General features: G+C 71.5%; 96 protein-coding genes and 2 pseudogenes (2 of these 98 running past the window's edge). 40 read left to right on the top strand and 58 right to left on the bottom strand.

The features are described 5' to 3' along the window. The 3 genes from JIX56_RS37160 to JIX56_RS37150 all read right to left on the bottom strand — a co-directional run. A protein-coding gene (locus tag JIX56_RS37160; protein WP_257547213.1) for a TetR/AcrR family transcriptional regulator crosses the window boundary here: on the bottom strand, positions 1-530 show its 5' portion. 97 nt of this gene lie to the left of the window's left edge; the window shows 530 of its 627 coding nt (coding positions 1-530); it begins with the start codon at positions 528-530; its stop codon lies beyond the left edge, outside the window. 119 nt (positions 531-649) lie between these two features. Further along, on the bottom strand, positions 650-937 hold the full coding sequence (locus JIX56_RS37155; RefSeq protein WP_257547211.1) for a YiaA/YiaB family inner membrane protein: 288 nt from the start codon (positions 935-937) through the stop codon (positions 650-652). Between the two features lie 109 nt (positions 938-1,046). Continuing rightward, on the bottom strand, positions 1,047-2,198 hold the full coding sequence (locus JIX56_RS37150; RefSeq protein WP_257547209.1) for an acyl-CoA dehydrogenase family protein: 1,152 nt from the start codon (positions 2,196-2,198) through the stop codon (positions 1,047-1,049). Between the two features lie 97 nt (positions 2,199-2,295). Here JIX56_RS37150 and JIX56_RS37145 point away from each other — a divergent pair, with 97 nt between their 5' ends. Then, positions 2,296-2,943 carry a TetR/AcrR family transcriptional regulator gene (locus JIX56_RS37145; protein ID WP_257547208.1) on the top strand — a complete coding sequence of 216 codons (648 nt, stop codon included), beginning with the start codon at positions 2,296-2,298 and terminating at the stop codon, positions 2,941-2,943. A gap of 156 nt (positions 2,944-3,099) precedes the next feature. On the opposite strand, the gene JIX56_RS37140 is transcribed toward JIX56_RS37145, so the two are convergent. From JIX56_RS37140 to JIX56_RS37095, 10 genes are all read right to left on the bottom strand, one after another. Next, entirely contained in the window at positions 3,100-4,419 is a 1,320-nt protein-coding gene (locus JIX56_RS37140; RefSeq protein ID WP_257547206.1) for an MFS transporter, read from the bottom strand. A 245-nt stretch (positions 4,420-4,664) separates the two neighbouring features. Then, positions 4,665-5,750, bottom strand: a complete 1,086-nt coding sequence (locus JIX56_RS37135) for a Zn-dependent alcohol dehydrogenase (RefSeq protein ID WP_257547204.1) — start codon at positions 5,748-5,750, stop codon at positions 4,665-4,667. Positions 5,751-5,801: 51 nt separating this feature from the next. After that, positions 5,802-7,190 carry an aldehyde dehydrogenase family protein gene (locus JIX56_RS37130; RefSeq protein ID WP_257547202.1) on the bottom strand — a complete coding sequence of 463 codons (1,389 nt, stop codon included), beginning with the start codon at positions 7,188-7,190 and terminating at the stop codon, positions 5,802-5,804. 139 nt (positions 7,191-7,329) lie between these two features. Further along, positions 7,330-7,743, bottom strand: a complete 414-nt coding sequence (locus JIX56_RS37125; protein WP_257551324.1) for a DUF3574 domain-containing protein — start codon at positions 7,741-7,743, stop codon at positions 7,330-7,332. Positions 7,744-8,062: 319 nt separating this feature from the next. Next, positions 8,063-8,989, bottom strand: coding sequence for a class F sortase (locus JIX56_RS37120; RefSeq protein ID WP_306819901.1), 927 nt, complete (start codon positions 8,987-8,989; stop codon positions 8,063-8,065). 58 nt (positions 8,990-9,047) lie between these two features. Next, positions 9,048-9,650: a hypothetical protein gene (locus tag JIX56_RS37115; protein WP_257547200.1), complete on the bottom strand. Its 603-nt coding sequence runs from the start codon at positions 9,648-9,650 to the stop codon at positions 9,048-9,050. A 100-nt stretch (positions 9,651-9,750) separates the two neighbouring features. After that, positions 9,751-11,046: an MFS transporter gene (locus JIX56_RS37110; protein WP_257547198.1), complete on the bottom strand. Its 1,296-nt coding sequence runs from the start codon at positions 11,044-11,046 to the stop codon at positions 9,751-9,753. A 68-nt stretch (positions 11,047-11,114) separates the two neighbouring features. Beyond that, positions 11,115-12,584, bottom strand: a complete 1,470-nt coding sequence (locus JIX56_RS37105; protein ID WP_257547196.1) for a CitMHS family transporter — start codon at positions 12,582-12,584, stop codon at positions 11,115-11,117. A 121-nt stretch (positions 12,585-12,705) separates the two neighbouring features. After that, the gene (locus tag JIX56_RS37100) at positions 12,706-14,961 is read right to left on the bottom strand and encodes a molybdopterin oxidoreductase family protein (RefSeq protein ID WP_257547194.1); all 2,256 of its coding nucleotides are present in this window, start codon (positions 14,959-14,961) and stop codon (positions 12,706-12,708) included. A gap of 346 nt (positions 14,962-15,307) precedes the next feature. After that, positions 15,308-15,925 (bottom strand): TetR/AcrR family transcriptional regulator, encoded by a 618-nt coding sequence (locus tag JIX56_RS37095; protein WP_257547192.1) that lies wholly within the window; start codon positions 15,923-15,925, stop codon positions 15,308-15,310. 306 nt (positions 15,926-16,231) lie between these two features. Between JIX56_RS37095 and hmgA the strand changes: the two genes are divergently transcribed. The 3 genes from hmgA (at position 16,232) to JIX56_RS37080 (ending at position 19,733) form a co-directional block, all read left to right on the top strand. Then, positions 16,232-17,548: a homogentisate 1,2-dioxygenase gene (gene hmgA, locus JIX56_RS37090; RefSeq protein ID WP_257547190.1), complete on the top strand. Its 1,317-nt coding sequence runs from the start codon at positions 16,232-16,234 to the stop codon at positions 17,546-17,548. A 28-nt stretch (positions 17,549-17,576) separates the two neighbouring features. After that, complete coding sequence (locus JIX56_RS37085; RefSeq protein WP_257547188.1) at positions 17,577-18,326, top strand: GntR family transcriptional regulator; 750 nt, start codon at positions 17,577-17,579, stop codon at positions 18,324-18,326. A gap of 213 nt (positions 18,327-18,539) precedes the next feature. Beyond that, entirely contained in the window at positions 18,540-19,733 is a 1,194-nt protein-coding gene (locus tag JIX56_RS37080; RefSeq protein WP_257547187.1) for a type ISP restriction/modification enzyme, read from the top strand. A gap of 104 nt (positions 19,734-19,837) precedes the next feature. On the opposite strand, the gene JIX56_RS37075 is transcribed toward JIX56_RS37080, so the two are convergent. Beyond that, positions 19,838-20,545: a TetR/AcrR family transcriptional regulator gene (locus tag JIX56_RS37075; protein WP_257547185.1), complete on the bottom strand. Its 708-nt coding sequence runs from the start codon at positions 20,543-20,545 to the stop codon at positions 19,838-19,840. Between the two features lie 63 nt (positions 20,546-20,608). On the opposite strand from JIX56_RS37075, the gene JIX56_RS37070 reads away from it, so the two are divergent. From JIX56_RS37070 to JIX56_RS37060, 3 genes are all read left to right on the top strand, one after another. Then, entirely contained in the window at positions 20,609-21,565 is a 957-nt protein-coding gene (locus JIX56_RS37070; protein ID WP_257547183.1) for an ATP-binding cassette domain-containing protein, read from the top strand. After that, complete coding sequence (locus tag JIX56_RS37065) at positions 21,562-22,344, top strand: ABC transporter permease (RefSeq protein WP_257547181.1); 783 nt, start codon at positions 21,562-21,564, stop codon at positions 22,342-22,344. The genes JIX56_RS37070 and JIX56_RS37065 overlap by 4 nt, the downstream gene beginning before the upstream one ends. 107 nt (positions 22,345-22,451) lie before the next feature. Then, a complete protein-coding gene (locus JIX56_RS37060; RefSeq protein WP_257547179.1) occupies positions 22,452-23,675 on the top strand; it encodes a CaiB/BaiF CoA transferase family protein in 1,224 nt (407 codons plus the stop codon). A 41-nt stretch (positions 23,676-23,716) separates the two neighbouring features. Here JIX56_RS37060 and JIX56_RS37055 read toward each other — a convergent pair whose 3' ends face one another. The 3 genes from JIX56_RS37055 to JIX56_RS37045 all read right to left on the bottom strand — a co-directional run bounded on the left by JIX56_RS37055 (position 23,717) and on the right by JIX56_RS37045 (position 25,479). Further along, entirely contained in the window at positions 23,717-23,983 is a 267-nt protein-coding gene (locus JIX56_RS37055; protein ID WP_257547177.1) for a hypothetical protein, read from the bottom strand. Positions 23,984-24,098: 115 nt separating this feature from the next. Next, a complete protein-coding gene (locus JIX56_RS37050; RefSeq protein ID WP_257547175.1) occupies positions 24,099-24,902 on the bottom strand; it encodes an anti-sigma factor in 804 nt (267 codons plus the stop codon). A 34-nt stretch (positions 24,903-24,936) separates the two neighbouring features. Further along, positions 24,937-25,479, bottom strand: coding sequence for a sigma-70 family RNA polymerase sigma factor (locus JIX56_RS37045; RefSeq protein ID WP_257547173.1), 543 nt, complete (start codon positions 25,477-25,479; stop codon positions 24,937-24,939). Between the two features lie 315 nt (positions 25,480-25,794). Here JIX56_RS37045 and JIX56_RS37040 point away from each other — a divergent pair, with 315 nt between their 5' ends. From JIX56_RS37040 to JIX56_RS37025, 4 genes are all read left to right on the top strand, one after another. Next, on the top strand, positions 25,795-27,318 hold the full coding sequence (locus tag JIX56_RS37040) for a DUF4331 domain-containing protein (RefSeq protein WP_257547171.1): 1,524 nt from the start codon (positions 25,795-25,797) through the stop codon (positions 27,316-27,318). Positions 27,319-27,453: 135 nt separating this feature from the next. Beyond that, entirely contained in the window at positions 27,454-29,226 is a 1,773-nt protein-coding gene (locus tag JIX56_RS37035; RefSeq protein ID WP_257547169.1) for a tetratricopeptide repeat protein, read from the top strand. Then, positions 29,223-31,103 (top strand): nickel transporter, encoded by a 1,881-nt coding sequence (locus tag JIX56_RS37030; protein WP_257547167.1) that lies wholly within the window; start codon positions 29,223-29,225, stop codon positions 31,101-31,103. Before JIX56_RS37035 ends, JIX56_RS37030 begins: the two co-directional genes overlap by 4 nt. Before the next feature lie 60 nt (positions 31,104-31,163). Further along, a complete protein-coding gene (locus JIX56_RS37025) occupies positions 31,164-32,900 on the top strand; it encodes a serine/threonine-protein kinase (RefSeq protein WP_257547165.1) in 1,737 nt (578 codons plus the stop codon). Here the strand turns inward: JIX56_RS37025 and JIX56_RS37020 are convergent. Continuing rightward, positions 32,884-33,690, bottom strand: a complete 807-nt coding sequence (locus JIX56_RS37020) for an SGNH/GDSL hydrolase family protein (protein WP_257547163.1) — start codon at positions 33,688-33,690, stop codon at positions 32,884-32,886. The genes JIX56_RS37025 and JIX56_RS37020 overlap by 17 nt on opposite strands. Before the next feature lie 314 nt (positions 33,691-34,004). On the opposite strand from JIX56_RS37020, the gene JIX56_RS37015 reads away from it, so the two are divergent. The 7 genes from JIX56_RS37015 to JIX56_RS36985 all read left to right on the top strand — a co-directional run bounded on the left by JIX56_RS37015 (position 34,005) and on the right by JIX56_RS36985 (position 43,853). Continuing rightward, entirely contained in the window at positions 34,005-35,210 is a 1,206-nt protein-coding gene (locus JIX56_RS37015; protein WP_257547161.1) for a S8 family peptidase, read from the top strand. A gap of 228 nt (positions 35,211-35,438) precedes the next feature. After that, the gene (locus JIX56_RS37010; RefSeq protein ID WP_257547159.1) at positions 35,439-35,828 is read left to right on the top strand and encodes a DUF1616 domain-containing protein; all 390 of its coding nucleotides are present in this window, start codon (positions 35,439-35,441) and stop codon (positions 35,826-35,828) included. Between the two features lie 3 nt (positions 35,829-35,831). Continuing rightward, entirely contained in the window at positions 35,832-36,953 is a 1,122-nt protein-coding gene (locus JIX56_RS37005; RefSeq protein WP_257547157.1) for a GNAT family N-acetyltransferase, read from the top strand. 364 nt (positions 36,954-37,317) lie between these two features. Next, the gene (locus tag JIX56_RS37000) at positions 37,318-38,151 is read left to right on the top strand and encodes a glycosyltransferase family 2 protein (protein ID WP_257547155.1); all 834 of its coding nucleotides are present in this window, start codon (positions 37,318-37,320) and stop codon (positions 38,149-38,151) included. Then, complete coding sequence (locus tag JIX56_RS36995; RefSeq protein WP_257547153.1) at positions 38,148-39,161, top strand: glycosyltransferase; 1,014 nt, start codon at positions 38,148-38,150, stop codon at positions 39,159-39,161. The genes JIX56_RS37000 and JIX56_RS36995 overlap by 4 nt, the downstream gene beginning before the upstream one ends. After that, complete coding sequence (locus tag JIX56_RS36990; protein WP_257547151.1) at positions 39,158-39,964, top strand: polysaccharide deacetylase family protein; 807 nt, start codon at positions 39,158-39,160, stop codon at positions 39,962-39,964. The genes JIX56_RS36995 and JIX56_RS36990 overlap by 4 nt, the downstream gene beginning before the upstream one ends. Beyond that, on the top strand, positions 39,957-43,853 hold the full coding sequence (locus tag JIX56_RS36985; protein WP_257547150.1) for a lipopolysaccharide biosynthesis protein: 3,897 nt from the start codon (positions 39,957-39,959) through the stop codon (positions 43,851-43,853). Before JIX56_RS36990 ends, JIX56_RS36985 begins: the two co-directional genes overlap by 8 nt. Before the next feature lie 106 nt (positions 43,854-43,959). Here the strand turns inward: JIX56_RS36985 and JIX56_RS36980 are convergent, their stop codons facing one another. Beyond that, entirely contained in the window at positions 43,960-45,378 is a 1,419-nt protein-coding gene (locus JIX56_RS36980; protein WP_257551320.1) for a GH39 family glycosyl hydrolase, read from the bottom strand. 167 nt (positions 45,379-45,545) lie between these two features. Between JIX56_RS36980 and JIX56_RS36975 the strand changes: the two genes are divergently transcribed. Both JIX56_RS36975 and JIX56_RS36970 read left to right on the top strand, forming a co-directional pair. Beyond that, on the top strand, positions 45,546-46,640 hold the full coding sequence (locus tag JIX56_RS36975) for a DUF5925 domain-containing protein (RefSeq protein ID WP_257547149.1): 1,095 nt from the start codon (positions 45,546-45,548) through the stop codon (positions 46,638-46,640). A 15-nt stretch (positions 46,641-46,655) separates the two neighbouring features. Then, positions 46,656-47,426, top strand: coding sequence for a DUF72 domain-containing protein (locus tag JIX56_RS36970; protein ID WP_257547148.1), 771 nt, complete (start codon positions 46,656-46,658; stop codon positions 47,424-47,426). A 17-nt stretch (positions 47,427-47,443) separates the two neighbouring features. Here the strand turns inward: JIX56_RS36970 and JIX56_RS36965 are convergent, their stop codons facing one another. Further along, on the bottom strand, positions 47,444-47,812 hold the full coding sequence (locus JIX56_RS36965; RefSeq protein WP_257547147.1) for a GntR family transcriptional regulator: 369 nt from the start codon (positions 47,810-47,812) through the stop codon (positions 47,444-47,446). Between the two features lie 71 nt (positions 47,813-47,883). Here JIX56_RS36965 and JIX56_RS36960 point away from each other — a divergent pair, with 71 nt between their 5' ends. Continuing rightward, a complete protein-coding gene (locus JIX56_RS36960; RefSeq protein ID WP_257547145.1) occupies positions 47,884-48,813 on the top strand; it encodes a GNAT family N-acetyltransferase in 930 nt (309 codons plus the stop codon). Next, a complete protein-coding gene (locus JIX56_RS36955) occupies positions 48,794-49,297 on the top strand; it encodes a DUF402 domain-containing protein (RefSeq protein ID WP_257547144.1) in 504 nt (167 codons plus the stop codon). Before JIX56_RS36960 ends, JIX56_RS36955 begins: the two co-directional genes overlap by 20 nt. 34 nt (positions 49,298-49,331) lie before the next feature. Here JIX56_RS36955 and JIX56_RS36950 read toward each other — a convergent pair whose 3' ends face one another. Continuing rightward, complete coding sequence (locus JIX56_RS36950; RefSeq protein WP_257547143.1) at positions 49,332-49,991, bottom strand: class I SAM-dependent methyltransferase; 660 nt, start codon at positions 49,989-49,991, stop codon at positions 49,332-49,334. A 137-nt stretch (positions 49,992-50,128) separates the two neighbouring features. On the opposite strand from JIX56_RS36950, the gene JIX56_RS36945 reads away from it, so the two are divergent. Further along, entirely contained in the window at positions 50,129-50,263 is a 135-nt protein-coding gene (locus JIX56_RS36945) for a hypothetical protein (RefSeq protein ID WP_086751667.1), read from the top strand. Positions 50,264-50,277: 14 nt separating this feature from the next. Here JIX56_RS36945 and JIX56_RS36940 read toward each other — a convergent pair whose 3' ends face one another. The 5 genes from JIX56_RS36940 to JIX56_RS36920 form a co-directional block, all read right to left on the bottom strand. Then, positions 50,278-50,739: a GNAT family N-acetyltransferase gene (locus JIX56_RS36940; RefSeq protein WP_257547142.1), complete on the bottom strand. Its 462-nt coding sequence runs from the start codon at positions 50,737-50,739 to the stop codon at positions 50,278-50,280. Then, entirely contained in the window at positions 50,736-51,506 is a 771-nt protein-coding gene (locus JIX56_RS36935) for a dienelactone hydrolase family protein (RefSeq protein ID WP_257547141.1), read from the bottom strand. Before JIX56_RS36935 ends, JIX56_RS36940 begins: the two co-directional genes overlap by 4 nt. A gap of 320 nt (positions 51,507-51,826) precedes the next feature. Then, a complete protein-coding gene (locus tag JIX56_RS36930) occupies positions 51,827-52,696 on the bottom strand; it encodes an esterase/lipase family protein (RefSeq protein ID WP_257547140.1) in 870 nt (289 codons plus the stop codon). A 271-nt stretch (positions 52,697-52,967) separates the two neighbouring features. Continuing rightward, entirely contained in the window at positions 52,968-53,936 is a 969-nt protein-coding gene (locus tag JIX56_RS36925; protein WP_257547139.1) for a DNA polymerase Y family protein, read from the bottom strand. Next, the gene (locus tag JIX56_RS36920; protein WP_257547138.1) at positions 53,933-57,481 is read right to left on the bottom strand and encodes a DNA polymerase III subunit alpha; all 3,549 of its coding nucleotides are present in this window, start codon (positions 57,479-57,481) and stop codon (positions 53,933-53,935) included. Before JIX56_RS36920 ends, JIX56_RS36925 begins: the two co-directional genes overlap by 4 nt. Before the next feature lie 199 nt (positions 57,482-57,680). Between JIX56_RS36920 and JIX56_RS36915 the strand changes: the two are divergent. Further along, positions 57,681-58,061, top strand: a pseudogene (locus JIX56_RS36915) (DUF3533 domain-containing protein); the annotation flags it as partial. A gap of 72 nt (positions 58,062-58,133) precedes the next feature. On the opposite strand, the gene JIX56_RS36910 reads toward JIX56_RS36915, so the two are convergent. The 4 genes and pseudogenes from JIX56_RS36910 to JIX56_RS36895 form a co-directional block, all read right to left on the bottom strand. After that, complete coding sequence (locus tag JIX56_RS36910; protein ID WP_257547136.1) at positions 58,134-59,213, bottom strand: S1 family peptidase; 1,080 nt, start codon at positions 59,211-59,213, stop codon at positions 58,134-58,136. Between the two features lie 455 nt (positions 59,214-59,668). Then, positions 59,669-60,151 (bottom strand): annotated as a pseudogene (locus JIX56_RS36905) (hypothetical protein). A gap of 211 nt (positions 60,152-60,362) precedes the next feature. Next, positions 60,363-61,265 carry a S1 family peptidase gene (locus JIX56_RS36900; protein ID WP_257547134.1) on the bottom strand — a complete coding sequence of 301 codons (903 nt, stop codon included), beginning with the start codon at positions 61,263-61,265 and terminating at the stop codon, positions 60,363-60,365. Between the two features lie 507 nt (positions 61,266-61,772). Further along, entirely contained in the window at positions 61,773-62,993 is a 1,221-nt protein-coding gene (locus tag JIX56_RS36895; protein ID WP_257547132.1) for a DUF5685 family protein, read from the bottom strand. Between the two features lie 305 nt (positions 62,994-63,298). On the opposite strand from JIX56_RS36895, the gene JIX56_RS36890 reads away from it, so the two are divergent. Beyond that, positions 63,299-63,742: a cell division protein SepF gene (locus JIX56_RS36890; RefSeq protein ID WP_257547130.1), complete on the top strand. Its 444-nt coding sequence runs from the start codon at positions 63,299-63,301 to the stop codon at positions 63,740-63,742. 53 nt (positions 63,743-63,795) lie between these two features. Here JIX56_RS36890 and JIX56_RS36885 read toward each other — a convergent pair whose 3' ends face one another. Then, positions 63,796-64,965 (bottom strand): acyl-CoA dehydrogenase family protein, encoded by a 1,170-nt coding sequence (locus tag JIX56_RS36885; protein ID WP_257547128.1) that lies wholly within the window; start codon positions 64,963-64,965, stop codon positions 63,796-63,798. Between the two features lie 215 nt (positions 64,966-65,180). Continuing rightward, positions 65,181-66,794, bottom strand: coding sequence for an MFS transporter (locus tag JIX56_RS36880; RefSeq protein WP_257547127.1), 1,614 nt, complete (start codon positions 66,792-66,794; stop codon positions 65,181-65,183). A gap of 326 nt (positions 66,795-67,120) precedes the next feature. Here JIX56_RS36880 and JIX56_RS36875 point away from each other — a divergent pair, with 326 nt between their 5' ends. Further along, positions 67,121-68,314, top strand: coding sequence for a glycosyltransferase family 39 protein (locus JIX56_RS36875; protein WP_257547125.1), 1,194 nt, complete (start codon positions 67,121-67,123; stop codon positions 68,312-68,314). A gap of 238 nt (positions 68,315-68,552) precedes the next feature. Continuing rightward, positions 68,553-69,587 carry a phosphatase PAP2 family protein gene (locus tag JIX56_RS36870; RefSeq protein WP_257547123.1) on the top strand — a complete coding sequence of 345 codons (1,035 nt, stop codon included), beginning with the start codon at positions 68,553-68,555 and terminating at the stop codon, positions 69,585-69,587. 104 nt (positions 69,588-69,691) lie between these two features. Here the strand turns inward: JIX56_RS36870 and JIX56_RS36865 are convergent, their stop codons facing one another. Further along, positions 69,692-69,907 (bottom strand): I78 family peptidase inhibitor, encoded by a 216-nt coding sequence (locus JIX56_RS36865; RefSeq protein ID WP_257547121.1) that lies wholly within the window; start codon positions 69,905-69,907, stop codon positions 69,692-69,694. A gap of 404 nt (positions 69,908-70,311) precedes the next feature. Here JIX56_RS36865 and ctaD point away from each other — a divergent pair, with 404 nt between their 5' ends. Beyond that, a complete protein-coding gene (gene ctaD, locus JIX56_RS36860) occupies positions 70,312-72,042 on the top strand; it encodes an aa3-type cytochrome oxidase subunit I (protein ID WP_257547119.1) in 1,731 nt (576 codons plus the stop codon). Between the two features lie 97 nt (positions 72,043-72,139). Here ctaD and JIX56_RS36855 read toward each other — a convergent pair whose 3' ends face one another. The 4 genes from JIX56_RS36855 to JIX56_RS36840 all read right to left on the bottom strand — a co-directional run bounded on the left by JIX56_RS36855 (position 72,140) and on the right by JIX56_RS36840 (position 76,262). Continuing rightward, entirely contained in the window at positions 72,140-72,970 is an 831-nt protein-coding gene (locus JIX56_RS36855) for a hypothetical protein (RefSeq protein ID WP_443032080.1), read from the bottom strand. After that, entirely contained in the window at positions 72,970-74,232 is a 1,263-nt protein-coding gene (locus JIX56_RS36850) for a glycosyltransferase family 4 protein (RefSeq protein WP_257547116.1), read from the bottom strand. The genes JIX56_RS36855 and JIX56_RS36850 overlap by 1 nt, the downstream gene beginning before the upstream one ends. Before the next feature lie 172 nt (positions 74,233-74,404). After that, on the bottom strand, positions 74,405-75,700 hold the full coding sequence (locus tag JIX56_RS36845; RefSeq protein ID WP_257547114.1) for an ABC transporter substrate-binding protein: 1,296 nt from the start codon (positions 75,698-75,700) through the stop codon (positions 74,405-74,407). Next, positions 75,675-76,262, bottom strand: a complete 588-nt coding sequence (locus JIX56_RS36840; protein ID WP_257547112.1) for a hypothetical protein — start codon at positions 76,260-76,262, stop codon at positions 75,675-75,677. The genes JIX56_RS36845 and JIX56_RS36840 overlap by 26 nt, the downstream gene beginning before the upstream one ends. 122 nt (positions 76,263-76,384) lie before the next feature. Between JIX56_RS36840 and JIX56_RS36835 the strand changes: the two genes are divergently transcribed. Genes JIX56_RS36835 through JIX56_RS36825 form a run of 3 tightly spaced genes read left to right on the top strand, consistent with a single transcriptional unit; the run spans position 76,385 to position 81,071 of the window. Next, a complete protein-coding gene (locus tag JIX56_RS36835; RefSeq protein WP_257547110.1) occupies positions 76,385-76,885 on the top strand; it encodes a hypothetical protein in 501 nt (166 codons plus the stop codon). Then, complete coding sequence (locus JIX56_RS36830; RefSeq protein WP_257547108.1) at positions 76,885-80,433, top strand: ABC transporter permease subunit; 3,549 nt, start codon at positions 76,885-76,887, stop codon at positions 80,431-80,433. Before JIX56_RS36835 ends, JIX56_RS36830 begins: the two co-directional genes overlap by 1 nt. Then, positions 80,430-81,071, top strand: a complete 642-nt coding sequence (locus JIX56_RS36825; protein ID WP_257547106.1) for an ATP-binding cassette domain-containing protein — start codon at positions 80,430-80,432, stop codon at positions 81,069-81,071. Before JIX56_RS36830 ends, JIX56_RS36825 begins: the two co-directional genes overlap by 4 nt. 65 nt (positions 81,072-81,136) lie before the next feature. Here JIX56_RS36825 and JIX56_RS36820 read toward each other — a convergent pair whose 3' ends face one another. Further along, complete coding sequence (locus tag JIX56_RS36820; RefSeq protein ID WP_257547104.1) at positions 81,137-81,769, bottom strand: LysM peptidoglycan-binding domain-containing protein; 633 nt, start codon at positions 81,767-81,769, stop codon at positions 81,137-81,139. A gap of 535 nt (positions 81,770-82,304) precedes the next feature. Between JIX56_RS36820 and JIX56_RS36815 the strand changes: the two genes are divergently transcribed. Together JIX56_RS36815 and JIX56_RS36810 are read left to right on the top strand one after the other, a co-directional pair. Then, the gene (locus tag JIX56_RS36815) at positions 82,305-83,075 is read left to right on the top strand and encodes a hypothetical protein (protein WP_257547102.1); all 771 of its coding nucleotides are present in this window, start codon (positions 82,305-82,307) and stop codon (positions 83,073-83,075) included. A 174-nt stretch (positions 83,076-83,249) separates the two neighbouring features. Beyond that, complete coding sequence (locus JIX56_RS36810) at positions 83,250-83,675, top strand: hypothetical protein (RefSeq protein ID WP_257547100.1); 426 nt, start codon at positions 83,250-83,252, stop codon at positions 83,673-83,675. A 120-nt stretch (positions 83,676-83,795) separates the two neighbouring features. Here JIX56_RS36810 and der read toward each other — a convergent pair whose 3' ends face one another. The 5 genes from der to aroH all read right to left on the bottom strand — a co-directional run bounded on the left by der (position 83,796) and on the right by aroH (position 88,482). After that, the gene (gene der, locus JIX56_RS36805) at positions 83,796-85,256 is read right to left on the bottom strand and encodes a ribosome biogenesis GTPase Der (RefSeq protein WP_257547098.1); all 1,461 of its coding nucleotides are present in this window, start codon (positions 85,254-85,256) and stop codon (positions 83,796-83,798) included. 107 nt (positions 85,257-85,363) lie between these two features. Further along, entirely contained in the window at positions 85,364-86,083 is a 720-nt protein-coding gene (locus tag JIX56_RS36800) for a lysophospholipid acyltransferase family protein (protein WP_257547097.1), read from the bottom strand. Then, positions 86,041-86,718 carry a (d)CMP kinase gene (gene cmk / locus JIX56_RS36795; RefSeq protein ID WP_257547095.1) on the bottom strand — a complete coding sequence of 226 codons (678 nt, stop codon included), beginning with the start codon at positions 86,716-86,718 and terminating at the stop codon, positions 86,041-86,043. Before cmk ends, JIX56_RS36800 begins: the two co-directional genes overlap by 43 nt. A 319-nt stretch (positions 86,719-87,037) precedes the next feature. Continuing rightward, positions 87,038-88,123 carry a prephenate dehydrogenase gene (locus JIX56_RS36790; RefSeq protein ID WP_257547093.1) on the bottom strand — a complete coding sequence of 362 codons (1,086 nt, stop codon included), beginning with the start codon at positions 88,121-88,123 and terminating at the stop codon, positions 87,038-87,040. Next, positions 88,120-88,482 (bottom strand): chorismate mutase, encoded by a 363-nt coding sequence (gene aroH, locus JIX56_RS36785; RefSeq protein WP_257547092.1) that lies wholly within the window; start codon positions 88,480-88,482, stop codon positions 88,120-88,122. Before aroH ends, JIX56_RS36790 begins: the two co-directional genes overlap by 4 nt. Before the next feature lie 271 nt (positions 88,483-88,753). Between aroH and JIX56_RS36780 the strand changes: the two genes are divergently transcribed. The 4 genes from JIX56_RS36780 (at position 88,754) to JIX56_RS36765 (ending at position 91,267) form a co-directional block, all read left to right on the top strand. Beyond that, positions 88,754-89,422: a hypothetical protein gene (locus JIX56_RS36780; protein WP_257547090.1), complete on the top strand. Its 669-nt coding sequence runs from the start codon at positions 88,754-88,756 to the stop codon at positions 89,420-89,422. Positions 89,423-89,509: 87 nt separating this feature from the next. Continuing rightward, positions 89,510-90,097 carry a DUF6529 family protein gene (locus JIX56_RS36775; RefSeq protein ID WP_257547088.1) on the top strand — a complete coding sequence of 196 codons (588 nt, stop codon included), beginning with the start codon at positions 89,510-89,512 and terminating at the stop codon, positions 90,095-90,097. Next, complete coding sequence (locus JIX56_RS36770) at positions 90,094-90,522, top strand: Rieske (2Fe-2S) protein (protein ID WP_257547086.1); 429 nt, start codon at positions 90,094-90,096, stop codon at positions 90,520-90,522. Before JIX56_RS36775 ends, JIX56_RS36770 begins: the two co-directional genes overlap by 4 nt. A 22-nt stretch (positions 90,523-90,544) precedes the next feature. After that, the gene (locus JIX56_RS36765; RefSeq protein ID WP_257547084.1) at positions 90,545-91,267 is read left to right on the top strand and encodes a nucleotidyltransferase domain-containing protein; all 723 of its coding nucleotides are present in this window, start codon (positions 90,545-90,547) and stop codon (positions 91,265-91,267) included. 31 nt (positions 91,268-91,298) lie between these two features. On the opposite strand, the gene JIX56_RS36760 is transcribed toward JIX56_RS36765, so the two are convergent. From JIX56_RS36760 to JIX56_RS36705, 12 genes are all read right to left on the bottom strand, one after another. After that, on the bottom strand, positions 91,299-92,069 hold the full coding sequence (locus JIX56_RS36760; protein WP_257547082.1) for a nucleotidyltransferase domain-containing protein: 771 nt from the start codon (positions 92,067-92,069) through the stop codon (positions 91,299-91,301). Between the two features lie 4 nt (positions 92,070-92,073). Beyond that, entirely contained in the window at positions 92,074-93,102 is a 1,029-nt protein-coding gene (locus JIX56_RS36755) for an ADP-ribosylglycohydrolase family protein (protein WP_257547080.1), read from the bottom strand. Then, positions 93,102-93,827 carry an NUDIX hydrolase gene (locus tag JIX56_RS36750; RefSeq protein ID WP_257551318.1) on the bottom strand — a complete coding sequence of 242 codons (726 nt, stop codon included), beginning with the start codon at positions 93,825-93,827 and terminating at the stop codon, positions 93,102-93,104. The genes JIX56_RS36755 and JIX56_RS36750 overlap by 1 nt, the downstream gene beginning before the upstream one ends. 177 nt (positions 93,828-94,004) lie before the next feature. After that, the gene (locus JIX56_RS36745; protein ID WP_257547078.1) at positions 94,005-95,123 is read right to left on the bottom strand and encodes a pseudouridine synthase; all 1,119 of its coding nucleotides are present in this window, start codon (positions 95,121-95,123) and stop codon (positions 94,005-94,007) included. Further along, a complete protein-coding gene (scpB, locus tag JIX56_RS36740) occupies positions 95,123-95,776 on the bottom strand; it encodes an SMC-Scp complex subunit ScpB (protein ID WP_257547076.1) in 654 nt (217 codons plus the stop codon). The genes JIX56_RS36745 and scpB overlap by 1 nt, the downstream gene beginning before the upstream one ends. Beyond that, positions 95,773-96,897, bottom strand: a complete 1,125-nt coding sequence (locus JIX56_RS36735; protein ID WP_257547074.1) for a segregation and condensation protein A — start codon at positions 96,895-96,897, stop codon at positions 95,773-95,775. Before JIX56_RS36735 ends, scpB begins: the two co-directional genes overlap by 4 nt. An 18-nt stretch (positions 96,898-96,915) precedes the next feature. After that, positions 96,916-97,494 (bottom strand): hypothetical protein, encoded by a 579-nt coding sequence (locus JIX56_RS36730; RefSeq protein ID WP_257547072.1) that lies wholly within the window; start codon positions 97,492-97,494, stop codon positions 96,916-96,918. Further along, entirely contained in the window at positions 97,479-98,606 is a 1,128-nt protein-coding gene (locus JIX56_RS36725; protein WP_257547070.1) for a ParA family protein, read from the bottom strand. Before JIX56_RS36725 ends, JIX56_RS36730 begins: the two co-directional genes overlap by 16 nt. 435 nt (positions 98,607-99,041) lie before the next feature. Then, the gene (gene ald, locus JIX56_RS36720; RefSeq protein WP_257547068.1) at positions 99,042-100,166 is read right to left on the bottom strand and encodes an alanine dehydrogenase; all 1,125 of its coding nucleotides are present in this window, start codon (positions 100,164-100,166) and stop codon (positions 99,042-99,044) included. 164 nt (positions 100,167-100,330) lie between these two features. Further along, positions 100,331-102,421 carry a tetratricopeptide repeat protein gene (locus tag JIX56_RS36715; RefSeq protein WP_257547067.1) on the bottom strand — a complete coding sequence of 697 codons (2,091 nt, stop codon included), beginning with the start codon at positions 102,419-102,421 and terminating at the stop codon, positions 100,331-100,333. Between the two features lie 171 nt (positions 102,422-102,592). Then, the gene (locus tag JIX56_RS36710) at positions 102,593-103,219 is read right to left on the bottom strand and encodes an NUDIX domain-containing protein (RefSeq protein ID WP_257547065.1); all 627 of its coding nucleotides are present in this window, start codon (positions 103,217-103,219) and stop codon (positions 102,593-102,595) included. 96 nt (positions 103,220-103,315) lie between these two features. Further along, on the bottom strand, positions 103,316-104,983 hold the full coding sequence (locus tag JIX56_RS36705; protein WP_257547063.1) for a CTP synthase: 1,668 nt from the start codon (positions 104,981-104,983) through the stop codon (positions 103,316-103,318). Between the two features lie 561 nt (positions 104,984-105,544). On the opposite strand from JIX56_RS36705, the gene JIX56_RS36700 reads away from it, so the two are divergent. The 3 genes from JIX56_RS36700 to JIX56_RS36690 all read left to right on the top strand — a co-directional run bounded on the left by JIX56_RS36700 (position 105,545) and on the right by JIX56_RS36690 (position 110,713). Then, a complete protein-coding gene (locus JIX56_RS36700; protein ID WP_257547061.1) occupies positions 105,545-107,347 on the top strand; it encodes a glycoside hydrolase family 15 protein in 1,803 nt (600 codons plus the stop codon). A 220-nt stretch (positions 107,348-107,567) separates the two neighbouring features. Continuing rightward, positions 107,568-108,950, top strand: a complete 1,383-nt coding sequence (locus JIX56_RS36695) for an FAD-binding oxidoreductase (RefSeq protein WP_257547059.1) — start codon at positions 107,568-107,570, stop codon at positions 108,948-108,950. A gap of 110 nt (positions 108,951-109,060) precedes the next feature. Next, positions 109,061-110,713, top strand: coding sequence for a PucR family transcriptional regulator (locus JIX56_RS36690; protein WP_257547058.1), 1,653 nt, complete (start codon positions 109,061-109,063; stop codon positions 110,711-110,713). Positions 110,714-110,734: 21 nt separating this feature from the next. Here the strand turns inward: JIX56_RS36690 and JIX56_RS36685 are convergent, their stop codons facing one another. The 3 genes from JIX56_RS36685 to JIX56_RS36675 form a co-directional block, all read right to left on the bottom strand. After that, complete coding sequence (locus tag JIX56_RS36685; protein WP_257547056.1) at positions 110,735-111,871, bottom strand: glycosyltransferase family 4 protein; 1,137 nt, start codon at positions 111,869-111,871, stop codon at positions 110,735-110,737. 314 nt (positions 111,872-112,185) lie between these two features. Further along, positions 112,186-113,946 carry a DNA repair protein RecN gene (gene recN, locus JIX56_RS36680; protein WP_257547054.1) on the bottom strand — a complete coding sequence of 587 codons (1,761 nt, stop codon included), beginning with the start codon at positions 113,944-113,946 and terminating at the stop codon, positions 112,186-112,188. Between the two features lie 207 nt (positions 113,947-114,153). Further along, a protein-coding gene (locus JIX56_RS36675) for an NAD kinase (protein WP_257547052.1) crosses the window boundary here: on the bottom strand, positions 114,154-114,394 show its final stretch. It continues 665 nt past the right edge of the window; 241 of the gene's 906 nt are visible here — the last part of the coding sequence; its start codon lies beyond the right edge, outside the window; it ends in the stop codon at positions 114,154-114,156.

The following is a 114,394-nucleotide window of genomic DNA, read 5'->3' as shown; positions in this document are numbered from 1 at the left end:
ACGTCGATGCAGAGGGAGAGGACGGCGATGGTGGTGCCGCGGACGTCGGGGACGTCGAAGTCGCCGGCGGCGACGCCGTCCTCGATGATGCCGCGGACCGCCGCTTCGTTCTCGCGGCGGAGGGTGACGATCTCGGCGCGGGCGTCGGGGCCGAGGGCGTCGAGCTCGTACTGGACGACGCGGGCGACGGTGTGCTGCCCGGCGTGCCAGCGGACGAAGGACCGCACGGCCTCGGCGAGACGGTCGGCCGGGCCGCCCTCGCCCTTGGCCGCCGTACGCAGCACATCGAGGGCCTTCTCGTGACCGATGCGGCTGATCCGATGGAGCAGCTCTTCCTTGGTCTTGTAGTGGATGTACAGCGCGGCGGGGCTCATACCCGCGCGGCCCGCGATGTCTCGGGTCGTCGTCGCGTGGTAGCCGCGCTCGGCGAAGGCCTCCACGGCGGCCACCAGCAGCCGCCGGGCCGCGTCCGGGTTGACCTCGGCCCACGGCTGCGGTTCGCCGCCGGCCGTCTCCTCCGCCGTACTCATCGCTCGTTCGCCCCTTCCGATGGCTCGGCACCACCATACCGCCGAAAGGTGAGCGAGCGCTTAGAAGGCCCGCTCAGGGCGGTGCCGTACCGGGCTGTGCCGTACCGGAACGGGGCTTGTCAGAGTTTCTCGAAGGGGTCGTGGTCCGCGAGGAGCTTTTCCAGCCTGGCCTGGTCGACCCGGCTGACGATCTGCCCGGCCTCCTGCCGGTCGCGGATCACCTTGGCCAGGGTGAAGGACGAGGTCACCAGGTAGAGGACCGCGATGGCCAGGAAGGAACGGACCCAGACATTGGCGTCCAGGTTGTAGATGCCGACGGTGGTGGCCGCCATGGCGACGATGAAGGAGGCGACGGCCTGGCCGTAGAAGGCCGCCGTACTCTGCTGCTTGACCGGTGTCTCACTCATGGGGACATGGTTCGGCAGGTGTGGCTCGGGCCACATCCGTCGGGATACTCAGACGGCGCGTCCGCGTACTCAACCCAGAACTCCGGACACCGGATTCGGAACGCCGGACTCAGAACGCCGACACTCCTGTCAGTGCCCGTCCGATGAGCAGTTTCTGTATCTGGCTGGTGCCTTCGTAGAGGGTCATCACGCGGGCGTCGCGCAGGAGTTTGCCGGCCGGGTACTCGTCGATGTAGCCGTAGCCGCCGAAGACCTGGAGGGCGTTGTTCGCGGCGCGGACGGCGGCCTCGGAGGCGAAGAGCTTGGCCTTGCTCGCCTCGGTGGCGAAGGGCCGGCCCCGGTCGACGAGGTCGGCGACGCGCCAGGTGAGCAGCCGGGCCGCGTCGACGTCGACCGCGATGTCGCTGAGGAGTTCCTGGACGAGCTGGTGATGGGCGATGGACTTGCCGAACTGCTCGCGCTCACCGGCGTAGCGCACCGCCACGTCGAGCGCCGCCTGGGCGATGCCGACGCAGCCGGCCGCGACCGACATCCGGCCCTTGGCGAGCGCGGACATGGCGACGGTGAAGCCCTTGCCCTCCGGGCCGAGCATCGCGGAGGCGGGGACGCGGACGTCCTGAAGGACCAGTTCGGCGGTGGCCTGGCCACGCAGGCCGAGCTTGCCGTGGAGGGGGCGGCGGGTCAGGCCGGGGGTGTCGGTGGGGACGAGGAAGGCGGAGATGCCCTGGTGGCCGGGGGCGTCGGTGGAGCGGGCGAAGAGGAGGACGACATCGGCCCAGGTGCCGTTCGTGATGAACATCTTGGTGCCGTTGATGACGTAGTCGTCGCCGTCCCGCGCCGCACGGGTGGCGAGGTTGCCCGCGTCGGAGCCCGTGCCCGGTTCGGTGAGGCCGAAGCAGCCGATGTACTCCCCCGCCGTGAGCCCCGGCAGCCAGCGGCGCTTGTGGTCCTCGTCGCCCCAGGCCGCGATCGTCTTCGCGACCAGGCCGAGGGAGACGGAGACGATGCCGCGCACGGAGGAATCGCCGCGGCCGAGCTCCTCGGTGACCAGGCAGTACGCGAGATGGTCGCCGCCGGAGCCGCCGTACTCCTCGTCGACGGTGAGCCCCAGGAAACCGACCTCGCCGAGCTTCTTCACGATGGCCCGGTCGACGTTCTCGGCGCGGTCCCAGGCGATGACGTGCGGGGCGATCTCGCGCTCCACGAAGTCCCGGGCGAGCTGCCGTACGGCGGTCTGCTCCTCGCTGAGCTCAAGGTTCACGTCGGATCACCCCATCAAGAGATCACACGCTCGGGCATGCCCATTCATGCTTAAATTATCACTGCTAGTTTAATTGTGCAGCCCTACTATGTGCGCCATGGCCCGACCGCGCAAGCCCCTGCTGAGCACCGACCGCATCGTGGAGACGGCGCGGGCGCTGGTGGACGCGGAGGGGCTGGCGGCGGTCTCCACGCGGCGGCTCGCCGCCGAGCTGGGCGTGAGCGGGCCCTCCCTCTACAACCACTTCCGGACCATGGACCAGATCCTGGAGGCCGTCGCCGACTCGGTGAGCGCTCAGGTCGACCTGTCGATGTTCGAGGACGGACGGGACTGGCGCACCGCGCTGCACGACTGGGCCGTCTCCTACCGGGCCGCTCTGCGCGACCACCCCAACATCGTGCCGATCCTCGCGCGTGGCCCCGGGCGGCGGCCGGCCGGGCTCCGGGTCGCCGACGTGGTGTTCGGCGCCATGGTCGAGGCGGGGTGGCCCGCCGCGCAGGCCACGTCCATCGGGGCGTTGATGCGGTACTTCATCATGGGGTCCGCGATCGGGTCGTTCGCCGGGGGGTTCGTCGACGACGAGAGCGCGTACGACCCGGCCGACTACCCGCACCTCGGGCAGGCCCATCTGCTGGCCGAGCAGCAGCAGAAGGTGGACGAGCGGGCGTTCGAGGTGGGGTTGAGGGCGTTGCTGGACGGGTTGGAGCGGCAGTACGAGGGGGCGCGGCGGGGCGGGGGGCGTTAGGCGCCCGCGGTGGCCGGCCGGGCGTCTGAAAATGCCGAGCGCGCACACGGGGGACGGCCGACGCGGCGGCGAGCGTGGCCGGCGCCGCGCCCGCGGATGTGGTTCCGGGGGCGCGGCAGGGGCGGCGGGCATGGGACTGACCAGCGGCTCACGGGACTAGCCCTCGGTTCGTGAACTCGCCCTCCCTGCGAGGACCTTGATCGACAGGAGGGCGATCACCGAGAGCCCGATGATGTACGCGGACACCGCCATGGACGTGCCCGTGGCCTCCAGGAGGAGAACCATCAGGAACGGGGCGAGGCCGCCGCCGAACACCGCGGCGATCTGGTAGCCGAGGGAGGCGCCCGTGTACCGCATCTCGGGGGTGAACAGCTCGGCGAACAGGGCGGCTTGAGGGCCGTACATGATGCTGAGGAAGCAGCTGGCGACGAAGGTGCCGACGGCGAGCCACAGCAGGGAGCCGGTGTCGATGAGCAGGAACAGCGGAACGGCCCACAGGGCGATACCGGCCGCCCCGAACGCGTAGATCCGGATACGGCCGACGCGGTCGGAAAGGGCCGCGGCGGCGGGGATCAGCACCAGCTGGGTGAGGCTGACGCAGAGGGAGACGGCGAGCACCGCGCTGCGTTTCATGTCGAGTTCGCGGGTGGTGTAGTCGAGGACGCCGGTGATGAGGATGTAGAAGGTCGCGGTGTTCACGGCGAACGAGCCGCCCGCGAGGAACACCGTGCCGAGGTGGCCGCGGAGGATCGTCCTGAGCGGGGAGCCCTTCTCGCTCTTCTCCTTCTCCGTCAACGCCCGTTCCGCCGCCCGGAATTCGGGGGTCTCCTCGACATGGCGGTGGATGTACCAGGCGAGGACGAGGACGAACAGGCCGACCAGGAAGGGCACGCGCCAGCCCCAGGCGGCGAACGCGGAGTCGCTGGTGGCGGCCCCCACGACGAGGAACATCGTGTTGGCGCTCACCACGCCGATGGGGACGCCGAGTTGGACGAAGCTGCCGTACACCCCGCGCTTGCCCTCCGGGGCGTACTCGGTGGCGAGCAGCATCGCGCCGCCCCACTGGGCGCCGACGGCGACGCCCTGGGCGACGCGGAGGAGGACGAGCAGGATCGGAGCGGCGATCCCGATCGTCTCGTACGTGGGGAGGAGACCGATGCCGGTGGTGGCCAGGCCCATCAGGGTGAGGGCCAGGACGAGCATCGGCTTGCGGCCGCGTTTGTCGCCGAGGTGACCGGCGACGACTCCGCCGAGGGGGCGGGCGAGGAAGCCGACGGCGAAGGTGGCGAACGCGGCGAGGACTCCTGCGGAGGAACTGCCGGCCGGGAAGTAGAGGTCACCCAGGACCAGGGCCGCGGCTATGCCGAAGACGAAGTAGTCGTACCACTCCACGGCCGAGGCGAGCGCCGCGGCGGTGGCGACCTTGCGGTGGCTCTGGGGGCGGGGGGTGGTGACGGGGGCGGGAGCGGTGTCCATGTGTGCACACTCCGGTGGGTGCGGGGACGTTCCCGGGAACGTACTGACCGGACGGTATGTTGGTCAACGGTCCTGCACGGGTTGGGTGCGATGTTTGTCCGCCGCCGAGTGGGGGCTGGTCGCGCCCACGCGGCGGAGCCGCATTTCGGCACAGCCCCGCGCCCCTGGAAAGCATGGGGGCGCGCCCGGAGTCTTCTAGGGGCGCGGGGAACTGCGCGAGCAACCACAGCCCACCCGCGCCCGCATCAGAACGTCACCAGCGCCCGGCCGCCCTTGCCCGCCAGCATGTTGTCGAAGGCCGCCGGGATGCCGTCCAGGGAGATGCGGTCGGTCACCAGGACGCCGAGGTCCAGGCGCCCTGCGCGGATGTGGCCCGCGAGGATCGGGACGTCGCGAGCCGGGTCGGAGTTGCCGTAGACGCAGCCGGACAGGGTGCGGCCCCAGTGGAAGAGCTCCAGCGCGTTGAAGGTGACCTGCTGGTCCTTGCCGCCGATGCCGACGACGGTGGTGCGGCCGCCGCGCCGGGTCGACTCCCAGGCCGCCCGGATGGTGACCGCACGGCCGACGCACTCCACGGCGACGTCCACACCCTGCTTTCCGGTCAGCGCACGGATCTCGCGGGCGGTGTTCTCGGAGGCGACGACATACTCCGTGGCCCCCGCCGCACGCGCCAGCTCCTCCTTCGCCGGGGAGACGTCCACGGCGACGATCCGGGACGCGCCCGCGATCCGCGCCGCCTGGAGCGCGGCCAGCCCGACCCCGCCCACCCCGAAGACGGCGACGGTCTCGCCCTCCCGGACCCGCGCCGAGTGGTGGACCGCGCCGTAACCGGTGAGGACGGCACAGCCCAGCAGGGCCGCGTCGGTGAGCGGGACGCCGTCCGGGGCGGGGAGCACACAGCCGGCGGCCACGACCGTCTCCTCCGCGAAGGCGGCCACGTTCAGACCGGGGTGGAGGTCGGCGCCGTCGGAGGCGCGCCGGGCGTACACGTTCCCGGCGCCGACCAGCGCGTTCGCGCACAGCCACACCTCGCCGAGCGAGCAGGCGTGGCAACTCCCGCAGGAGGGCGCCCAGTTGAGGACCACTCCGTCGCCGGGCGCGACATGGGTGACCCCGTCGCCGACCGCGAGGACCGTACCCGCGCCCTCATGGCCGAGCACCGCGGGCACCGGTACCCGCATGGTCCCGTCGGACAGCGACAGGTCGGAGTGACAGACGCCGGCGGCGGCGAGCCGCACCCGGACCTGGCCGGGCCCGGGATCCGGCAGCTCGATCTCGGTGATCTCCAACGGAGCACCGACGGCGGGCAGTACGGCGGCTCGAACGGCCATGGGGGTACGACTCTCCTACTGAGGCTACGACTACGACTCGCCTGGAAGCGGTCAGAACTGAAGGGACTTGGTCTGCAGGTACTCGGTCAGACCGTGGGCGCCGAGTTCGCGGCCCACCCCCGACTGCTTGTAACCGCCGAAGGGGGCCAGCGGGTTGAAGCGGCCGCCGTTGATGTCGACCTGGCCGGTGTCCATGCGGCGGGCGAAGGCCACGGCCTCGGTGTCGTCGCCGGCCCAGACGGCGCCGGCCAGCCCGTAGACCGTGCCGTTGGCGATCCGCAGGGCGTCGTCCTCGTCCTCGTAGCGCAGGATGGACAGGACCGGGCCGAAGATCTCCTCCTGGGCGATGGCCATCTCGGGGGTCACGTCGGCGAAGACGGTGGGGCTGACGAAGTAGCCCTGTTCGCGCGGGGATTCGGGACCACCGGCGATCAGACGGGCGCCCTCGGCGACGCCCTGCTCGATGTAACCCCGCACGCGTGCCTGCTGCTTGGCGTTGACCAGCGGGCCGATGCGGTCGCCGTACTTCGCGGCGGCCGCGGCGGCCAGCTCGACGGCCTCGTCGTACTGGGAGGTGTGGACGAGCATGCGGGTCCAGGCGCTGCACGTCTGGCCGGAGTTGGACATGACGTTGGCGACGCCGACGCCGACCGCCTTGGTCAGGTCGGCGCTCGGGAGGATCACGTTGGCGGACTTGCCGCCGAGTTCCAGGGCGACCTTCTTGATGGCGGCCCCCGCCGTCGCGGCGATGCGGCGGCCCACCGCCGTGGAGCCGGTGAAGGAGACCAGGTCGACGCCGTCGTGCTCGGCGAGCGCCTGCCCGGCGACCGGGCCGAGGCCGGTGACCAGGTTGAACACCCCGGCGGGCACGCCCGCCTCGTGGACGGCCTCGGCGAACAGCTGGGCGGTCAGCGGGGTGTCCTCGGCGGGCTTCAGGACGACGGTGCAGCCCGCGGCGAGGGCCGGGGCGACCTTGGCGACGATCTGGTGGAGCGGGTAGTTCCAGGGGGTGATCGCGCCGACGACGCCGATGGGCTCGTGATGGACGGTCGAGTTGCCGACCTTCTCCTCGAAGGGGTGCTTCGCGGCCAGCTCGGCGTACGAACCGGCGACCGCGACCGGCAGGTCCGCGTGCACCCTCTGGGAGAACGGCAGCGGTGAGCCGAGCTCCGCCGTCACCGTCTCGGCGATCTCCTCCCGGCGCGCGGCGAGCACGTCGCGCAGCGCGCCGATGATCGCGCCCCGCTCGGCGGGCGAGGTCGCGGCCCAGCCGGGGAGGGCCGCGCGAGCGGCCCGAACGGCGGCGTCGACGTCCTCGGCCGTGCCCGCCGGGACCCGGTCGATCACCTGCTCGTCGGCCGGGTTCACGACCTCGATCGTGTCGGTGCCGGCGGCGGGCCGCCAGCTACCGCCGATGTACATGCCGTCGTGTGCCTTCATCGCGCTGCCTCCCGGGCGGAGCCGTGTCGTCCGCACCAAAAACTAGCCCTGATAGTTTTCCGGCACCAGGGCCTCGGACAGTGAGGCAGGACTCGTCACCGCCCCGCCCGTCGACGGCCGGGGCGAAGCGGCCCCGGCCTCAGAAGTCCACCAGCGTCCGGTCGTCGACCCGCGCCACCGCCTCCTGCGCGAACTGCTTCCGGTAGTCGCCGCGGATCTCCTCGATCTTCCGGTCGTATCCGCCGGCCGCCGCCGCCGGATACAGCAGGATCAGCTCGTACGACCGCTCCTTCTCGATGGTCCCGCTCGCACCCCGCCACTGCCCGCGCCCCTCCTGCACGGTCAGCCCGCCCGGAAACCCCGGCGTGACCTCGCGGTCGACGAAGTCCGTGAACTGCTCCTCGGTGACGGCCGGACCGCCGTCGGGCCGCTCGGTCCCGAAGAAGAGCCGTGTCTCGATGTACGGCGTGCCGCGCGCCGGGGCGACCACGGAACCGGTGGTGGCGTCCTCGGTGAACGCGGCGTACGCGGTCGGGGCGCCGACGGCGAGCAGACAGGCGGCCGCCGCGAGGGCGACGCGGGTGCGGGTGACTCGGCGGGGGTTGGTGGGCGTGGAGCGACGGGTGCGGGTGGAGTGACGGGCGCGGGTGCGGGTGGAGTGACGGGTGCGGGTGGAGTGACGGGTGCGGGTGGAGTGACGGGTGCGGGTGGAGTGCGAGGTCATGCCTCCACCTCTAACGGGATCACCGGCTCCGGAGCCGTCAGCCGCGCTGGGGCCGGGCCGTGCGTGCGCCCGTACGCCCCCGGTGCTCACCGAGGCGCACATCCCGCGCCCCGCACGCCCGTTCACGTCGTGCGCGCGGGTCAGCGGGTCAGCGGGTCGCGGTGAGGTGGGCGAAGACGACGACGTTGCTCGCGTACCCCTTCCGCCGGTCGTACGTCCCACCGCAGGTGATCAGGCGAAGCTCCGGGCGGCCGCGCCGGCCGTACACCTCCTTGTTGGGGAAGCGGGCCTTCTCGTACGTCCTCACGGCGTCCACGGTGTACACGGCGGTGCGGCCGTCGTCCCGCCGGACCTCCACGATGCGGCCGGGCTTGATCATCTCCAGCGCGGCGAAGACGGCGGGACCCGTCCGGGTGTCCCGGTGGCCGACGACGACCGCGGTGCCGGGCCCGCCGGGCGCGGGCCCCTCCGAGTACCAGCCGACCAGCTTGGGCTTGTCGTCCGGAGGCGCGGGAAGCCGCCCGTCGCTGTCGAGGCGGAGGTCCATGACCGGGGCTTTGATGCCGAGGTAGCGGATGGTGAGGGTCTTCGCCCGGGAGGGCGGGAGGGTACGGGGCTGGGCGGGCCGCTTCGGCTTGGTCGGCCGGGTGGGGGTGGGCTTCACGGGTTCGGCGCGCCTGGCGGGGCTGGTGGGATTGGCGGGTGTCGGCCCGGTGGGGGCGGCGGGCGCCGGGCGCGCGGGCTCGGCGGGTGTCCGCCTCGTCGACGCGGCGGGCGCCGGTCTCGTGGGCTCGGCGGATGCGGGCGGCGCGGGCTCTACGGGCTCCGGGCTCACGCGCTCGGCCTGCTGAACCCCCTCCGCCCGCTCGGCCCGCTCGTCGGGTGTCGTCCTCGGGGAGGCGGCGCGGGAGGGCGTGCCGGGGGGCGGGGGTGTGGAGTACTGGGGCGCCGGGGCGCGCGGTGCCCCCGCACCGCGCGCCCCGGTGTCGGCCCAGGCGGTGCGGGCCTCGGCGGGGTCGGCACGCTCGCCGTCCTGCGCCCAGTGGACGCCGCCCACCACCAGCGCGGTGGTCATCACGACCGTCCGCGTCAGGCGGTAGGCGCGCGTCCGGTACCACGGCCTCGGCCGCCGTCTACGCCGCGCCATCGGCGCGACGCCGGCGCAGCCGCAGATAGGTCACTCCGCCGACCGCGGCGAGGCCCACGGCGGCCGCGCCGGCGACCGGCGAGAAGTCCTGCGTCATGGCGAGACCGCCGCCGCCGGCCGGGGGGCCGCCGTTGGGTGCGACGAGCGGGCACTCGACCGTGAGGTTTCTGCGCCCCTCCTCGACGGGCCCGCCGACGGTCCTCCAGGTCAGCACGTACCGCCCGTTGGGGAGCCGCACCGCGTCCTCGGGCGCCACGGGCGTGCTGTGCCCGCTGCCGTCGGCTTCGAGTGTGATCTCGCCCGTGGCGATGGGGTCGGTCTCCGGGACGGGAGGCTGCCTGTCGATCGTCCAGCTGACGCGCTGCGGCGGGGTGAAGTTGAAGGCGGTGAGGTAGAAGTCGCAGACCAGCGGCTGGTTGCGCTGGTTGTCGAACGGGAAGCCCACCTTGTGGATCACGACGTCGGGGTCGCCCGGTGCGGCGACGGCGGCCGGTGCCGTGATCAGGCTGGCTCCCGTGACGGTGAGTGCCGCGAGGAGGGCGGCACTCGCGCGCACTCCGGCGGGGCGCGGGCGGGACGAGGTGGACATGCGGAACCTCCGAGTCAGACGATTTTCACACAAATCGCTCTTTCGCCTGACTCTCTGTCACATCACACCCTGGGTGGGGGGAGCCGCGCCCGACGACCCGTCAGATATCCCTCTTCCGGCCCAGGGAAGCACCGGGCCGCGAGCCCTTCCGTTCCGCTTCCCCTTCCCCCTCCCCCTCCCCCTCCCCCTCCTCTTCCTCCTCCTTCTCCGACGTGCCGCTCCCCTGCCCCGGCTCCGCCGGCGAGCGCAGCGCGATGCCCGATGACACCAGCAGCAGCGCGCCGAGCATCACGAACGGCGCGGCCACGCCCGCGACTCCGGCGATCAGGCCCGCCGCGGCGGGCGCCCCGGCCTGCCCCAGCCGGTTTCCCGTCAGCCGCAGAGCGAGGGCGGTGGAACGGGCGTCGTCCGGCGCGGCCTGCACCACCGTCGTCATGGACAGCGGCTGCCCGACACCGAGGCAGAACCCGAGGGCGGCGAGGATCAGGGCCAATGCCCACACCGGTACCGGCAGCGCGATCCCGGCGCACAGCACGGCCCCCAGCACACAGGTCACGGTGAGCAGCGCGGTGCGGCCGAGCAGTCGCAGCATGGGTGTCATCACCAGGCGGCACGCGATGGTCGCCGCCGCGCGCAGACTCAGCAGGACGCCGATCACCGAGGGCGCGATGCCCCGGTGCTCGCCGACCACCGGCAGATACGCGGTGAGGATGTCGGTGGCCGACAGCACGGCGAGGCTGATGAAGATGCCGCCCGGCACTCCACGGGTGCGCAGGATGCGGTGCACGGGCACGCGCTTGCCCTGTGCCGTACGGGACTTGGGCTCGATGGGACGCTCTATCCGCCACAGCGAGGTGAACGCGACCGCCGCCCCCGCGCCCGCCACCACCAGTGCCAGGGCGCTCGTACGGGTCATGTCCGGGCCGCCGATCAGGACGCCTGCGGCGATCGGGCCGACCAGTTGGCCGAGGGAGGCGCCGATGGTGAAGTGGCCGAAGTTGCGGTCGTGTTCGTGGGGTGCGGACTGGCGGGCGACCAGGGACTGGGCGCCGATGACGAAGCAGAGATGGCCCAGGCCCATCACGCCGCTCCAGACGGCCATCGCCACCAGCGAGTTCGCCAGGCCGCTCATGACGCAGCCGCCGGATATGAGGACGACGCCCACGGGCAGCAGGGGCGCGCACCGGCCCTGGTCGGTCCTGCGGCCGAGCGGGACGGCGGCGAACAGCGGGAGGAGGGCGTAGACCCCCGCGATCACGCCGACCGCCCGCTCGTCGGCGCCCAACGCGAGGGCCCGGTAGGACACGGCGGGCCGGGCCATCGACACCGCCCCCTGCGCGAAGCTGAAGGCGATGACGAGGCGGAGCAGCCAGCCGCGGTTCCTACCGGGCCTCACGATGTGGTTCCTCCTGAAGGAAGTTCACTCCGGTTCGAGGGAGTCGGGTGGGAGTCGGGTTCCATGGATCAGATGATGCCGAACAGGATCCCCGCACCGAGGATGACCAGCGAAGTGGCGGCCGCCCACTTCACCACGAACTTCGTGTGGTCGCCGAACTCGACCTTCGCCATACCCACCAGGACGTACACGGCCGGCACCAGCGGGCTCGACATGTGCAGCGGCTGACCGACGAGGGAGGCGCGGGCGATCTCCAGCGGCGAGACACCGTGGGCGGCGCCGGCCTCGGCGAGGACCGGCAGGACGCCGAAGTAGAAGCCGTCGTTGGACATGAAGTAGGTGAGCGGCAGGCTCAGGAAGCCGGTGACGAGGGCCATGTGCGGGCCCATGCCGGACGGGATGCCGTCGACGATCCACTTGGCCATCGAGTCGACCATGCCGGTGCCCTGGAGGACGCCGGTGAAGACGGCGGCGGCGAAGACCATGCCGGAGACGTTGAGGACGTTGTCGGCGTGGGCGGCCAACCGGGCCTTCTGGTCGGGGATGTTCGGGAAGTTCACCGTCAGGGCGAGCGCGGCGCCGAGGATGAACAGCACCGGGATCGGCAGCAACTCCATGATCATGGCGGTGAGCAGCGCGACGGTGAGCAGCGCGTTGAACCAGTACAGCTTGGGGCGCAGCGTCGGGCGGTTGGGGTCCAGGCCCTGGAGGCGGACGTCGTCCGCGTCGTCGTCCGCGGAATCGTCGGCGTCGGCGCCGGAACCCGCACCACCGGTGGTCTTCGTCGTACGGCCCTTGTCGTCACCGGAGCCGGCGGCGGCAGAGGACGAGGCGCCCGCGCCGACAAGGACGGTTTCCCCGGTCTCGGACTTCTCCTCGTCCTTGACGATCTTCTCCTGCTCCAGCACCTCGTCGAGGCTGAGCACACCGAGGCGCTTGCGCTCCCGCAGGCCGAGGCCGTAGGCGAGGATGAACACGAAGAGCAGGCCGACGAGGAGCGCCGGGATCATCGGGACGAAGATGTCGCCGGCGTCGAGCTTGAGCGCGGTGGCGGCGCGGGCGGTCGGACCGCCCCAGGGCAGCGTGTTCATCACGCCGTTGGCGGTGGCGGCGACACCGGTCATCACGACCAGGCTCATCTTCAGGCGCTTGTACAGCGGGTACATCGCCGAGACCGTGATCATGAAGGTGGTCGAGCCGTCGCCGTCCAGCGAGACGATCGCGGCGAGCAGGGCCGTGCCGACGACGATGCGCAGCGGGTCGGCCTTGCAGAACTTCAGGATGCCCCGGACGATCGGGTCGAAGAGACCGACGTCGATCATGAGGCCGAAGTAGACGATGGCGAACATCAGCATCGCGGCGGTGGGCGCGAGGTTGCCCACCCCCTCGATGACGTAGTCGCCGAGATGGGCTCCTTTTCCGACGAACACACAGAAAAGTGCCGGGATCAGCACGAGCGCCGCGATCGGCGACATCTTCTTCATCATGATCAGGACCAGGAAGGTCGCGATCATGGCGAAGCCGAGGATGGTCAGCATGTGGATACCTAACGTTCGCCCTTGAACTCCCACCAGGGCACCGGCGGTGCGACGACGTTAGGGCGGCCCGACAAGTCTTAACAAGACGTTGACATGCGAGCAATAAGCGCAGAACTCCAGGTCACAGCGTTGCGCCTGCTCGGGCTAGTTCGACGGGGACGCCGTTGAGGACCGCGTTGCCCGAAAGGGGGTCGAGCAGCGAGCCGTCGAGGAGCTGGTTGACGTTCACCCCGGGGTCGATCGCGGCGTGGCTCATCCGGGTGCCGGGACGGTCGTGTCCCCAGCCGTGCGGAAGGCTCACGACACCGCGCCGTACGACATCGGTGACCTCGGCGGGAGCGGTGACCTCTCCCCCGGCGCCCTTGATCCGTACGGCGTCCCCGTCGGCGAGTCCGAGGCGTTCGGCGTCGTCGGGGTGGATGTGCAGGGTGCAGCGGTTGGTGCCGCCGGTGAGGGCGGGGATGTTGTGCAGCCAACTGTTGTTGGAACGCAGATGCCGGCGGCCGATGAGGACGAGGCCGTCCGGGCGTTCCCGCAGGGCGGCGTGGAGCCTCGGCAGATCGTCGACGATCGGCCGCGGCAGCAGTTCGATCCTGCCGCTCACCGTCTTCAGCGGCTGCGGCAGACGCGGCTTCAGCGGTCCGAGGTCGATGCCGTGCGGGTGGGCGAGCAGCTTCTCCAGGGTCAGTCCGTCCGGCCGGGCGCCGAAGCCCTCGCCGTACGGGCCGAGGCGCAGCATCATGTCGAGGCGGCGCTCGGGACCGGTGTCACCGGTGAGCCGGTCCGCGAGTTCGCGCGGGTCGCGGCCGTGGACGGGTGAGTGGGCCTCCTTCACGGCCTTCCCCAGGGTCTGGCCGATGACCAGGTCGTCCACGGCGGACGGGTCGGCGCCGTGCATACCGGTGGCGGCGAGGGTCAGCCGCGCGAGGATCTCCGTCTCGTGCATGCGGCCGTCCTCCAGGGGGACGGCGGCGCGGTTGTAGCGGACCTGGTTGTGTACGGCGAAGGCGTTGAACGCGAAGTCGAAGTGCGGGCTCTGGGAGGGCGGGGGCGGCGGCAGGACGACGTCGGCGTGGCGTGCGGTCTCGCCCAGGTACGGGTCGACGCTGACCATGAAGTCCAGGGAACCGAGCGCCTTGTCGAGGCGGTCGCCGTCGGGCGCGGAGAGCACGGGGTTGGCGGCGACGGCGATGAGCGCGCGGATCGGGCCGCCCTCGGGGGTGGCGGTGTCGATCTCCTCGGCGAGCGACGACAGCGGCAGTTCGCCCTTGGCCTCGGGGTGGCCGCTCACCCGGCTGTGCCAGCGGCCGAGGGCGAAGCCGCGGCCCGGTCCGGCGGGCCGGGGTGTCCTGTCGGTCGCCGCGTGCGGGAACAGGGCGCCGCCGGGACGGTCGAGGTTGCCGGTGAGGATGTTGAGCACGTCGACCAGCCAGCTGGCGAGGGTGCCGTGCGGGACGGTGCAGCTGCCGATGCGGCCGTAGACGGCGGCGGTGGGCGCGGCGGCCAGTTCGCGGGCGAGCGCCCGGATGACGCCGGCGTCCACGTCACAGGCCCCGGCGACGGCCTCGGGCGTGAACTCCCTTACGGCCGCCGTGAGTTCGTCGACCCCCTGCACATGCGGGGCGAGATCCCCGAGGTCGACCAGGTCCTCCTCGAAGAGGACGTACGCCATCGCCGCGAGCAGCAGCGCGTCCGTGCCCGGCCGGATCGCGACGTGCCGGTCGGCCAGCTTGGCCGTACGGGTCGTACGCGGGTCGACGACGGTGAGGGTGCCGCCGCGCGCCTTGAGGGCCTTGAGCTTGCCGGGGAAGTCGGGGGCGGTGCACAGACTGCCGTTGGACTCGAGGGGGTTGGCGCCCAGGAGCAGCAGATGGTCGGTGCGGTCGAGGTCGGGTACGGGGATGGCGTGGGCGTCGCCGAAGAGCAGTCCGCTGGAGACGTGCTTGGGCATCTGGTCGACGGTGGAGGCGGTGAACAGACTGCGGGTGCCGAGGCCGGCGAGGAGGACGGGCGGATAGAGGGCGCCGGCCATGGTGTGGACGTTGGGGTTGCCGAGGACAACGCCGACGGCGTTCGGTCCGTGCGCCTCGACGACGGGCCTGAGTCCGGCGGCCACGGCGTCGAAGGCCTCCTCCCAGGTGGCCTCCCGCAGCTCCCCGTCCCTGCGGACCAGCGGGGTGCGCAGTCGGTCGGGGTCCCCGTCGGCGGCCCCGAAGGAGGCGCCCTTAGGGCAGATGAAGCCCTTGCTGAACACATCGTCCCGGTCACCACGGGCCTTGGTCACCCGGGTGCCCTCGATGGTGAGGGTGAGTCCGCAGGTCGCCTCGCAGAGCGGGCAGACGCGCAGGGCGGTGCGGGAGTCGGTGGTGCTGGACACGGGTCCTCCCGGAGGGGGCGGCGACGACGATGGCGCTCGGACTGGGCCGCGCGCGAAGGCACGCGACACCGAAGCCGAGCATACCGACCGGTATGCATCGCGGGGAGGCCCTGCCGGGAGTCTTGTCGGGGAATTCACGGGACCGTCGCCGGGGCCGGCGGCCCCGGCGACGGTCCCGGCATGGGCCTGACGCCAGGCGGCCCGCGCCCCGGCGTCCGACGCCGGCGGGCCGACGCCAGACAGCCCACACCCCGGCGTCCGACGCCAGACAGCCCGCGCCCGGGGCCGGTGTCGGCGGGCCGGCGGGCCGAGGCCGGAAAAGCCGCGCCCCCGGTCCGGTCCGGTGTCAGTCCAGCACACGCGCCAGATACGCCCGCAGCAGCTCCCGCATCTCCTGGATGATCCGCGCGTCGCCCTCCGGCGAGACCCGGAAGGCCAGGTGGACGAGGGTGTCGGCGGTCTCGACGGCGATGAGGAAGGTGCGGCGGAGGTCCTCGTCGGGGGCACGGTCGATGTACGCGGAGAGCAGTTCGGACAGGCGGTCGGCGACGCGGTGGTTGGGTTCCTGGCGGAGGCCGCCGACGGGGATCTGGTTGCCGAAGTCGATGAGCGCGAAGCCGGGGGCGTTGCGCTTCATGTCGAGGTACTCGTCGAGGACGGCGTCCGTCGCGGTGCGCCAGTCCCCGCCGCCCGTCGCCTGGAGGCGGCGGGTGACACTGTCGGTGAAACGGTCCAGATTGCGTTCGGCGAGCGCGTCGGCCATCGCGCGCTTGTTGCCGAAGAAGCGGTAGACGGAGCCGATGGGCACACCCGCGCGCAGCGCCACCGCACGGGTGCTCAGCGCGTCGTACCCCACCTCGTCGAGGAGGTCGGCGCAGGCGTCGAGGATCCTGGTCAGTCGTTCGGCACTGCGCCGCTGCACGGGGGCGCGGCGCAAGGAGGTCGCCTGGGACACGGGCTTCATGATGCCTTTCCGCCGAGGTCCGATGAGCCTTCCGAATATCAGTACGGGCGGTACCGCCGCTCCCGCTCAGCAGTGGACGGGCGAACGGCGAACATCCGCACGTCCACGGCCTGTCGGGAGACTAGAGCACCGCACTGACAAGACGGATCCCCTCCGAATCCGGTTCTCCCCCTCCGCCCGATGCACCCGATCTGTCGACGTCCCACCGGCGTCCGGTTGTCGACCTGTCACCTTGCGCTCCCCTTGCGCCCTCCCCGGCCGAATCCTACGGTGAAGCATAGGAATCAGAATCGCGAAGGAGCGGGCATGGGCGGCGACGCGCGGAAGACGGCCGAGGGGCTGGAGTACCTCTCCGGTTTCGGCAACGAGCACGCCTCGGAGGCGGCCCCGGGCGCGCTGCCGCAGGGCCGCAACTCCCCGCAGCGCGCCCCGCTCGGCCTGTACGCGGAGCAGCTCAGCGGCACCGCCTTCACCGAGCCGAGGGCGCACAACCGCCGCTCCTGGCTCTACCGCGTCCGCCCGTCGGCCGCCCACCCCGCCTTCACCCACGCGGACCACGGCACCCTCCGCACGGCCCCCTTCACCGAGACGGTCCCCGACCCCAACCGCCTCCGCTGGAACCCCCTCCCGGAGCCCCCGGCGGAGACGGACTTCGTACGGGGCCTGTGGACCCTCGGCGGCAACGGCGACGCGGCCCAGCGCACGGGCATGGCCGTGCACCTGTATCACGCCAACTCCTCCATGGACCGCGTCTTCAGCGACGCGGACGGCGAACTCCTGATCGTCCCGGAGCAGGGCGGCCTCCTCCTGCGCACGGAGTTCGGCCTGCTGCACGCGGAGCCCGGTGAGGTCGCCCTGATCCCCCGGGGCGTCCGCTTCCGCGTCGACCTCCTCGACGCCTCCGCCCGCGGCTACGTCTGCGAGAACTACGGCGCCCCCTTCCGCCTCCCCGACCTCGGCCCGATCGGCGCCAACGGCCTGGCGAACCCGCGTGACTTCCGGGCGCCGGTGGCCGCGTACGAGGACGTCGAGGGTCCGGTGGAGGTGGTGAACAAGTTCTGCGGCAACCTCTGGACGGCCACCTACGGCCATTCCCCCCTCGACGTGGTCGCCTGGCACGGCAACTACACGCCGTACGTCTACGACCTGCGCCGCTTCAACGTCATCGGGACGATCTCGTACGACCACCCGGACCCGTCGATCTTCACCGTGCTGACGTCGCCGTCGGACACCCCGGGTCTGGCCGGGGTGGACTTCGTGGTCTTCGCGCCGCGCTGGCTGGTGGGCGAGGACACGTTCCGGCCGCCGTACTTCCACCGGAACGTGATGAGCGAGTACATGGGCCTGATCGAAGGCGCGTACGACGCGAAAGCGGAGGGCTTCGTGCCGGGTGGCGGCTCGCTGCACAACATGATGTCGGCGCACGGCCCGGACCGGGAGACCTTCGACAAGGCGAGCGCGGCGGAACTCAAGCCCCAGCGGGTCGACGACGGGCTCGCCTTCATGTTCGAGACCCGCTGGCCGATCCTCACGACCGCGCAGGCGGCGGGGGCGGAGCACCTGCAACAGGCGTACGACGAGGTGTGGTCCGGGCTCCAGCGCCACTTCAGCCCGTTGCACTGAACACGTTCCGCCGGGTACGGATACCGTCGTGACCTCATTCGCTCCGGATTCGATCGTCCTGAACCGCAAACTGCCGCTCTGGTATCAGGTCTCGCAGTCCCTGCGCGCCTCGATACTGGGCCGGGCGCCCCGGGATCCTCTGCGGCTGCCCACCGAGGAGCAGTTGGCCGGGCACTACGGGGTGAGTGTGCTGACCATGCGGCAGGCGCTGAAGGAGCTGGAGGAGGAGGGGCTGATCACCCGGCACCGCCGGCGCGGCACGTTCATCGAGCCGAGCGCCCAGCGGGGCGCGCCGGTGCGGCTGCTCGGCTCGGTGGACGCGATCGTGGCCCAGCAGTCGGGCATGACGACCGAGCTGCTGGACCAGGGCAGCACCCCTCTGTCGGGTGAACTCGCGGAGTACTTCCCGGACTTGACCGAGGTGGCCACGTACCACCGGCTGCGCGGCGACGAGAGGACGGGCGAGCCCACCAACCACGCCCGCAACTACGTCCGCCCCGAGCTGGCCGAACGCATCGACGGCGGCGACCTGCTCCGCTGGCCGATGACCAAGGTGCTGCGGGACGTGGTGGGTGTGGCCATCGGCCGGATCACGGACACGGTGGAGGCCCGCCTCGCGGACCCGGAGACGGCCCGCCTGCTGCGAGTACCGCTGCTCAGCCCGATCCTGCACTACACGGGCGTGACCTACGACGAGGACGGCCGCGTCCTGGACGTCGCGGTCATCCATTACCGCGGCGACCGCTTCTCCTTCACGGTCAGCCTCGATGCCCACTGACCGGGGGTGCTGCGAGAGTCCCGTGCGGTGCCCGCGGTGTCCGGTGCGTGGCCTCGGCGTGCCGGACGAAGGCCCCTGCAGCGGAGTTACTTGGGTCTTTGGCCGGTACGGCGGTGGAGGCCCCTCCCGCTCGAGCGAAGCCGAGAGTGGGGGAGCGTGCCGGGCGCCGCGGGTGCTGGGCGGGACTCTCGCAGCACCCCCTAGGGTCGTACGATGCCGAGCGTGACGCCCGACGACGTTCCGCTGCTCGCGGACCTCATGCCGTGGTCCGTCGCACCGCCACGGCTCGGCCGGGGGTGGCCGACGGCCCCCGACGCGGCCTCCCTGAAAGCCCGCTGGGACGCCCTGGTGAAGGCCGAGGGCCCGGACCGGGAGGCCCTGTTCGTCCCGACCCGCTCCCGCACGCTCGTCTCGGCGGTGACCCAACTGCCGGGCCAGTCGAGCGGCACCGGCCGGCTGGCCCGCGAGTCGGGCCCCTGCCCCGAGCCGGTACGGGTCCTGGCCGCCCCCTTCGACGAGCAGTGGCTCATCCCCGACCACCGCCTGATCGACTCCGCCCGCCCGGAGCTGTGGCGTGTGGCGGACGAGCACCAGGTGTTCGTCGTCGAGCAGACGGTGGCCCCGGAGTCGTCGGGCCCCGTTCTCCTCGCCTCCCCCGTCCTGCCCCTGCTCCCGCTCCATGGCCCGCGCATCGCCAGGATCCGCCCGCTGTTCCGTCGCCCGGGCGGCCTGGAGCCGAACCTCGCGCCGGGCCTGCCGGAGTACGTCGGCGAACGCCTCGGCACCGCCCCCGCCACCCCGCTGGACCTCCTCGCCTGGGTGCTGGTGGCCGCGCGGCCCGGCCCCCACGGCATCGAGATCCCCCTCCCCACCGACCCCGAAGCCTGGTCGCACGGCGTCGAACTGGGCCGCCGCACCCTCTGGCTCATGCGCCGCGACGGCGACCGCCCCAAACTCCCCGGCGGCCGCCGCCCCTACGTCCGCGCCCCGCTCCCCTCCCGACCCCTGGAACTCCTCTACGACCGCGAGGAGGAAGCCCTCCTCGTCGGCGAGGGCCGCATCTCCCCCGTACCGTCCGAGGCCTGGGACTTCCACGTCGGCGGCGTCCGCGTCCTGGAGGAGTGGTTCACCCGCCGCACGGCCCCGGCGGAGCCGGGCACGCTGGAGGCGGTACGCCCGACGACCTGGCCCCAGCCCTGGACGTCGGAGCTGCTGGAACTGATCACAGTGCTGGCACTCCTCGCGGAACAGCGCCCGAGGCAGGCCGAGTTGACAGTCGAGAACCCGATCACGACGGCGGACCTGCGCAAGGCGGGCGTACTCCCGATCCCGGAAGCCGCCCGCAAACCGGCCTCAGTCCTGGACCACCACGAGGAGGGCCCGGAGGGCCAGTTCACACTGCTGTGAGGAGGAGCGAACTGTTCAAACGCCGGGCCCGGGCGCTTTAGGGGCGCGGGGAACTGCGCGACCGGCCCCCACGGACCCGCAGCCGCCCACCAACCCCCAAACCCCTACGGCGCGAACGAATCGATCACCCGACCAAGCATCCACTCGAACGCGGCCTCCAGATCAATCGGCCCCGAGTCCTCCATGAACGCCGCGGCCAGCCGCGGATACGCCCCACTCGCGATCTGCGCCCCGAGATACGCGATCCGCACCTCGTTCTCCCGCTCCTCCGACCACGGCAGTGACCGCACCCGCTCAGCCGTCGCCAGCTCGTTCGCGACGTACGTCGTCACGCACCCGTTCACCATCCCGAGCAGCTGCATCTTCGTCCCGTACGGCGCGTCGAGCGAGTCCATACAGGTCATGCAGTGCTCCAGATACCGCAGCCCGTTGGGGCTGAACCCGTAGACCGGGGACATCAGCCGTGGCATCCACGGGTGCCGGCGCAGCAGGGCCCGCGTCTGATGGGCCACCCGCCGCATGTCGGCCCGCCAGTCCCCGCTCGGCTCCCACAGCTCGTGCTCCCCGCCGACCGCGTCGACCATCAGCTCGTGCAGGTCCTCCTTGCGCGGCACGTAGTTGTACAGCGACATCGTGCCGCAGCCCAGCTCGGCCGCGACATGCCGCATGGACACCGCGTCGAGGCCGCCCTCGTCGGCGAGCCGCACGGCCGCCGCCGCGATGTCCGCACGGCTGAACGCGGGCCTGGGACCTCGGCCGGTGCGCTCGGGGCGCGCCCAGATCACTTGGGGTACGGCCGGTCGGCCAGCCATCGATCATCACCTCGGCCACCATCCTAGTTACGTACAGCGTACGTAATGCGCTATGGTCCACCCATGACAACTACGTACGCTGTACTTAGTGAGGGCCTGGAGAAGCGTTTCGGGGACGTCCATGCCGTCCGCGGCCTCGATCTGGCCGTGGCGGAGGGCTCGGTGGTCGGGATGCTCGGCCCGAACGGGGCGGGCAAGACGACGGCCGTACGGCTGCTGGCGACGCTGCTGCGGCCGGACGCGGGCTCGGCGCGGATCGCGGGGCACGACCTCGTGCGGGAGCCGGGGGCGGTCCGGCGGGCCATCGGGGTGACGGGGCAGTACGCGTCGGTGGACGGGGACCTCACCGGGCGGCAGAACCTGCGGCTGTTCGCACGGCTGCACCGCGTCCGCGACACGGGGGCACGCGCGGCCGAACTCCTCGACCGTTTCGGTCTGACCGAGGCCGCCGACCGGCCGGCCTCCACGTACTCGGGCGGCATGCGCCGCCGGCTCGACCTCGCGGCGAGCCTGATCCGGCATCCGGCGGTGCTCTTCCTCGACGAGCCCACCACCGGGCTCGACCCGGTCAGCCGCAACCAGATCTGGGAGGCCGTGCGCGCCCTGAAGGCGGAGGGGACGACCGTGCTGCTGACCACGCAGTATCTGGAGGAGGCCGATCAACTCGCCGATCAGATCGTGCTGATGGACCGGGGCCGGATCGCCCACAGCGGCTCGCCGCCCCAACTCAAGGCGCTGATCGGCTCGTACGCGGAGGTCGTCGTCTCCCACGCGGACGCGATGACCAAGGCGGCGGGCGTCCTCGACCAACTCACCGGTGCGGAGCCGTCGTTCGACCACGAGCGGCACGCCGTGGGCGCGGTCACCCTCGACCCGACGCTCACCCTCCCCCGGCTCGTCCGTGAACTCGACGCGGCGGGCGTGCCGTTGATGGACGCGAGTCTGCGCCCGCCGACCCTGGATGACGTCTTCCTCCGGCTGACGACCGGATCAGTGACCCCCAAGGAGCGTGCGGCATGAGCGCGTTGGCGTACGACGGCACGGCGATGCTGGGCCGGCAGCTGCGGCGGGTCCGGAACAACCCAGGACTGCTGATCCTCACCCAGACCATGCCCATATCCATGCTGCTGTTCTTCGGGTACGTCTTCGGCAGCGCCCTCGCCGTCCCTGGCGAGGAGTACCGGCGGTTCCTGGTGCCCGGTCTGCTGGTGGCGACGGCGGCGGGCGGAATCATGACCGGCATGTTCCAGGCCGCGCAGGACACGCACCGGGGCGTGATGGACCGCTTCCGCACGCTGCCGATGAGCCGGGCCGCCGTACCGCTCGGGCAGGCGGCGGCGGACGTGGTCGTCACGGCCGCCGGGACCGTGCCGTTCCTGCTGGTGGGGCTCGCGGTGGGCTGGCGGATCGAGGGGAGCGCCCTCGCGGCGGTCGGCGCGTTCGGGCTGTTGCTGCTGTTCCGGTTCGCGGCCGTGTGGATCGGTATCTTCCTGGGCCTCCTGACCCGGAACGAGGAGGCGGCCGGGCAGCTGGGCGGCGCGACCTTCCTGCTGCCGCTGCTGTCCAGCGCGTACATCCCGACCGAGGGTCTGCCGGGCTGGCTGCGCACGGTCGCCGAGTGGAACCCGATCAGCGCGGTGACCACGGCCCTCCGCGACCTCTTCGGGAACGCGCCCGTGCCCGACGGTGCCGCCTGGCCGGTGGCGCATCCGGTCGCCGGTTCGCTGGCCTGGTGCGCGGTGCTGCTCGCGGTGTTCGTACCGCTCGCGGTCCGGACGTACGCGGCCGGACCCAAGTGACTCCCCGGCCCGCCCGGGGGACGGGCCGGGGGCCAGTGAGCGGGGGCGGGTGCCGGGGCCACGTGACGCTCGGCACGCCCTGGTGACAACGGCGCCCCGCCGGGGACATGATCCACGGCATGCGCTCACTCCCCCGCACCGGCGATCCCCTGCCCCTCGACGGCATCACCGTCGTCGCCGTCGAGCAGGCCGTCGCGGCACCCTTCGCCACCCGGCAGCTCGCCGACCTCGGCGCGCGGGTCATCAAGGTCGAGCGGGTGGACGGCGGTGACTTCGCCCGCGGCTACGACACGGCCGCCCGGGGCCTGGCCTCGCACTTCGTGTGGTGCAACCGGGGCAAGGAGTCCCTGGCGCTGGACCTGAAGGACCCGCGCGGTCTGGCCGTCGTACGGCGGCTGGTGGCGGACGCGGACGTGTTCGTGCAGAACCTGGCGCACGGCGCGGCGGCCCGGCTCGGCCTGGACGCCGCCACCCTGTGCGCCGCGCACCCCCGGCTGATCGCGGTGGACATCTCGGGCTACGGGGCGTCGGGGCCGTACGCGGACAAGCGGGCGTACGACATGCTCGTGCAGTGCGAGGCCGGCCTGGTGTCGGTGACGGGGACCGAGGAGCAGCCGGTGAAGGCGGGCATCCCGGCGGCGGACATCGCCGCCGGGATGTACGCGTTCTCGGGGGTGCTCGCGGCGCTCGTACGGCGGGGCACGACCGGGCGGGGCGGGCCGGTGGAGGTGTCGATGCTGGAGGCGCTGGCGGAGTGGATGGGGCATCCGCTGCACCATGCGATGCACGACGGGGCTCCCCCGGTGCGGACGGGGCTGGCGCACGCGGTGATCGCGCCGTACGACGCCTATCCGACGGCGGACGGCGGGCGGGTGCTGCTGTCGGTGCAGAACGACCGGGAGTGGCGGCGGCTCGTCGAACAGGTGCTGGGACGGCCGGAGTTGGCGGACGATCCGGCGTTCGCGACGAATCCGGCGCGGGTCGCCCGCCGGGGGCGTACGGACGAACTGGTCGCGGAGGCGCTGGGCGTGCTGGACACCGACGAGGCGGTGGCGCGGCTGGAGGCGGCGGGGATCGCCTGTGCGCGGCTGAGGGATGTCATGGAGGTGGCGGAGCATCCGCAGTTGGCGGCCCGGGACCGGTGGCGGGAAGTGGGCTCACCGGTGGGGCCGCTCAGGGCGTTGCTCCCGCCCATCACGCTGCCGGGCGGGGACGAGGCGCGGATGGGCGCGGTGCCCGCGCTCGGGGAGCACACCGGGTCGCTGCTGCGTGCCGTGGGGATGACGGACGACGAGATCGCAGCGCTGCGCCGGGACGGTGTGGTCGCCTGAGCGCGGGCTCTGTAGCGGGGAAAGCCCTTGGAGCTGTGGTGCTAGCGGCTGCCGAACAGCGAGCGGCGCAGCCTCTTCAGGGGTGCGAACAGTGAGACCCGTCCGAGGCGTGTGTCCTTGCGGCTGCTGCGCTCCTGCGGGGAGCGTGACGTTATCTCGCGCATCAGCGAGGTCGCCTCGGCCGCCTCGCGCTGTGGCACGGCGGGGCCGCTCAGCACCGAGAGATGGCGGTCGAGCCGCGAACTGGTCGCGCTGCTCCCGCAGGTGATCGCAGGGACTCGCGCCCTGTGCACTGTTATCTGTTCCATGTCACTCCCCACCCGTACGAGTCCACCCGGCCCGGGCAGCGTAACCATATCGCTCCGTTGGAGCACTCGGGAATCACGGTCCCGGTATTTACCTACCCGGTAACAGCCTTGTTGATTACTCTCCGAATCCGACTGATTCCAGGGCGAGTTGGACAACTGGCTGGCTGGTGGGCTGAGGTGATCCGCCGTCGGGTTCGACGGTCACGGCGAGTGACGTCGCGTCGGTGTTCATTCCGACGGCGACCAAGGGCGTGTCGCCGTCGAAGAGGCCCAAGGAGCGCGGTTGCACGTCGGGGCGCATGAGCCAGAGCTGATGCACTCGGTCCTCGGGGAGGTTCTCGAATCCGCTGAGGGTCACGATCGCGCTCCCCTCCTCGGCGGAAGCGATCACTCCGATTGCCTGGCCCTCCGCGTCCCGGTCACTGGTCGCGCGGGCGTCCGGTGCGGCGAGAACGTGGGCGATCTCACTCGCCTGGGCCCGCTCCGCGTCCAGTTGGTCCTGGGCGCGGTTCGCCTGGACGGCGAAGAGGGACGCCACGACGAGCGCGGCGGCGGCCGTGGCGGTGGCCAGCGGGGCGAGCAGAGAGCGCATCCGGGGCGCACGCGCGCGCACCTTCGGCGGCGGAGCGGTGCCCCACACATGCGGCGGCAGATGCTGCTGGGGGCGCGCCTGGGCCGGAGCCGCCTGGGGTGTGTTGCGTACGGCGGCGAAGACCCGGTCGCGCATCGCGGCCGGTGCCGGGGCGGCCGTCGACCAGGCGAGGCGGACCGCGTCCTCCGACAGGGCGCGCACGTCGGCGGGGCAGCGGTCGCAGCGCTCCAGATGCTTCTCGAAGCGGCGCCGCTCGGCGGGCTCCAGGGCGTCGAGCGCGTAGGGGGCGGCGAGCGAGTGGAGGTCCTCGCGGCGGAACAGGCTCACGTGGCACCTCCCCCGGGCCGGCCGATCAGGGCGCTCATGCGACTCCTCCCAGGCATTCGCGCAGCCGTGTGAGTCCGTCGCGCATACGGGTCTTGACCGTGCCGAGCGGCAGGGAGAGCCGCTCGGCCACTTCACGGTAGGTGTAGCCGTCGTAGTAGGCGAGGGTGACGGACTCGCGCTGGAGGGTGGTGAGCTTCTCCAGGCAGTGGCGCACCCACTGGCGTTCGAGTCCGGCCTCGACCTCCTCGGCGACCTGGTCGAAGGCGGGGTGGTGGTTGCGGCGCCCCTCGCGCTGCTCGCGCTCGGTGGCGGCGCGGGCACTGCGCACCCGGTCCACCGCGCGCCGGTGCGCGAGGGTGAGGATCCAGGACAGGGCGCTGCCGCGGGCGGGGTCGAACCGGCCCGCGGAGCGCCAGAGTTCGAGCAGCACTTCCTGAGCCACCTCCTCCGACTGGGCGGGGTCCCGCACGACCCGGCGGACCAGACCGAACACCGGGCCGGACACCAGCGCGTACAGCTCCTCGAACGCCCGTTGGTCACCTCCGGCCACACGGACCAGAAGTTTGTCCGCCTCCACTCGCTCCCCCTCGTCTCCGGCCGTGCACGGCCATCTCCGCGCGTAAGGCATTCGCAACGAACCCACCTCCGGATGGGGTTACGGATCAGCCTGCCCAAAGCGCGGGTCTTCCGTCGACGGATCCGAACGGATCGCGTCACAGACCGGATCACGGATCCGAGGACCGTTCGGATCACCGATCAGATCAACGAATCCGGCTCTCCGCTGAAACAACCTTTCAAACGCGCCGTAAGAACGTTTGGGATTCGACCAATCCACCCTGCCGACCGCTCCGAATGGCGTTCGTCAGGCAAGTTGGGACAGAGGACGGACGGCATGACACCTACTTCCAGGAGCGGCTCGGGACGCAGGAGCGTCGCGTCCCTCATCTGTGCTTCGCTGGCCGCCGGAGGGCTCGCAGCCGCCGGCGTGACCGTGCTGGAGCCGGGGGCGGCCTCCGCCTCCAGCCACCGGGAGGCCCCGCTGATCTCGGGGGAGCCCCAGTTCGACAACACGGACGTGTACGCGTTCGTCAGTCCGGACAAGCCGGACACGACGACGATCATCGCGAACTGGATCCCCTTCGAGGAGCCGGCGGGCGGACCGAACTTCTTCCCGTTCTCCGAGGAGGCCCAGTACGACATCCGCGTCGACCAGGACGGCGACGCGCAGGAAGACCTCATCTTCCGGTACACGTTCAAGACGAAGACGAAGAACGACAAGACCTTCCTGTACAACACGGGCGTCGTCGAGAGCCTCGACGACCCGGACCTCAACATCACGCAGACGTACGACATCGAGCTCATCAAGCTGAAGAACCGCAGCGCCGTCTCCAAGACGAAGCTCGCGGACGACGTGTGGGTGGCGCCGTCGAACGTCGGCAAGGCGTCGATGCCCGACTTCAAGAAGCTGCGCGACGAGGCCGTCTACGAGACGGCGAGCGGGGTGACGACGTACGCCGGCCAGGCCGACGACCCGTTCTTCCTGGACCTGCGCGTCTTCGACCTGCTGTACGGCGGTGACCTCTCCGAGGTCGGGCGGGACACGCTCAAGCAGTACAACGTCAACTCGATCGCCCTGCAGGTGCCGAGCGACGCGCTCGCCGAGTCCAAGGACCAGCCGATCGTCGGTATCTGGTCGACGACCCAGCGGGAGGGCGCCGACGGCGAGTACCGCCAGGTGTCGCGTCTGGGCATGCCGCTGGTCAACGAGGTCGTCAACCCCATCAAGGACAAGGACACGTTCAACGCGTCCTCGCCGGTGGACGACGCCCAGTTCCTGAACAACGTCACCGAGCCCGAGCTGCCCAAGCTCATCGAGGCGATCTACAAGATCCCGGCTCCCGCGGAGCCGCGCAACGACCTGGTCGACGTCTTCCTGAAGGGCGTCGAGGGCCTCAACCAGCCCCCGCACGTGACCCCGTCGGAGCAGTTGCGCCTCAACACCTCCATCGCGCCCACCAAGAAGCCGAAGCGGCTCGGCGTGCTCGACGGTGACAACCAGGGCTTCCCGAACGGGCGTCGGCTCACCGACGACGTGCTCGACATCGCGCTGCAGGTCGTCGAGGGTGAACTGCTCGGCGCCAAGAACGACTTGGGCGACGCGGTCGACAAGAACGACAAGAAGTTCGGCAAGCACTTCCCGTACGTGGGTCTGCCGACGGCCGGTTCGCGTGGCAAGACCGTCAAGGGCAACACCACGAACAACGTGCGCAGCGCTCTCGGCACCGGTGTCGAGGCGAGCACCGCCGACGACACCACGCTGATCGCGGCCTCGGCCGGCGCCGGCGCGGGCGGTGTCCTGCTCATCGGCGCGGGTCTGCTGTGGTGGCGCCGCCGGAACGACCGGGCCTACTACTAGGCCCCTCCCGGCCGGGCCCCTCCTCCGGGCCCGGCCCACCGAACCGGCGCGGCCCGCTCGTACCCATCCCCCACGGCGCGGGCCGCGCCCCACGACCACAACCACCGCACTCGGCAAGGATGTTGAGGAGAGGGCATGTCCCCGCGTACGAACGAGAGCGCGTCGGAGGACGGGCGTCCGCGTCCCGACGAGGGGGCTCCCGAGGACGACCGGCGCGAGATCGCCGAGTCGGGCCCCGCGTCCGACGGTCACCGTGACATCGCCGAGTCCGGCCCCGCGTCCGACGGTCACCGTGACATCGCCGAGTCCGGCCCCGCGTCCGACGACCACCGCGACATCGCCGAGTCCGGCCCCGCCTCCGACGACCACCGCGACATCGCCGAGTCCGGCCCCGCCTCCGACGACCACCGCGACATCGCCGAGTCCGGCCCCGCCTCCGACGACCACCGCGACATCGCCGAGTCCGGCCCCGCCTCCGACGACCACCGCGACATCGCCGAGTCCGGCCCCGCCTCCGACGCCGAGCCCCGCCCGGAGCCCGCGCCCGAGCCTGATCGCCGGCGCGCCGGCGAACCGGCCCGGCATCGGCTGCTGCGGCTCACCGCGTGCGCGGCCGCGCTGGCCGTCGCGTTCACCGGTTTCGCGGTCGCGCTGGGCGCCCGGGACGACGACCGGACGGTGGCCATGTCGACCTCGCCGGGCGTCTCGGCGGCCCAGCTCGCCAGTGGCGACCTCGACACGACGGTCACGGCGCTCCAGGCCCATCTCAAGGAACAGCCCAAGGACTTCGGCTCCTGGTCCACCCTCGGCCTCGCCTATGTCGAGCAGGCCCGCGTCAAGGGCGACCCCTCCCGCTACCCGCAGGCCGAGAAGGCCCTGCGACGCTCGCTGAAGCTGCGGCCGGACAACGACCCGGCGCTCGCCGGCCTCGCCGCCCTCGCCGCCGCCCGCCACGAGTTCAAGGACGCACTGGGCTACGCCGACCGTGCGCTCGAGGAAAACCCGTACAGCGAACGGGCGTTGTGCAGCCGCATCGACGCCCTGGTCGAACTCGGCCGCTACGACGAGGCGTTGAAGGCGGTGCGGCTCGCCGACACCCGCCGCCCCGGCATCCCCGTGTTCACGCGGTACGCCTACGTGTACGAGCTGCGCGGCGACGTGAAGACCGCCCGCCGCGTGCTGGAGAAGGCACTCGCCTCGGCGGTGACCCGGGGCGACATCGCCTACGTGGCCACCCAGCTCGGCCAACTCGCCTGGCGGCAGGGCGAATACAAGACCTCGCTCGACCACTACGCGCGCGCCCTCGGCGCCGACGACACCTACCTCCCCGCCCTGGAGGGCCGCGCCCGCGCCCAGGCCGCGAGCGGCGACAGCGCGGAGGCGATCCGCGGCCTGGAGCAGGTCGTGTCCGCCTACCCGCTGCCGGGACCGCTCGTGGTGCTCGGTGAGCTGTACGAGGCGCAGGGCGACAGGACGAAGGCGCGCGACCAGTACACGCTGGTGGACGCCTATACGGCCATCGCCCGCTCCAACGGCGTCAACGCGGACCTCGACACCGCGCTCGCCGCCGCGGACCACGGTGACACCAAGGCCGCGCTGCGGGCCGCCGAGGCCGAGTGGAAGCGCCGGGAGACGGTCCACACGGCGGACGCCCTCGCCTGGGCGCTCCATGTCAACGGCCGCGACGACGAGGCCCTGCCGTACGCCCGCCGGGCCACCGCCACCGGGTACAAGGACGCGACGTTCCTGTACCACCGAGGCATGGTCGAGTACGCGGTCGGCGACAGGAAGGAGGCCCGGGCCTCGCTGAAGGCGGCGCTCGACCTCAACGCCGGATTCTCGCCGCTCGGCGCGGCTCAGGCCCGCAAGACCCTGAAGACACCGCAGGCCATGGAGGCCGCCAAGTGACCTCTCCCCGGCGCGTGTTCGCCTCCTGCACGGCGGTCTTCCTGTCCGTCTGCGCGCTCGTCCTCGTCCCCGCCCAGGCCGCGAGCGCCCACCCGCTCGGCAACTTCACCGTCAACCGGTACGACGGCCTGGTCGCCGCCGCCGGACAGCTGAAGATCTTCCATGTCGAGGACCTGGCGGAGATCCCGGCGACCCAGGCGGCGCCCGCCATCGAGCGGCAGGGGGTGGGCGACTGGGCCCGGGAGCGGTGTGCGAAGGCCGCCGAGGGCAGTGAGGTCACCGTCGACGGGAGTGCCGTTGAGGTCACGCTCAAGTCCAGCGGCGCCGAGGAGCGGCCGGGCCAGGCGGGGCTGAAGACGCTGCGCGTGGAGTGCCGGCTGACAGCTCCGCTGCCGGACCGGGCCGCCGACGTACGCTTCCACTCCGCCGTGGACTCCGGTCCCGGCTGGCGGGAGGTCACCGCCCGGGGCGACCGGATGACGCTGACCGGGTCGGACGTGCCCGAGGAGTCGGTGTCGAAGCAACTCACCAGCTATCCCGAGGAGTTGCTGCAGTCGCCGGAGGACACGGCCACTGCGTCCCTCCAGGTGGAGCCGGGCGGCCCCGCGCTGGCCGAGCAGGAGAGCGACGCGCCCGGCGCCTCGATCCTCCCGCGCGGCGCGGACCGCTGGACCCGGGCCCTCGACGACCTGGTCTCCAGCCAGGACCTCACGCTCGGCTTCGGCGCGCTGGCCTTCGGCATCGCCATGTTCCTGGGCGCGATGCACGCGCTGGGCCCGGGTCACGGCAAGACCCTGATGGCCGCGACGGCCGCCGCCCGCGACCGGGCCCGGATGCGTGACGTCCTCCCCATGGCCGCGTCCGTGACGGTCACTCACACGCTGGGCGTCGTCGCCCTCGGCCTCCTCGTCCTCGCCGGTTCGGCCGCGGCGCCGTCCGTGATCACCTGGCTGGGCATCGCGAGCGGCCTCTTCGTGATGACGGCGGGCGTGACGCTCGCCCGACGCGCGTGGCTGAACCGCAAGCTCGCGGTGGCACCCGGGCAGGGCCACGGGAACGGGCACACGCACGACCACAGCCACGATCACGACGACGAGCACGAGCACGGTCACCACCACGATCACAGTGACGAGCACGGTCACCACCACGACCACAGTCACGAGCACGGTCACCACCACCACGACCACGACCACAAGCACGGGCACGAGGACGGGCACTCCCCCACGCACGACCACGCGCCCGAGCCCGGCCGGGAGCTCGTACTCGCCCACGCCCAGGCGCACACGCACGCCCACGCGTCAGTCGTAGCGCACACCCACGAGCACGCCCCGGCCAAGGCCCACACCCCCGCCCCCTCACACGCCACGGCCCACGGCCACAAGCACGACCACGGCCACGGCCACGGCCACCAGCACAGCCACGACCATGGCCACGACCACGACCACGACCACGCCCCCACCCAGAAGCGCTCCCTCTTCGGCGGCGGTGTCACCCACACCCACGGTGGCTTCACGCACACGCACCCCACCGCGCCCACCCTGCGCGGCACGATCCTGCTCGGTTTCGCGGGCGGGATGGTGCCGAGCCCGTCGGCCGTGGTCGTGCTGGTCGGCGCGGCGGCGCTGGGGAAGGCGTGGTTCGGGCTGCTGCTCGTGGTGGCGTACGGCATCGGGCTGGCGCTCACGCTGACGGCGGCCGGGTACGCCGTGGTGAAGGCGGGCGGCTGGGCGACGCGGGTGCTGGACAAGGGCGAGGGCCGGCTCGGCGGCCCGACGGCGGCGCTGGTGCGCCGGACCGTGCCGCTGGCGTCGGCGTTGCTGGTCGTCGCACTGGGGGCCGGTTTGGTGCTCAGGGGGGCCGCATCCGCGATCGGCTGAGCTACTTTTGGGGAGAAAACGTACAGAGTGGAGATGTCGCGCGGATGCGAGTGACGGGGGATGGCCGTGTCCGAAGAACCGGGCAGTGAACGTCTGATCGCGGGCCGCTACCGGCTGCTGACCCCGCTGGGCGCGGGCGGCATGGGGACCGTGTGGCGGGCCCGCGACGAGGTGCTGCACCGTGAGGTCGCCGTCAAGGAGGTGCGGGCGCCGGGGGGTGTCCCGGCACCCGACGTCGAGCGGATGTACGCCCGCCTGGAGCGGGAGGCGTGGGCGGCCGCGCGGGTCGACAGCCGCAATGTCGTCACGGTGTACGACGTGGCGATGGAGGACGGCCGCCCGTGGATCGTGATGGAGCTGGTGCGCGGGCTCTCGCTCGCCGACCTGCTGGACGCCGAGGGCCCCCTCTCCCCGCAGCGCGCCGCGCACATCGGCGCCGAGGTGCTGGCCGCGCTGCGCGCCGCGCACGAGGCGGGGGTGCTGCACCGGGACGTGAAACCGGCCAACGTGCTCATGTCCAACGACGGCCGGGTCGTCCTCACCGACTTCGGCATCGCCATGGTGGAGGGCAGTTCCGCGCTGACCATGACCGGCGAGGTCATCGGCTCCCCCGAGTTCCTCGCCCCTGAGCGCGCGCTGGGCCGTACGCCCGGCCCCGAGTCGGACCTGTGGTCGCTCGGCGTGCTGCTGTACGCGGCGGTCGAGGGCAACTCGCCCTTCCGGCAGAACACTCCGTTGAGCACGCTGCGCGCGGTCGTCGACGAGGAACTCCCGCCGCCGCACCGGGCCGGCCCGCTGACCCCCGTGATCGAGGGGCTGCTGCGCAAGGATCCGGCCGCCCGGATCTCCGCAGAACAGGCCGAGCAGGACCTGCGGATCATCGGCGCCGGGGGCACTCCCTCCGGGCGGGGTGCCCCACGCTCCGACACGGTCACCTCGACGCCGTACAGCCCGACGGTGGCCGCCTTCCCGGGCCCGGCCGCGCACACGGGCCCGGGGCCGGGCACGAATCGGTTCGGGCCCCCGACCCCGCCGCACCGCGCCCCGGCCGCCGCCACCCACCCTTCCGCGGTGCCCGCCGGCGAGCCGGACCGCAACCGCCGTGCCCTCGTCTTCCTGATCGCCGGTATCGCCGCGGTCGCCTTCGCCATCGCCGGACTCACCTACGCGCTCATCAACCGCGACGACGGGAACAACGGCAACCCCACCAACGGGGCGGGCACGGTGGGCGGCACCAACGAGCAGACGGGCGACGGGGGGACGGGCGAGGAGCCGGGCGGCGGCGACACGAGCGACGACGCCGGCACCCCCTCCGACACCCCCGACGACGGCGGAGCGACCGGCAAGCCGCCCGCGCAGTCCGTGCAGGTGACGCTCGAGGGCGCGAACACCGACTACTCCGGCGCCTGTCCGCCGCCGGACGCCGAGGTGCCCACCTTCACCGCGACGTTCACCGTGGGCAGCGTGCCCGTGGAGGTCGACTACCGCTGGGTGGCGAAGAACGGCGAGGTGGAGGACACCGGCTGGAAGACGCTGTCGTTCCCGTCCGGTGGCGAGAGGACCCGGCAGGACCAGGTCGTCGTGTCGACGTCCGGGAGCCACTCGGACGAGATCAGCGTCGAGGTCCGCGGCCCGGTGCGCGTCGAGTCCAACTCCGTCGCGTTCTCGGTGACGTGCGAGACGGAGGCCCCGACCACGGGCGGGACCTCCCCCTCCGACGACTCCGAGAACCCTGACGACTACAGCGACTACGACGAGGCCGCAGCGCTCGGCAGGGCCGTCAGGCCACGTTCCTGAACACCGGCAGATAGCCGCCCGACTGCCCCGCGGCCTTCGGGTGGTACGACTCGCCCACGTTCAGCAGGTTGAGGCTGTGCAGCCACGCGCTGCCGGAGCACAGTTCGTGCCCGGTGAAGGTGGGGCGCACGTCGCCGAAGGTGAAGCCGTGGTCGGCGGCGCGTTTGGCGATCGCGGTGTTGAGGTAGTCCGCCGCGTTGTTGATGGCGGACCGCTTGGCCTGGGACATCCCGGGGCAGGTGCCGCCCAGCTGGTAGAAGCGGGGGTAGCCGAGCACCACCACATGGGCGGCCGGTGCCTTCGCGCTGATCGCCGAGTAGACCTTGTCCAGCTGGCCGGGCAGCGTCGCGTCGACGTACGTCTTCGCCGTGTTGATGCGTGCGACACAGGCGCTGTCGGACTGCAGGACGCAGGTGGTCATCACGTCGGCGAAGCCTGCGTCGTTGCCGCCGACGGTGATCGAGACGAGCCCGGTACCCGTGCCCAGCGGGCCCAGTTGACTCGCCAGGACATCACCCGTTCGGGCGCCCGAGCAGGCCGTGAAGTTGAAGGACGAGGGGGCGTTGGCGGCCGCCCAGAGGTACGGGTAGGCCTTCGTGCTGCGCTTGCAGTCGCCGCTGGAGGAGAGGTAGCTGCCCGCGCCGACACCCGAGGAATAGGAGTCGCCGAGCGCCACATAGCCGGTGGCGGCGGCCTGTTGGGATGCCTGCGCCGTCGCGGACCCGGTGAGGGTGGCGCCGACGGCGAGGAGGAGCGAGGTCACGTATGCCGCAAGTCGGGAACGTCTCATGGAACCTCCCTTTAGCAGGATCTCTGCCTCAACCGTCGTAGCAACTACGCGTGTTGATCGGAAGTGTTCATGTCAATACTTTCCCGCTCTCAACGGAACGTACCCACCGCGTTCAACCTTCGTTCGATTACATGCGTGTGACAGAAACATGACAAGGCCTCAACTCTCTTGAGCTGCACCCGTGGATCGATCACTCTGCTGGAAGCCAGTAGCGGAACGCGACGCTCCCGGCCGTGAGTGCGACCACGCACGCACCCCCCACAGACGCGTGCCGCACCCTGGCGCGCGCCGCCTATGAGGAGGAATCCCTCGTAATGGCACACCTGCGTATCAACAACATCCGTGTCGCCGCCGTCACCACCGTGGCGACGGCCGCCCTGCTCGGCGGTCTCACCGCACTGCCCGCCCAGGCCGCCCCGGCTGAGGGCAAGGTGCTCGCGGCCGGCTCCCCCACCGCGATCAAGGACAGCTACATCGTCACGCTCAAGAAGAGCGCGGGCCTCAAGGCCGCGTCGAGCGCGGGCAAGGACCTGGTCGAGGAGTACGGCGGCACGGTGAAGCGGACCTTCAAGTCCGCGCTCAACGGCTACTCGGCCGAGCTCTCGGCGGCCGAGGCCAGGAGACTCGCCGCCGACCCGTCGGTCGCCTCCGTCGAGCAGAACCAGGTGTTCACCGCGGACGCCACCCAGACCAGCGCCCCGTGGGGCCTGGACCGTTCCGACCAGGCGTCGCTGCCGCTCTCCGGCACGTACACCTACCCGGACACGGCGGGCAGCGGTGTGACGGCATACGTCATCGACACCGGCGTGCGCATCACGCACTCACAGATCAGCGGCCGGGCCACCAACGGCTACGACGCCGTCGACGGCGACAACGTCGCGCAGGACGGCAACGGTCACGGCACCCATGTGGCCACCACCATCGCGGGCTCGACGTACGGCATCGCCAAGCAGGCCAAGATCGTGGCCGTCCGCGTGCTGAACAACGCCGGCTCGGGCACCACGGCGGGCGTCGTCGCGGGCATCGACTGGGTGACCGCGAACCACAGCGGTCCCTCGGTCGCCAACATGTCGCTCGGCGGCGGCGCCTCCACCGCGCTCGACACGGCCGTGGCGAACTCCATAGCCAGCGGAGTGACCTACGCGGTCGCGGCGGGCAACAGCAGCGCCAACGCCTCCTCGTACTCCCCGGCCCGCGTCGCCTCGGCGATCACGGTCGGCGCCACCACCAACACGGACGCCAAGGCGAGCTACTCCAACTTCGGCGCGACGCTGGACATCTTCGCCCCGGGTTCGTCGATCACGGCCGGCTGGTACACCAGCGACACCGCGACGAACACCATCTCGGGCACCTCGATGGCGACCCCCCACGTCGCCGGCGCGGCCGCGGTCTACCTGGCCGGCCACACCTCGGCCACCCCGGCCCAGGTCGCCTCGGCCCTGACCGCCGGCGCCGTCACCGGCAAGGTCACCAGCGCGGGCACCGGTTCCCCGAACCGTCTGCTGCAGATCGTCCAGTAAGGACAAGGCAAGGGGCAGGACAACGACAACTGCCCTTCTGTGAACGGAAGTTTCCCTGGAGGCGCGGCTTGCCTCCAGGGAAACTCCGTATCCGGCTGAGAATTTCTTTGCCGGTGCATCACAAATGGGTCGCGCGGTCCCGTGGCGCGTCTCGACGTATTGACTCCCCCGCGCCCGCTGAGCGACATTGAAGCCCGGCATCCGGCGCTTCAGGGGGCAAAGTCGCCAATGCAGACCTTAGGTATCAAGCCATCTCTGTCCGGCGGTGGCGGGCCACTGCTGGCGGGCGTGGCCGCTGCCGTCGCGGGGGTCGGCGCGCTGCTCGCGTTCGCCGACGCGGACTCGGTGCTGCGCGGCCCGTTCACTCTGTTCTTCCTCCTCGTCGCGCCAGGAGCCGCCATCGGGGCCGTACTGCGTGGGCTGGAGCCGTTCGGCCGGGTCGTGACGTCCGTCGCGGGCGCGATCGCGGTGAACCTCCTCGTCGCGCAGGGCATGATCGCCACCCACTCGTGGTCGGTGACCGGTGGGATCGCGGCCGTGACCGTGATCAGCTCGCTCGTCCTCCTGCCGAGTCTGGTACGGCGCCTCGGCGCCCGTACGGAGAGAAGACGGACCTGAGACGTGGACATCAGTGTGTACCGCCCCGGCGAACTGACCGCCGCCGACCGGGCGGCCTGGACCGCCCTGCAGTCGAAGGCACATCTGCACGGCGCGCCCGGGCTGGCGAACCCGTTCCTGTCCCCGGAGTTCGCGCTCGCGGTGGGCCGCTGCCGGCGCGGGGTGCGGATCGCCGTCGTACGGGAGGACGGCGAACCGGCGGCCTTCTTCCCGTACCAGAGATCCGCCGTCGGGGTGGGCAGAGCCGTCGGCCTCGGCCTCTCCGACTGCCAGGGCGTGGTCCACCGCCCCGGCTTCACCTGGGACGCCCAGGAGCTGCTGCGGGCCTGCGGGCTCGCGGTGTGGGAGTTCGACCATCTGGCGGAGGGCCAGACCCCGTTCGCCGCCCACATCACCGGCACCTTCCCCTCCCCGGTCATGGACCTGGAACAGGGCTACGAGGCCTATCTCGGCCAACTGCGCGCCGACTCGCCGAAGTTCGTCCGCTCGACGCTCGCCAAGGAACGCAGGCTCGGCCGCGCGGTGAGCGAGGTGCGCTATGTGCACGACGAGCGCGACCCGAAGGCCCTGCGCACGCTGATGGCCTGGAAGTCGGCGCAGTACCGCAGAACGGGCCGCAGCGACCGCTTCGCGCACCCGTGGATCACCCACCTCGTGCAGCAGCTCTTCCACACCCGCTCCGACTCCTTCGCCGGCCAGCTGTCCGTGCTGTACGCGGACGGCAAGCCGGTCGCGGCTCATTTCGGGCTGCGCTCCGAGCGGGTGCTGACATGCTGGTTCCCGGCGTACGACCCGGCGTTCGCGAAGTTCTCGCCGGGCCTGCTCCTGCATCTGCACATGGCCGAGGAGGGCGCCGCCGACGGCATCGCCTACCTGGATCTGGGCCGGGGGCAGAAGCAGTACAAGGATTCCCTGAAGACACGTGAGATCTCCGTGTCGGAGGGGTGGGTCACCCGACGCCATCCGGTGGCGCTCGGACACCGGGCTCGCCGAGCCCCGGTCCGGGCGCTGCGGAACACGGTGTTGGCACGGCCGGAACTGTTCGAACCGGCCGACAAACTGTTGAAGCGGATGGGCAAAATCCGGTCGGGAGGTCAGGTAACGGACACAACAACAAAAACGTGAGACCTCGTAATAGGCCTTGCCATAAGGGTGCAACCATCAATACCTTCGTACATCGTTACACATCCACCCGCATCGGTCCGTCGGCACATGCTCCTAGGGGAGGGCTCAGGGAGCTCGACGGTCCCGGCGCGGGGCGCGGTAGGGGGGTGCCGTGCTCGGTGACCGCAACTATTACCGAGTCGCGCCGCGCGACCGACTGCCGAGTCGCGACAGTCGGCCGGCTTTTGCCAGCTCACCGGGTGTGCACGAGATCGATACGGAGATCGGTCTCGGCATGCCGTAAGTGAGAACCCCCCTTTCGAACCGGACAAAGAGCCGAACCACCCAGGGGCGGGTGGTTCACCGGACGAGAGGGACCAGACTCATGAGCTCAGTTCTGCGCCCGGCGATATCCGATTCCGATACCACGAGCGCCGAGTCCTCGGCGCTCGCGAAGTACCGGCCGATCTCCAACCACCTGGCCATCGCGCCGCCGGTGAGTGTGGTGATCCCCGCCATGAACGAGGCGGAGAACCTTCCGTACGTCTTCAAAACACTGCCCGGCTGGATCCACGAGGTGGTCCTGGTCGACGGCAACTCCACCGACAACACCGTCGAGGTGGCCCGCGAGCTGTGGCCGGACGTCAAGGTCGTCCCGCAGCGCGGGAAGGGCAAGGGGGACGCCCTGATCACCGGTTTCAAGGCGTGCACCGGCGACATCATCGTGATGGTCGACGCGGACGGCTCGGCCGACGGCCACGAGATCGTGTCGTACGTCTCCGCCCTCGTCTCGGGCGCGGACTTCGCCAAGGGTTCCCGCTTCGCCAACGGCGGCGGCACCGACGACATGACCCTGATCCGCAAGCTCGGCAACTGGGCGCTGTGCACCACCGTGAACCGCAAGTTCGGCGCCCGCTACACCGACCTGTGCTACGGCTACAACGCGTTCTGGCGGCACTGCCTGGACAAGATCGACCTCGACTGCACCGGCTTCGAGGTGGAGACCCTGATGAACATCCGGGTCGTCAAGGCGGGCCTGAAGGTGCAGGAGATCCCCAGCCACGAGTATCTGCGCATCCACGGCGCGAGCAATCTGCGGGCCGTGCGCGACGGGCTGCGCGTGCTGAAGGTGATCCTGAAGGAGCGCTCCAACCGGCGTGCGCTGCGCCGCCGTTCGCACGCGACGATGCTCACCGCCGGCCGGGGAGAGTCGTCTTGAACGAGCCGGCCGTCTCGGTCGTGATCTGTGCGTACACCGAGGACCGCTGGGAGGACATCCTCGCGGCGGTCGCCTCGGTGCGCGCCCAGTCCCGGCCGGCCCTGGAGACGCTCCTGGTGGTGGACCACAACCAGGCGCTGCTGGAGCGTCTGACCAGGGAGTACAAAGAGGTTGAGGAGGTCCGGGTGCTCGCCAACGCGGGCCCCCGCGGGCTGTCCGCGGGCCGCAACACGGGCATCGCCGCCTCGTACGGGGAGATCATCGCGTTCCTCGACGACGACGCCGTCGCCGAGCGCGACTGGCTGCGGTACTTCGTCGAGGGGTACGCCGATCCCCGGGTCATGGCCGTCGGCGGCCGGACGGTGCCCGTGTGGGCGTCCGGCCGCCGCCCGGCCTGGTTCCCGGAGGAGTTCGACTGGGTGGTGGGCTGCGCCTACAAGGGCCTGCCGGGCGGTGTCGCCGAGGTCCGCAACGTACTCGGCGGCAACGCCTCGTTCCGCCGCGGCGCCTTCGACGCGGCCGGCGGCTTCGCCACGGGCATCGGCCGCGACGGGGACAAGCGCCCGCTGGGCTGTGAGGAGACGGAGCTGTGCATCCGTCTCTCCCGGGCCAGACCGGACGCGGTCCTGCTGCTCGACGACCGGGCGGTGATCCACCACCGGGTGCCCGACGCGCGGGAGCGCTTCGGGTACTTCCGCACGCGTACGTACGCCGAGGGCCTGTCGAAGGCGCTGGTGGCGCGGAGCGTCGGCGCCGGCAAGGGGCTGGAGTCGGAGCGCCGGTACACCACCCGTGTGCTGCCCGCCGGGGTGGCGCGCGGGCTGCGCGACGCGCTGCTCGGCCGCAAGGGGGGCGCGGGACGCGCGGGCGCGATCGTCGCGGGGGTGGCGGCGGCGGCCGGGGGGTACGTTGTCGGGAGCGTCCGGGCCCGCAGGGGTGACGTCACGTTCTCGGTCGGCGAGATTCCGGGCGGCACCGCCGGCAAGGGGGGCGAGGGGGGCTCGTCATGACGGAAGCGATGGAATCAGCCGTACCGATCCTGATGTACCACGCGGTCTCCACCTCGCCGAACGACGCGACCCGGGACCTGTCGGTGACCCCGGAGGCCTTCGCGGAGCAGATGGCCCTCATCGACGACCTGGGTTTCACCCCGGTCGACACGGCCGATCTGGCGGCGAGTTGGCGGTCGGGCCGCCCGCTCCCCGCCCGGCCCGTGCTGGTCACCTTCGACGACGGCTACGAGGGCGTGCACCGCCACGCCCTGCCCGTCCTCGTCAAGCACGGCTTCGCGGCCTCGCTGTTCGTCTCCACGGCCTGGATCAAGGGCCCGTACGACAACGGCGGTGCCCTCGACACCATGCTCGACTGGGCCCAGGTGCGCGAACTCGCCGAGCACGGTGTGGAGATCGGCGGGCACAGCCACACGCATCCGCAGCTCGACATGCTGGACGACGACCGGCTCCGGTTCGAGCTGCGGCGCTGCCGGAGGATCGTCGCCGACGAACTGGGCACCCGGCCCGTCTCGTTCGCGTACCCGTACGGCTACTCCAGCCGCCGGGTGCGCGTCGCGGTGCGCGAGGCGGGGTTCGCCCAGTCGCTGGCGGTCGGCAACGCGCTCGCCCGGCGCCGGCAGGGCCCGTACGCGCTGCGAAGGGTCACCGTGCGGCGCTCCACGGGAGCCGTGGAGTTCGAGCGGCTGATCGAGGGCCGTGCGATCGCCCGCGACTTCGCCCGGGACCGTGCCCTCACCAAGGGGTACGCCATGGTCCGAAGAGCACGACAGGTCCGGAAGGCCATCCGTTCCCGTGTCTGACACGACGACCACCACGGCACAAGAGGCCGAGGGCACCACGACCGAGGAGACCGAGCAGAAGTCCGGCTCCGGCCGCAGGCTGCGACTGCCCGGGCTGGGCACAGGGGCGGGGGGCGAGCAGCTGTTCCGCAACGCCTACGCCCTGATGCTGAACACCGGTATCTCGGCCGTGCTGGGCCTCGGCTTCTGGCTGGCCGCCGCCCGCTACTACACCGAGGCCTCGGTCGGCCAGGGCTCCGCCGCGATCGCCGCGATGAAGCTCCTGGCGGGGCTCACCGCGCTGACGCTGATGGGCGCGCTGGCCCGGTTCATCCCCGTCGCGGGCCGCGGTACGGGGCGGCTGATCTTCCGTACGTACGCGGGAAGTTCGGTGATCGTGGCGCTCGCGGCAGGCGTGTTCCTGCTGACGCTGGGCCTGTGGGGGTCGTCGTACCGTTTCCTGCACGACCCGGTGAACGCCGTGTTCTTCGTGCTCGCGGTGGTCGCCTGGTCTCTGCTGACGCTCCAGGACGGGGTGCTCACCGGGCTGCGCAGCGCGATGTGGGTGCCGGTCGGCAACACCGTGTTCTCGGCGGTGAAGCTGGTGCTGCTGGTGGTGTTCGCCGCCGCGATCCCGACCATGGGCGTCTTCGTGTCCTGGGTGGCGGCGATCGCGATGTCCGTGCTGCCGCTGGGCTGGCTGGTGTTCCGGCGGCTGATCCCGAAGCATGTGAAGGCCACCGCGGACCACACGCGTCCGCCCTCGCTGAAGGAGATCGGCCGTTTCCTCGCGGGCGACTACACCGGCTCGCTCTTCTCGCTGGCCGTGGTCTATCTGGTCCCGGTGATCGTCGCCGCCCAGGTCAGCTCCGCCGACAACGCGTACTTCTACATCACCACCACCATCGGCGGCACGGTCAACCTGCTCGCCATCAACATGGGCGCCTCCCTGACCGTGGAGGGCGCGCACGACCCGGCGCGGCTCGCCGCCAACACCCGGGCCGCGCTGAGGCGGATGGCCCGGATCATGCTGCCGGTGTGCGCGGGGCTGTTCTTCGGGGCGCCGTGGATCCTGGCCGTCTTCGGGCAGGGCTACGCGGACGCGGCGACCCCGCTGCTGCGCTGGTTCGCGGTCGGCGCGGCGCTGCGGGTCGTGATGGAGACGTACTTCGCGGTGCTGCGCGCCCAGAGCCGCACCGCCGGACTCGCCTGGCTCCAGGGTCTGCTGTGCGCCCTGGTCCTCGGTCTGACGCTGGTCCTGCTCCCCCGGATGGGTCTGACCGGCGCGGGTGTCGCCGAGATCTCCAGCCTCGCGGTGATCGTGCTGATCGCCGCGCCCAGGCTGTACCGGATCGTGCGGACCGCGCCGCCCGCCGAGGTGCCCGCGGACGCGGCACCGGACGGCGACCTCGCCGACCTGGGCCGGGTGGCCTCCGCCGCGAAGAAGCAGAGCGGCGCCTGGACCCGGCGGCTCGACGCCGACACCCTGGCCCTCGGTGTCCACCTCGACTTCGACCATCTGGAACGCCGCCCGGACGTCCGCCCCGGCCCCGGCACCCCGCCCACCGGAACCGCGTCCGTACGCAAGGACCACCGGCCGGCCTGGGCCCAGGACCGGCCGACACGCCCACTCGGAATGCCACCCTCGCTGGGTCTGCCTGTTGAAGAACGAGAGCCCGGCTCGGAATCGTCCCTGGGCCCGGCTCAGGCCCCGGAGGTGGACGCCCCGTTCGAGGAGGCCGTACGGGAAGCGGCCTTCGTACAGGAAGCCGAGGAACGGGAGCAGGAAGCCGAGGAACCGGTCAAGCCCGTACAGGAGCCGATGAAAGCCCAGGTCCAAGAGGTGCCGTCCGCTCAGGAGGCACCGCGTGTGCCCCTCCGGGAACGGCTGCTGCACCCCACGATCACCGGTGTGGTCCTCGGCTTTCTGCTGCTCTCCGCGCTCCTGCTGTACTGGCTGCCGGCGCTGACGCTGGACGACGCCGACCTGGACGGGATGGGCGGGCTCGGCCTGATCTCCGTGCTGCCCACCCCGACGCTGGTCGGGGCGGCGCTGCTGGCCACGGTGTTCGCCTCGCTGCTGTGGCCGGCCCGCGAGCACCGGGGTCTGCTGCTGATCACGCTGCTGGCCACCGTCTTCTCCCTGCACGCGCTGCCCGCCGTGATCGAGGCCGAGCCCAGGTTCGCCACGGCCTGGCAGCACCTGGGCTTCATCGACTACATCGACCGCACCGGCTCGGCCGTCCCCGACCTGGACGCCCGCTGGAGCTGGCCGGGCTTCTTCGCGGCGGCCGCGTTCGTCGCCGAGGCCTGCGGGGTCAGCGACTTCACCGAAATCATCCGCTGGTGGCCGACGGCCGTCCAACTCCTCTATCTGCCCCCGCTGTTCCTCCTCACCCGCCATATGCGGGCGGGCTGGCGTGCCAGGTGGACGGGAGTCTGGATCTTCGTCCTGAGCGGCTGGGTGGGCCAGGACTACTTCTCCCCCCAGGGCTTCACCTACCTTCTCTACCTGGCCTTCGTCGCGATCCTCCTGGTCTGGTTCCGCGCCCCGCACATGCTGTGGGGCAAGGTGCGCCCCGGCGAGGCGGAGGTGGAACCGACGGACCGCCGCCGGCGGGCGGTCCTGCTGATGGTCCTGATCGCGCTGTACGCGGCGACGGTCCCCGCCCATCAGCTCACCCCGTTCGTGATGCTGGGCGTCCTCGCGGTCCTCGTCCTGGTCGGCCGCTCCGAGCTGCGCGGCCTGCCGATCCTGTTCGGCGTCATGGTCGCCGTGTGGGTGGGCTTCCTCGCCGAGCCGTACTGGTCCGGCCATTTCGACGAACTCTTCGGCGGGGTCGGCGGCGTGGGCGGGAACGTCACCTCGTCCGTCTCCGGCCGTATCGGCGAGGGCAGTTCGACCCACAAACTCGTGCTGTACGCCCGCGTCGCCCTCGCCGGCCTGGTCATGCTCCTGGCCTGCTACGGCTTCCTGCGCCGCCGCGAGAACAAGTACCGCGAACGTTCACTGCTGGTCCTGACCTTCGTGCCGTTCCTGGGCTTCGGCATGCAGTCGTACGGCGGTGAGATGGCCCTGCGCGTCTTCATGTTCGCCCTGCCCGGCGCCGCCCTGCTCGCGGGCCTCGCCCTCTTCCCGCGCACCGGCGCCACGGCCGAGGAGCGTGACAAGGACCGGGTGAGCCTCGCCCCGCTGGCCGCCCTCATGGCCGGCCTCGTCCTCATCGGCGGCTTCCTGATCGCCCGCTGGGGCAACGAGCCCTTCGAGCGCGTCCGCCCGGGCGAGGTCGCCGCCATGGAGTACGTCTACGCCCACGACGACCCGACCGTACGGCTCCTCTGGCTCAGCGACGACCCGGTGAACAGCGTGACGCCCGCGATGCCGTGGGGCGCGCGGGACATGGAGAAGGTCGAGTACGTGCCGACGCTCGCGCCGAGCGACCCGGTCCTGGTGTCCGGCGTGGCCAAGGCCCTGAAGGACGCCGGCGCCAACTCGTATCTGATGATCAACCGCAGCCAGGTCACCTCGCTCCAGATGGACGCCGGTTACTCCAGGAACTGGGAGTCCCGGCTCATCCAGAACCTCGACAAGCGCGAGGACCTCAAGCAGGTCTTCGCCAACGCCGACGCCACGATCTTCGCCCTGCGCGACCAGCCCGGAAAGGCCCCCGAGGCCGACCCCGGACCGATCGGCCCCCAGGTCACCTGGACCCCGTGGTCGGTCGTGGGCGGCCTCGCCGCGATCGCCCTGATCGTCCTGCTGAGCGTCCGCGAGGTCGTACGCGTGGCGATCCCCCCGAGCGTCCGCCAACTCCGCTGGCTCCAGAGCAGCTTCTGGTTCAGCCTGCCGCTGCTGGCACTGCTGCTGGCATCACTCGTACAGCGCTTCTTGACGATGGGCGCGCCGTAAGGGGCGAAGCCCCTTCAGGGGCGCGGGGCTGTATCGATATGCGGCTCCGCCGCGTGGGCGCGACCAGCCACGACGGTCCCGCAGTTCCCCACGCCCCCCGCGGCAGTCACCTCTTGAGCCACTTCACCTCGTACGCACCCATATCGAACTTCTCACCGTCGATCTCCGCACTGATCCTGCGATCGAGGGTGTTGACCACGAGCACAGCCTTGTCATCGGCCAGCACCCGGACGTTCGGCTTGTCATCCGCCGCAACGGACACCGTCTCGTACCTGGTCCCCGGCGGAAACTCCTCGCTGAACCGGGACAGCAGGCCGTACATGGGCAGCGACTCGCCACCGTCCTTCGTGTCCGTGGGAGTCCACAGACACCCGGGGCACTCCCCGCTCTTCTCCTCCGGATTCCAGTAGAACCCGGAGGTCGCCCCACCCTTGGCCATCCCGATCAGCCCGGAGGCCTGGACGGCGACGCGACGGTTCTCGGACCAGCCATGGCGGTTGTCATCACCGTCGGCGGGCTCCACGTAGTACTCGGCCCACCACAACGGCAGGCCGGCGGAGCGCTCCCGCACCCACTCGCTCACGGCCGTGAACTTGTCGGTGGCCGCGAACTCGTCGGGGATCAGATCGTCGTCCTTGGAGTAACTGGACCCGTCCACCACCACGAAGTCCGCGCCGGCCTTGTTCTTGTTCCAGTAGTCGAACGCGTCGAGGACCCGCTGGTCCATGGCACCCCAGGGACCCTTCAGCGATGTCGACGCGTCCTGCTTCTGCCGCGGATCGAGACTGTCCATGACCAGATACGGCCCGCCGACCATGATGTCCTCGTCAACCTTCTTCAGGGCCTCGTAGACGAGGTTGTACAGCTCGGTGTACCCCTCGTAGTCCCAGCGGGCCTCGCTGTTGTTCCAGAAGCCCTTGAACTCGTTCCAGACGATGAAGTGCCGTACATCGGGGTAGCGCTTGGCGACGGTCGCGGCGAGGGCGGCGTAGTCCGCGAAGTGCTCCGGCTCGGGCGCGGTCTCCAGCGCGGCCTGGCTCCAGTTGGTGTTGTCGGCGCCGGACTCGCCGCCCTTCATCCAGTCGGGCGCGCAGCACAGGGTGACGACGGGGGTGCCGCCGGTGGCGCGGACGAAGTCGACGCGCCGGTCCATGTCCTCGAAGTCGTAACGCCCCTTGACGGGTTCGGGATTACCGGCGCCCCAGCCCATGATGTGCTGGATCTGCGGCAGGGGCTGCTCCCCGAGGCGTTCCTCGACGCGCCCGACGGCGGCCTCGCTGCCCTCGTCCGCGCTGAACTGGGTGTGGGTGAAGCCCCAGCCCACCTCGGGTCCGGTGGCCTCGGACGGGGTGGCGGGCGTGCCGTGCACCTTGTCGCCGTCGGGCGAGGTGCCGGCGGTGCTGCCGCCGTTCCCGGGAAGCGTGTTGAGCAAGGTCACGACCAGGGCGAGAACCGCCGCCGCCACGCCGAGCAGCGCGGTGAGCCGCCACCGCCGGTCCCCCGAATTCCACCCATGACGTCCCATCATGGGCAACAGTAACCGTGCGGGGTGGTGGTAGGGGAGCTTCCGCCGGTGAACTCGCGGGCAATCGGACCGACCGCGGGGGCGGGGAGCGCGGGCTTCGGCGGACACGACCGGCGCACTACGGAAAGCGGATGCAAGGGGAGCCCTCGGTGACGGATCATGGCGGCATGTCTGCCAACCCACACGACGCACTGCCGATCCGGCTCAACGTCGACGACAGCGACTCCCCGTCCGATGTCGTCGACGCGCTGTTCCTCGGCCGTTTCGCGACGGGCGAGCAGCCGTACGCGCACGCGGCGAACATCGACCGGGTACGGTCCGGGGCCACCCTGCTGCCGCCGGGCGCCCGGGTGCTGCGCGCGGCGCGGGACGACGACCGCAGCGCGACCCTCGCCGAGGGCGACGGCTGGACCGTGCTGATCTCCCGCTGGAACCGGGGCGCCGATGTCACGGTCACCGCGACCACCGCCGAGCTGGCGGAGAAGGTGCTCGGCCAGGCCACCGACGGCGCGGCCGACGAGCCCGAGCCACAGCCGGAGAACGTGACGATGGGCTTCTGGTACGTCTCGCCGCGCCGGGGCCCGCACCGTACGACCCGGCAGATCTCGGCGGGCACCTGGGAAGAGGTACGGCCGAACTACACGGCCCCGGTGGCGGACGCGATGGACCACCTGATGAAGACGACCCCCGAGGACATCGCGGGCCGTCTCCTGCTGCTGCACGGCCCGCCCGGCACGGGCAAGACCTCCGCGCTGCGCACGCTGGCCCGCTCCTGGCGGGACTGGTGCCAGGTCGACTGCGTCCTGGACCCCGAGCGGCTCTTCTCCGACGTCGGCTATCTGATGGACATCGCCATCGGCGAGGAGGACTCGACGGGCAAGGGCCGCTGGCGGCTGCTCCTCCTGGAGGACTGCGACGAGCTGATCCGCGGCGAGGCCAAGCACACCGCCGGCCAGGCGCTGTCCCGCCTGCTGAACCTCACGGACGGTCTCCTCGGCCAGGGCCGCAACGTCCTGGTCGGCGTCACCACCAACGAGGACCTGGAACGCCTCCATCCCGCCGTGGTCCGCCCCGGGCGGTGCCTCGCCCGGATCGAGGTGGGCGCCCTCACCCGCGCGGAGGCGGTCGGCTGGCTCGGCACGGAGGAGGGCGTCGGCCGTGAGGGCGCCACCCTGGCCGAGCTGTACGCGCTGCGTCGCGGCACGTCACCGACGTCCCTGCCGGAGCCTCGGGGCGGAGCGGACGCGGGCCTGTACCTGTAGTGCTTTGATGGCCGTATGACCCTGTTCGTCGGCACGTCGGGGTGGAAGTACAAGGACTGGCGGGGCGCCCTCTACCCGGAGGGCTGCCCCACCCGGCTGTGGCTGGAGGAGTACGCGGCGCGTTTCGCGACGGTCGAACTCAACAACGCGTTCTACCGCCTGCCGACGCGGGAGAACTTCGAGGCGTGGCGGGAGCGGGTGCCGGGGGACTTCGTGGTCGCGGTGAAGGCGAGCCGGTATCTGACCCACATCAAACGGCTGCGGGACCCCGAGGAGCCGGTGCACCGCCTGATGAGCCACGCGGAGGGTCTGGGCGAGCGCCTGGGCCCGATCCTGCTCCAGCTGCCGCCGACGCTGCGGGCCGACGCGGACCTCCTGGACACCTGCCTCGGCTGCTTCCCCTCCGGCACCCGGATCGCGGTCGAGCCCCGCCACGACTCCTGGTGGACGCCCGAGGTCCGCGAGGTCCTCGAGTCCCACGGCGCGGCCCTGTGCTGGGCCGACGCCCACTCCCGCCCGGCGACCCCGCTGTGGCGGACCACCGACTGGGCCTACCTCCGCTTCCACCAGGGCCGGGCCCACCCCTGGCCCCACTACGGCCGCCAGTCCCTGACGACCTGGGCCCACCGCATCGCCGACACGTGGCCCACCAGCGCCGACACCTACGTCTACTTCAACAACGACCCGCACGCGGCGGCCGTCGAGGACGCGATGACCTTCGCCCGCGCGGCGAGAAGGGCGGGCCTGAAACCGACCCGCACCCCGGATCACCTGGCGCGGGCCTAGGGCCCTAGCGACACTCGCTACTCCGCGTACGCGGCCCGCAGGGCGTCGCGGGCCGCCGCCAACGCCTGCGCCTCGCTGAGCCCGAGTCGGCGCACCCGCTCCGCGTACGACCCGGCGGCCGCCGCGGCCTCGCGCTCCGCGGCCGAGCCGGCGGCGGCCACGAAGGTTCCGTTGCGCCCCCGCGTCTCGATCACCCCGTCCGTCTCCAGCGCGCGATACGCCTTGGCGACGGTGTTGGCGGCGAGCCCGAGCTGCTCGGCGAGCCCCCGTACGGTGGGCAGCCGGTAGCCGACGGGGAGCGCCCCGGAGTGGGCCTGTTCGGAGATCTGGGCGCGCACCTGCTCGTAGGGCGCGGCCCCCTCCACGATGCGAATCTTCAAGGTCACGCGGCGATTGTCCCGCACCCACCGAAAATTCGGAGGCGACTCCCTGCGCCGCCCGCGTAGCGTGCGCTCACATGACAGTGATCGTGCGCGACCTCCGTGCCGCCGACAGAGCGGACGCCGAGGCCTTCGCCGACGTACGACGGCGGGCGCTGCCCTTCATGGTCAGCACCGCCGAGTCCCTGCTCCACGACGCCACGCACGCGCCGCCCGAGGCCCACCACCAGCGGCTGGTAGCCGAGGCGGACGGCGAGGTGATCGGCACCGCGCAGCTGGACATCGCCCATGACAGCCCCGTACCGGGCCAGGGCAACGTCAACGTGTATGTGCATCCGGAGCACCTGCGCCGGGGCGCGGGCGGTCTGCTGGTGCGCGCCGCCGAGGAGCGCCTGACCGCGGTGGGGGCGAAGCGGCTGCTCTCCTGGGTGCTGGACACCCCCGAGAACCGCGCGTTCGCCGAGCGGCGCGGCTACACGGCCAGCCGCTCCGCCCACTTCCTCCGCCTGGACCTGGCCCACGGCGCCCTCCCCCCGCTCGGGGCCTTGCCCGAGGGCGTCGAGCTGCGCACGGCCGCCGACTTCACGGACGACCCGCGCCCCCTGTTCGACCTGGACGCGGAGACGACGGCGGACGAGCCGGGCGACCTCGACGCGGAACTGGACGACTACGAGCTGTGGTGGGAGGAGACCTTCCGCCACCCGCTCCTCGACCACGCGCTGAGCACGGTGGTCGTCGTGGACGGCACGCTCGCCGCGTTCACCGCGGTCCGCACGGACGGCCGGGACCGCTACTTCACCGGTATGACGGGCACCGCCCGCGCCTTCCGCGGCCGGGGCCTCGCCAAGCTCGCCAAGAACGACTCCCTGCACCGTGCCCGCGCAGCCGGCTACACGGAGGCGTTCACCGGCAACGACAGCGACAACGGGCCGATGCTCGCGATCAACAAGTGGTTCGGCTACGAAGTGTGCGCCACGGAGGTGCGATATGTCCGCGAACTCGACTGACTCGATGGAGGAGTTGGACGTCGTCCTACTCAAGGCGGGCCGTACGAAGATCCGTTACCCCGCGCGGCTGTTGAGCGACGACGGCACCCGGATCGCGGTCCGCGCCTCCTGGGCGAGCGACGGCGTACGGGACTTCGGCTTCGTACGGTTCGAGCCCGGTGACGTCTTCACCGAGTACTACTGGCGCGACCGGTGGTACGCGGTGAAGGAGGTCCGGGACGCGCGGGGCACGCTGAAGGGCTGGTACTGCGACATCACCCGCCCGGCCACGTTCTCCGGTGGGGAACTCGTCGTGGAGGATCTCGACCTCGACCTGTGGCGCTCCGCGGACGGCACGACCGTACTACGGCTGGACGAGGACGAGTTCGAGGAGAGCGGGCTCGCGGGGAGCGACCCGGAGGCCGCGGCGGCCGCCGTCGCCGCCCTCGACGAACTCGAGGTGCTCGCCACCGCCGAAGGCGGCCTGGAGTCGCTGCTGGCGTAGACGGTGCTGAGGTGGACGGTGCCGAGGTGGACGGTCAGAGACGGGCCAGCACCGCGTACCGCTCGTCCTCCACCTTCCTCCCCCACAGCGAGGAGTCGTCCCCCAGCCACTCCACCACCGCGTCGGACACGAGCGGCGCGACCAGCCCGTGCAGCCGCTCGGCGGGTATGCCGACCGGGCTGACCGTGCCCCAGACACCCTCGACCAGCACGAGACGGCCTCCGGGCCGGAGCAGTCCGCACCAGCGGCGCAGGACGCGGGCCGGGTCGGGCAGGGTCCACAGGAGATGGCGGACGAGGACGACGTCGAACCGCTCCTCCCCGACGGGCGGTGCCGCCGCGTCGCCGACGAGGAACACGGCGGGGTGCCCGGCGAGTTTGCCGCGGGCGAGGGCGACCATGGCCGGGGAGGCGTCCACTCCGGTCACCCGGTGCCCCTGCTCGGTCGCGAGGAGTGACAGGCTGCCGGTGCCGCAGCCGAGGTCGAGTACGTCGCAGGCGCGGGGCGGCAGCCAGTCGCGCAACCGGGTCGCCCAGGCCTCCCGGACGACGGGATCCCGCAGGCCATGATCGGGTTCGTCGTCGAAAGTGGCGGCTTCCGCGTCCCAGTCGGGGGTCGCCGAGGGGGCATCCGCCGCCGGGTTCTTCGGTGTTTCAAGGGCTCGGGAGGTTTCACCGTCGTCGATGTTGGTCATGCCGCCAGAGTGACACCTGCCACTGACAGTCCAGATGGTGACAGCCGCCACTGACAGAGCACGAACGATGAGGAACGCTCCCGGAAAGGGTCTACCTCCGTGAAACCGCGGAACCCGGTAGACGCAAGGAGGCAGCCATGCGCCGTACGACCGTGCAGAAGCCCCTGAGGAAGTCCACGTCCCGCCGTGTGCGGGACGAGGCCGACGAACGCCCCGTAGAGCGCCGGGAAGTGCGAAAGGACATCGCGCGCACCTGGTGGCCGGACGGCTGAGCACCGTCAGGTGGTCAGGCGAGCCGCTTGCGGTAGTGGACGCGCTCGTGCGGCCCCTCCGCGCGACGCTCCACGACCTCGTAACCGAACTTCGGGTAGATCCTCTGGTTCTCCCACATCGCCGCATGTGTGTAGAGCCTGACTTCGGACAGGCCCAGGGCACGCGCGCGCGTGTCCACGAATTCCAGCAGCCGCCGCCCGACGCCCCGCCCATGGGCGTCGGGATGGACGGCGATGTTGTCGAGGAACAGATGGTCCTCGTACGCCTCGACGACCACCAGGCCGATCACGGGGTCCCCGGCCACGAAGACCCGCCCGGCTGCCACGTTCGCCGCGTGGTCCGCCTCCATGGGCTGCGGCAGCCGTCCGATGCGCTCGATGTAGCGGTGGTACGCGGCGTCCGTCACGGCCTTCACGGCGGCCACGTCGGCGGGGCCCGCGACTCTGATGGCCTGCTCGCGCGGCGCCTGCGTCATGAGCGGGGCCGTGTGAGGGTGCGGTCCAGGAGGTCCAGCAAGGCCGTCCAGTGGCGTTCCGCCGCCTCGGCGTCGTAGGAGGCGGTGTCGGCCTGGGTGTAGCCGTGGGACGCGCCCGTGTAGACCTCGGTGCGGTGGCGGACGCCCGCCTCGGTGAGGGTCTTGTCGAGCAGGTCGATCTGCTCCGGCGGCAGGGACGGATCCTGGTCGGCGTGCCCGAGGTACACCTCGCCGGTGATCCGGGGCACCGACAGGTGGGGGCTGTCGGGGGCGTCGGTCGCCAGGCCCCCACCGTGGAACCCGGCCACGGCGGCGACCCGCTCCGGGAAGGCACCGGCGGTGTACAGGGCCAGCCGGGCCCCCATGCAGTAGCCGGTGATCCCGACGGGCCCGGCGGCGGCCCGCGGGCTGTCGGCCAGCCACCCCAGATACGCCGCCGCGTCCCGCAGCGCCGACTCCGGCGTCAGCGCCCGCATGACGGGCATGATCTGTCCCCACAGCTCCGGACGCGCGCCCGGATCGATGAACTCGGGCAGATCGAACACCGGGGTCCGTCCCGACCGGTGGAAGACATTGGGGACGAGGACCGTGTACCCGGCACCGGCCAGGCGGTCGGCCATCGCCCTCAGATGCGGTCGCAGCCCGAACGCGTCCATGTAGAACAGGACCGCTGGATGCCGGGCGTCGTCGTCGGGGTGGACGAGGTAGGCGTCGGCGGTGCCGTCCTCGGTGGCGATGTCCACGGATGTTCCCCGCACAGCGGTCATGGGCGCTCCTCTGCTTCTCTCCGACTGATCCTCAGCCGGTCATCAACTGACATGAGCAGTCGGATTGTTCCGCGCCCAGGTAAGAAACGGATCACCGGCCGGTACGAGAACCCGTCTTCCTCAGCCCTCGGTTAGCCCCTCCTTAACGCCACCATAAGGATCTCTCGTACCCGCCCTCAGCAGGCGATTCCACGGTTCCTTGGGGCTAGCTTGCTGATCAGCCCCGCCAGGAGCGGCGGCCGGCACGGCCGCCGACGACTTCCGGGGCCTGTCGGGCGGCTCAGGCCGGACAGGCCCCGGCGTCTCCGCACATGCACGTGTCAGCCGACGGCCGAGAGGCAGGTCGTCGGGGTGGCACGGGCCGGATCCAGGGCGTTGACGACCTCGTGGAACGCGATGCGGTCGAGGAGGCCGACCGCCGCGTGTTCGGAGAGGTCGAGCGCGCAGAGGTCCTGGATGACGATGTTGCGTACACCGGGCCCGCTGAGGAACTGGGACTCGTACGGCGTGACCACCTCGTCGTACTTGGTGGCGAGGACCGTGTAGGTGACGCCCGGGACGGTGTCGCCGCCCGCGTTGAGCTTGGTCATGAAGGCGGATCCGGCCACCTGGTCGGCGAGGGCCGGGGTGGTGGTGGACAGCAGGTCGCCGGCACCGGGGAAGTACGTGAGGAGTTCGGTGAGGCCGTTCAGCGTGGTGCCGTGGTTGGAGGGCGCGATGCCGACGAGGGCGTTCACCTCCGCGGCTCCGCCGAGGAACTTGAGGTAGTAGCGGGGCATCATGCCGCCCTGCGAGTGGCCGACGAGGTCGGTCTCGGGGGCGCCGGTCGCGGCGAGCACCTTGTCGACGAAGGCGTCGAGTTGCTCCGCCGACTTGTCGACCGGGCCGAGCCCGTTGAAGAAGGCGACGCCGGGGAGCTGCCCGTAGTCGAGGGAGTAGACGCAGTAGCCGCGGTGCACGAGGTAGGGCGCGAGGCCCAGCCAGTTGTCGACGGAGTTGGCGAAGGTTCCGTGGACCAGGACGACGGGGCGGGGGTGGGCGCTGGAGGGTTTGCAGGAGTAGTCGTTCCAGCCACGGCTGGGCGCGGCGGCCGTGTCGGCGGCCTCGGCTGCGGCGGTGGGGACGACGGTCGCGGCGGTGGCCAGGCACAGGGCGGCCAAGGGTCTGAGCAGGCGTTTCCAGGGCAGCATCGGGTGATCTCCTTGCGGCTCAAGGGACGTGCGACGACGTTCGCCCTGTGATCCGGATCACGAGGATGCTGTTCTTCTTCGCCAAGTTACGGGCGAGTAGAAAAAGTGGGAAGTTACGCGTCAGTAAAAACTTCAAGTGATGGTCGTGGACGCTGACACGTGACGTCGAACCGTCACCGGACGGGCCTGAGGGGACCGTTGGGCGCGATGCGCAGCAACGACGGCACGCGGATCGTGCCGCCGTGGGCCTATGGACAGCCGTAGGAGGGGATTACGCGGCCAGCGTGCCCGGTGTCACCGCGTGCGGGCCGAACTTCGCGCGGGCCCGGTCGGCGACCTCCTCGATCCGGCGGGCCTTCTCGTCGGCGGGGTCGAAGGCGAGCTGGTGGGAGGCCTGGTCGGCGGGGGTCAGCCCCTCGACGCGCAGGGCGATCGCGCGGACGCGGGCGCGCTGGAGGCCGAGGGCGTCGTACAGGCCGTAGGCCACCGAGGTCAGCGCCGGGGAGTGGGCGGTCGGTTCCTTGAGGGTGCGGGTGCGGGTCGTCGAAGAACGGTCGGCGTAGCGGACGGTGAGGGTGAGGGTGCGGCAGACCTTCTCCAGGGCGCGCAGCCGGGAGCCCAGTTCCTCGGTGCCGGCGAGCAGGGCGCGGCGATGCCGGTCCGGGTTCAACTCGTCGTGGGGGAAGGGCTGTTCGGTGGCGAGGGAGCACGCGACGGCGTTCGGTACGACCCGGCCGCGGTCGACGCCGTTCGCCTTCTCGTGCAGTTCGCGGCCGGTCCGCGCGCCGACCAGGCGCTGGAGCGTGGACAGGGGCGCGCCGGCGACCCCGCCGAGGGTGTCGAGGCCGTACTCGCACAGCGTGCGGGCGGTCGCGGTGCCGACCCCGGGCAGCGCGCGGACGGGTAGTTCGGCGAGGAAGTCCACGACGAGGTCCTCGGGGACCGCGCACGGCGACCCGGGCGTGGCCGCCCCCAGCGCCAGCCGCGCCAGCAGCGGCCCCGGCCCGGCGCCGATCACACAGTCGACGCCGTACAGCGCGAGGGCGCGGACCCGGATCAGCCGGGCCAGCTCCTCGGCGTCCCGGCCGAAGTACCGTTCGGCGCCCCGCAGATCGGCCAGCGCCCCGTCGGGCGGCAGCGCCTCCACGACCGGGGTGAAGTCCTCGAGCAGGCCGAGGAGACCGGGCAGGGCCGCCTCGTACCCCGGTGGCAGCTGGAAACGTACGCAGAGGATGGTCATCCCGCACTCCCTGGACTCTGGTGCCACAACTTCCGTACCTGAGAAGGACCTTGTGAGGGCTCCGCGCCCGCCGGCCGCAGATCGGCCCACGGGTGCATCTCGTAACCGGTGGGCATGCGGATCCGGCGGCCGGTGTCGCCGCTCGCCGGTGCGCCATCGGTGTCGCCGCTCGCCGGTGCGCCCCCGGCGTCCACGGGCTCCGCCAGCCGGGGCGCCACCGCGTCGAGGCCGCCCTCGCGCCGCAGCTCCACCAGCTCGGCGAGGTTCCAGGCGGCCGCGCCCACCACGCTGAGGCTGCGCGGGCCGCGCCGCTGTACCACCCCACGCACCAGCAGCAGCCAGGAGTGGAAGACGGTGTGGGCGCAGGCGTCGTGGGAGTCGTCGAAGAAAGCGAGGTCGACCAGGCCGGTGCCGTCGTCGAGGGTGGTGAAGATGACCCGTTTGCCGGAGCGGATCGGCGGGGTCTGGGTCGCCGCCTTGGCGCCCGCGACCAGCACCGTCTCCCCGTGCCGCGCCTCCCGCAGCCGCCGCGCCGACACCACGCCCAACTCGTCGAGGAACTCCCGGTGGTCGTCCATCAGGTTGCGCGAGACGTCCATCGACAGCACGCCCAGCTCGGCGCTGAGCCTCTCGGCGGAGGACAGGTCCGGCAGACCGGCCGACGCGGTCCTGCGCCCACCCGCCAACGGCAGCTGGCCACCGCCCGCACCCCGGCTGCCCCGGTGCAGCTCGGTCAAGTGCAGTTGCAGATCACGCCGGTTGGCACCGAAGGCGTCCAACGCGCCCACCTGGGCCAGTCTTTGAGCCAGCGGTCGGCTCGGCCGCGCCCGCTCCCAGAAGTCCAGCAGCGAGGCGTACGGCTGCCCGTCCGCGATCCGCGCCGCCTCGGCCTCACTGATGCCGTGCACATCGGAGAGGGCGAGCCGGATTCCCCACACCTTCTCCTCTCCCGACCCCCTTGATTCAGACACCAGTTCGATACGGTGGGCGACCGCCGACCGGTTCACGTCCAACGGCAGGATCGGCACCCCGCGCCGCCGCGCGTCCGCCAGCAGCAGCCGCTTCGGGTACATCCCGGGGTCGTGCGTGAGCAACCCGGCGTAGAACGCCGCCGGATGGTGCGCCTTCAGCCACGCCGACTGGTACGTCGGCACCGCGAAAGCCACCGCGTGCGCCTTGCAGAAGCCGTACGACCCGAAGGCCTCGACGATCTCCCAGGTCCGGGCGATCGTCTCGGCGTCGTACCCCTCCGCGGCCGCGCGCTGCGCGAACCAGACCCGGATCCGCCCCTGCGACTCGGGGTCGGAGAGCCCGCGCCGCACCTGGTCCGCCTCGTCCCGGCCGCAGCCGGTCATGAGGTGCACGATGTCGATGATCTGCTCATGGAAGACGACCACGCCGTACGTCTCCCGCAGCGGCTCCGCCAGATCGTCGTGCGGGTAGCGGACCGGCGCCCGCCCGTGCCGGGCCGCGATGAACGGCCGCACCATGTCGGCGGCGACCGGACCGGGCCGGAAGAGGGAGATGTCGACCACCAGGTCGTGGAAGGTGGCCGGCTGGAGCCGCCCCACCAGGTCCCGCTGCCCCGGCGACTCGATCTGGAAGCAGCCCAACGTCTCGGTGGAACGGATGAGTCGATAGGTCGCCGGGTCGCCCGCGCCCCGCTCGAAGTCGAGCGCGTCCAGGTCGACCCGCTCCCCCGTCGCCCGCGCCACCTCCGCCACCGCGTGCGCCATCGCCGACTGCATCCGCACGCCCAGCACATCGAGCTTGAGCAGCCCGAGGTCCTCGACGTCGTCCTTGTCGAACTGGGACATGGGGAACCCCTCGCCGCTGGTCGGCATCACCGGCGTACGGGCGAGGAGGGAGGCGTCGGAGAGGAGCACCCCGCACGGGTGCATGGCGACTCCGCGCGGAAGGGCGTCGAGGGATTCGACCAGCTCCCACAGACGGCCGTACTTCGCCCCTTCCCGCTGAAACTCCCTGGCCAGCTTCCTGAGTTCGGGCAGCTCTTCGAGCGCGGCCCGCGCGTCCCGCGCCCGGATGTGCGGGAAGGACTTGGCGATCCGGTCGATGTCGGCGGGGTCCAGGGAGAGGGCCGCACCCACGTCGCGGACGGCGTGGCGGACACGGTACGTCTCCGGCATCGCGACGGTCGCGACCCGCTCCGTGCCGAACCGGTCGATGATCGCGCGGTAGACCTCCAGGCGGCGCGCGGACTCCACATCGATGTCGATGTCGGGCAGCGCGACCCGCCGCTTGGACAGGAACCGCTCCATCAGCAGACCGTGTTCGACGGGGTCGGCGTGGGCGATGCCGAGGAGATGGTTGACGAGGGAGCCGGCGCCGGAGCCCCGCGCGGCGACCCTGATCCCCATCTTCCGCACGTCGTCGACGACCTGAGCGACCGTCAGGAAATAGGAGGCGAAGCCGTGGTGGGCGATGACGTCCAGCTCCTGGTGCATCCGGTCCCAGTACGCACGCCGGGTGTCGTAGCCGTGCCGCATCATCCCGGCCGCCGCCCGTGAGGCCAGCGCCCGCTGGGCGGTGCGGCGGCCCGCGCCGACGAGGTGCGGCTCGGGGAAGTGGACGGTGCCGAGGCCGAGGTCGTCCTCCGGGTCGACGAGGCACTCGGCGGCCGTGGCCCGGGTCTGCTCCAGCAGGCGGTACGCGGCGCCGCGGCGGTAGCCGGCGGCCTCGACGACCCGCTCGGCGACGGCCAGCATGGCGTCCGCCCCCTTGAGCCAGGCCTCCCCGGAGTCCAGCTCGCCCCGGGGGTCGACGGGGACGAGCCGCCGGGCCGCGTCCAGGACGTCGGCGACCGGGCCCATACCGGGGTCGGCGTACCGGACGGCGTTGCTGAGCACCGGACGGATCCGCTGCTCGGCGGCGAAGCCGACGGTACGGGCGGCCAGCCGCAGCGAACCGGGGCCGGTGCCCTCGCGGCCGTGCCACACCGCTTCGAGACGCAGGGCGTCGCCGTACACCTCCCGCCAGGGCACGAGGAGCTTCGCGGCGCGGTCGGGGCGCCCGGCGGCGAGCGCGCGCCCCACGTCGGAGGCCGGCCCGAGCAGCACGGTCAGGCCCTCGGCGGCACACTCCGACCAGGGCAGCAGCGGCGGGCTCTCACTTCTGCCCCCGCCCTCACCCTCACCCTCACCCGCGCCCGCGCCCGCATGCGCCGCCGAAACGATTCTGCATAGCTCGGCCCACCCCTTGGCGCCGTCCCGGGCGAGGAACGCCACCCGAGGAGTCGACTCGTCGATGAAGGCACCACCGCGTACGGGGGTCCGTCGCCGCGCCTGCCGTACGGCCGCCCCCTCGACGGCAGACGCCACCGCCAGCTCCACCCCGAACAGCGGGCGGATCCCCGCCCTCGCGCAGGCCTTGGCGAACCGGACGGAGCCCGCGAGGGTGTCCCGGTCGGTGAGCGCGAGGGCGTCCATGCCCCGTTCGAAGGCACGCTCGGCCAGCCGCTCCGGGTGCGAGGCGCCATAGCGCAGGGAGAACCCGGAGGCGGTGTGCAGATGCGCGAACCCCGACACACGCACCTCCCGCACTCGACTCAACCACTCGACTCGAACATCAGTTCACAGCCTTCCCGTCTCCACCATAGACCACTTTTCGAACTTGCGTGCGATCGCCCTTCGGCCCCATCCCACCTGCGCAAACACCCTCCGCCCCGGACCGTGGGGCCATGACACAGACGGCCGACCCCGCCCAGGTCCTTCCTGGAAGAACTCGGGGAACGTGGCCGCCCTGCGGGGGCTGGGAGCGCTGGTCGTCTTGGCGAGGGGCGCGGCCACGCCGGCGCTCCAGCGCGTCGTCGGGATCACCGGCATCGGCGTGGCCGTCCCGCTGGTGGCGATCGCGGGCAACCCGAGCGCGGGCGGCGCCCTGCCGCCGCTGCTGCCGCCGTTCTGGGAGCTGCTGCTGCCGCCGTCCTGGGCGGCGATCGGCCCGGCGCTGCCACCGGGGGCGGGCGGCTGGGCGGCCCGCTCGATCGCGTACTTCAAGGGCAACGACATCACCGGGCCACTGCTGGTGCTCTCGGCCTGGGCAGCGGCAAGGGCCGCCATCACCGTGGTGATGGCGGCCCTGGAGAAGAAGCCGGAGGGCCGGCCTTGGAAGCGTGACCTCGACCTTCCAAGGCGTGACCCTCCGGCCCTCCGGCACTTCGGCCTTCCGGCCCTCGCCTCAGCCGATCTGCGTACCGGTCGCCGACAGCGCCTCGGTGACGGGCTGGAAGAAGGTCTCGCCGCCCGAGGTGCAGTCGCCGCTGCCGCCGGAGGTGAGGCCGATGGCCTTGTCGCCCGAGAAGAGCGAGCCGCCGCTGTCGCCGGGCTCGGCGCAGACGTCGGTCTGGATGAGGCCGTTGACGATGTCGCCGCTGCCGTAGTTCACGGTGGCGTCGAGGCCGGTGACCGTGCCGCTGTGGACCTGGGTGGTCGAGCCGCTGCGGGTGACCTCCATGCCGACGGTCGCCTCGGCGGCCCCGCTGATCGCCTGGGTGGAGCCGTTGTAGAGGTTGACCTCGCTCGGGTGATCGACGTCAGCGGTGTACTTGACCAGGCCGTAGTCGTTGTCCGGGAAGCTGGAGTCCTCGTTCTCGCCGATGACCTGGCCATCGGCCGACCACGTGGAGATGCCCTCGGTGCAGTGACCGGCCGTCAGGAAGTACGGCTCGCCGCCCTTGACCACGTTGAAGCCGAGGGAGCAGCGGCCGCTGCCGCCGGTGATGGCGTCGCCGCCCGCGACGAAGGGCTTGAACTCTCCCTCGGTGCGCTTGAGTTCGGCCTTGGCGCCGAGGCCGTCCACGACCTTCGTCAGCTTGGCCAGCTCGGCCTCGGAGACGGTGCGGTCCGCGGTGACGACGACCTTGTTGGTGGTCGGGTCGGTGGCCCAGGAGGTACCGGGGATGGTGGCGTCCTCCTTGAGGGTCGTCCGGGCGCCCTTCAGTTCGGCGAGGGAGTTCTCGACGATGCGGGCCTTGGCGCCGGCCGCCTCGACGGTCTCGGCGGCGGCCTCGTCGAGCACGTTCACGACGAGGAGCTTGCTCTTCGCGTCGTAGTACGTTCCCGCCGCGTCGGTGCCGAGGTCCGCGTCGAGGGTGAGGGCGAGCTTTCCGGCCGCCGTGATGGAGAGCGCTTTCAGCTCGGGGGTCGGTGCGGTCTCACTCGCGTTCGCAGTCTGGAAGGTCACTCCCGCGGCGACCAGTGCGGCGATGCCCGCACCCGTCACGACGGCACGGCGCCTGGGTATGCGTCGGTGCTTCAACTTACGTCCTCCTGTGGGGGGTTGGCCGACAGGGGCGTGGGGGCCCCATTCGACCGGAAGGCGTACGGGCAAGGAGGCGACGGACGATAAAAAACGCCGCGTCCATGCCAACTGTGCGGCGCCAACTATTCCTAGGCGCACAGGGGACACACAAGGTCGACTTCAGGCCGAGCACACAACCCGAGCGCACGCCCCCTATGCCATTACCGTCCGGTAACGTCCCACCTCGCGATCGCAGGAATTCACACTGCAAACACAGGAAGCAACGACCTCCTGCGCAACGGGTGAGGTCTAGTCCTGTCTGAAAATCACCCTACAGAGGTCCGGTTTCAAACGGGTCCCGAGGGGCGGGAGTTGCTTCCGCATCGGTTTCAGAAGCACGAGGCGCAGCCCCTGCTTTTCAGGGGCGCGGGGAACTGCGCGAGAAGCCCACCTGCCCGTGGCCCGATCACCGGCTACGGCGCACCATGCGGCGGCGGGTGCGCCACCCCCTGAACCGGCGGAGCCCCTTGCTGGGCCCTCTCCAGGAACCGCAGCAGCTCCACCGGGAACGGCAGGACGAGCGTGGAGTTCTTCTCGGCCGCCACCGCCACCACGGTCTGCAGCAGCCGCAGTTGGAGCGCGGCGGGCTGCTCGGACATCTCCTTGGCGGCCTCGGCGAGCTTCTTCGAAGCCTGCAGCTCGGCGTCGGCGTTGATGACCCGGGCCCGGCGCTCACGGTCGGCCTCGGCCTGCCGGGCCATGGACCGTTTCATGGTCTCGGGCAGCGAGACATCCTTGATCTACGTGAAGCCGGGCCCGCGCACGTTCGGCCTCAGCCGGCCGAGCCGGAAGACCACCCCCCGCTCGTACTGCCTCACGACCCGCGCCGCCGACATCACGTACGCCGTGCCGACGGACGCGAGGGCCACCCCCGCCGTCACCAGCTCCTCGACCATCACGGCCCCCAGGGTCCGAAGTGGGCGTATGAGAGGAAGTACTCACGGGCGGTGCGCGCCTCGGCGCGCACCCGCACGCATCTTGACGGTAACTCCGCCGCCCGAACGAGGGCGAGCCCCCGCACGTCATCCGTGCGGGGGCTCGTCTGCTGCCGGCCACTGCCGGGGTGGGCGCCGATGCCGGGGGGAAGTGCGCCGGCGCCCGGTCGGTCTAGAAGACGCTGACGCCGTACGCGCTCAGGGCCTCGGTGACCGGCTGGAAGAAGGTCGTGCCACCGGAGGTGCAGTTGCCGCTGCCGCCGGAGGTGAGACCGTACGCCACACCGTTGCTGCCGTAGAGCGGGCCGCCGGAGTCGCCGGGCTCGGCGCAGACCGTGGTCTGGATCATGCCGTAGACGACGTCGCCGCCACCGTAGTTCACGGTCGCGTTGAGGGCGGTCACGCGCCCGGTGCGGGTACCGGTGGTGGAGCCGGTGCGAATGACGTTGGTGCCCACGCTCGGGGTGGCCGCGCTGGTGATGTCCACGCTGCCGGCGGTGCCGTCCTTGGCGATGGTCGTGTTGCTGTAGCGCACGATGCCGTAGTCGTTGGTCGGGAAGCTCGACCCGGTGGTCGGGCCGAGGACCGTGGTACGGCCGGAGTTGGAGTACCAGGTGCCCGCGCCGTCGGTGCAGTGACCCGCGGTCAGGAAGTAGTAGGTGCTCCCGCTGCGGACGTTGAAGCCGAGGGAGCAGCGCCAGCTACTCGCATAGATGGCGTCGCCGCCCTTGATCAGCTTGTTGAACTTGCCGGGGGTCCGCTTGATCGTCAGGGCGTCGGCGTTCTCGCCCGCCGCCTCCTTGATCTGCGCGAGCTCCGTCTTGGAGACGGTGCTGTCGATCGTGACGACGAGCTTGTCCGTCGCCGGGTCGATCGCCCAGGCGGTGCCCGGGATGTCGGCCTTGAGCACCGAGGAGCTGGCGCTCTTCAGTTCGGAGGCGCTGAACGTCTGGGTGCCTGCCGCGTTGGCGCTGGGAACCGTGACGGCGGCCGCGGCCACGAGTCCGGTGGTCACGGCGATCAGCCGGGTCCGTCTCGCTATGCCGCTGCGGGGGGTGGTGCGCTTGATCCTCACTATTCGTTCCCTCCAAAGGGAAGTCGGGGGCCCGCGTGGGGTCGGGGCCCGTGAGGCGCAGATCAGGGACATCGGTCCGGATTCCGAACACGCCGTGCCCCTGACAAGGCGCTGGGGGGAAGTATTCGGCCGCACCGCCGACCCACGCAAGAGTGCCTTTCGGCCTCTCGGGATCCAACCGGCGCACCCTCCACGACAGTTGATCCCACCAGGCCATATGTGCGGGTTCTGTGTGAATGCTGAGCACCCTCCGGCAGGACCGGCCAACGGGTCATCGGAGCAGGCCACAAGAGCCGGGAGCGCCGAGCACCATCATCGTCGGCCGCGACGGCGATCACCGCCCGGGGCAGCCGGTCGGAGTACCCGGGCACGCCACCCGGGGTGTCCGGAAGTCATGTGTTGACCTGTTCAGGTGTTCAGCCCCGCCACGTGGGTTCGGGCAGCCGAACACCGGTGCCGTCACCATGCGCGGCGGGGGCCACTCCTCGATGACGTCCCGCCACCGTTTCAGCAGTCGCAGCCGCAGCACTCGCACGCGTCACAGCAGTCGGAGTCCCGGCAACAGCCCTTACGCCTCTTCCGGGACCAGGGGCCCTCGTACTCCTTCGCGCAGCACATCTGGCAGGTGCAGCACAGCAGCGAGAACATCCCGCATCCCGCCCAGAACCCCCGCCGCCTCGGCGGCTGCGGCGACGGCACCCCACCGAGGCCACCGCCGTGGGCCCCGCCCCCACCGCCGAACGGATGTCCACCGCCTCCGGCATACGGGTTCCCGCCACCGCCCGCGTACGGATTCCCGCCGCCCGCATACGAACTGCCGTACGGGTCGCCCTGCTGCGGCGCCCCACCCCCTTGATGGGCCGAGCACACCGGCACCGCACCGAACGACCGGTCCACCGACCTGCGCAACTCGTGTACGAGCAGCAGATGGGCCAGCTTGCCGTCCACGAAGTCGGCCTCGCGCAGGGCGAGCCGGATGCCGTGCAGGGCGTCGTCGGCGAGCCGCCGGGCCTCGGCCAGGGAGGTCCTCGTGGCGGTCAGCGGATTCCACGCACCGGAGGCGGCGTCGTCGGCCTGGTCCTCCACCGCGTCCAGCAGATGGGCGAGCCGGCCGAAGAGACGTCCGGCCTCGGCGAGCGGTTCGGCGTTGCCGGGGCGGCCGGCCAGTACCGCGGTGTACGCGAAGGCCGCCGCGGTCGCCGTCTCGGTCGGTTCGGTGACCGTCAGCAGCGGGGTGCCCGGCCCGGCCAGCGTCTCGATGCCGATCTGCCGGTCCACGGCGTCGACCAGCAGCGCCGTGTCGAACCCGATGTCCGTTCCCGTACGGGCGCCCGCGCGCCCCCAGCTCGTCGCGATCCGGCGCGCGGCGAGCGCCACCGGTTTGCGGGCGAGCAGTCCGTCTCCGTCGGCCAGGTGGTCGCGCACCTTGGCCGAGGCGAGCACCAGCGAGACGGCGGCGGCGAGCCGCGCGCCCTCGCCCTGGGCGACGGAGGCGGTGCGCATCCCGCGCAGCGGGCAGGGCCCGGCGGTCCGTCGCCAGTCGGTGCTCCGCTCGGCCTGAGCTTCCGTCAGCACCGAGACCAACAGGCCGTCGTAGTTGGTGACGACCCGGGCGAACTGCCCGTGGTCCCCGCGCAGCGCGAGACAGAGCCCGCACAGATGCGCCATCCATTGTGTCCGCAGGCCTTCACCGAGCCGATGGCCGCAGGGCCTCACTATTCCGAACACGACACTCCCCCGTGTCTCCCCCGCTGTCTCCACGCGCTCGCGGATGTCGCCGCATCGTAGTCGCCGGAACGTTCACCCGGACGCACCGACACTCACCCAAACGCCGCGAACAATATTATTTCACTCTCCGTCAGCAGGTGTGTACAGCGAAGCCCTTGGGGCACATGGACTCTCGACGAATTCGTTCTGCACCAGTACCGTCACGAAACCCCCGTGCGGCGTCTATCCACTTGGCGAGACATCCGCATCATGGACGACGATAGGGATGCGGAAAGTACGAAAGACCGCTGCGAGAGGAGGCGTCCATGGGATCGGTGCGCAAGGCGAGTGCCTGGCTTGGCCTCGTCGACGACAACGATGACGAGCGTTACTACGACGACGACTACGCCGATGAGCGGGAGTCCGGCTCCGGCGAGGCCTGGGTCACCGACCCTCGCGTCAAGGTCGCGTCCGAGTCCGCGCAGGACCACGGCCGCCGGATCGGCACGGTCACGCCGGACAGCTTCCGTGACGCCCGGCACATCGGCGAGCTCTTCCGGGACGGCGTCCCGGTGATCATGAATCTCACGAACATGGAGCCCGCCGACGCCAAGCGTGTCGTCGACTTCGCGGCCGGACTGATCTTCGGTCTGCGTGGTTCGATCGAGCGGGTGTCCAACCGCGTGTTCCTGCTGACCCCCGCCGACACGGAGATCGTCAGCGGCGAGGTCGCGAGCCGTCCGGTCGACGGTTTCTTCAACCAGAGCTGAGGCAGGGCCGCTCGCCGGCCCCGTCTTCCGGTGCGCGTGTCATGCGACGCGGCTCACCGGAAGGCGTCAAACCCGGTGAGCGCCTTGCCCAGCACGAGTTGGTGCATTTCGACGGTGCCCTCATAGGTGAGCACGGACTCCAGATTCGTCGCGTGCCGCATCACCGGGTACTCCAGGGAGATCCCGTTGGCGCCGAGAATCGTGCGGGCGGTACGGCAGATCTCGATCGCCTCTCGTACGTTGTTCAGCTTGCCGAAGCTGATCTGCTCGGGACGGAGCCGTCCCGCGTCCATCCGCTGCCCCAGATGGTGGGCGAGCAGAATCCCCTTGTGCAACTCGACCGCCATGTCGGCGAGTTTGGCCTGGGTGAGCTGGAATCCCCCGATCGGCTTCCCGAACTGCTCCCGTGTCTTCGCGTATTCGACCGCCGCCTCGAAAGAGGCCCGCGCGGCTCCCATCGAGCCCCACACGATTCCGTAGCGGGCGTGCGAAAGACAACTCAGCGGTCCTTTCAGCCCCGTGACCTCCGGCAATACGGTATCGGCGGGCAACCGCACGTCATCCAGGACGAGTTCACTCGTGACCGATGCTCGCAGGGACCACTTGTGCTTGATCTCCGGCGCCGAGAATCCGGCGGTGTCCGTCGGCACGACGAACCCGCGGATACCGTCCTCCGTCTGGGCCCACACCACGGCGACCCCGGCGACGGACCCATTGGTGATCCACATCTTCCGCCCGTTGAGGACCCAGTCGCCGCCGTCCCGCTTGGCGTACGTACGCATCGACGCCGGGTCGGAGCCGTGATCGGGTTCGGTGAGCCCGAAGCACCCGATCACCTCACCGGAGGCCATCCGCGGCAGCCACGCCTGCTTCTGCGTCTCGCTCCCGAACCGATGAATGGCGTACATCGCGAGCGACCCCTGCACGGACACAAGCGACCGGATCCCCGAGTCCGCCGCCTCCAGCTCCAGGCAGGCGAGCCCGTACTGCACGGCACTGGCCCCCGCGCACCCATACCCGTCGAGCGACATCCCCAGCGCCCCGATGGCCCCCAACTCGCGCGCCAGTTCCCGAATCCCGGGCAACTCCCCCTGCTCGTACCACTCGGCGACGTACGGCAACACCCGATCCGCCGCCCAACTCCGCACGGTGTCCCGCACGGCGAGGTCCTCGGGGTCGAGAGAATCGTCGAGGCCAAGGAAATCGGTGGGGTCGAAGCTCATGAGGGCACCTCCGGCTCGTAAAACTAGCGACGCTAATCACCGTACCCACCTGCGGGCCTACCCACCTGCGGGCAGTCGTGCCGCTGGGGCGATGGGGGCACCTCCCGATCGAGCGAAGCCGAGAGTGGGGGAGGGTGGGCGCAGCGGCACCCGGCAAGCGCCGGTGAGCGAAACCCCGCCCCGAGCTCAGCCCGGACGCCGCGCGCCCGAACAGTTCAGCGCATCGACTCCGCGCGAACAGGCGTCGTCGCCGTGGCCTCCCGCGGCCCCGGCACATCCGCCGCAGCCGCCCCGCACTCCATCCCCCGAGGCAGCCGCAGAGCCATCACCGCGCCAAGCACAAGCAGCGCCGCGCTCACCAGCAGCGTCACATGCAGCCCATGGACGAACGAGTCGCGCGCCGCATGCCGCAGGGCCTCTCCCGAGGACCCGCCCAGCCGATCCGCGACCTCGTACGCCTCGCCGAGCGAGTGCCCCGCGGCATGGGACGCCGACGTGGGCACCCCCGGCACGGACGACAGCCCGGGCGCGTACGCCGCGTTCATCACGCTGCCGAGGAGCGCGATCCCGATGCCGGCGCCCAGCTGGTACGAGGTCTCGCCGATCGCCGCCGCCCCACCCGCGGACGAGGCGGGCGCCTCGCTCAGCATCGACTCGTACGCCCCGAAGAGCGTCGTCTCCAGCCCGAAGCCCAGCAGGACGAACCCGGCGAGCAACAGCCCCGCGTTGTCGTGGCGCCCCATCGCCGTCAGCAGGACGACCGAGACGGCGGTGAGGCAGAAGCCGAGGGACACCATGCGGCGCGGCCCGAAGCGGTGCAGCATATGGGAGCCGACGAGCCCGGCCGCCATCGCGGCGATGGTCAGCGGCAGCAGCCGTAGCCCCGTCTCCAGCGGGGACAGCCCGAGCACCAGTTGCAGATACTGCGCGGCGATCAGTTCGAGCCCCACCAGCGCGAGCATCGCGAGGACGATGCAGCCGACGGACGTGCTGAACGCGGGGCGCGCGAACATTCGCAGGTCGACCAGCGGATGCGCCCGGCGCCGCTGCCGTCGTACGAACGCGATGAGCAGCCCGCCGCCGACGAGGAGCGCCGGCGCGGTGGCCGGGTCGAACGGCGTATGTCCGCCGCCGAGCCGCTTCACTCCGAAGACGACGCAGAAGAGGCCGACGGCGGCCATCAGGGCGCCGACCACGTCCCAGGGACCGTCGCGGTCGCCCGTCGACTCGGGCAGCAGCAGCCGTCCGATCGGCAGGCTGACGAGCATCAGCGGAATGTTGATGAGGAAGACCGAGCCCCACCAGAAGTGCTCCAGCAGGAACCCGCCGAGCAGCGGTCCGACGGCCGCGCCCACGGCGGCGACGGCGCTCCAGATGCCGATGGCGAGCGCCCGCTCACGCCGGTCGGGGAAGACCTGGCGCAGGATCGACAGGGTCGCGGGCATGATCATCGCGCCGCCGACGCCGAGCAGGGCGCGGGCCGCGATCAGGACCTGGGGATTCTCGGCGCAGGCCGCGAGCCCGGAGGCGACGCCGAAGAGGGCGTATCCGAGAAGGAGGATCCGTCTGCGGCCGACCCGGTCACCGAGCGTGCCGAAGAGGATCAGCAGCGAGGCGCAGACCAGCGGATAGACGTCGACGATCCAGAGCAGTTCCATGGCGCCGGGCTTGATGTCCTCGGTGACCGCGGGCACCGCCACGTGCAGCACGGTGGCGTCCACGGCGACGAGCAGCAGGCTGACGCAGAGAACGATCAGGACGACCCAGCGGTGTGCACCGGCCCCGGCCTCCCGACGGCGACGCGCAGCGGCCGTGGGCGTCCCGGACATGTACGTACCTCCCAGAATGCTCTCGCGTTCGGCGGAACCAGCGGGGCGGGGACTCCCCGGCGGCTACGGTCCAGGAGGAGCGGTGTCCCGGACCCGCGCAACGAAAGGCGAGCGAGCCGTCAGCGTACGCGAGTTCCGGCCGGTGGAACGTGGTGGGTGTCTCATCGAACCCTCATGTGACGTGTGGCATACGCCACGCCCGGGGCCGTCCACCGGTCCTCCATGACTCCTTCATCACTCGTCCGTGGGTCGTCCGTCGCGGTCCCTCGCGGACCACCACGTAAGGGCCTCCCGGCCGGTTCCTGACTCCGCCGATAATCGAGCGCGTGACCGATCTTGTTACGCGCCCGGCGCCGCCTCCGCTGCGGCGGGCCGCCCCCGCGCTCCTCGGGTACGCCGCCGTGCGCGCCCTGGGCCTCGTCGCCCTCGCCCTATGGAGCGCGGCGCGCGACAAGAGTGCCCTGACGCTGCTGTCGGCCCGCTGGGACTCGCTCTGGTACACCCGCGTCGCCGAACTCGGCTATGGCTACGAGGTGCGCCTGCCGAACGGCGACGTCCACTCGAACCTGGCCTTCTTCCCGCTGCTGCCCTGGCTGGAGCGGGCGGTGTCGGCGGTGACCCCGCTGTCGTACGCCCACGCCGGCCTGGTCGTCGGCACGCTCGCCTCGCTCGCCGCGGCCTGGGGGGTCTTCGCGGTCGCCGACCATGTGTACGGCCGCCGGGTCGGGGTGTGCGCGGTGTTGCTGTGGGCGGTGCTGCCGGTCGGGATCGTGCAGTCGATGGCGTACACGGAGTCGCTGTTCACCGCGCTGGCCGCCTGGTCGCTGTACGCCGTCCTGACCGGCCGCTGGGTGACCGCCGGCGTCCTGGCCGCCTTCGCCGGACTGACCCGCCCGGTGGGACTCGCGGTGGTCGCGGCGATCTGGGCGGCGGCGATCACGTCCTACGTGCGGGAACGACGGCACGCCCCCGCTCCCCCCTTCGTACGTAACCGGAGTGTGGAGGCACCGGACGGCGCTCCCCTCTGGCCGCGCGCCCTCGGAATGCTCCTCGCGCCCCTGGGTGCGGCCGGCTATGTCCTGTGGGTCGGCCATCGCACGGGCAGGGGACCGCTCGGCTATCTGGACGTCCAGGCGGGGTGGCGCAACGGCTTCGACGGGGGTTACGCCTTCGCCCGTTTCGTCGCCGACAAGTTCACGTCGTTCCCGTCGGCCCTGGCGGGTGCCGGGCTGATCATCGGGGTGGCGTCGATCATTTGGCTGTACGTGGTGTGTGCAAGACAGGGACAGCCGGTCCCGCTGCTGGTCTACGCGGGGGTCGTCACCGCGCTGGCGCTGTGCGCGTCGAGCTACTTCGGCTCGAAACCCCGGCTGCTGATGCCCGCCTTCCCGCTGCTGCTGCCCCTCGCGCGGGCCCTGGCCGGAGCCCGTACGCCCAGGTCAGCGGCGGTCATCGGCGCGGTCGCGGCGGTGTCGGCGGTCTACGGGGCGTTCTGGCTGAATGGCTCCGGTCCCCCCTGACCCACGGCAACGCAGGGCGAGCGGACGGGTAATTCCACGCAAGCATTCGGTGAACGAATTCAAAAGGGGTGTAAAACCGTTGCCCCATATTGACCCATGGAATTGAAGGCGAAGTGCCTCATCGATTCGCCATTCAGCAGAATTAAACATCAATCTGAGAGCAATCCCACATCACGGCGTCATCACAAAGCCGGTGATTCTCGTCGCGTCAGAGCTCACTCGCTGTAACGTCGATTGCGTGCGTACCGAACTAAAGCCGACCCGTCTGGACCGGGTCTTCTCCAGGTTGGACCGTGAGCCGGAACGGCCGACCCACATCGATGTACCGGTGATGACCCGGCACAGAGTGGTGCTGTTCGCCTCCACCCTGGCCTTCTACGTCGCCATCGTGTGGGCCGTCGTCATCACGTCGTGGCTGGTGCGGCTCGACTGGCAGATCATGTTCTTCCGGCCGTACCAGCAGTGGCAGCAGATCCACGCCTTCCTGGACTACTACGTCGTCCTGGGCCAGCGCGGCCCCACCGCCGTGATGGTCGCCGCCTGGCTGGGCTGGCGCTCCTGGCGGCAGCACACCCTGCGCCCGATGCTGGCGCTCGGTGTCTCGCTGCTGCTGCTGAACATCACGGTCGGCGCCGCCAAGATCGGCATGGGCCGGCTCGGCCCGCACTACGCCACCGAGATCGGCTCCAACGAGATGTGGCTGGGCGGCGACATATTTCCTTCGGGACACACCGCGAACGCCGTGGTGACCTGGGGAATCCTGGCCTATCTGGCGTCGACGCCGAGGGCCAGACGCTGGCTGTCCGCGCTGTCCGCCGTGATCTCGCTCGGCGTCGGTCTCACCACGGTCTACCTCGGTACGCACTGGTTGAGCGATGTCCTGCTGGGCTGGGCCGCCGGTCTGCTGATCATGCTGGCGCTGCCCTGGTTCGAGCCGCTGATCGCCCGCGCCGAGGCCTGGCTCTTCTCGCTGCGGGACACCTTGCGCGACCGCCGTACGGCGCCCGTACCGGCGTCGGCGGCAGCGCCGACGCCCGCCGCCGTGGGCACGGCCTCGCTGCGCAAGCCCGGCGAGGAGCCCGCGACCGTCCGCGACACCGGTATCGCGGCCCGCGCCGCCCATCCCCCGATCGTGCCGCTGCATCTGTCGCCCGCACCGCATCTGACCAGGTCGGAGCGGGCCCCGGTCACCCCGCTCGGCTCCCGCCGGCCACCCCACGCGGACCGGGTCGCGCACAACGCGACCTCGGCCCGGCCGCTCGCGGGCGGCTGACACGAGACAGCGGGGCCGGTACGCACCACCCATCCCCGCACGGCGAAGGCCCGGCTCTCACGAGCCGGGCCTTCGCCCGTTCCCGCGCCCGACGGCGCTCGGATTCAGCCCTTCCAGGCGCGCTTCACCCGGCCGTCCTCGACCTCGAAGTTCAGCCGGCCGAAGCGGTACTCCATGGTGATGATCGCGCCCGGCGGAAGCTTTCTGACGGTGGACCAGCCGCGCTCCCCGGCGCGGCGCTCGGCGCTCGACGCCTCAAGACCGACGTAGTCGCCGGGGTCGTCCTGGGGCTCTTCGGGAGGGGTGGGAATGGGTGCCATGACCGCCACGTTAGGCGGCCGGAGGGCCTGTTGTCCTCCCGCGGTCACGCTTCTGTCACAGAACCACGACACGCGTTTCCGCGACTGCGACATCAGCCGTCGGCGCAGCGGGCCGTCACACGTACGGGCGGTTCCGTACGTCTTCCGCGCGCTGTCGAACGTAATTCTGGGCCGGTTCGGCACCATCTCGAATAGCCCGAAGGATAAGCACTCCCGGAGGCCGTGCGTCCGGTGCATGTCCGGCCTTTTCCCGCTGATTCACGGACGGCTCCCGGAAGTCGGCACCACAGGGGAAATACACGGTTCCCGCACACTTCCCCCGCACGCCCCCTGTCGGAGCGAGGGGGGCGCGAGCATCATGGCGTGCATCACGGGCCCAGGACGCGGCAGCGAAGGGGCGAGCGATGGGGACCGAGACCGTACAGGCGCCGGCACGACCCGTACGGACCAAGGCACCGGGGCGAGTGGTGGTCGACTGGCTGACCACCACGGACCACAAGAAGATCGGCCATCTCTACCTGGTCACGTCGTTCCTGTTCTTCCTGGCCGCCGGTCTGATGGCGCTGGTGATGCGCGCCGAACTGGCCCGGCCGGGCACGCAGATCGTGGACAACCAGCAGTTCAACCAGCTGTTCACCCTGCACGGCACGATCATGTTGCTGCTCTTCGCGACACCGACCTTCGCCGGGTTCGCCAACGAGATCATGCCGTTGCAGATCGGCGCGCCCGATGTCGCCTTCCCCCGGCTGAACATGCTGTCGTACTGGCTGTTCCTGTTCGGCGGGCTGATCGTGCTGGGCTCGCTGCTGGTGCCGTCGGGGCCCGCCGCCTTCGGCTGGTTCGCCTACGCGCCGCTGAACAGTCTGGAACGGTCACCGGGCATCGGGGCCGATATGTGGATCATGGGGCTGGCGCTGTCCGGCTTCGGGACGATCCTCGGCGCGGTGAACTTCCTGACCACGATCATCGGGATGCGCGCGCCCGGCATGACGATGTTCCGGATGCCGGTCTTCACCTGGAACACGCTGTTCACGTCGATCCTGATCCTGATGGCGTTCCCCGTGCTGGCGGCCGCCCTGCTCTGCCTGGAGGCGGACCGGCGGTTCGGCAGCCACGTCTTCGACGCGGCCAACGGCGGCGCGCTGCTGTGGCAGCACCTGTTCTGGTTCTTCGGGCATCCCGAGGTGTACATCATCGCGCTGCCGTTCTTCGGGATCATCACGGAGATCATCCCGGTCTTCAGCCGCAAGCCGATCTTCGGCTATCTGACGCTGGTCGGGGCGACGATGGCGATCACCGGGCTGTCGGTGGTGGTGTGGGCGCACCACATGTTCGCCACGGGCGCGGTGCTGCTGCCGTTCTTCTCGTTCATGAGCTTCCTGATCGCCGTGCCGACGGGGGTGAAGTTCTTCAACTGGACGGGGACGATGCTGAGGGGCTCGCTGTCGTTCGAGACACCGATGCTGTGGGCGACCGGCTTCCTGGTGTCGTTCCTGCTCGGCGGCCTGACGGGGGTGATCCTGGCCTCGCCGCCGATGGACTTCCATGTCACGGACTCGTACTTCGTGGTCGCGCACTTCCACTACGTCGTCTTCGGCACGGTCGTCTTCGCCACCTTCGCGGGGTTCTTCTTCTGGTGGCCGAAGTTCACCGGGAAGCTGCTCGACGAACGGCTCGGCAAGATCCAGTTCTGGACGCTCTTCGTCGGCTTCCACACCACGTTCCTGGTACAGCACTGGCTGGGCGCGGAGGGCATGCCGCGGCGGTACCCGGACTATCTGGCCGCCGACGGCTTCACGGCCCTCAACACGGTCTCGACGATCGGCTCGTTCCTGCTGGGCCTGTCCACGCTGCCGTTCCTCTACAACGTCTGGAAAACCGCCCGGTACGGCGTGAAGGTCGACGTCGACGACCCGTGGGGCTACGGCCGGTCGCTGGAGTGGGCGACCTCGTGTCCGCCGCCTCGCCACAACTTCGTGACACTGCCCCGGGTCCGCTCGGAGGCCCCGGCGTTCGATCTGCACCATCCGAAGTTCGCGGCGATCCAGCCGCCCCAGACCCGGAGGGGCCAGGAGAGGACACCGCACCCCCGGTTCGGGCAGGAGCGGCCGACGGACGGTCCCGAAGAGCCCTGACCGTCTCGGTCAGCCCCTCGGCGACCTCCTGGACATACGCGGCGAGGTCGCCGGCGGCGGTCGAGGACAGGTGATGTCCTCAACCGCCTCACTCCGCTCAGCTCACGGCGGTGACCGTGACGGACAGGTCGTTGTCGACCGTGTAGCGCGGCTCGGCCTCCACCGGGCCGTGCCCGGTGTCGACGCGGGTCCTGGGATAGACGAAGACGGGGTGCTTCTCGACGATGTCGTCGAGCAGCCGCGCGATCCGTACGCGCGGGCCGTTCTCCCCCTGGGGGAACAGCCACAGGTCCCAGGTGCCCGGCCGCAGGTCGCCGTAGGCCACGGTGAAGCGGAGGCCGCCCCGGTCGTCCGGGGTGACGTCGGCCCGTACGGCGGGTGCGGACTCCTCCCGGTCGGTGAGCTCGGCGTACGCGTCGGGCGTGGGCTCGGTGCCGTACGCCTTGACCGTCACCTCCAGCTCGCCGTCGCCGATGTGGAGTTCGCCGGCCTCGGCGTGCGGGGAGCGCTCCCAGCTGCGCAGGGTGAGGTTGCCGTGCTTGGTGCCGTACGGGATGCGGACGGCGATCCGGTCGGCGGTGGCGGTGGGGGCGCGGTCGACGAGGGAGCGCAGGTCGTTGACGCCGGGGGACAGCCGGCGCGGTTCGCCGTCGGCCACCTGGAGGTAGGCGTCCCAGCGGCCCTCGGGGACGGCCACGCTGCTGGGCAGCGCGGCCCGCAGGCGGCCGTCGCCCGCCGGGGTGAGCGGCAGCCGCACCCGCTGGTCGCTGTCGCGGAGGAAGAGGACCAGGTGCGCGGGGCCGGTCTCGCCGCGGTCGGCGATCTCGAAGGTCAGGCCGCCCGCGAAGTCGGCGACGCAGTCGGTGCGCGGGGGCGTGGTGTCCTCCTGGTCGTCGCGGCGGGCGGGCTGCTGCGGAGCCAGCGTCATCATGCGGTGCGCCCCTTCTTGAAAGCGGAACGTCCGGCGTCCCGAACGGCGTACGCGCCGCCGAGCAGTGCGCCTCGGGTGCGGTGCAGGGAGCCGCGCATCCGGCCCACCGACGAGGCGCCGCCCCGGGCGACGAGATCGCCGAAGAGCGTCTCGTAGCGTTCGGCGATACGGGCCGGGTCGAAGCGCTCGGAGTCCTTGAGCGCGGCGTGCGCCATCCGCTGCCGCTTGTCGTCGTCGTTGATGAGTTCGAGGAGACCGCCGGCGATGGCCTTCACGTTGCCGACCTTGACCAGGCGGCCGTCGACGCCGTCGTCGATGATCTCGCCGGGGCCGTGCGGGCAGTTGGTGGAGACCACCGGCAGGCCGCAGCGCATGGCCTCGACGATGGTCATGCCGAAGGACTCCAGGCTGGAGGTGACGGCGGCGATGGAGCCCTTGGCCCACTCGGGTTCGATGGGGTTGGCCGGGCCCATCAGGTACACGTGGTTGTAGAGGCCCAACTTATCGACGAGGGCGCGGAGTTTGTCCTTCTGCTTGCCGCCGCCGTAGATCCGCAGACGCCAGTCGGGCCGCTCCTCGCGCACCTTGTCGAAGGCCTTGATGAGCAGGTCGTAACGCTTCACGGGGGCGAGGCGCCCGGCGGCGACGACCCACTTGCCGGTGCCGTCGGCGGGGGCGATGCCGGGCGCGGGCACCGGGTTGGGCACGGCCTGGAGGCGGACGCCCGGGAGCCGCATCTTCGAGCCGTACGCGCGCGCGTCGGCCTCGGTGGTCGTGGTGAGCGCGTCGAGCCGCGGGTAGACGCCGCGCAGGGTGGCGCGCAGGGCCGGGGAGTGGCTGTCGAGGGTGAGGTGCTCCTGGCCGACGCGGACCGGGCCGCGACGGGTCTGCCGGGCCATGTGCACGTTCAGGCCGGGGCGGGTGCCGACCAGGACGTCGGCGTCGACCGCGGCGAGGTGCTCGGCGATGCGCCGGTCGGTCAGGGCGCTGTACTGCCCGTAGCGGCCCTCGGCGCGCGGGAAGACCTTCGCGGGGCGCTCCAGGTCGGCGTGGCCCTTGTCGGCGCCGCCCTCCCGGATGTCGACGAGGGCGCGCAGCCGGACCTTGGGGTCCACGTCGAAGACCGGCTCGTCGCGGTGGCGGAAGACGGAGACGATCTCCACGTCGTGCTGCTCGGCCAGGGTGTTCGCCAGGTTGTACGTCGTGCGGATCGTCCCCCCGATCCCGTACGCGTTGTGTATCAGGAAAGAAATGTGCATGCGTCCCCCGAACCCCCTGTTTTCCCCGGTCATCCATCAGTCGCGGTTCTGGTCCACCGCCATACGGTGAGACCCGGGTTCCCTGGGAATGGTTGGACGTCATCATCAACTCGTTCTGCAACAGTTGCCTGATCGATAGCCGGATGAGGGAACCTGTTCGCTTCGACGTGCATCAGGGCCGGTAGGGCAGCTGCGGTACGTCGAAGCAGTTGTCGTTCATGTCCCCCTGGCTCACCCACCCCTTCCCGTCCTGCCAGCGGGCCACCGACACGCAGGTCCTGCGGGTCTTCGGGGGCTCGGCGAGCCGCTCGAAGCGGACGGGGAGAAGCAGCCCGTCGGCGCTGTAGGGCTCGTCGCGGTTCATGAACCGGTCGACGCACGCGCGCGTGACACCGTCCTGGCTCCCGGCACACGCTCGCGCCGCGTCCGTGAACCACATCGCGGCCGCCCAGCCCTCCAACTGCCACTGGGAGTGCGTGTTCAGACCCTTCGTCGCGTCCCGGAACTCCCGTACGGCCTCGTCGCCGTCGTCCTCGTGGTTGCGGCTCGACCCGGTGGCCCACAGGGCGTTGCGGCAGCGCGGGGCGTCCTTGTAGTCCTCGGCGACGGTGGAGGTCCAGTTCTGCACGTTGGTGACCTTGGCGGTGACCTCGGCGCCGACCTCGTCCATCGCCTGGCAGAGCCGGGCGTTGCCGTGGCTGTCGATGGCGTCGAAGACCAGGTCGGCGCCCTGCTCCTTGATGTCGGCGGCGGCCGCGCGGAAGTTGGGCAGCGCGAAGTCGACCTGCTCGGTGACCACCTCGTAGCCCTCGGCCTTCAGCCCCTGGACGACCAGCCGCGCGTACGCGGCCGACGCGGACTGGTTGTACGAGACCACGGCGGCGGTGCGGGCGCCGTGCTCGCGCTTGAAGTAGCGGTAGACCTCGGTGCCGCCGTACTGCTTCCCGTCCCAGCCGGTCGTGCCGTTCCGGGGCGCGAGGCTGCCGTAGACGCTGTACAGGTGCGGATAGGTGTCGTACGCCGGGCCGATGGGCTGGCCGCCGATGTCGGGCACGCGCGCGTGGGCGACGCGGGAGGCGCCCGCGTAGTCGAGGGCGGTGGTGGCGACGAGGGCCACCACGCCGTCCTCCTCGACGAGTTGGTGCACGCACTCGTTGTTGCCGACGCCGCTGCCCCCGTCGTCGCACTCCCGCACCTCGACCCGGCGGCCGTCGATGCCGCCGCGCGCGTTGAGGGCGGCGAAGTAGGCCTTCGCCCCGTCGCGCGGCCCGGTGAACGCGGCGCCGCCGACCGGGCTGGTGACGCTGGTGATGATGCCGACGCGCAGGGGCTCCACGCTCTGCGGGGCTGCGGTGGTGGCGTCCCGGCGCTCGAAGTCGCTCTCCGGGAGCCGGCTGCCGCAGGCCGTGGCCAACAGAAGCAGCAGGCCTACGGCGGCGGACTCAGCAGCCCGGGCCCGGTGTCGCATTGCCGCTCAGCGCGACCAGCCCGCAGAGTGTCTTGACGGAGACCTTCCAGGTGCCGTCCTGCTCGACGGCCGTCCCGGCCGCGTCCGGCAGGGCCGTGGCGCCCTCCAGGAGCAGGGTGTAGGTCACATCGGCGTCGGTCGCCGAGGTGAAGGCGACCTTCTGGACCTCGGCCTCGACCTGTCCGCCGCGCTCGTCACCGCTGAACGCGGTCAGCACCGGGCCCATCTCCTCGCCGTTCTCCAGGACCGCCTGCTTCTCCTCGGTGGAGGTCTTCGGATCGAAGAACTTCTTCCAGTTCTCCTTGATCTCCTTCTCGGCCGCCGCCGTGTCCGCGGGACCGCTCGCGCTGGTGCTCTCCTCGGCCGGCTCGCTGGTCGTCCGTTCCACCGACGGGGTGGGCGGCGTCGTGTCGCCGTCGCCACCGCTGTCGTCGCCGCACGCCGCGAGGGCCGGGGCGAGGAGGAGGGCCAGGGCCGCGGCCAGGGCCGTACCCCGTCCCGCCGTCCGTGGGCCGCGGCCCCGCCGTCCGTTCGCCCGCCTGAGGTCGCTCCCGAGAACCATCTGGCTCACCACCGGGTGTCGGTCCGGGCGGTAGGCGCCCGGTGCTTTCAGGGTCAGGTTGCAGAAGGCATAGTGCAAGCCATCGGCTGCAATGGACAGACACACGACGTGTGGGAGCCCCGATGCGGACAGCCCGACTGCGGACCGTGAACCCCGTCCTCTGGGCCGGCTGGGCCGCGCTCGCCGGTGGTGCGGTGCTGTGCGTCGTCGGCTGGTACGGCATCTCCGGCGAGCGCTTCGCCGAACGCCAGCTCCCCTATCTGGCCTCCTGCACGGTCCCCGGCGCCGCGCTGATCATCGCGGGCACGGTCCTCCTCGCCCACGGCCGGAACGCCCTGGCGGCCACGCGTGTCGAGGAGCTCTACGGCCTCCTGGTCACCGCCGAGCCGGCCGACGCCTCCGACGAGTCCGGGCGGGCGGCGGCCGCGCCCCTCGCCACCAGCGGCAAGCTGCTGATGGTGCCCGGCGGCACCCTCTGGCACCGCGCGGACTGCCCCCTGGTGTCCGGCAAGGCGGAAGCGGTGCCGGTGGACTCCCGGGTGCTGGCCGGCGGCGAACTGCGGCCGTGCCCGATCTGCGAAGCGCCCTCGGCGAGCGACTCGGCCGAGCCCGCGGAGGGCTGATGGCGTCGCTGACGTACGACCTCACGCTGGCCGGGCTCTCGGTGGGCAGCGCGGCGGCCCTCACCGGAATCGGCCTGATCGTGACATACCGGGCCACCGGCGTGCTGAACTTCGCGCACGGGGCGATCGCGATGGTGTGCGCGTATCTGCTGCGCCAGTTCACCGTGGAGTGGGGCCGGCCCCTGTGGCTCGGCGCCTCGGTGACCCTGCTGGTCGTGGCCCCCGCCCTCGGCCTGGCCCTGGAACGTTTCGTCTTCCGCCCGCTCGCCGTCCTCGGCGGCGACCCCGCGCAGACCCTCGTGGCCTCCATCGGCGTCTTCGTCCTGCTCGTCGGCGGGGCCGCGCTGCTGTGGGGACAGGGGGCACGGGCCGACGCTCCGACGGTGGTGTCGGCCGACCCGTGGGTCCCGCTGGCGGTGGCCGTGGCGGTCGCCGCGGCCGTGGGTGCGGCGACGCGCTGGACCCGCTTCGGCCGGGAGCTCCGCGCCGTCGTGGACGACCGTTCTCTCGCCGTCCTGGGCGGCATCGACGCCGACCGGGTGGCCGCCGCGGGCTGGGCGTTCGGCTCCTTCACGGCGGGCCTGACGGGCGTCCTGCTGGCCCCGTACGTACGCCTCGACCCGTACGGCCTGCCGCTCCTGGTGATGGAGGTGGTCGCCGTGGCGGTCGCCGCCCGGATGCGCAGCCTGCCGGTGGCCGTGGTGGTGGCGCTGGGCATCGGGATCGCCCAGAGCCAGCTGACCCGGCTCCACCCGTCGGGCTGGGCGGAGCCGTTGCTCCAGGCGGTGGGCGCCAACCTCTTCGTCGTGGCCCTCCTGGTCGCGGCCCTGGTCCTGCCCGGCGTCGGCACGCGCGACGCCCTGCCCCGTACGGCGACCGCGCGGGTGGAGACACCCGCCGGGGTCTGGATCGTGGCGGTCCTGCTGTTCCTGATCCCGTTGGGCTTCGCGGGCCGGGACCTGCACACGTCCGTCCAGGTGCCCGCGCTGGGCGTGATCCTGCTCTCCCTGGTGGTGGTGACGGGCCGGGGCGGCCAGATCTCCCTCGGCCAGGCGGCGTACGCGGGCCTGGGCGCGCTCTTCACGGCGCTGCTGTCGGCCGGCCGCTTCCCCTACTTCACCGTGCTCCCCGAACTGACCTCCCTGCTGGTGGCCGTACTCCTGGTGGCCCCCCTCGGCCTGCTGACCGGCTGGCCCGCCATCAGCCGCCGCGGCCTGGCCCTGGCCCTGGCGACGTTCGCGGTGGGCGTCGGAGTGAGCCGCTTCGTCTTCGCCCAGCCGTACGCGACGTCGGGCCTCACGCTCACCCGACCTGCGGGCTTCGAGGGCGACCGCGCGTACTACGTCCTGGAGTTGGGGTTGCTGGCGCTGGCCCTGCTGGTCACCCGCGCCCTGCGCCGAGGCCGTACGGGCCGTGCCCTCGCCGCCATGCGGGACCACGAGGCGGGGGCGTCGGCGGCGGGGGTACGCGTGCCGTCGTTGAAACTCACGGCCTTCGTGGCCGGCGCCGCCCTCGCCGCCCTCGGCGGCGGCCTGCTCGCCATGGGCGTCCGCGCCTTCGACCCCGCCGCCTACGACCCCGTCCGCGGCCTCCTCTGGTTCGCCGCGATCGTCGTCCTGGGCGCCGACAGCACCCTCGGCGCCCTCGCGGCGGCCGCCCTCCTGGTCGGGCTGGACGCGGGCACGAAGGGTGGCGTGGCGGCCGCGGTGATCGGCGTCCTGGCGGTGCTGGTGGGCCGCTTCCCCGGCGGGCCCTACGAGGCGGTGCGCGCGGGGGTCCTACGCCTGCGGCCGGGTGCCGTGCGCGGGACCGAGCCGGCAGCAGGGCAGCGGGCCCGGCTGACGCCGGTGGGAGTACGAGTCCGCGAGCGGGTACGGGCAGGCGCCCGGGCCGGGGCGGCTCGACAGCGTCCGACCGCGTTGGCTGGGGCGACGGCAACGGCGGGGGCCTCGGCAGCGGACGGACGCGCCGCAAAGGCGGGGCAGGACGCCGGCGACGCCACGGCACCGGCGGTCGCCGCGGCGGACGGCTGGGCACGAGCAGGGAGCGCGGAAGGGGCAGGACAGGACATGGATGGCCGGTCCAACGGCCGAGAACCCACCGAAGGCGGGTCCGCGAACAGCGGCACTCATGCCGCCGACACCACGGACACCGGCCGAAGACGAGGCGGCCCCGGTCGACGGCGGACCCCGACCGGGTCCGGGCTCTCGCCGCGGGGCGAGGGGACACCGACCGAGGGAATGCCGAACGAGGGAACACCGGGCGGAGCGCCGCAGGAGGGAGCGACGCAGGACGGAGCGACGCAGGACGGAGCGACGCAGGACGGAGCGACGCAGGACGGAGCGACGCAGGACGGAGCGAGGCAGGGCGAGGGGACACCGGGCGGAGCACCCCAAAGCGAGACGACACCGGGCGAAGCGACCCCGAGCCGAGCGACACCGGACGAGGGCACACCGAGCCGAGCGACACCGGACGAAGCAACCCCGTACCGAGCGACACCGGACGAGGGCACACCGAGCCGAGCGACACCGGACGGAGCAACCCCGTACCGAGCGACGCCGGGCGAGGCAACGCCTGGCGACAGGCGGCCAAGCGGGGCGGAGCCCATGCAGCGGGGCGGGGAGCAGTCCGGCAAGCCGGATCACACGCCGGATCAGCTGTCCGCCCGGCACCCCGACACCCGCACCGGGCACGGCCCCCCGGTCAGCCCGAACCACCCTCCCCGACCCGCCTCCGGGCACGTCCCCCCAGCCGGCCCCAACCACCCTCCTCGGCCGGGGCCGGTCGCCGGGCCCGCCCCGGTCGACGGCGCCACGCACACCCCGCACCCCACCCCTCCTCCCACCCCCTCCCTCCGAGCCCGCCATCTCCACGTCCGCTACGGCGAGTTCACCGCTCTCGACGGCGTGGACCTCGATGTCCTGCCCGGCCGGGTCAGCGCGGTCGTGGGTCCCAACGGGGCCGGGAAGAGCACCCTGTTCCACTGCCTCGCCGGAACACTGCGGCCCGTGCAGGGGAGAGTGAGCTTCGGTGGGCGGGACATCACGCGGCTGCCCGCGCATGCCCGCACCCGGCTCGGTATCGCTCGGACCTTTCAACAGCTGGCCGTTTTCCCGTCATTGACCGTGGCCGAAAATGTTCGGGTGGGCGCTGAACAGGGGCGGGTCGCCGATCCCGGGGCCGTGGAGCGGGCGTTGCGGCTGTTCGGCCTTGACGGGCCGGTGCGGATGTCGCCGGCCGCCGGGCTGCCGACCGGGACGCTACGGCGGGTCGAGTTGGCGCGGGCACTCGCCGGAAGCCCCCGGGTGCTGCTGCTCGACGAGCCCGCCGCCGGGCTCGACACAGGCGAGGTGGCCGCCCTCACCCGCGTGCTCCGCGCCCTCGCGGACGACGGCACGGCCCTGCTGGTCGTCGAGCACGACCTCGACCTCGTCGCGGACCTCGCGGACGTCGTGCACGTCATGGCGGCGGGCCGGATCGTCACCTCCGGCCCCGCCGACCACGTCCTGCGCTCACTCGACCCCCTTGACCCGGCGGTCGAACGATGACCCTCATCTCCCTCCGCCACGCCCACGTCCGCTACGGCCCCCTGGAGGCCCTGCACGGCCTCACCCTCGCCGCCCCGGGCCCCGGCCTGACCGTGCTCCTCGGCCGCAACGGCTCCGGCCGTACGACCGCGCTGCGGGCCCTCGCCGGCACGGTCCCGCTCTCCGGCGGTGCCGTGGTGTGGGACGGGGCCGATGTCACCCGGGTGCCCGCGTACGAGCGCGCCCGGCGAGGCCTCGTCCTCGTCCCCGAGCGGCGGGCCGTCTTCGGCTCGCTCACCGTGCGGGAGAACCTCGAACTCGCCGCACCGGACATCTCGTACGCCCTGGACGCCTATCCGCAGCTCGAACCGCTGCTCCCCCGCCGTGCCGGCACCCTCTCCGGCGGCGAACAGCGCATGCTCGCCCTCTCCCGCGCCCTGTCGGCCCGCGCGCGTGTCGTCCTCGTCGACGAGCCCGCCCAGGGCATGTCACCGCCGGTCGCGGCCCGCACGTACGAGCTGCTGAGCGGCCTCGACGCCTGTGTGGTCGTCGCCGAACAGCGCCTGCCGCCGGGGTTGCGTGGGGTCCCGGCCGTCCTCGTGTACGAACTCCGGCGCGGGGTAGTAGCGTTCGGCGGCGAGGCGAGCGAAATGCCGTGAGCACGGGTCCCACCCGGTCGGTGTGCCGGGTGGGACGCCGGTGCCCGAAGCGCGGAGGCGAGCGGTCAGAGGTCGAGTCGCTGCCCGGGCACGATCAGATTGGGGTCACCGCCGATGACGGCCTTGTTGGCGGCGTAGACCTGCCGCCAGGTCGTGCCGTGCCGGGTGGCGATGCCGCTCAGTGTGTCGCCCTGGCGGACGGTGTAGTCGCCGCGGGACGAGCCGCGGTCCGGGTGGCTGGAGGACCGCGACGGCGCGCTCGACGGAGCCGATCTGGTGGACTGGGGGGAGGCCGAGCCGGTGGAGGGCGCGGCCGGCGCGCTGCCGTACGCTCCGGCGCGCCGGGCGCAGGTGGGCCACGCTCCCCAGCCCTGGGCGCGCTGGACCTTCGTGGCGATCGCGATCTGCTGGGCCTTGGAGGCCTGGTCGGCGGTGGCCGCGTAGGCCGTGCCGCCGTAGGCCCGCCAGGTGGCGGCGGCGAACTGGAGGCCGCCGTAGTAGCCGTTGCCGGTGTTGATGCGCCAGTTGCCGCCGCTCTCGCACTTGGCGATGCGGTCCCACACTCCGCTGTCGGCCGCCGCGGCGCTGCCGGTGACGGCCAGGAGTCCGAGCGGGGCGAGGAGTGCCGCCCCGGCGAGGACCGCCGTCGTACGCGTCTTTCGAGCGCTGCCGCGCGTGGTATCGGCACAATCGGACATGAAGATCCCTCTCCACGGACCCGGGGTCCCCCAGGACGGGGCGCTTCCCGCGCATGGACGCGGATGTCGCGCTCCGCCCCGTCCGCCGGAGGTGGTGCTGCGTACTGTCTGGCTCTGCGCGGCCGGCGGACGTGCCCGAGCGGTGCTCGTTGCACACGGCCGGGAATGTAGAGAGGTTGACGGCCTGTCAGCAAGCAATCGTTTGTCATGCGAGGCCAGTTCGCCATTACCGCAAGTAGCGGCCAATTCCGGACACCCCCTTCATTCCCTGATTTCCGGATATGTCGACCAAGCGCCCTGGCGATCTGTGACCCACTTCACCGGACCAACTTCCTCGCTACTCGGCGAAGTTGGCACGGAGTAACCGATTCCGCCCGTGGACTCACCCTGCGCGCCCGATGGTTCGATTCCGTTCGTCGTGGAGCGTGACTCCGGCCACAGATCGTCCGTTGTCTTCTTCATGAGCCGGAACCTCCGCGCTCATGGGCCGGGCGCCACCCGGCACCGACACGCACCGCATCCCGAGGAGCCACCCGTGCCGCGCATGCTCGAGGTCAGCGACGAGGTACGCGCCGAGATCGGCGACGAAGAGGCCGACCGGCTGCTCGCCGGAGAGAACGCCCCCGGCGGCTACGACTGCACGTCGTGCCGTACGCCCGGCGACTCCGAGCAGGAGCGCACCAGCACCGTCCTCTTCGTCGGCGACGAGACGGCCGTTCTCGCCTTCGCCCACGCCACCTGTCTGCCCTCCCAGGTCGTCCAGGTCACCGAGGAGCAGTTGCAGGGCGCCTCCCGTTCCATCGCCGGGGACAGCCCGGCCCAGGCCGCGCCCGAGCAGGCCGTGCTCGGCGTCACCAGCGGACTGATCCTGCTCAGCGGCGAGTTGCACCCGGCGCTGGTGGTGGAGCCGACCGCCCCCATCGCGCGCCCGGGCACGACCGGCGTGGGCGACGACTTCCTGCCGCTGCTCATCGAGCAGGGCTTCATGCCGCTCCCCCAGATCGACTCCGTCCCGCCCGTGCTGCACGGCTGGTCCGTCCTGCTCGCGATGGGTCAGCTGCACGCCATCCTGCAGCCGGGGACCACCGGCGGTTCGCCGGTCGCGTGGTGGCAGGCGCACCAGGCGCTCCAGGTCGCCGACGCGTGGCGGGCGGCCGCGAACAAGCATCAGCAGGTGCTGATGTTCGCGGCGCCGGTGGGATCGATCGGGCGCCAGCCTCGGGAGGACCTGCTGCGGGACGCGCTCGACAAGGCGGCGGCCAACGGGAAGTTGGTGGCCGCCACGTTGCCGCTGGCCGGGACCTGATCGCTCCGCTGGGACAGCCGAGAACCCACCGGAGCGATGCGGCTGGTCGGATGACTGCGGGTCACAGGGGGCTTGTCGCGCAGTTCCCCGCGCCCCTTCGGGGCACGGTTCTGGACCGGAGGCTGAATGGTTGAGCTAGCGCATCTCTTGCGCGGCAAGGTCGTTGGCACAGACGTGCACGCATACGACGCTCCTCGCCGCCAGTCCTACCAGTCGATCCCGTCCATGCGGCCGGCTCAGGATCCTTCGGGCGGGCCATCGGCCACGCCCATCTACGACACGCTCTACGCGGAGTGGGTCAGGACCTATCGGTCCCTGCCGGGTGACCGGCACGGGGAGGAGGATCTGGGGTTCACGGGTTTCGGGAGCCTCACGCACGGCTCGGGCGGACAGCGCGGTACGGGCTCGTACCACTCCGGCTCGTACGGCGCCCGGCACGCGGCGGGACATCTCGCCACCCAGCGCGAGCGCGACTCCCAGCCCGGCCACACCGCCACGACGACGGCCGTGTGGCAGCCGGTCGGGCGGATCCCCACCGGGCACACCGGGATGCATCACATCCCGTCGCCGCTGCCACCGACCCCACGCCGAGGTCTTTGAAGCGGGCATACGAAGAGGCGGCCACCCGGACAGCCGGGTGGCCGCCTCTTCGTGTCGTGACCGCCTCTTCCCGCTACTTCTTCCGTCTACTTCTTCCTACTTCTTCTTGCGGCGTTCTTCCTACTTCTTCTTGCCGCGCTTCTCGCGCACCCGCACCGAGATGTGGATCGGGGTGCCCTCGAAGCCGAACTCCTCGCGCAGACGGCGCTCGATGAAGCGGCGGTAGCCCGCCTCGATGAAACCGGAGGCGAAAAGGACGAAGCGCGGGGGCTTGGTGCCGGCCTGGGTGCCGAAGAGGATACGGGGCTGCTTGCCGCCCCGGACCGGGTGCGGGTGGGCGGCGACCAGCTCACCGAGGAAGGCGTTCAGACGGCCCGTCGGGACGCGGGTCTCCCAGCCGGCGAGGGCCGTCTCGATCGCGGGGACCAGCTTCTCCATGTGACGGCCGGTGCGCGCCGAGACATTGACCCGGGGCGCCCAGGCGATCTGACCGAACTCGGTCTCGATCTCCCGCTCCAGGTAGTAGCGGCGCTCCTCGTCGAGGGTGTCCCACTTGTTGTACGCGATGACCAGCGCGCGGCCGGCCTCGACCGCCATGGTCACGATGCGCTGGTCCTGGACCGAGATGGACTCGGAGGCGTCGATGAGGATGACGGCCACCTCCGCCTTCTCGACGGCCGCCGCGGTGCGCAGCGAGGCGTAGTAGTCGGCGCCCTGCTGGAGGTGGACGCGCTTGCGGATGCCCGCCGTGTCGACGAACTTCCAGATGACGCCACCGAGTTCGATCAGCTCGTCGACCGGGTCACGGGTGGTGCCCGCGATCTCGTTGACGACGACGCGCTCCTCGTTCGCCACCTTGTTGAGGAGCGAGGACTTGCCCACGTTCGGGCGGCCGATCAGGGCGATACGGCGGGGGCCGCCGACCGCCGTGCCGAAGCTCTGCTCGGGCGCCTCCGGCAGGGCCTCCAGGACGGCGTCCAGCATGTCGCCGGTGCCTCGGCCGTGCAGCGAGGAGACCGGGTGCGGCTCGCCGATGCCGAGGGACCACAGAGCGGTGGCGTCGGCCTCGCCGCTCGGGCCGTCGACCTTGTTGGCGCAGAGCACCACGGGCTTGTTGGCCTTGCGGAGCAGCCGGACGACGGCCTCGTCGGTGTCGGTGACGCCGACCTTGGCGTCAACGACGAAGACGACCGCGTCGGCGGCCTCGATGGCGTACTCGGCCTGGGCGGCGACGGAGGCGTCGATACCGAGGACGTCCTGCTCCCAGCCACCGGTGTCGACGACCTTGAAGCGGCGGCCCGCCCACTCGGCCTCGTAGGTGACACGGTCGCGGGTGACGCCGGGCTTGTCCTCGACGACGGCCTCGCGGCGGCCGATGATGCGGTTCACGAGGGTCGACTTGCCGACGTTCGGGCGGCCGACGACGGCGAGGACAGGCAGCGGGCCGTGGCCCGCCTCACCGATCGCGCCCTCGACGTCCTCGAGGTCGAAGCCCTCTTCCGCGGCGAGCTCCATGAACTCCGCGTACTCGGCGTCGCCAAGCTCTCCGTGCTCGTGCTCGGAGGGAAACTGGTCGTTCATGAAGTCCGTACCTCGTAGTTCATCGTGGTGATCGGTGGAGCACCCGGTGTCTCACAGGGTGCTCCACTACTCAGTGTCGCCCAGCGCCCGATCGGACGCCCGGCGTTTTACCGGCGGCCCGTGAGCCGCCTGGCGTGGTCCAGATGCGCGCTGAGGTGCTTCTGGATGCGCTCGGTGGCCTCGTCGAGCGCCTTGCGCGTACGCCGGCCGCTGCCGTCGCCCGCCTCGAACGGGTCGCCGAAGACGACGTCGATGCGGGAGCGCAGCGGGGGCAGCGCCTTCAGCAACCGTCCGCGTCTGTCGGAGCTTCCCAGTACGGCGACCGGGACGATCGGGGCGTTCCCGCGCACCGCGAAGTACGCGAGGCCGGCGCGCAGTGAGGCGAAGTCACCCTCGCCCCGGGTGCCCTCCGGGAAGATGCCGAGGACCCCGCCGTTGGCCAGGACGGCCAGCGCCCGGGTGATGGCGGTACGGTCGGCGGTCGAGCGGTCGACCTTCAGCTGGCCGGTGGCGTGCATGAACGGGCCGAACGGACCGACGAACGCCTCCTTCTTGACCAGGAAGTGCGACGCCCGGGGCGCGACACCGATGACCATCGGACCGTCGACGATGTGGGAGTGGTTGACGGCGAAAATCACCGGGCCGGTCGTGGGGACCTTCCAGGCGCCCAGCACGCGCGGCTTCCACAGCCCGTACATCAGGCCGACACCGATGCGTCGGCCGACCTCGGCACCTCGTGCCGAGGGAGCCTCGACCGAGGGAGTCCGGTCCAAAGAGGACTCGCTCACTTCCCCGCCCGCTTCTCCTCGACGAGGGTGACGACGCACTCGATGACCTGCTGGAGGCTGAGGTCCGAGGTGTCCACCTCGACCGCGTCGTCCGCCTTGGCGAGCGGCGAGGTCTTGCGGCTGGAATCGGCGGCGTCCCGCTTGAGGAGGGCCTCGCGGGTCGCGTGGACGTCGGCGCCCTTCAGCTCACCGCTGCGGCGGGCGGCTCGGGCCTCCGGGGAGGCGGTGAGGAAGATCTTCAGGTCGGCGTCCGGCAGCACGGTCGTACCGATGTCGCGGCCCTCGACGACGATGCCGTTCTCCGCGCCGGAGGCGATGGAACGCTGCAGCTCGGTGATCCGGGCCCGCACCTCCGGTACGGCGCTGACGGCGCTGACCTTGGAGGTGACCTCCTGGGTGCGGATCGGCCCGGCGACGTCCGTGCCGTCGACCGTGATCGTCGGTGCCGACGGGTCGGTGCCGGAGACGATGTCCGGCTTCCCGGCCACCGCGGCGATCGCCGAGGGGTCCTCTATGTCGATGCCGTTGCTGACCATCCACCAGGTGATCGCCCGGTACTGGGCGCCCGTGTCCAGGTAGCTCAGCCCGAGCTGCGCGGCCACGGCCTTCGAGGTGCTCGACTTGCCCGTGCCGGAGGGGCCGTCGATGGCAACGATCACTGTGGCGCGTTCCACTGGGGAGCACCTTTCCTGGTCCGAGGTGGTGGGCTGGGACGGGAAAGCGCCCCGGACAAGGGTACTGGTTGCACGTAGCCCATCCGGCCGCACCTCCAGCCGGTCCGACGGCACCCCCCGTCCAGCCGCACTCCCAGCCGGTCCGGCGGCACCTTCAGCCCGTCCGGCGTTTGAGGACGAGGCCGTTCAGGCCGAAGCGGGGCCCTGGAGGCGCAGCCCCCAGCGGGGTCCGGGGCGGAGCCCCGGGGATGGGACGGGTAGGGGCGGCGGGGGCGAGAAAACCGCGCCGCCCCCCACACCGCACACCCGACACCCGCCCCTACTGCCGAATCGCCCACCCTCGCTCCCGCAACGCCCCGGTCAACACGACCGCCGCCTTCGGCTCCACCATCAACTGCACCAGACCGGCCTGCTGCCCGGTGGCATGCTCGATCCGGACGTCCTCGATGTTGACGCCGGCCATGCCCGCGTCGGCGAAGATGCGGGCCAGCTGACCCGGCTGGTCGTCGATCAGGACGGCCACGACCTCGTAGGCGCGCGGAGCGGATCCGTGCTTGCCGGGGACACGGATCTGGCCGGCGTTGCCGCGGCGCAGGACGTCCTCGATGCCGGTGACGCCCTCGCGGCGCTTGGCCTCGTCGGACGCCTGGAGGGCGCGCAGGGCCTGGACGGTCTCGTCGAGATCGGCGGAGACGTCAGCGAGCAGGTCGGCGACGGGACCGGGGTTGGCGGAGAGGATGTCGATCCACATGCGCGGGTCGGAGGCCGCGACCCGGGTCACGTCCCGGATGCCCTGCCCGCACAGCCGCACGGCGGCTTCTTCCGCGTGCTCCAGCCGGGCGGCCACCAGGCTGGAGACCAGGTGCGGCATGTGCGAGACCAGGGCGACGGCCCGGTCGTGGGCGTCCGCGTCCATGACCACCGGGACGGCCCGGCAGTGCGAGACCAGCTCCAGGGCGAGGTTCAGGACCTCGGTGTCGGTGTCCCGGGTCGGGGTGAGCACCCAGGGGCGGCCCTCGAAGAGGTCGCCGGTGGCGGCCAGCGGGCCTGACTTCTCGCGGCCCGACATGGGGTGCGTGCCGATGTAGGCGGAGAGGTCGAGGCCCAGCTCCTCCAGCTCACGGCGCGGGCCACCCTTGACGGAGGCCACGTCCAGGTAGCCGCGCGCGAGACCCCGGCGCATCGCGTCGGCGAGGGTCGCGGCCACATGCGCGGGCGGGGCCGCGACGATCGCGAGGTCGACCGGGCCGCCGGGCTCCTCGTCGGTGCCGGCGCCGAGCGCGGCCGCCGTACGGGCCTGCTCGGGGTCGTAGTCGCTCAGGTGGACGGTCACACCGCGCTGGGCGAGGGCGAGGGCGGCGGAGGTGCCGATCAGCCCGGTGCCGATGACGAGTGCGGTTCTCACTGGGCGATGTCCTTGCGGAGGGCGGCCGCGGCGCCCAGGTAGACGTGCGCGATCTCGGAGCGGGGCCGGTCGGACTCGATGTGCGCGAGGATCCGTACGACCCGGGGCATGGCGCCCTCGATGTCGAGTTCCTGCGCGCAGATCAGAGGCACATCGACGATGCCGAGCTTGCGGGCCGCGGCGGCCGGGAAGTCGCTGTGCAGGTCGGGGGTGGCCGTGAACCAGATGCTGATCAGGTCGTCCGGGGTGAGCCCGTTGCGTTCCAGGACCGCGGTCAGCAGCTCGCCGACCTGCTCGTCCATGTGCCCCGCCTCGTCCCGCTCGAGTTGGACGGCGCCCCGGACCGCTCGTACCGCCACGGCTCTGCTCCTCGCTGATGTACATCCCGGCTCGTTGTACGACCAGCCTAGTCAGCCCACCCGGAGCCGGTGCGCGGCGCCCGCCTGCCGAGACGCCCGCCCCGGGCGGCATCCACCCGGGGCGGATCACCGCCGCAGACCCTGACAATGTCGCGCGAACGTCACTGTCCCGCCACTTGGGGTGAAACACCTCCGTGCGCCTCTGGACGCCGTCCCGCGTGTCCGCTTGCATGGGGGAGGCCGTCCGCGCCACGCCTCGGGGGAGGCTCGTATGAAGCGCTCCGGACCACTTCTCACACTGCTCGGCGGGCTTGTGCTGGCCCTGGTCCTGCTGTCGCTCAACGCGACGACCGGGACCCGCGCCACTTCGTCGTCCACCACGAACGACCCGCCGCCCGCCTCGGCGTCACCGAGCCCGTCGCCGAGCCCGTCGCCGACGAAGACCTCGCCGTCGCCGAGCCCGACACCGGCGCCACCGGCCGACGCCGACTACGCGGGCCGTACCGACGACGACTCCGCCGCGATCGCCGTCTCGCTGCGCGACGGCAGGGCGGTCGCCTACTTCTGCGACGGCCGCGACCAGGAGTCGTGGCTCAAGGGCGATGTCGAGGACGACGGCGGCATGAATCTCACGAGCAAGAACGGCGGCGAGCTGAACGGCACGCTGAAGGGCGGGAGCGTCAGCGGCACGGTCGACATCGGCGGTCACGAGTACGCCTTCACCGCAGACAGGACGGTCAAGCCCTCGGGGCTGTACCGGGCGACCGCCAATGTGCGCGGCGCCGAGGTCGACGGCGGCTGGATCGTGCTGCCGGACGGCCGCCAGGTGGGCATCCTCAAGCGCGACGGCGAGCCCTCGGCGGCACCGGAGATCGACCCGGAGACCGGTGCGGTGACGATCGACGGTCAGCGGCTCACGGCACGCCCCGTCACTCCATGACACCTCTCACCCCATGACACTCCTCACCCCATGACGCCCCGCACTCCATGACGCCCCTCTGAAACCGCTCACGGCAGGGAGCAGCTCATGACCGTCGACCCGAACGCCGCCACCCAGGACTTCCCGTCCCCGCGCCCCGCCCACGCCCGCGGCCCCGGCGCGACCCGTTTCGTGATCCCGGCCCTGGTGGCCTGCGCGGTGGCGGTCGGCCTCGGCGCCTACGGCAAGGTGCACGACCCGGCGGGCACCGCGTTCAACCTCGCGGGCTTCAGCAGCACGGGAGCGGTGAAGTCATGGCTGGCGACGGTGTCGTTCGGCTTCGCGCTCGTCCAGCTGACGTCGGCACTGATGATGTACGGCAAGCTGCCGGGCCCGAGCTGGTCCGGCGTGCTGCACCGCTGGTCGGGGCGGGTGGCGTTCCTGGTCGCGGTGCCGGTGGCGGTCCACTGTCTGTACGCGCTCGGCTTCCAGACGTACGAATCGCGCGTTTTGTGGCACTCTCTCCTGGGTTGCTTCTTCTTCGGTGTTTTCAGTGCGAAGATGCTGCTGCTCCGCTCGGAGCGACTCCCCGGCTGGCTCCTGCCGATCGTCGGCGGCCTGGTCTTCGCCGCTCTCACGGTCGTCTGGCTGACCTCCGCCCTCTGGTTCTTCCGCACGTTCGGAGTGACGACATGACGATGGGTTCGACGCGGCGCACGGTTCTGGCGACCGGGGCGGCGGGCACGGCGGCGCTGCTCATGGGGTGCGGTGAGTACGGCGGCGACGACGGCGACAGCGTGGAGGAGGCCTCGCCCGGAGACGCCGGCACGGGCGGCGAGGAACTGGCCCGGACCGCGGACATCCCGGTGGGCGGCGGCAAGATCTTCAAGGACCGGAAGGTGGTCGTGACCCAGCCCGAGGAGGGCGACTTCAAGGCCTTCTCGGCGGTCTGCACGCACCAGGGCTGCATCGTCAGCAGCGTCTCGGACGAGACGATCAACTGCGCGTGCCACGGCAGCGAGTTCACGATCACGGACGGTGCGGTGGCGAAGGGTCCGGCCACCAGGCCGCTGCCCGCCGAGGAGATCACGGTCTCGGGAAATTCGATTCGGCTGGCCTGATCCGGCACGTACGCTCCCGGGCATGCAGCCCCCGCACCCGCACGCCCTGGTCCGTGACCACACGATCTACGCCTGTGTGATGGGTTCGCGCGCCTTCGGTCTCGCGACGGACGACAGCGACACGGACCGACGGGGTGTCTTTCTGGCCCCCACCGAGCTGTTCTGGCGCTTCGAGAAGCCGCCGACGCATGTCGAGGGGCCGGCGGAGGAGCAGTTCGGCTGGGAGCTGGAGCGCTTCTGCAATCTGGCCCTGCGCGCCAACCCCAACATCCTGGAGTGCCTGCACTCCCCCCTGGTGGAGCACGTCGACGCCACGGGCCGTGAACTGCTCGCCCTGCGCGGGGCGTTCCTGTCCCGGCAGGCCCATGAGACGTTCGCCCGCTACGCCCTCGGCCAGCGCAAGAAGCTCGACGCGGACATCAGACAGCACGGGGCGCCCCGCTGGAAGCACGCCATGCATCTGCTCCGCCTCCTGATGAGCTGCCGGGACCTGCTGCGCACGGGCGCGCTCACCATCGACGTGGGCGACCAGCGCGAGCCCCTGCTCGCGGTGAAACGCGGCGAGGTCCCGTGGGCCCGGGTCGAGTCCTGGATGACCCGGCTGGCCACGGAGGCCGAGGCGGCGGCGGAACACAGCCCCCTGCCGCCGGAACCGGACCGGGCCCGGATCGAGGACTTCGTCGTCCGCACCCGGCGCGCGTCAGCCCTTCAGGTGCTCTCGGACCTTGAGGCCGTCTCAGACTGAGGCCGTCTCAGACTGAGGCCGTCTCAGACCTTCAGGCGTCTCGGACGTTCAGGCCGTCCAGGCGAACCCGGACGACGAAGTCGTGGAGGGCGTCGTACGCGGACGGGTGCTCCGGCAGCGCTGACAGCGCCTGCTCCTGGTCCAGCACCGCCTGCAGCCGCTCCACGTCGTCCGCCACGCGCTCCTGGTCGACGTCGGCCTTGCCGTGCTCCCGGGCCGCCTTCGCCGCGACGAGGTCCGGCAGATACGGGGGCGCCTCGTCGATCTCCGGCAGCAGGGTGGGCAGATGGGCCCGCACCTCGCCGCTGCGCATGAGGTGGATGCCGGTGAGCAGCACCCGGAACGTGTAGAGCAGCGGCTTGAGTTCACCGGTCTTCTCGAAGAGCCGCCACTGGGTGATGGCGAACCCACGGTAATGGTGGGCGTGATGCCGGGTGAGGACCCCGGGCGCGAGCGCGACCAGCTCGCGGTGAGCCTCGCCCGTGTGCACCACGAGCGGGGAGAGCAACTGCTCCAGCACATAGCCGTTGCGCCGCAGCAACAGCCGTGCGAACTTGCGCAGATCGTGTGTGACGAGGTCCATCTCGACACCGTCCCGGTCCCACATCCTCGACCGGGTCTCCTCCGGCTCGCGCAGCCCGACCAGTTCGGCCGCCGGCAGCACATGCACTCCGCGCAGGTCGACGTCCGAGTCACGCGAGGGGAAGCCGTACAGATGCGCTCCGGAGACGGTGGCGAACAGCAGCGGGTCGGGCTGTTCGGCGACCACCGGGGCCAGGTCGATGTCGAGGGCGTCGGTCATGCCCTCAAGCGTCCCAGAGGGCCCCCAGCGACACGAGGTCGCCCTGGTACTCGATCCGGTCGGCCCACTCGGCGGGCCAGGCGTCCGGCCCGTGGTAGGCGCCCGCGAAGGCACCGGTGAGGCAGGCGATGGAGTCGGAGTCGCCCTTGGTGCAGGCGGCGCGGCGCAACGCGGTGACGGGCTCGTCGACGAAGAGCAGGAAGCACAGCAGCCCGGTGGCGAGGGCCTCCTCGGCGATCCAGCCCTCCCCCGTGGCCAGGCAGGGGTCGGTCTCGGGCGACGGGAGCCGCAGGGCCTGCTGGACCCGGTCCAGGGCGTCCAGGCACTCGTCCCAGCCCCGTGCGATGTAGTGCTCGGGCGAGGGGTCCTGGTCCTGGCTGTACGTCCACAGGTCGCCCAGCCAGCGCGCGTGGTAGCGGGCGCGGTTCTCGTACGCGTACGACCGGAGCAGGCCGACCAGTCCCATCGGTTCGGCGCCCTGGGCGAGCAGCCGTATCGCGTGTGCGGTGAGGTCGGAGGCGGCGAGGGCGGTGGGGTGGCCGTGGGTGAGGGCGGCCTGCAACTGGGCGGCGCCGGCGCGCTGTTCGTCGCTGAGCGGGCCGATCAGGCCGAGGGGCGCGACCCGCATGTTGGCGCCGCAGCCCTTGGAGTACATCTGGCTGGCGAGCTGCCAGGGACGGCGCTCTTTCGCGAGGTCGTCGCAGGCGGCCATGCAGGTGATGCCGGGGGAACGGTTGTTCTCCGGGGAGCGGGACCACTCCACGAACTCCTTGCGGACGGCCCGCTCCAGGGCTTCGGGGGCGAGCAGCCCGCGGTCCATGGCCGCGCGCAGCCCGTGCCCCAGCGCCAGCGTCATCTGGGTGTCGTCGGTGACGATCGCGGGCCTCGGCAGCTCCATCTTCCGCCAGGGGCCGCACTTGGCGAGGATCGACGGAACGTCGTTGAACTCCGTCGGGAAGCCGAGGGCGTCTCCGAGGGCGAGTCCGAGCAGGGATCCGGTGGCGGAGCGCTTCGTACGCAGCGTCATGGTCATCAGGGCCGTCCTTCCGTGGTGGGTCGCAGCAGGGGCGGGTGCAGGGCGGTGGCCCCACCCGCTCGGTACAGCGCGGCGGGCTTGCCGCGACCGCCGGTCAGGCGGGCGGCGCCGGGCACCTGTTCGACGAAGCCCGGCGTGGCCAGCACCTTGCGCCGGAAGTTGGGCCGGTCGAGCGGAGTGCCCCACACGGTCTCGTAGACCTGCTGCAGCTCGCCGAGGGTGAACTCGGGCGGGCAGAAGGAGGTGGCGAGACAGGTGTACTCGAGCTTGGCGCCGACGCGTTCGTGGGCGTCGGCGAGGATGCGGTCGTGGTCGAAGGCGAGCGGGCCGATGGCGTTGAACCGCAGCCACTGGGCCTGGGCCGCGTCACCGCCACCGTGCGGGACGGGCGGGTCCGGGAACAGCGCGGCGAACGCGACGGTGACGACCCGCATCCGGGGGTCCCTCCCCGGCTCGCTGTAGGTCCGCAACTGCTCCAGGTGGAGCCCGGCGACGTCCTTGACGCCGGTCTCCTCCGCGAGTTCCCGCCAGGCGGCCTCCTCCGCGGACTCGTCCGGCAGCACGAACCCGCCGGGGAGCGCCCAGCGGCCGGCGTACGGCTCCTGCCCGCGCTCGACGAGCAGCACCTGGAGGGCGCCCGCGCGGACGGTGAAGACGGCCAGGTCCACGGTGACGGCGAAGGGCTCGAAGGCGTACTTGTCGTAGCCCTCGGGTGAGGTCATGTCCACCGCCCCCTTTATGGTCACCATGACTAATAGTCATACCGACTATAAAAGGGTGTGCGCCGGGGCACAACCCTTTTACGGGGAAAGGAAAGCCAAGAGCGGCGCCGGAAACGGCAAAGGGCCGCCCCCGAAGGCAAACCCGGGACCGGCCCACTGCTCGAACACGGCGGAGGTCTAGAGGTCGACCTCCTGCATCAGCATCCCGACCTCGGTGTTCGACAGGCGGCGCAGCCAGCCCGACTTCTGGTCGCCGAGGGTGATCGGCCCGAAGGCGGTGCGGACCAGCTTGTCGCAGGGGAAGCCGGCCTCGGCCAGCATCCGGCGCACGATGTGCTTGCGCCCCTCGTGGAGGGTCACCTCGACGAGGTAGTTCTTGCCGGTCTGCTGCACGACGCGGAAGTGGTCCGCGCGCGCGTACCCGTCCTCCAGCTGGATGCCGTCCTTGAGCTGCTTGCCCAGGTCGCGCGGGATCGGGCCCACGATGTGCGCGACGTACGTCTTCTTGACGCCGTACTTGGGGTGGGTCAGCCGGTGCGCCAGCTCACCGTGGTTGGTGAGCAGGATGACACCCTCGGTCTCGGTGTCGAGCCGCCCGACGTGGAACAGCCGCGTCTCGCGGTTGGTCACGTAGTCGCCGAGGCACTGCCGGCCGTCGGGGTCCTCCATGGTCGACACGACACCGGCGGGCTTGTTGAGCGCGAAGAACTGGTACGACTGCGTGGCGACGGTCAGACCGTCGACCTTGACCTCGTCCTTCTCCGGGTCGACGCGCTTGCCCTGCTCCAGGACGATCTCGCCGTTGACCTCCACGCGCGCCTGCTCGATCAGCTCCTCACAGGCCCGCCGGGAGCCGTAGCCCGCGCGCGCGAGGATCTTCTGCAGCCGCTCGCCCTCCTGCTCGGCGCCCGGGAAGGTCTTGGGCAGCTTGACGTCCTTCTTGCCCGCGTACCGCTCCCGGTTGCGCTCCTCGGCCCGTGCGTCGTACTCGCGCGAGGTCGCCGGGGCGTAACGCCCGCGCTGCTGCTGGGACTGCTTGGGGCCGCCCTTGGCGCCACCGCGGGCCGAGGCGCCACGCCCGGACTTCGGGCCGTCCTGCGTACCCCCCGGGCCCACGTCGTAGCGGCGCTCCTCCGGGCGCGGCTTCTTCGGCCGGCCGCCCTGCTTGTCGTCGCGGTCGTTCCCGGCACCGCGGTAATTACCGCGGCCACCGCTGCTCCCGCCGCGGCCGCCGCTGTTGCCACCACGGCTCCCGCCGTTGTTTCCGCTGCTGTTCCTGCCGCTACTGCTTCGCATCAAAGTTCCGTCTTGTCGTCTGCGTCCTCGGAATCCGGTGCATCCGGATCGAACGACGGGACCCCTTCCAGCGTCTCGGCCTCGATCGCCTCCGCCTCCGGGAGGAAGGGCGCGAGCTCCGGGAGCTCGTCCAGGCCGCGCAGGCCCATCCGCTCCAGGAAGTAGTTCGTCGTCCTGTACAGGATCGCACCTGTTTCGGGTTCCGCGCCCGCCTCCTCCACGAGACCCCGCTGGAGAAGGGTGCGCATGACCCCGTCGCAGTTGACTCCTCGTACGGCCGAGACCCTGCTGCGGCTCACCGGCTGCCGGTACGCGACCACGGCCAGCGTCTCCAGTGCGGCCTGCGTCAGCCGGGCCTGCTGTCCGTCGAGCACGAACCGCTCGACGGCGGCGGCGTACTCGGGCCGGGTGTAGAACCGCCACCCGCCGGCGATCAGCCGCAGCTCGAAGCCACGCCCCTGCACCATGTACTCGTCCGCCAGTTCCCTGAGCGCCTTGGTGATCTGCCGCTTCGGCCGCTCCAGGATCTTCGACAGATGGTCCGCCGTCGCGGGCTCGTCCACGACCATGAGGACGGCCTCCAGCGCGGGCTTGAGGTCGAGGTCGGCGACGGTACGCAGACCCGCGGGCATCTCGGTGGTCTCCTCGCTCACGCCTTCTTCTCCTCCTTGGGCGGCTCGGGCGGCCGGTCGAACTCGTCCGTGACCACGGGCTCCGCGTCCCCGTCCCCGCCGGTCCAGCGCACGATCAGATCGCCGAGAGCGGTCTCCTGGTCGAGGGCCACGGCCTTCTCCCGATAGAGCTCCAGCAACGCGAGGAACCGGGCCACGACGGTCAATGTGTCGTCGGTGTCCTCGACGAGCACGCGGAAGGAGGCCTCCCCCAGCTCCCGCAGCCGCGCGACGACGATCCCGGCCTGCTCCTGCACACTGACCAGCGGCGCGTGGATGTGATCGACGTAGACCTGCGGCTTGGGCTTCGGCTGCATCGCCTTCACGGCCAGCCTGGCGAATCCTTCCGCCCCGATGCTGATGACCACCTCGGGCAACAGCTCGGCGTGCTGCGGCTCCAGCCCGACGGTACGCGGATACCGCCGCGCCTCCTCGTCCAGCCGCCGGTTGAAGATGTCCGCGATCTGTTTGTACGCGCGGTACTGAAGCAGCCGGGCGAAGAGCAGATCCCGCGCTTCGAGCAGCGCCAGATCGGCTTCGTCCTCGACCTCGGCGGAGGGCAGCAGCCGGGCGGCCTTGAGATCCAGCAGAGTGGCGGCCACGACGAGAAACTCGGTCGTCTCGTCCAGGTCCCAGTCCGGCCCCATGGCCCGGATGTGCGCCATGAACTCATCGGTGACCTTGGACAGCGCGACCTCGGTGACGTCCAGCTTGTGCTTCGAGATCAGCTGGAGAAGCAGATCGAAGGGCCCCTCGAAGTTGGAAAGCCGAACCTTGAAGACACCGTCATCGACGGCTTCGGCTTCGGCTTCGGCTTCGGCTTCGGCTTCGGCTTCGGCTTCGGCTTCGGCTTCGGCTTCGGCTTCGGCGGGAACGACCGCAGAGGGCCCTTCGTCGCCGCCGCCGGCGTTGTGGGCAGTCGTTCCGCTGGGCGGAACGGGTGGGCACAACGCCCCACCGGCTGCGGCCGAAGAACGCTCCTCAGCCGGAGAAGACGCACCCTCGACCGGCTCGACCGGCGGAGCCGACGGCCCTCTCCCCAGCGCACGCCGACGACCGGCGGAACCACCGGAAGCCGAGCCAGAGGAGTCGAACGAGGTCATAGCCCCCGCAGGCTACCCCTACCGCCCACGCAGCCGCCGTACGAGGATGCTCGCGTCCCCGCGCGACTCCAGGTCCGCCAGCACCACGGCGACAGCCTCCCGCACGATCCGTCCACGGTCGACGGCCAGCCCGTGCTCCCCGCGCAGCACCAGCCGCGCGTGTTCGAGGTCCATCAGTTCCTCGGCGGAGACATACACGGTGATCTTCTCGTCGTGCCGCTCCCGCCCACTGGGCCGGCGCCCGGAGCCCCGCCCCCGCTTGCGGGGCGCGGCGGCGGAAGAACCTTCCTGCGGCTTCGGCTGCCGCCCGGCGGCAGCGGCCCGCTCGGCCCCCGCGGCGGCGGAACGACTGCGCGGCTGCTCACCGTCGGACTCGGCGTCCGCGGCCACATGCTCGGACCCCTCGCCGTCACCGCCCTGTACGGGCACGGACGGCGGCGCGTCCTCCGCGGCGGCGGCCCCGTCGCTGTCCCCGGCGGGAGCGGGCACACGCGCTTCTCCGTTGGGCCCCCGCCGGGGAGTGGACGGCTGAAGCGCCATTCCCCCTGTCGTACGGAAGAGTTCGTCGGCCCCCGGCAGACTCACTCGGCGTGACACCGGGCGAGCACCTCCCTGGCGAGCTGGCGGTAGGCGGCGGCGCCGACGGAGTTGGAGGCGTACGTGGTGATCGGCTCACCGGCGACCGTGGTCTCCGGGAAGCGGACCGTGCGCCCGATGACCGTGTGGTAGACGTGGTCGTCGAACGCTTCGACGACCCGCGCGAGAACCTCACGGCTGTGGACGGTGCGCGAGTCGTACATCGTGGCGAGGATGCCGTCGAGTTCCAGCTCGGGGTTGAGCCGCTCCTGGACCTTCTCGATGGTCTCCGTCAGCAGCGCGACACCGCGCAGGGCGAAGAACTCGCACTCCAGCGGAACGATCACCTTGTGGGCGGCCGTCAGGGCGTTCACGGTGAGCAGACCGAGCGAGGGCTGGCAGTCGATCACGATGTAGTCGTAGTCGGCCATCAGCGGCTTCAGGGCCCGCTGCAGCGTGGACTCGCGCGCGACCTCGGAGACCAGCTGGACCTCGGCCGCCGACAGGTCGATGTTGCTCGGCAGCAGGTCCATGTTGGGGACCGCGGTCTTCAGCAGGACCTCGTCGGCCGACATGCCCCGCTCCATGAGCAGGTTGTAGACCGTGAGGTCGAGCTCCATCGGGTTCACGCCGAGACCGACCGAGAGGGCGCCCTGCGGGTCGAAGTCGACGAGCAGGACCCGGCGGCCGTACTCCGCGAGCGCGGCACCCAGGTTGATGGTCGACGTCGTCTTGCCGACGCCGCCCTTCTGGTTGCACATCGCGATGATCTTCGCGGGGCCGTGGTCGGTCAGCGGGCCCGGGATCGGGAAGTACGGCAGCGGGCGACCGGTGGGACCGATGCGCTCGCGGCGCTGACGGGCCGCGTCGGGCGCGAGCGTGGCCGCGTACTCGGGATCGGGCTCGTACTCGGCGTCGGGGTCGTAGAAGTGCCCGTCGGGCAGCTCGTCGTAGTCGGCGAAGTGGTTGTGGACCCCGCCACTTCCGTCGCCGGCCATGGCGTTCACGTGTTGGCCATCCATGCTCTGGAGTGCTGTCTGAGTAGCCTGCGGACTCTGGTGGGCTGCGAAGGTGCGGACAGCGACGGAGCCGACAGCCGCGAACCCCGTGGGACCCGAGACCGGCGCAGGCATTCCTGGTTGACCACCCCCGGGAGTAAATGTCGACTCATTCACAAGTCGTCTTACCTCCTTGGTGACCAGGAAACTTCTAGATAGGTCAGCGTGGCACCATGCCGACGGTTGGCGACTCTATGGCGTGTCGGCGGTCCGCAGCAACACAATCCGCCGGACCCGGCCCGATGTGTCGGCAATGAAACATGCGGCTGTCAAGGGCGTAGGGCCGTCGCACAGCAGGTTTCACCGGTGCGCGAAACATCCGAACGGTTACGTTCGAGGCGAGTTGCGCGAGTGTCGCAAAGTGACCATACACACATCCGGCCGGACCTTGTCGGGCAAGATCCGGCCGAGCCTGTGCTGTTGACGACCTGTGTTGACGTATCGCCTTTTACCGAAAGGTGACTTAAAGCAGCCGGTCAGCGGCCGGTCGACGGCCTTCCCGTCGGCGGGTCAGCCGAGCAGCGACGCCAACTCGGCGTGTTCCAGGCCGTGCGCCTCGGCGACCTCGCGGTAAACCACCTTGCCGTCATGGGTGTTGAGGCCCCTGGCCAGCGCCGGGTCGCGGCGCAGCGCCTCCACCCAGCCGCGGTCGGCGAGTTCGACGATGTACGGCAGCGTGGCGTTGGTCAGCGCGTAGGTCGAGGTGTTGGGCACCGCGCCGGGCATGTTGGCGACGCAGTAGAACACCGAGTCGTGGACCGGGAAGGTCGGCTCGGCGTGGGTGGTGGGTCGTGAGTCCTCGAAGCAGCCGCCCTGATCGATCGCGATGTCGACAAGGACACTTCCCTGCTTCATCCGCGAGACGAGCTCGTTGGTGACCAGCTTCGGGGCCTTGGCTCCCGGGATGAGAACGGCGCCGATGACGAGGTCGGCCTCCAGGCACGCCTTCTCCAGTTCGAAGGCGTTGGAGACGACGGTCTGGATCTTCGTGCCGAAGACCTTGTCGGCTTCCTTGAGCTTGTTGATGTCCTTGTCGAGCAGGGTCACGTGGAAGCCCATGCCGATGGCGATCTGCGCGGCGTTCCAGCCCGACACGCCGCCGCCGATGACGACGGCCCGGCCGGCCAGCACGCCCGGGACTCCGCCCGGCAGGACACCGCGGCCGCCGTTGGCCCGCATCAGGTGGTACGCGCCGACCTGCGGGGCGAGCCGGCCCGCGACCTCGGACATCGGGGCGAGCAGCGGCAGCGCGCGGCTCGGCAGCTCGACGGTCTCGTACGCGATCGCGGTCGTGCCCGACTCGACGAGGGCGTCGGTGCACTCCCTGGAGGCGGCCAGGTGCAGGTAGGTGAAGAGCGTCTGGTCCTTGCGGAGGCGGTGGTACTCCTCGGCGATGGGCTCCTTGACCTTGAGCAGCAGGTCGGCGGCGGCCCACACCTCGTCGGCCGTGGCCAGGATCTCGGCGCCGGCGGCGACGTACTCGGCGTCCGGGATCGACGAGCCGATACCGGCGCCCTGCTCGATGACGACCTGGTGACCGTGGCGCACCAGCTCGTGCACGCCGGCGGGGGTGATGGCCACCCGGAACTCGTTGTTCTTGACCTCGCGGGGGATGCCGACCTTCACGTCGATCACGGTCCTTGGCTCGGAGGGGTGGGGGCTCGCACGCAGGGGCGGAACATGCCCGAGCAATGCAGGACATACCCGTACGCATCGGAGCGCACCGGGAGGCACCACAGGAGAACCGGCGGCGTAGCCAGTCTAATGAAGGTATCCCCGCTGTCTAGCCTTTCAATGCATCAATCTTTCGCGGATGCACTACGGATTTCGCAGGCGTTAGCACCGTGTTCCGGCTCGATCTCGCTGGTTTCGCGGTCGGGGAGCTCGTCGCCCAGCAGTCGCTCGGCGGCCTTCCGGTGCAGCTGGGCCGCCGCCGGGTCGCCGAGCCGCTCCAGGGTGTCGGCGAGCCGGAGCTGGAGCGCGGCCTGCAACCGGGTGTCGTCGGCGCGCCGCGCCCACTCCACCGCCTCCTGACACGTCCGCAGCGCCTCCTCGGGCCGCCCGGCGTACTCCTGGACGCGCGCCATCTCGCTCAACGCCCTTGCCTGGCCGCTCACATCGCCGAGCCGGCGGTGGCCGGTGAGCGCCGAGCTCCAGCCCCGCAACGCCTCGCCGTAACGGCCCGCGTAGGTGTGCGCGGTGGCGATCCGGCCGTACAGCCGGGCGGCGTCCGCGCGCTCGTCCCGGGCGAGCCGCTGGGCGAGCGCCCTGCCGTACCAGTCGGCGGCCCGTTCGTAGTCCTCCAGCTCCTGGTGGGCGCCGCCTACGGATTCCATCGCGCGACCGGTCGCGTACGGGTCGTTCGCCCGCCGTCCGGCGTCGAGCGCGGCCCGATAGCGGGCCAGCGCCGCCGTCGTACGGCCGGTACGGGCGTCCAGGTCGCCGAGGTTCAGCAGGGCCGCCGCCTGCTCGCGGGGAAGGTCCCGGCGCTCGGCGATGCCGAGGACGAGCCGGTGGATGCCGTACAGGTCGGGGGCCGCGGCCTGAGTGCCGAAGTGCGCCACCATGGCCCGGACCAGCTGGGACATCAGGCGCCGGGCCAGGGTGTCCAGCTCCCCGTCGGCGACCGCGAGCCGGGCCGCGGCCAGCAGCGCGGGCCGGCGGACGCGCAGCCACTCCTCGGCGGCCCTGGGGCTCGGGAACCGCAGCGCCTTGGGCATCCCGAGGAGCTTCTCGCGGGCCTGCGGGCTGTCGGTCTCGGTGATGGCCCGGCAGGACTGCAGCAGCCGTACCGACCGCTCCAGCATCCGCGCGCGGGCCAGTTGCAGCTCGCCCGGCCGCTCCTGGCTCTCGGCGAGGGCCCACAGCAGCGGCTGGAGGCAGCCGGGGACCTCGTACTGCGGCATCGTGGTGTCGACCGGATGCAGGAAACCGAGGGCCACGAAGTCGTCGAGCGTGGTGCGGGCCGCGCCGACCGCGCAGCCGGCGAGAGCGGAGGCGATGTGCGGGTCGACCAGGCCGGCCGGGGCGAGCGCGAGGAGACGCAGTATCCGCGCGGCGGCGGTCGGCAGCGAGGCGTACGACAGCTTGAAGACCCTGGCGAGCGGCGAGCTGTCGTCGCCCTCGGCGCGCAGCTGTTTGGCCAGGTCGGAGACGGCGGCCATGGGCCGGGCGGCCAGCCAGCCCCCGGCGAGCCGCAGCGCGGCGGGCTGGGCCCCGCACACCTCGGCGAGCCCCTCGGCGGAGCGTGGGTCCACGGTGATGCGCACCGAGCCGGTGAAGCGTTCCAGCAGCTCCACGGCGGACTTGGTGTCCAGTCCGCCCAGGGTGCAGGGGCGAACGTCGGAGATGCCCGTCAGCGGCCCCTCGGAGACCGCCACGACCAGGGAGTCGGGTGTGTCCGGCAGCAGCGCGTCGACCTGCTCGGCGTCGGCCGCGTCGTCCAGCAGCAGGACCACCCGGCGGTCGGCCAGGGCCTCCCGCAGGGCCTCGCTGAGGTCGTCGTCGTCGGCGCCCGCGGGGGTCGGCAGTCCGAGTTCCCCGAGCAGTTCCCGCGCCGCGCTCTCGACCGGAACACGGGTGCCGTCGGGCTCGGTGAGCCGGGCCCGCAGCACACCATCGGGGTAACCGTCGGTAACTTGCCGGACGAGTTCCTCGGCGAGCGCGGTGCGGCCGAAGCCGGGCCGGCCGGCGATGAGCAGCACGCGCGCGTGGGGCGCCTTGCGGCCCGCGAGGGTGTTGAGACCGGCCCGGCCGATGTCGGCCCGCAGTTCCTTCAACTCTCTTGCGCGGCCGAGGAACTGACTGTCCGTGGGGGCGGCCTCGACAGCCGGGGGCCGCCCTGTTCCGGACACCCGGGCATCCCCGGTGTCCACCGCCTGATCCGCCACGGGCCACACTCCCGTCCCACTGCACGCGCAAGCCCGCCGGGACTCCGGTTCGGGCGTTTCCCGAGCCTAGTTCACGCTCTGCGACGATCTGGGCGGAGCACGGCGGGCAGGTCGCTCGATCGGATCAAACGATCGTAGGACTGGCGGTGTGAGGTTGCTGTGAGGAGGGGGTCAGGACTCGAACGGCCGCGCGGGCCACGGCGCCTCGGCCGGACGCAGGGCGTCCACGCCCTCCCCGCTCCTCGCCGCCACCAGCGAAAGCACCCCCACGACCAGGCAGTTGTTGTGCAGCTCCCCCGCGAGGACACCCCGCACCAGCTCGTCCACGGGAACGCGGGCCAACTCCATGTCGGCCTCCTCGTCCTCCACCTCGAACCGCTGCCCCTCGACCTCGGAGAGATCGCGCGCGAGGAAGATCCGCACGGCCTCGTCGCAGCCGCCGGGCGTGGTGTAGACGTCGGTCAGCACCCGCCAGTCCTCCGCTTTGACGTGCGCCTCCTCGTACAGCTCGCGCTGGGCCGCGTGCAGCGGGTTCTCGCCCGGCACGTCGAGCAGCCCGGCCGGGATCTCCCACAGCTTCTGGCGGACGGGGTGGCGGTACTGCCTCAGGACCAGGACCCGGTCCTCCTCGTCGAGGGCGAGGACGGCGACGGAACCGGGGTGGACCTGGTAGTCGCGGCGGACGACCGAACCGCCGGGCATGACCACCTCGTCGGTGCGCACGGAGGTCTTGTTGCCGACGAACGGCGTCTCGCTCGCCCGGACCTCCCACTCCTCGGCGGTGTCCTTGATCGTCATGTCGACTCGTCCTCCCACACGTGCAACAAGAAACCGGGGCACACATCCCGAAAGACGCGCACCCCGGTCACCGTACAGCGCTTGTGTCGCTCGGTTTTACTTACCGGTCTTGCGCTCCACCGCGGCCTTCACCAGCCCCGCGAACAGCGGGTGCGGGCGGGTCGGGCGGGAGCGCAGTTCGGGGTGTGCCTGGGTCGCGACCAGGTACGGGTGGACCTCGCGCGGGTACTCCACGTACTCGACGAGCTTGCCGTCGGGAGAGGTTCCGGTGAACTGCAGGCCGGCCTTCTTCTCCAGTTCCGCGCGGTAGGCGTTGTTCACCTCGTAGCGGTGGCGGTGGCGCTCCTCGACGTACTCCTTGCCGTCGTACACCTCACGCACGATCGAGCCCTCGGCGAGCTTCGCCGGGTACATGCCCAGCCGCATGGTGCCGCCCATGTCGCCCTCACCGGCCACGATGTCCAGCTGCTCGGCCATGGTGGAGATGACCGGGTGGGCGGTGGCGGAGTCGAACTCGGTGGAGTTGGCGTCCGGGATGTCGGCCAGGTTCCGCGCGGCCTCGATCACGATGCACTGCAGGCCGAGGCAGAGGCCCAGCAGCGGGATCTTGTTCTCACGGGCGTACTGGATGGCGCCGACCTTGCCGGAGACACCGCGGTCGCCGAAGCCGCCGGGGATGCAGATGGCGTCGACGTCGGCGAGCTGTCCCGCGGCGCCGGCCGGGGTCTTGCAGTCGTCCGAGGTGACCCACTTGATCTTCACGCGGGCCTTGTTGGCGAAGCCGCCCGCGCGCAGCGCCTCGGTGACCGAGAGGTAGGCGTCGGGCAGGTCGATGTACTTGCCGACGAGCGCCAGGTTGATCTCGTGGTCCGGGTTGTGGACACGGTCGAGCAGGTCGTCCCAGGTCGTCCAGTCCACGTCACGGAACGCCAGGTCCAGCTTGCGGACGACGTAGGCGTCCAGGCCCTCGCCGTGCACGGTCTTCGGGATGTCGTAGATCGAGCGGGCGTCGGGACACGCGACGACGGCGGCCTCGTCGACGTCGCACATCAGGGAGATCTTGCGCTTGATCGCGCCGGGCACCTCACGGTCGCAGCGCAGCACGATCGCATCTGGCTGAATACCGATGTTGCGCAGCGCCGCAACCGAGTGCTGCGTCGGCTTCGTCTTCAGCTCTCCCGACGGCCCGATGTACGGCAGGAGCGAGATGTGCACCACAAAGACGTTGTCGCGGCCGACCTCGTGACGCACCTGGCGGACGGTCTCCAGGAACGGCAGCGACTCGATGTCGCCGACCGTGCCGCCGACCTCGGTGATGACGACATCGACCTCGTCGGAGGCCATGCGCCGGATGCGGTGCTTGATCTCGTTGGTGATGTGCGGGATGACCTGCACGGTGTCGCCCAGGTACTCGCCGCGCCGCTCCTTGGCGATCACCGTGTTGTACACCTGGCCGGTGGTGACGTTGGCCGAGCCGTCCAGGTCTCGGTCGAGGAAGCGCTCGTAGTGGCCGATGTCCAGGTCGGTCTCGGCGCCGTCGTTGGTGACGAACACCTCACCGTGCTGGAAGGGGTTCATCGTGCCGGGGTCGACGTTCAGGTAGGGGTCGAGCTTCTGCATCACGACGCGCAGGCCCCGCGCCTTGAGCAGCATGCCGAGGCTGGAGGCGGTCAGGCCCTTGCCGAGCGAGGAGGCGACACCCCCGGTGACGAAGATGTGCTTGGTCGTCGTGGCTGTGCTGTTTCGGAAAGCAGCGGGCGGCATGGCCAAGAGGGGGCTCCCGTGGTCGCGGTTCGGTGTGCGGGTCGGCCGCCGCCCGATCTCATCCGTCGGGGGTGCCTTCGCTGCGGTTCGGGGGTCCCTTTGAGTCGGGGCGCCCACCGGTCCACGGGCTACCAGGGTATCAGCGACAGGACACGATCGCTTCCGGCCACGCTCCGCGCACGGGCCGACACGGACCTCGTACGACCGTCGGCGCATCTCGGTCGGCCTTCACCCTTGGCTCACTCGTCCGGCCCACTCATGTTGCCTGGAGCGGCACGCGGAGCCCTCCGGTGCGTCGTATCCTCTTCGGACACTCACTGCCGAGCCGGTCCGGCGAAACGGCACCACCCCCGCCCGTCTCCGGTATTCAAGAGAGCTCGACAGTCCGTTGAGCAACGACCGCCTCATATGCGTTGAGGATCGTTGAGCGACATCGCATGACACCGTCCCTTGGATCAGTCTGGAATCATGGATTCTTTGTCGATCCCTTGGGTCCCTTGACCGCACACCGCACAGCGACCGCCCCTCGGGGGCGACGTGGCCGTTCGACTGGAGTTGCACGTGGCCCGGCGCATCGAAGACTACGCACTCATCGGAGACATGCAGACCGCAGCCCTGGTCTGCCGGGACGGCACGGTCGACTGGCTGTGCCTGCCCCGCTTCGACTCCCACGCCGTCTTCGCGGGACTGCTCGGCACGGAGGAACACGGGTTCTGGCGCCTGGGCCCCGCCCACGCGTCGGACGCGCAGCCGCCGACGGCCTCCCGCCGCCGGTACCGCGGCGACTCGCTGATCCTGGAATCCGAGTGGGACACCCCCCGCGGCACCGTCCGTGTGACCGATTTCATGCCGCCCCGTGACGGCGCCCCGCAGCTGATCCGGATCGTGGAGGGCATCAGCGGCCGGGTACCGATGCGCTCGGCGCTGCGCATGCGCTTCTCGTACGGACGTGTCGTCCCCTGGGTGCACAAGCACGAGGGGCGCACGGTGGCCGTCGCCGGGCCGGACTCGGTGTGGTTCGACACCGAGTGCGAGACGTACGGCAAGGCGCTGACCACGTACGCCGACTTCACGGTGACGCCGGGCGACCGGATCGCGTTCACGATCTCCTGGGAGCCCTCGCACAAGCAGCCCCCGCCGCTTCCCGAGCCCGAGCCGTCGCTCCAGGCCACCGAGGAGTTCTGGCGCGACTGGGTGGAGCAGTGCACGTACCACGGCCCGTACCGCGAGGCGGTGATCCGCTCGCTGATCACCCTCAAGGCCCTGACGTACGCCCCCACCGGCGGCATCGTCGCCGCGCCGACCACCTCGCTCCCGGAGCACATCGGCGGCGTCCGCAACTGGGACTACCGCTACACCTGGCTGCGCGACGCGGCCATCACCCTCTCCTCGCTGCTGCGCACCGGCTACCGCGACGAAGCCCGCGCCTGGCGCGAGTGGCTGCTGCGCGCGGTCGCCGGTGACCCGGAGAACCTGCAGATCATGTACGGCATCGCCGGTGAGCGGGAGCTCGGCGAGGCCGAGCTGGAGTGGCTGCCCGGGTACGAGAACTCGGCGCCGGTCCGGGTCGGCAACGGCGCCGCGCACCAGCTCCAGCTGGATGTGTACGGCGAGGTCACCGAGGCCCTGCACCTGGCCCACATGACCGGCCTGGCCCGCAACGACTACGCCTCCCTCCTCCAGCTGAAGCTGATCCGCTACCTGGAGGACCACTGGGACGAGCCGGACGAGGGCATCTGGGAGGTGCGCGGCCCGCGCCGCCACTTCGTGCACTCCAAGGTCATGGCCTGGGTCGCCGTCGACCGCACGATCAAGCTCATCGAGTCCGGCGACGCGGACGGCCCGCTGGAGAAGTGGCGCGAGCTGCGCGACGACATCCACCGGGACGTGTGTGAGAAGGGTTACGACAAGGAGCGCAACACCTTCACACAGTCGTACGGCTCGAAGGAGTTGGACGCCTCGCTGCTGCTGATCCCGCAGATGGGTTTCCTGCCGCCGGACGACAAGCGGGTCATCGGCACCATCGAGGCGATCCAGCGCGAGCTGTCGACCCCGGACGGCTTCATCCTGCGCTACCCGACGCAGGGCGAGAAGGAGGGCGTCGACGGCCTGCCCGGCGACGAGGGCGCGTTCCTCGCCTGTTCGTTCTGGATGGCCGACGACCTCGCGATGATCGGCCGCGTGGACGAGGCCCGCAAGCTCTTCGAGAAGCTGCTCTCCCTCCGCAACGACCTGGGTCTCCTCGCCGAGGAGTGGGACCCGGTCCTCAAGCGCCAGGTCGGCAACTTCCCGCAGGCGTTCAGCCACGTCCCCCTCATCGACACGGCCCTGCGGCTGACCGCCTCGGGGGCGTACGGCGGCTGACCGCACGGTCGGATCCGCCCTGGCTGCCCTGGCTGCGGGCAATCGTGCCGCTGGGGCGGCACGGGTGGGCGCAGCGGCACCTCGTCACCGCCGCCGCGGAACCCACCCCCGACCAGCAGCGGCGCCGGGTGCCCATGCCTCGAATCGAACAGGACCGATCCCCCGCCCCCGCCTAGCCTGGGAGTAACCCTGTCCCCTGGCTGAAAGGGGGCGGCTCGCCATGGCTCCCCTCTCGAAGGCGCACGCGGCCCTCGCCTCACTCCGCGAGGATCTGGCCGGCGACGTGTACGCCCCGGCGGATCCGGGTTACGACGAGGCCCGGTCGGTCTTCAACTCCATGATCGACCGGCGCCCGGCCGTGATCGCGCAGTGCGTGGACGGGGCCGACGTCGTGCGCTCGGTGCGCTTCGCCCGTGATCTGGACCTGCGCATCGCCGTACGCGGCGGTGGCCACAGCGTGGCCGGAATGGCGCTGAACGACAACGGGCTCGTCATCGATCTGCGCCGGATGCACGCGGTCACGGTCCATCCCGGGTCCATGAGCGTCCGGGTCGAGGGCGGCGCCACCATGAGCCATCTCGACCGCGCCACCGAGCCCCACCGCCTCGCGACCACCGGCGGCCGGGCGTCGACCACGGGAGTCGGCGGCTTCGTTCTCGGCGGCGGCAGCGGCTGGCTGGACCGCGTCTTCGGGCTCGCCGTCGACAACCTGCTCGGCGTGGAACTGGTGACCGCCGACGGCCAGGCGGTGCGCGCGAGCAGCGAGGAGAACCCGGACCTGTTCTGGGCGCTGCACGGCGGCGGCGGGAACTTCGGCGTCGCCACCGCCCTCACCCTCCGGCTGCACGAACTGCCCGCCTTCTCCATCGCCCTGCTGCTCTACCTCCCGGAACGCGGCCCCGAGGTGGTGCGCGTGTACCGCGACGTCATCGAGACCGGCCCGCCGGAGGCGAGCGGCGGCATCATCTACCTCACCGCCCCGCCCGACGAGTTCGTCCCAGGACACCTGGTGGGCAGGCTCGCGTGCGGTGTCCTCCTGACGTACGCGGGGACCGAGGACGACATGCGCAAGACCGCCCAGCCGCTGCTGGCGCTGCCGCACGAGGCCGAGGTGGTCGGCGCGATGCCGTACGCGGACGTGCAGTGCATGATCGACGATCCGCCGGGCATGCGGAACTACTGGTCGGCGGAGTATCTGACCGGTCTGCCGGACGAGTTGGTGGACGTCTTCGCCACCCGCGCCTGGACGATGCCCGTGCCGACCGGCACGCAGCACGTGCTCTTCCCGCTGGGCGGCGCGATCGCCGACGGCCCCGCCCACTATCCCGTGCCGTACCGGAACGCCCCCTGGGTCGTGCACCCCTTCGGCGTCTGGAAGGACCCGGCGGACGACGAGCGGTGCGTCCAGTGGGTACGGGACGTCCGCGCCGACGTCCGGCCGTGGAGCACCGGCGCGGTCTACCTCAACTTCGTCGGCGACGAGGGCGCCGACCGGGTCGTGGCCGGCCTCGGCGCCGACCACTACCGGCGGCTGACCGCGGTGAAGACCGCGTACGACCCCGACAACATCTTCCGCTTCAACCACAACATCCCGCCGGCCTGACGAGCGGAGCCGCACGGCGACCGTGCGGCCCCCGCGGCACCCGCCCGGTGACCGCCGCCGGAACGGGTCGGGGATGCCGCCGCGACACTCGCGCGGGTACCGTCCGGTCCATGGACACCCGTGACAGCCGCGCACCCGGTGACGGCCGCGAGGCGCAGGCCGGCATCACCGTGCGGCGGGCGCTGGAGCTGCCCGGGCTGCGCGGCGGGCTGCCGGAGATCCTGGCCGGCGCCGACCGGCTGCACCGGACCGTGCGCTGGGTGCACGCGGGCGAGGTCCCGAACATCGCCTCGCTCCTCAAGGGCGGCGAACTGCTGCTGACCACCGGGTACGGGCTCGGCACCCGCCCCGCCGACCAGCGCGCGTTCGTCCGGACCCTGGCCGAGCGCGGCATCGCGGCCCTCGTCATCGAACTGGGCCCGCGCTTCACCCGCCTCCCCGCCGCCCTCGTGGAGACCGCGCGCTCGGCCGGGCTTCCCCTCGTCCAACTGCACCGCGAGGTGGCGTTCGTGACGGTCACCGAGGAGATCCACACCGAGATCGTCAACGGCCACTACGCGCTCCTCCAGCAGGCCGAGGAGGTCCACCGCCGCTGCACCGAGGCCCTGCTCGGCGGGGGCGGGATCCCGCAGGTCCTGGGCATCCTGGCCGGTTTCAGCGGCAACCCCGTCTTCCTGGAGACCGCCGACGGACAGCTCCTGTACGCCGCCGGAGCCGGCCCTGCGGACACCGATCCGCTCCAGGTGTGGGAGGGGCTGCGCTCCCAGCACAAGGACGAGCCGCCGGCCGGCACGGCCATCGTCGACGTACCGGGCGGCGGCCCGGGCACGGGCTCGGTACGGGCCCGCCTGGTCCTCCTTCCGGTCGTCGCCCCGCCGGCCCCCGTGCACCGGATCGCCGCCGAGCGGGCGGCAGGCGTCCTCGCCGTCGTCCTGATGCAGGCCCGGCAGGAGGAGGAGCTGGCGGCACGCGGGCGCGGCGACTTCCTCAGTGACCTCGCCGAGGGCCGCATCCAGGCGGCGGACGCCCCCGCACAGGCCCGCGTCCTGGGCTTCAAGCCGGGCGGCGGCCCCCTGCTGCCGGTGGTGATGCGGCTCGCCGACGGGCTGTCCCCCGACGGGGGAGGCTGGGCCGTCCTGGCCCGCGCGGTGGCCGAGGAGCTGGCCTCGGTGGGCGTGCCCGTCCTCCTCGGCGTGCGCCCCGTCGAGGGCCGCGTCCCGCTGCTGCTGGGCCTGCGCGCGGAGTCGGAGCGCCCAGCGATCGCGGACAAGGTCGCGGCGGCGCTGCGGGCCGGTGTGGAGCGCGCCGGGATGCGGCGGCCGGGCGGGCGGCCGCCCGTGATCGTCGTCGGGGTCCCCGGTGGCTGGGCGGCCGCCTCGGCGGGCCTCAGGCACGCGGCGGAGACGGCGACGGCCGCGCAGGGCCTTACCGACCTCCCCTGGTACGACGCCCGGCGCCTCGACATCGACCTGCTGCTGTGGCGGCTGCGGGACCACCCCGACCTGGCCGCCTTCGTGGACCGCGCGATCGGCCCCCTCCGCGACCACGACGACCGCGCCAAGCCCCCGCTGCTGCCCACCCTGGAGACCTATCTGGCCCACGCCGGCCGCAAGGCGGAGACCGCCCGCGAACTGCACCTCAACCGCCAGACCCTCTACAACCGCCTCGCCCGCATCGGTGAACTGCTCGGCACCGACCTCGACGACCCGCAGGCGGTACTGGCGCTGAGCCTGGCACTACGCGCCCGCAGACACGTCACCTGAGGCCGCGCCGGTCAGGTCAGGTCAGGTCAGTGGACTCCAGCGCGTCAACTCGTCGTAGACGCTGAGCACCTGTGCCACCGTCTCGTCCTCCGTCGGCCAGGTGGCGGCCTGCCGCGTGCCCCGCTCAGCCAGCGCCTCCCGCAGGGCGGGGTCACGCAGGAGGCGTACGACGGCTGCGGCGAGCGCTGCGGCATCGCCGTACGGGACGAGTTCGGCGCCGTCCCCGACCAGGTCCGGCACTGATCCGACGGCGGCCGCGACGAGCGGCACGCGCGCGTGGAGCGCCTCCTGAGCGAGGACGGAGCGGGCCTCGGGGCCGCCGGGCACCAGCGCGAGATCGGCGGCGGCGATCAGCTCGGAGATGTCGTCGCGCCGCCCCACGAGCCGTACGGGCAGCTCCTCGTCCTCGATACGCCGCTGCAGGACACTCCGCAGCGGCCCCTCGCCCGCGATGACGAGCAGCGGCGCGGGGTCCAGGCCCCGCCACTCCCGGGCCGCGTCCAGCAGCGTGTCGTATCCCCGGTGACGGTCGAGCGCGCCGACGGCCATGAGCAACGGGCGGTCCGTGGCGCCGAGTTCGGCCCGGACCTTGGAGGTGGGCCGCTCGGTGTCGTCGTCGGCGTCGTTCCGACGCGGCGCGGGCAGGGCGACGGCGGCGAGCCGGGCGTCGCGCGCGCCCCGGCTGCGGGCCCGGTCGACGAGCTCGGAGGTGGTGCCGAGGACCACGGCGGCGGCCTTGGCGACCCGCCGCTCCAGCAGCCGCAGCAGATGCGCCCGCGCCCCCTCCGCGTACGCACGCGTGTGCCAGGTGACGACGAGCGGGGTGGTGCGCCGACCGAGCGCGAGGGTGGCGCGGAAGCCGGCGTGCAGGCCGTGCGCGTGCACCAGGTCGGCGTCCGCGCAGGCGCTGCGCAAGGTGGCCACCGAGGCGGGGTCGCTGCTGCGGGGCACGTGGACGTGGTGGGCGCCGGCGCCGGTGAAGTCGTACACACCGTCGGCCTCGCCGGGGGCGCACACTGTGACCCGTACGCCCCGGGCGACGAGACCCGAGGCCAGCGACCGCACATGCGCGCTGCTCACCGCGCTGCCGCCGCCGAGCACTTGCACGGTTCGCAGCGGCGACTGGCCGTGTGGTGAGTGGCTGCTCACGTGGCTCACGTGGCCGGGGCTCCTGGTTCGGGGTCGGACGGTCACGAAGAAACGTACAGAAGGATCTGGTGGTGGAGGTGGACCGTACGAGGCGCTTCCGTGTGGTCCACGCAGCACGTCCTGCTACGTCGCTCCTGTCCAAGGATGCCAGGCCGCAAGGGTGTTCCGGGACAGCCGGACGGGGCGGGTGCCGGAGTGCCGGGCAACCCCGGACCCCGGGTCACCCACACGAGTGAACTCCCGTACGAGGTTGCCCCTCTGGGCGACTCCCGCCCCGCCCTGCGCGACCGACCGCTGCGACTGGGCGACCGACCGCCGCCGCCCTACGCGTCCGCGCGGGCCGCCGCCAGCAGTTCCTCCGCGTGCGCGCGCGCCGTCTCCGAGTCCTCCTGGCCGGCGAGCATCCGCGACAGCTCGCGCACGCGGTCCTCGCCCTCCAGGACCTTCACACCGGACCGGGTCACGGACCCGTCGTTGGTCTTCTCCACGAGCAACTGCCGGTCGGCGAAGGCGGCCACCTGCGGCAGGTGCGTGACGACCACGACCTGGGCCGACTTGGCCAGCCGGGCGAGCCGCCGCCCGATCTCGACCGCGGCCTTGCCGCCGACACCGGCGTCGACCTCGTCGAAGAGATACGTCGGCACGGGATCCGTCCCGGCGAACACCACCTCGACGGCCAGCATCACCCGCGACAGCTCACCACCCGAGGCACCCTTGGCGATGGGCCGGGGCGGCGCCCCCGGGTGCGGGGCGAGCAGCAGCTCGACCTCGTCCACACCGGACGGCCCGTACGCGACCGTACGCCCGCCCACCTCGACTCCTTCGGCATCATCGCTCTGCCGGATCTCGAACGACACGCGCGCGTGCGGCATGGCGAGCGAGGCCAGCTCGGCGGTGACGGCCGCGGCGAACCGCTCGGCGGCCTCCGCCCGGGCGTCCGTCAAGGCCTGTGCGAGGCCGCCCAGTTCGGCCCGCAGGGCGTCCCGCTCGGCGGTCAGCTCGTCGATCCGCTCGTCGTCACCGTCGAGTTCGGTGAGCCGCTGGGCGCCCTCCTCGGCCCAGGACAGCACCGAGGCGATGTCCTGGCCGTTCTGTCCGTACTGGCCGTACTTCCGGGTGAGCGCGTTGAGGGCGGCCCGTCGCTCCTCGACGGCCGCCAGCCGCAGCGGATCGGCGTCCAGGTCGTCGGCGTACCCCGCCAGCTCCCCCGCCACATCGCCCAGCAGGATCCCGATCTCGCCGATCCGGTCGGCGAGCGCGGCCAGCGCCGGGTCGTGCGACCGCACGGCCTCCAGCGCCCGGTGGGCGCCCGCGACGAGCGTCGTGGCGTCCACGCCCTCCGGGTCCTCGGGATTGCCCGCGAGCGCGGCGTGCGCGGCCGTCGCGGCGGACGCCAGCGCCTCCGCGTGCCCGAGCCGCTCGGCCTCCTCGGCCAGCTCCACGTCCTCGCCGACCCGCGGCTCGACGCCCGCGATCTCGTCGAGCCCGTATCTCAGCATGTCGGCTTCCTGGGCCCGCTCACGCGCGCGCGACACGATCTCGTCGAGCTCGACGGAGACGGCCCGCAGCCGCCGGTAGGCCTCCGCGTACTTGGTGAGCGGCACGGCCACCGCGTCCCCCGCGTACCGGTCGAGCGCCGCCCGCTGCCGGGACAGCTTCAGCAGCCCCTGCTGGTCGGTCTGCCCGTGCACGGCGACAAGTTCGTCGGCCAGTTCGGCGAGCACACCCACCGGGACGGAACGCCCGCCCAGGTGCGCCCGCGACCGCCCCTCGGCGGAAACGGTACGGCTGATCAGCAGCGCCCCGTCGTCGAGTTCGGCGCCGGCCTCCTCGGCCCGTACCAACGCCGACGCGCCGTCGGGCATCGCGATCCGGCCCTCCACGACGGCGTTCTTCGCACCGATCCGCACGAGCGCCGGGTCCGCCCGCCCGCCGAGCAGCAGGCCGAGGCTGGTGACCACCATGGTCTTGCCCGCACCCGTCTCACCTGTCACGGCGGTGAAGCCGGGCGACAACTCGACGACCGCGTCGTCGATGACTCCGAGCGACCGTATCCGCATCTCCTCCAACACGCCCCCGACCATACGAGGTTTTCCCGGGCCCGTGCGACGCCGCCCCCGCTTAGAGAGCTGGGCGTTACTTTCCCGGGGCAATCCTCGTTCGCCTGACGGCTCCCCGTTGACGCGGGGGTGGTCCGGTCGTCTCCGTCTTGGACGATTTACGGATGCGGTGCTCCCCGCGAACGCGGGGGTGGCCCGGCGCTCGGCTCCACGCAAAGCGCCGGGCGCTTTCTAATGCCGAGCCCCCCGCCATCCGGAAACCGGCAGCGCGAACTTCGCCACCAACCGGTCCGTGAACGACGCATGGTGCAACCGAGCCAGCCGCACCGGCACAGCCCCCCGACGCACCTCCACCCGAGCCCCCGGCGGCAGCTCAACGGTCCGCCGCCCGTCACACCACAGAACCCCGGGCGGAATATGCGGCAGAACCTCCACCGCCAGCACCGAATTCGGCGACGTGACCAACGGCTTG

It is taken from the genome of Streptomyces sp. CA-210063 (assembly GCF_024612015.1).
Taxonomy (GTDB): Bacteria; Actinomycetota; Actinomycetes; order Streptomycetales; family Streptomycetaceae; genus Streptomyces.
This window is presented reverse-complemented; position numbering and strand designations above follow the sequence as displayed.

What these genes read in the sequence shown, in the direction of transcription:
- JIX56_RS37155 (WP_257547211.1), bottom strand. Translation starts at nt 937, where the DNA reads ATGAGTGAGACACCGGTCAAGCAGCAGAGTACGGCGGCCTTCTACGGC.
- JIX56_RS37145 (WP_257547208.1), top strand. Translation starts at nt 2,296, where the DNA reads ATGGCCCGACCGCGCAAGCCCCTGCTGAGCACCGACCGCATCGTGGAG.
- JIX56_RS37140 (WP_257547206.1), bottom strand. Translation starts at nt 4,419, where the DNA reads ATGGACACCGCTCCCGCCCCCGTCACCACCCCCCGCCCCCAGAGCCAC.
- JIX56_RS37135 (WP_257547204.1), bottom strand. Translation starts at nt 5,750, where the DNA reads ATGGCCGTTCGAGCCGCCGTACTGCCCGCCGTCGGTGCTCCGTTGGAG.
- JIX56_RS37130 (WP_257547202.1), bottom strand. Translation starts at nt 7,190, where the DNA reads ATGAAGGCACACGACGGCATGTACATCGGCGGTAGCTGGCGGCCCGCC.
- JIX56_RS37120 (WP_306819901.1), bottom strand. Translation starts at nt 8,989, where the DNA reads ATGACCACCGCGCTGGTGGTGGGCGGCGTCCACTGGGCGCAGGACGGC.
- JIX56_RS37115 (WP_257547200.1), bottom strand. Translation starts at nt 9,650, where the DNA reads ATGTCCACCTCGTCCCGCCCGCGCCCCGCCGGAGTGCGCGCGAGTGCC.
- JIX56_RS37105 (WP_257547196.1), bottom strand. Translation starts at nt 12,584, where the DNA reads ATGCTGACCATCCTCGGCTTCGCCATGATCGCGACCTTCCTGGTCCTG.
- JIX56_RS37095 (WP_257547192.1), bottom strand. Translation starts at nt 15,925, where the DNA reads ATGAAGCCCGTGTCCCAGGCGACCTCCTTGCGCCGCGCCCCCGTGCAG.
- hmgA (WP_257547190.1), top strand. Translation starts at nt 16,232, where the DNA reads ATGGGCGGCGACGCGCGGAAGACGGCCGAGGGGCTGGAGTACCTCTCC.
- JIX56_RS37080 (WP_257547187.1), top strand. Translation starts at nt 18,540, where the DNA reads ATGCCGAGCGTGACGCCCGACGACGTTCCGCTGCTCGCGGACCTCATG.
- JIX56_RS37075 (WP_257547185.1), bottom strand. Translation starts at nt 20,545, where the DNA reads ATGGCTGGCCGACCGGCCGTACCCCAAGTGATCTGGGCGCGCCCCGAG.
- JIX56_RS37070 (WP_257547183.1), top strand. Translation starts at nt 20,609, where the DNA reads ATGACAACTACGTACGCTGTACTTAGTGAGGGCCTGGAGAAGCGTTTC.
- JIX56_RS37065 (WP_257547181.1), top strand. Translation starts at nt 21,562, where the DNA reads ATGAGCGCGTTGGCGTACGACGGCACGGCGATGCTGGGCCGGCAGCTG.
- JIX56_RS37060 (WP_257547179.1), top strand. Translation starts at nt 22,452, where the DNA reads ATGATCCACGGCATGCGCTCACTCCCCCGCACCGGCGATCCCCTGCCC.
- JIX56_RS37055 (WP_257547177.1), bottom strand. Translation starts at nt 23,983, where the DNA reads ATGGAACAGATAACAGTGCACAGGGCGCGAGTCCCTGCGATCACCTGC.
- JIX56_RS37040 (WP_257547171.1), top strand. Translation starts at nt 25,795, where the DNA reads ATGACACCTACTTCCAGGAGCGGCTCGGGACGCAGGAGCGTCGCGTCC.
- JIX56_RS37035 (WP_257547169.1), top strand. Translation starts at nt 27,454, where the DNA reads ATGTCCCCGCGTACGAACGAGAGCGCGTCGGAGGACGGGCGTCCGCGT.
- JIX56_RS37025 (WP_257547165.1), top strand. Translation starts at nt 31,164, where the DNA reads ATGGCCGTGTCCGAAGAACCGGGCAGTGAACGTCTGATCGCGGGCCGC.
- JIX56_RS37020 (WP_257547163.1), bottom strand. Translation starts at nt 33,690, where the DNA reads ATGAGACGTTCCCGACTTGCGGCATACGTGACCTCGCTCCTCCTCGCC.
- JIX56_RS37015 (WP_257547161.1), top strand. Translation starts at nt 34,005, where the DNA reads ATGGCACACCTGCGTATCAACAACATCCGTGTCGCCGCCGTCACCACC.
- JIX56_RS37010 (WP_257547159.1), top strand. Translation starts at nt 35,439, where the DNA reads ATGCAGACCTTAGGTATCAAGCCATCTCTGTCCGGCGGTGGCGGGCCA.
- JIX56_RS37000 (WP_257547155.1), top strand. Translation starts at nt 37,318, where the DNA reads ATGAGCTCAGTTCTGCGCCCGGCGATATCCGATTCCGATACCACGAGC.
- JIX56_RS36990 (WP_257547151.1), top strand. Translation starts at nt 39,158, where the DNA reads ATGACGGAAGCGATGGAATCAGCCGTACCGATCCTGATGTACCACGCG.
- JIX56_RS36980 (WP_257551320.1), bottom strand. Translation starts at nt 45,378, where the DNA reads ATGGGACGTCATGGGTGGAATTCGGGGGACCGGCGGTGGCGGCTCACC.
- JIX56_RS36975 (WP_257547149.1), top strand. Translation starts at nt 45,546, where the DNA reads ATGTCTGCCAACCCACACGACGCACTGCCGATCCGGCTCAACGTCGAC.
- JIX56_RS36970 (WP_257547148.1), top strand. Translation starts at nt 46,656, where the DNA reads ATGACCCTGTTCGTCGGCACGTCGGGGTGGAAGTACAAGGACTGGCGG.
- JIX56_RS36960 (WP_257547145.1), top strand. Translation starts at nt 47,884, where the DNA reads ATGACAGTGATCGTGCGCGACCTCCGTGCCGCCGACAGAGCGGACGCC.
- JIX56_RS36955 (WP_257547144.1), top strand. Translation starts at nt 48,794, where the DNA reads ATGTCCGCGAACTCGACTGACTCGATGGAGGAGTTGGACGTCGTCCTA.
- JIX56_RS36950 (WP_257547143.1), bottom strand. Translation starts at nt 49,991, where the DNA reads ATGACCAACATCGACGACGGTGAAACCTCCCGAGCCCTTGAAACACCG.
- JIX56_RS36945 (WP_086751667.1), top strand. Translation starts at nt 50,129, where the DNA reads ATGCGCCGTACGACCGTGCAGAAGCCCCTGAGGAAGTCCACGTCCCGC.
- JIX56_RS36940 (WP_257547142.1), bottom strand. Translation starts at nt 50,739, where the DNA reads ATGACGCAGGCGCCGCGCGAGCAGGCCATCAGAGTCGCGGGCCCCGCC.
- JIX56_RS36935 (WP_257547141.1), bottom strand. Translation starts at nt 51,506, where the DNA reads ATGACCGCTGTGCGGGGAACATCCGTGGACATCGCCACCGAGGACGGC.
- JIX56_RS36930 (WP_257547140.1), bottom strand. Translation starts at nt 52,696, where the DNA reads ATGCTGCCCTGGAAACGCCTGCTCAGACCCTTGGCCGCCCTGTGCCTG.
- JIX56_RS36925 (WP_257547139.1), bottom strand. Translation starts at nt 53,936, where the DNA reads ATGACCATCCTCTGCGTACGTTTCCAGCTGCCACCGGGGTACGAGGCG.
- JIX56_RS36890 (WP_257547130.1), top strand. Translation starts at nt 63,299, where the DNA reads ATGGGATCGGTGCGCAAGGCGAGTGCCTGGCTTGGCCTCGTCGACGAC.
- JIX56_RS36885 (WP_257547128.1), bottom strand. Translation starts at nt 64,965, where the DNA reads ATGAGCTTCGACCCCACCGATTTCCTTGGCCTCGACGATTCTCTCGAC.
- JIX56_RS36880 (WP_257547127.1), bottom strand. Translation starts at nt 66,794, where the DNA reads ATGTCCGGGACGCCCACGGCCGCTGCGCGTCGCCGTCGGGAGGCCGGG.
- JIX56_RS36865 (WP_257547121.1), bottom strand. Translation starts at nt 69,907, where the DNA reads ATGGCACCCATTCCCACCCCTCCCGAAGAGCCCCAGGACGACCCCGGC.
- ctaD (WP_257547119.1), top strand. Translation starts at nt 70,312, where the DNA reads ATGGGGACCGAGACCGTACAGGCGCCGGCACGACCCGTACGGACCAAG.
- JIX56_RS36855 (WP_443032080.1), bottom strand. Translation starts at nt 72,970, where the DNA reads ATGACGCTGGCTCCGCAGCAGCCCGCCCGCCGCGACGACCAGGAGGAC.
- JIX56_RS36850 (WP_257547116.1), bottom strand. Translation starts at nt 74,232, where the DNA reads ATGCACATTTCTTTCCTGATACACAACGCGTACGGGATCGGGGGGACG.
- JIX56_RS36845 (WP_257547114.1), bottom strand. Translation starts at nt 75,700, where the DNA reads ATGCGACACCGGGCCCGGGCTGCTGAGTCCGCCGCCGTAGGCCTGCTG.
- JIX56_RS36840 (WP_257547112.1), bottom strand. Translation starts at nt 76,262, where the DNA reads ATGGTTCTCGGGAGCGACCTCAGGCGGGCGAACGGACGGCGGGGCCGC.
- JIX56_RS36835 (WP_257547110.1), top strand. Translation starts at nt 76,385, where the DNA reads ATGCGGACAGCCCGACTGCGGACCGTGAACCCCGTCCTCTGGGCCGGC.
- JIX56_RS36830 (WP_257547108.1), top strand. Translation starts at nt 76,885, where the DNA reads ATGGCGTCGCTGACGTACGACCTCACGCTGGCCGGGCTCTCGGTGGGC.
- JIX56_RS36825 (WP_257547106.1), top strand. Translation starts at nt 80,430, where the DNA reads ATGACCCTCATCTCCCTCCGCCACGCCCACGTCCGCTACGGCCCCCTG.
- JIX56_RS36820 (WP_257547104.1), bottom strand. Translation starts at nt 81,769, where the DNA reads ATGTCCGATTGTGCCGATACCACGCGCGGCAGCGCTCGAAAGACGCGT.
- der (WP_257547098.1), bottom strand. Translation starts at nt 85,256, where the DNA reads ATGAACGACCAGTTTCCCTCCGAGCACGAGCACGGAGAGCTTGGCGAC.
- JIX56_RS36780 (WP_257547090.1), top strand. Translation starts at nt 88,754, where the DNA reads ATGAAGCGCTCCGGACCACTTCTCACACTGCTCGGCGGGCTTGTGCTG.
- JIX56_RS36775 (WP_257547088.1), top strand. Translation starts at nt 89,510, where the DNA reads ATGACCGTCGACCCGAACGCCGCCACCCAGGACTTCCCGTCCCCGCGC.
- JIX56_RS36770 (WP_257547086.1), top strand. Translation starts at nt 90,094, where the DNA reads ATGACGATGGGTTCGACGCGGCGCACGGTTCTGGCGACCGGGGCGGCG.
- JIX56_RS36765 (WP_257547084.1), top strand. Translation starts at nt 90,545, where the DNA reads ATGCAGCCCCCGCACCCGCACGCCCTGGTCCGTGACCACACGATCTAC.
- JIX56_RS36760 (WP_257547082.1), bottom strand. Translation starts at nt 92,069, where the DNA reads ATGACCGACGCCCTCGACATCGACCTGGCCCCGGTGGTCGCCGAACAG.
- JIX56_RS36755 (WP_257547080.1), bottom strand. Translation starts at nt 93,102, where the DNA reads ATGACCATGACGCTGCGTACGAAGCGCTCCGCCACCGGATCCCTGCTC.
- JIX56_RS36750 (WP_257551318.1), bottom strand. Translation starts at nt 93,827, where the DNA reads ATGACCTCACCCGAGGGCTACGACAAGTACGCCTTCGAGCCCTTCGCC.
- JIX56_RS36745 (WP_257547078.1), bottom strand. Translation starts at nt 95,123, where the DNA reads ATGCGAAGCAGTAGCGGCAGGAACAGCAGCGGAAACAACGGCGGGAGC.
- JIX56_RS36735 (WP_257547074.1), bottom strand. Translation starts at nt 96,897, where the DNA reads ATGACCTCGTTCGACTCCTCTGGCTCGGCTTCCGGTGGTTCCGCCGGT.
- JIX56_RS36725 (WP_257547070.1), bottom strand. Translation starts at nt 98,606, where the DNA reads ATGCCTGCGCCGGTCTCGGGTCCCACGGGGTTCGCGGCTGTCGGCTCC.
- JIX56_RS36710 (WP_257547065.1), bottom strand. Translation starts at nt 103,219, where the DNA reads ATGACGATCAAGGACACCGCCGAGGAGTGGGAGGTCCGGGCGAGCGAG.
- JIX56_RS36705 (WP_257547063.1), bottom strand. Translation starts at nt 104,983, where the DNA reads ATGCCGCCCGCTGCTTTCCGAAACAGCACAGCCACGACGACCAAGCAC.
- JIX56_RS36695 (WP_257547059.1), top strand. Translation starts at nt 107,568, where the DNA reads ATGGCTCCCCTCTCGAAGGCGCACGCGGCCCTCGCCTCACTCCGCGAG.
- JIX56_RS36690 (WP_257547058.1), top strand. Translation starts at nt 109,061, where the DNA reads ATGGACACCCGTGACAGCCGCGCACCCGGTGACGGCCGCGAGGCGCAG.
- recN (WP_257547054.1), bottom strand. Translation starts at nt 113,946, where the DNA reads ATGGTCGGGGGCGTGTTGGAGGAGATGCGGATACGGTCGCTCGGAGTC.